Raw genomic sequence first — 111,536 nt, 5'->3', positions numbered from 1 at the left:
ATGTCGATGATTTCGTCGAGGGTCAGGATCTTCAGGCCGACGTAGCTCGCACGGGCGCGGTCGGGGTAGGCCTGGTTGAACCAGCTGCCGGCGTCGAGGGTTTTCAGTTCGGCCATGGTGAAGGCATTGGCCGGGCTGTCCTTGCGCTCAGGAAACTTGCTGGCGACGTCGGTGGTACGTTGCAGGTTGTTGTCATGCAGGGCGAACAGCACGCCGTCCTTGCTGCGTTGCAGGTCCATTTCCAGGTAGTCGGCACCCAGGTCGCGGGCCAGCTTGTAGGCGGCGGCGGTGGATTCCGGTGCATCGAAGGACGCGCCGCGGTGAGCGATCACCGCAGGGTGTGGAATGCCTTGGCTGACAGCCAGTGCGGTAGGGCTTGGGCTGGCGGCCTGTGCCTGGCCCAGGCCAAGCATCAGGCTCAGCATCAGGGCGCTTTTGGTGAAGGTGGCAGGCATGGTCGAGGTCCTTTCGTGGAGGGCGGTTTTCAAAGGACTACCTTTTAACAATTGAATGGCCGTTGTGCTATCGCGAAACCGACATAAATCTGCAGGTGCGGCAAATTTTCCGACGCTTTTGTGTAGTGCTTTGCAGTACGCTTGCGCCCTGAAGTTTCCCCGTCAGAGGGAAGCCCTGGAACATGTCCACTCTTGCCCTGCGTGTAAACCATCGATCACCTGTCCTTCGGGATATTCAGTGAGGTTTACCATGCGCATCACATCCGAACTCATCTGCCAGGCCGCCGACCAGCTCAAGGGATTTGTCGGTTTCAACCGCAAGAGCGGCCAGCACATCGTGCGCTTCAGCGAAGACTCCTTCGGCATGGACGTCGCCGACGACGCCATCAGCCCCGCCAGTGAATTTGTCTGGGCCACCGCCGAGGGCCAGGTCATGGTGCTCAAGCGCGAGCTGATCCAGTTGCTGCTGGAGCAGAACATCGACGAGCGCATCAACATCAGCGAACCCTTGCGCGTGTACATGCGCCGCACCGACCTGCCGGAGATTTCGGCGGTGCGCAATCGGGTGTCGGCGGCGCAATAGTCCAGGCGTCGCGCTTGGCGGGGGCGAGGTTGTCGCGAGCTTGCGGGTGGTGAGGTCTCAGCGTTCGAACAGGTAGGCGCGTTCGACCTTGCACACCCGGGTATGACAGGCCGCGTACCAGTCGCTACGCCCGCGTTCGCGGGCGATGCGATGCTCGGCGTGCTGCTTCCAGGCGAGGATCGAGGCCTGGTCCCGCCAATAGGAGACCGTGATGCCGAAGCCATCCTCGTCACGCGCGAACTCCATGCCGAGAAATCCCGGCTGCTGCCGCGCCAGTTCGACCATGCGTTCGGCGGCCTGCTCGTAGGCTGGGTCTGGCTCGCGGCGCTGGGCGCTGAAAATCACCGCGTAGTAGGGCGCCTCGGGTGTGCGGGCGATCATGGGTACCGCTCCAGGCAAGCGGCGAGCAGGGCGCTGGCCAGGGGCGGCACGACGCCTTTGAGCGCCGCCCGTTCTGGCTGGAACAGGGTGGCGATAAAAAAACGATGGTCGCGCAGTTCCACCGCCCGCAGGTCGCCGGCCGAGTCGTAGCCGCTGGGGCGCAGGTTGTGCGTGAGCAATTGCGCGGCGAACTGCGGGTTGACCCCGTAGCGACAGCGATAACCTTCGCTGATCTGCCGCTCGCCATAGGCTTCGGCGATGCGGCTGCCTGCACTCAGGTGGATGCTGTCGGTGGCTTCCACCAAGGCGCAGGTCAAGGGCGTGAGCACGGCGCGCTCGGCCTCGGGATGGGTTTCGCCGTGCTCGGCATCGGCCCAGCCCAGCACGTTGCGTGCGTACTCCAGCAGCGCATGCTGAAAACCGCCGCAGGTGCCGAGGAAGGGCCGCTGCTGTTCGCGGGCAAAACGGATCGCCCGCAAGGCACCGTCCATCGAGCGGTATGGGCTGCCAGGCACGCACCAGATGCCGTCGACCGCTTGCAGTGGTTCGTCGCGGGTCACGCTGTCGGTGGCCAGCCAGCGGTAGTGCACCTTGAGGCCGGTTTCCTCGGCGGCCATTTCCAGTGCCCGGGGAATGGCCTGGTGCGCGGTGACCTGAGGGTCGTAGTCGCCCACCAGGGCGATGTGCAGGGTGGGCGGATGAGCGATGTGCGGCATGGACGTCTCCCGGTATGGCCAGCGCTTGTCGATTGCAGGGGGTCACTATAGATTGGCGCTCACGCACTCAATATTGGCGTTTATCCAAGTGATCAATGCAGCCACGCACTATCGGCTCGACTACTCCGACCTGTCGCTGATCCTCGCCCTGGTGCGCGGTGGCTCCCTGGCCCGCGCGGCGGCGTTGTTGAAAGTCGATGTGTCCACGGTGTTCCGTGCGGTGCGTCGCCTCGAAGCCGCGCTGGGCCAGCAGCTGTTCGACAAGAGCCGCGCCGGCTACCTGCCCACCGGCTTGGCCCGCACCCTGGCCGAGCAGGCCGAGCGTGCCGAACAGGCACTGGACGCGGCACAGGTCGGGGTGGAGCAGGGTGGCACGGTGGTCAGCGGTACGGTGCGCCTGACCTGTACCGATTCGGTATTGCAGGGCCTGCTGTTGCCGGCGCTGGCGCAATTCATGCCGCGTTACCCGGCGCTGGCCCTGGAGCTCAGTACCTCGAATGATTTCGCCAACCTCAGCCGGCGCGACGCCGACCTGGCCCTGCGCCTGACGCGCACACCGCCCGAGCACTTGGTAGGCCGGCAGTTGCGTAGGGTGTCTTACCGGGTCTGTGCCAGCCCAAGCTATCGGCAATCGGCAGGGGCGACGGATCTGGCCGGACTGACCTGGATCGCCCCGGACGATTTTCTCCCGGACCACGCCACGGTGGCCTGGCGTCGGCAGGCATTGCCTGGCGTGGTACCGGGCTATCGCTGCAACAGCATGCTGGCGGTCAGTGAACTGGTGAAGGCCGGACTGGGCGTGGCGGTGCTGCCGGACTTCCTGCTCGATGACACCTGCGCCCTGCAACCCTTGAGCGACCCGCTGCCAGGCTGCGACACCGCGCTCTGGCTGCTGACCCGGGCCGACTGCCGGGCGTTGCGCGCGGTGGTGACGCTGTTCGACGAATTGAGCCAGCGCCTGCGCGCACCGCAGTGAGTCATGCCTGGGGCGAGGCCTTGTGCAAGACGTGCTGGTGCATTTCCGAGGTCAGGCTTTCGATGCGTTCGCTCAATTGTTTGGTCATCTCGGTCAGGCGAGTGTTCTGCTCCAGCAGTTCGAGCAGTTGCGCGGTGTGTTGCGCGGCTTGTGCCTGGCGTTCGCTGTTGGCGATAGCGATGGCCTCGCGGTGCCGGGCATCGGCGTCGGTCTGGGCTTTGTCGCGTGCGGCCTGGCGGGTCTGGGCGAGCAGGATCAGTGGCGCGGCATAGGCCGATTGCAGGCTGAAGGCCAGGTTGAGGAGGATGAAGGGGTAGACGTCGAAGTGCGTCACACCGCTCAGGTTGAGCCCGACCCAGATCAGCACGATCAGGGTTTGCGCGCCAAGAAAGGTCGGGGTGCCGAAAAAGCGGGCGAAGGCTTCGGCCTTCAGGGCAAAGCTGTCGGTGCCGAAGGTCGGGGCCAGATGGGCGTGGGGACGATGAAAGCGCAGGTGGTCGACAGGGACGGCAGAGGCTGTTTCGGATAGGGTCGGGTTCATGGCGGGCTCGGGGCGATGGGACTGCCGGTCACTATAGCCCGTTGCCCGACACCTTCCCTGGCATCGACGCCGTTGATTCGAAAGCGCCGGTTCAGGGCGCTGCGCGCTCGTTGGCGAACATGTTTACGGCCCGTACCGCCTCGCTGGCCCTGTCATGAATCTGCAGGACCACCGTGCCGGCCTGATCCGCCAGGCCCACGCCCTTGGTCGCCCGGTCCCGGGTGCCGTCCATTTTGTACAAGCTTTCAGGAGTCGGTCGACACGGCGAGGAGGGTGCCGTTTACCGGGCTGGCGGCTGCGACTTTGTTGCGCCCGGTGTTTTTCGCGGCATACAGGGCCTGGTCGGCCTCCATGAGCCACATTGCGGCATCGCGTAGCCCCGGGTGCCAGGCGGCGAGGCCGATACTCAGGCTGACCCGGAGTTGTGGCACGCCCGGATGGCGATAGTTGCCGAAGACTTCCCGCAACTGTTCCAACACTTCGTGGGCCTGCTGGATCGAGGTCTCCGGCAGGATCACGCAGAACTCATCGCCGCCATAGCGCCCGGCCAGGTCGCCCTGGCGCAGGTTGAGCTTGAGGTCCCGGCTCAACTGATGCAGCACGGCATCGCCGAGGATATGGCCGTAGCTGTCGTTGATGTGTTTGAAGTGATCGATGTCGATCAAGGCAAGGGTGCCGTGGCAGCGTTGTTGCTGGCACTTGGTGAACTTGAGGTGCAGCAGGTCTTTCCAGGCGCCATGGTTGAGCAGGCCGGTCAGGCTGTCGGTGCGGCTCAGCGCGCTAAGGGTACGCTTGTGCTCGGAGAGCTTGATCGCCAGTCGGTAGCAGACCATGCCCACTGCCATCGGATAGAGGGTCAGCATCGGCAGGCAGGCGTATATCTGCATCTGGGAGGCATGCCCGGTGAAGGCCGGACCGAGCAGTAACCACGAAAGCAGTACACCGCTCAGTTGTGCCACGGAGCCATGGATGAACAGGCGCAGGCCACCGGCTGCGACGTTGTTCATTGCCATCATGGCCAGAATGGTCACCGTGGGCAGCGGATTGAACTGCATCGCCGCCGCCCAGAACCCCCCGAAGAGCGAGTCGCACAGCAGGTTGCGGCGTTCGGCCTGGTAGGGGAAGGCCGCGCGGGTCGAGATCCGGTATGCCAGGTGTGGCCAGATAAAGCCGTTGAACAGCAGGAATAGCCAAACCCAGGCCGGTTGCGGCAGCGGGTACAGGCCGGCGAATACGCTGAGGCTGCCGATCCCCAGGCCGACCAGCCTTGGCAGGTAGATACGTTTGGCAAATGACAGCCCTTTGCCTTGTTGGTTATCCATAAATTTCCACGCCAGCCCGGATTTGAAACACTTTGTGGTGTTTTTAGTGGCCGTCACCCTTCATTGGGCAAGGCGGTGAATATTGTCATTTATTCCAAGAAGAATAATCAGTGTCCTTGCAGGCCATTTAGTGGAACGATCGTACGCCAATGCCCATTGCAGAGCGTTCGGTACAAGTAAAGGCAGCTGCTTGGCTGGAGCGACCAGGGGAAGGGCGTCAGGCCTGATAGCAGGTCAGGAACATGTCCAGCGTGGACTCGACGACGCGCTGTTGTTCGTCTTCCTTGAGGGGCGGCTGGTTCATGGTGATCTGTGGCCAGAAGGCAAACGCCTTGAGCATGCCGTGGAGTTGCTGGGCGGCGAAGTCCGGGTCCAGGGGCTTGAGTCGGCCATCCGCCCGAGCCGAGCGAATCCACACCATCAGGCTTTCTTCACGCTCGCCCATGCGCGCCACCATGTACTGGGCGCGTTCGGGGGAATGCAGGGTAGCGGCAATGGCGACCCGTGCCAGGTTGAGGAAGTTGTCATCGGCCAGCAGTTGCAGCTTGGCCATCAGCAATTCCCGCAACTGTTCACGCAGGGGTAATCCGGGTTGGTAAAGAATGTCCGCTCGCGCCCTGATGCTCGCCCATAACTTATGCATGATCTCGGTGAACAACTCCTCCTTGCTGGGGAAGTGGTTGTACACCGTGCGCTTGGACACTCCGGCGGTTGCCGCGATCTTGTCCATGCTGGTGATATCGAACCCGCTGGCATGGAATTCGGTGATCGCCGCCTGGATGATGGCTTCGCGTTTGAGGTCGGTCAGGCGCTTCGGAGCTGTCATAAGTTGGGTTTGATGGCGGTCGTTGGCAGGTATCCGGGGCAGTTTACTTAGTCCCGGGTTTGTTGCAATCTAGAAAAACTACACTGTGCAGTGTAGTTCATGACAGAAAACATGATGGTCGGCTGACGCTTGCGTGCATTGGCCTTTCTCGTTCCGCAGAGAATCACCGGAGCCTTTTCGGGTTCCTTGGAGTCACTGATTCATGGCCACTCTCTCTTCCCGTGCAGACAGCGCCTCACGCCCTGAAACGTCCCTGCAGGAACAAGGTGCGTTCCGTAATCACGCGCCGGTCCGGCGTGCCGGACTGGGCAAGACGCTGAGTATTTTCTGGCGCATGTTGTTTCACAAACCGCGTAATACCCGTCCGGTCGGAGACATCCCGGTGCAGCCATTGACCCTCGAACAGCTGCTGGCGGCGCCTAACCGGAGTGTCTACCGCCTGGGGCATTCGACGGTGTTATTGAAGCTGCACGACAAGTTCTGGATCACCGATCCGGTGTTCGCCGAGCGCGCATCGCCAGTGCAATGGGCCGGCCCCAAGCGTTTCCATCAGCCGCCTATCAGCCTGGACGAATTGCCACCGATCGAAGCGGTGATCCTGTCCCACGACCACTACGATCACCTGGACCACCAGACCGTGCTCAAGCTGGCGGACAAGACCTGCAATTTCCTCACGCCCCTGGGTGTGGGCGATACCCTGGTGAAGTGGGGCGTGCCGGCCGACAAGGTGCGCCAGTTGGACTGGTGGGAAGGCACGGAAGTCGATGGCATTCGTTTTATCGCCACGCCTTCACAGCATTTCTCTGGCCGTGGCCTGTTCGACGGCAACAACACGCTGTGGGCGTCCTGGGTGATGATCGATGGCGACAGCCGGATCTTCTTCAGCGGGGACAGTGGCTACTTCGACGGCTTCAAGCGAATCGGCGAACGTTACGGCCCTTTCGACCTGACCCTGATGGAAACCGGTGCCTACAACGTCGAGTGGCCGGGCGTGCACATGCAGCCTGAGCAGACCTTGCAGGCGCACATCGACCTCAAGGGGCACTGGTTGTTACCCATCCACAACGGCACGTTCGACCTGTCGATGCATGCCTGGTACGAACCGTTCGACCGCATCCTCTCGCTGGCCTGGGAACGCAGCATCGCCATTGCCACGCCGCAAATGGGCGAGGCCTTCAACCTGTCGCACCCGCAGCGAGGGCACGCCTGGTGGATGGAGGTCGACCCTATGGTCGAGCAGGCAATGGCATGCGATCTGTAGGCCCTTCATCGGTGACTTCCCGAGCCTGGCCATCGCGAGGTTGCCGTGTCTGGGCCTGGAGAGTATCTAGAAAACTCCCCCAATGCCTCGACGGACCTTGTGATGGCTTATCGGCTTCATCTGTTTGGCGCGTCCGGTTCCGGTACCACGACCTTGGGTCATGCGCTGGCCCAGCGCTTGGGGATCGCGCACTTCGACTCCGATAATTTCTTCTGGCGCCCCAGTGAACAGCCTTTCAGCCTGCGCCGTCCCCGGGATGAGCGCATCCAGCTGTTACAGCAGCAGGTGGCCGGGTTGGACAGCTGGGTGTTGTCCGGCTCCTTGTGCGGTTGGGGCGACCCGATGATTCCGACCTTCACCCATGCCATTTTCCTTCGCCTGGACCCAGAGATCCGTCTGCAGCGTTTGCGGGTGCGCGAGTTTCAGCGTTACGGCGAGCAGATCCATGAGGGCGGTGAACGCCATCTCGCTACTCAGACCTTTCTTGCCTGGGCGGCCGGCTATGACACGGGTGGCCAAGGCACGCGCAGCCTGCGCCGGCATGAGAGGTGGATCACCGGGCTGAGCTGCCCGGTAATCCGCCTTGATGCCACTCACCGTTCTGTGCAGGTATTACAGGAAGAGGTACTGAGCGCCCTGGGTCACTCGATCATGGCGTAGTCGGGACGTTCCATCGGGTTGGGCGTCGCGCCCTTGATGTTCATGCCGCGCCCCGGGGCGAAGCCGGGGAAAAACACCAGGCCTTCTGCTTCCAGGCGAAAGGCCAGCGCCAGTCGGGTCACGTCGAGCAACTCGCCACCCGCCTCGAAGCGGCGAATGGCGGCTACCGAGACGCCGGACTCCCGTGACAGATGTTCCTGGCTCCAACCCAGCATGGCGCGGGCCTGGAGGCAGTGTTCTGGGGTGAACTGGAAAAGGGCGATACGTTCCAGGGTGACTTTCATCGCGAGTGAGGCCATGGGTTTTCTCCGGAAGCGGGTGAAGATAAATTGATAATGTACTGTTTATTTGTACAGTTGTTTTGCGCCCGGATCAAACTCATTTTGCCGATCGCCTCAATGCCTTCGTGACAAGGCTTGTCCCGGCGCTATATCCCGGTTTCCAGGTAGGCGCTGGGTGGTTGCCCCGTTACCCGGCGGAACATAGTGGAGAAGGCGGCGGGGCTGTCATAGCCGAAATCGAGGGCTATTCGCGTCACCGCCTCACCTGCGGCCAGTCGGCTCAAGGCCCTGACCACACAGGCGCGCTGGCGCCACTGGACAAAACTCATGGCGGTTTGCTCGCGGAACAGGCGGTTGAAGGTGCGCAGGCTGATATGCAGCTGTTGCGCCCATTGCTCGGGAGACTGGTGGGTATTGGGGTGTTGCAGGAAGGCCTGGCACAGCGTGAGCAGGCGCGGCGTTTCGGGCAGGGGAATGTGCAGGGGCAGGCGAGTGGTGCGGCTCAGTTCATGCAGCAACAGGCTGATCAGCGCACCGTCGCGTCCGTCCTCGTCGTACACCAGCGGCAGATCCACCGCCTCCATCAGCAACTGGCGCATCAGCGGCGAAACGCTGATCACCTGGCACTCATCCCCCAAGGCCGGCATTGCCTCCGGTTCGATGTACAGGCTACGGGTGCTGACCCCTAGCATCAGCACCTCATGGGCGACCCGGGGCGGAATCCATACCGCGCGCTGTGGTGGCACCACCCAGCAGCCGTTCGTGGTGCTGACCTGCATCACCCCGGTGGCGCCATACAACAGCTGCGCGCGACGATGGCTATGGCTCGGCAACCGGTGGCCCTGGGGATAATCGGTGCCGATCGCCACCACGGCGCGTGGGGTGTGATCCAGCCGGTCGATTGAAGTGTTACGCATGGCGTCAGGCATCCGCGGGTTGGCGTAAATGCGAACAGTATTGGCTGACTTGCTAAAGTCGGCCAAGCCCTGGCGCTCTATCGTCGAGGTCTTCTGCTAACGGAGGATCTTCGATGTTTTATCTATGGCTGGCGCTGTTCGGCGGCATGAGCGGGATCAGCGCGGTACTGTTCGGTTTCGGCGGCGGTTTTGTGGTGGTGCCGCTGCTGTATCGCCTGCTGCTGAGCAGCCATGGCGCTGACGATGCCATCGCCCAGTCGGCCATGCATGTAGCGGTCGCCACCTCGACCTGCATGATGATCGTCAATGCGTTGATGGCCACCGGCAAACACCGCCGCGCCGGCAACCTGATTCGGCATTACCTGTGGCCGCTGGGCGGCTATATCGGGTTGGGCGCGATAGGGGGAGCGGTCCTGGCAATGGCGGTCAGTGGTGAAGTGATGCGTTACGCCTTTATCGCCTACCTGGCGCTGAGCATTGCCGATTGCCTGCTGCGTCGTGGCTTTCTTGAGCGGGCCGACACCCGTGCGCCGCGCCGCCTGGGGCGACTGGAATACACCGGCGGCCTGGGCATCGGTGCCATTGCTACCTTCCTGGGTGTCGGTGGCAGCGTGATGACCGTGCCCCTGCTGCGCCGTTGCGGCCTGAGCATGACCCAGGCCACGTCCATGGCCAATCCGCTGAGCGTGCCGGTGGCCCTGGCCGGGACTGTCACCTATATGGCCCTGGCCGGCTTCAGCCGCTTCGATCTGGGCCCCTGGTTTATCGGCTACATCGACCTGCTGGCCTTTACCGTGCTGACCCTCGGTTCATTGCTGGGCATTCGCCTGGCTTCGCCATGGATCGGGCGCATTCCCGATCGGTTGCATGCGCGGGTGTATATCGGCCTGCTGGTGTTGGTGATGTTCGGCATGCTGGCCAGCTAAGGGCTAGCCCGTCGCCAGCCCCGGCGCTTCACGAATGATGAAGTGATCGAGGTTCTCGATGTTGGCGCTGAATACCCCGAATGTCTGTTCGGGGTGTTTCTTGCTCGGCACCTGTTTCAGCTCCGGGGTCACCCCGTAAAAGAAGCAATACAGCGCTTGTTCGCTGTCGATGGCGTGCTTGATCTCTTCAAGGAAGGCTTTGCGCTTGCGGTAGTTCTCGATCAGCTTTTTGCTCAGGTAGACATTGACCGAGTAGGGCTTCTTTTTCCCCTCGTCCGCCTGCTTGAACCAGACCTTCTGTTCGAAGTCGATGCGAAAGCTCTGGGTATAGTCCTTGATCTCCTTGATCTTGCCCCAGTAGATCAACCCCTTGTTGTCCAGCAGGTATTCGATCTTCTTGAAAAACGAGGCATAGGATGCCGTGTGCTCGCCAATCTTCAACGGCATGCGCTTGAGCAACTCCTTGTCGTCGATATTCGACACAAAACACTCCACCGGATGGGCGAAGACGCTGGTCTTGTCCGGTGTGCTGGCCTGGGCTGGATGAGACGTGCGCGGGATGGAGGAGAGGGTGGGCGCTGTAGTGCTTGGCGTGTCGACATTCGCTGACGGGGTGGCGGGTCTGCGTAGATATTCGCGGCGGGTCAGGAGCAATTCCGACGGGAAATGTTCCTCCCGATCATCCTCGTCCTGCGCGCCCTCCAACCCGGCTGCCAGCGTCCTGCTGGTGCCATACGGACAGCCCTCGACATGGCGGGTGCCGGGCAGGTTCTTGAAGTGCGGGGTGCGGATGTAATTGACGTTCTTGGCATTGAACGTGCCCAACTGATTGTCCGCGGCAAAGGCAACGCGACAGGCATCGTTGGGGCACTGGAACTGTTCCTTGGCCGAGTCGAAGGCCATGGTCTCGTCGAAATTCAGATCGCGCACGTCATAGATCGACAGTTTGTCGTCGAGGCTGATGCAGTAGGCGGTGTCGAATTTCATGACGGCTCGGGTCCTTGAGTGAAGAAAGCTATTAATAGCGGGTGGCGGAGGGGAGTGCACTGATCTTTTCAAGCATGGGCGCCTATCTCGGCATAATCTTGTAGGTAGCGCGATCCACACCCATAACCGGAAAGGGCTCAGGTTCATGTCTGACGGTAACCGCATCAATATCGGCTCCATTGGTGATGCCAACCACATCAACATCGCCCAGAATCAGGCGCCCGGGCGCACCAGCATTCAGTTCGTCATCGACCCCAGGAGTGTCGAGCGGGTGAGCCGGGGCAGCGTGATCAAAGGCGCGGTGGCGTTTTTCCTGTCGCTGCCGGCGCTGGCGCTTTCGATCATGTCGATCCTGGCCGACGCGTTGGGCATCCTTTCCTACTTTAATGTGGAGTCGCGGATCCTGGCCTACCTCATCATGGCCATTGCCCTGGGCGGGGTGATGCTGTGCAACGGCAAACGCAAGATGGCCACCGCCAGCATTCCACCCGACCAGGCACGATTCATCGATGGGCGTTGGGTCGAGCGTGATGAAAGTGGCGATTACCTGCTGTATCGCAATACTGCGCCCTGCAACTACGAAAACTGCCATGGCACCGTGCGCATCCAGACGCCACCGCCTCGCGAACAGCATAACCACGACCTGATCGGTGTCTGTGATATCGGCGGCAAGCAGCACACCTATCGCGTCGACTTCAATGGTGTCGGCGAACGGCAGCATTTCGATTGGCGTCCGCTTGAGCAGAACAAGCCATGATCCTGCTCCAACCGCTCCCTTTGTAGGGCGGGCGTGCTCGCGAAGAATCCCCCGTCAGGGCCAATCAAACAGACAGCCTCCTTGTCTCTTTCCGTGTCATCGCGGCAGCATTCCGATGTGTTTGGCGGGGTGGGTCTACAAAACTCTCTACAGCGCCAATTAACAAAACTCTCACCATCTAGGGAGGAGTCCTACATGCTAAAGCTTGTAAAAATAAAAGCTTAGATGTTCGAGCCAGACCTGGCAGCGACTGTCATCCCCCTGGCAGGGAGGGACAAGTAAGCCCCAAGGAAATGGCCGATAAGAGGTCGCCGGCCTCATGAGTGAAGGTTCGGTGGGAACAAGCCAAACGGCTTTTCTCCTCACTATGACGAGGACCTTGATATGCCTGTTCTGACGCGTTCATTGTTGTTTTTTCTGGCCCTGTCCGGTGCGGGTGGTGTTCTGGCGGAGCAGGCGGCCTTGCCTTATCTGCCGGCGAATCAGTTCCGGTTGGCTGACTACTTGCCGCCGCCCCCTGCCATCGACTCGTCACTGCAGCAAAGCGACCTGAAAGCCGTGCTGGCGGCCCAGGCGGTACGCAGCAGTGCGCAGGTGAGCCAGGTCCAGCAGGATGATGAATGGGAGGACAGCGTGTTCCATTTCGCCAGGGAGTCCCTCGGTGCCGGTTTCAAGGTCGAGCGCCTGCCCCTGACCCGCGCCTTCTTCCGGCGAGCCCAGGAAGACCTGGTGCAGTTCCTGATGCCGGCCAAGCACAGCTATGGCCGGCCGCGTCCTTACGAAGCCTCGGCACTGGTGAAGCCGGTACTACCGCCACCCGAGGGCGATTCCTACCCCAGCGGACACTCGATGAATGGTTATCTCAATGCCACCTTGTTGAGCATGGCGCTGCCGGAAAAACGCAGCGAGCTGTTCAGCCACGCGCAGATCAATGCCGACAGCCGGGTTATCGCCGGTGTGCATTTCCCCAGCGACCTGGAGGGTGGAAAGATAAGCGCCGCGGTATTGGCGGCCCGGCTGCTGGGCGATCCCAGAGCGGCGGCGGATTTCGAGGCGGTGAAACAGGAGATTCGTGGAGTCCTGGCCTCCGCCGATTGAGCAGATATCGACCCTGATCGGATGATTGGCCTGGAAGCGGGGGAATCGGACCCTCAATAAAAAAGCCCTGAGCAAGTCAGGGCTTTTTATCTTTCGTTGTGCCGATTCAGATCGAGATCGGCACAGGGCGGATGCCAGGAATCAATCCCAGCTCAGTGCGCCACCTGTCTGGTACTCGATCACCCGGGTCTCGAAGAAGTTCTTCTCTTTCTTCAAGTCCATGATTTCGCTCATCCATGGGAACGGGTTGGTGGTGCCTGGGTATTCTTCTTTCAGGCCGATCTGCGACAGGCGACGGTTGGCGATGAACTTGAGGTAGTCCTCCATCATCGCCGCGTTCATGCCCAGTACGCCGCGCGGCATGGTGTCGCGAGCGTATTCGATTTCCAGTTGGGTGCCCTGGAGGATCATCTGGGTGGCTTCTTCCTTCATCTCGGCATCCCACAGGTGCGGGTTTTCGATCTTGATCTGGTTGATCACGTCGATACCGAAGTTCAGGTGCATGGATTCGTCGCGCAGGATGTACTGGAACTGCTCGGCGACGCCGGTCATTTTGTTGCGACGGCCCATGGACAGGATCTGGGTGAAGCCGCAGTAGAAGAAGATGCCTTCCAGAACGCAGTAGTAGGCGATCAGGTTGCGCAACAGCTCTTTGTCGGTGTCGACGGTGCCGGTCTCGAACTTCGGATCGGAGATCGAACGGGTGTACTTCAGGCCCCAGGCTGCTTTCTTGGCGACCGATGGAATCTCGTGGTACATGTTGAAGATCTCGCCTTCATCCATGGCCAGCGATTCGATGCAGTACTGGTAGGCGTGGGTGTGGATCGCCTCTTCGAACGCCTGGCGCAGGATGTACTGGCGGCATTCCGGGTTGGTGATCAGGCGGTATACGGCCAGCACCAGGTTGTTGGCCACCAGGGAGTCGGCGGTGGAGAAGAAACCCAGGTTGCGCATCACGATGCGGCGCTCGTCGTCGGTCAGGCCTTCCGGGTTTTTCCACAGGGCGATGTCGGCGGTCATGTTGACTTCTTGCGGCATCCAGTGGTTTGCGCAACCGTCCAGGTACTTCTGCCAGGCCCAGTCGTATTTGAATGGCACGAGCTGGTTGAGGTCGGCGCGGCAGTTGATCATGCGCTTTTCATCGACGGCGACACGAGCGGAAGCACCTTCCAACTCGGCCAGGCCTTCGGCGATGTCGAGCTGGTCCAGAGATGCCTTGGCACGGGCAACGGCGGCAGAGTCGTTGGCGGTTACGGCGCGGGCTTCGAGAGCGGCGGCACCACCGGCGCTGTCGAGTTTGTCCATGGCCGCTTCGGCAGCGTGACCGGCGTTGGCGCCTTTGACGGCGACTTCGCCTTCTTCTTTGTCGAATTCGTCCCAGCTCAGCATGACGTGTCGTCTCCTGCGTGAGGGCCAGATGCCCGTGTGAAAACTGATGGTTGGCTTTTCACACGGCCGAACTGGCCGCGTTGGATCTTAAGGAATCGTTTGTTGCAGCAGCTAACGCAGGCAATAAACAAAAATATGTACGGGAGTTCCGAGGCGGTTATGGGCACAGAGGACCGGGTCGACTCCTGTGCTCGCTTCGGATTGGCTGTTTATCCCTGTAAGGGAATATTGCAGGCCCGTTTTAAGGCCGCATTATAGGGACTTTTTTGGCGCTGTGGTGCGACGAAGTGGCTCACGATTCGGCCGGCGAGGGGCGTTATCGCGGCGGAGCGAGGGTTTACAAGGCTTTGGCCGGCGAAGATTTTTTTTCACCCCGTTGGGTGTGTTTTTGCCGCCTCGAGTTGATCGCAGGCGTTGAAGATTTTGTGCGATGCTCTGCAAGCCCCGTAGCGTGTGGCTTGCAGGGATGGGTGGGCGCTTCGGTAGACAGGATTGTGTTCAATTTCCGCTGAAAATTGTCGAGTGGGGTTTCTGCTCAAAAAATAAGCAAAAAAACTCTTTTGCCACTACATCTTGTGTTGGATGGTCAATTTTTGACCTTTGAAACACTACTGTCCTGGCTTGCCATCCGAGGTCGCTTCTAGCGCTCGAGAAAGCATTTGCGGACCGCCATCAAGCCCCTCGGAGCGATACCCAAACGCTCCCGCAAGCTGGCTCGACAGGTGAGAAAAGGGAGGGCGAAGGCCGGGGGCGCACTGCGTTGGGCGATGGCTTGCAGCAAGTCTGGTTTCAGTTGTGCGTCTGGCCATCTTTGCCGCAAGAAAGATTTCTTGCGGCCGGCACTTATTGGAACTTGAAGAGCAACTTTAATATCAGCCGTTAGAGCAGCCGTTACCCATGACGCGGTATTGCAGGATATGCCGCAGGCCTTTCGAGTCTTCATATTCCATTCGCGCGGGTACAACTTCGCATACATCTGGAACTTCGCTCATGGATATAACTTTGGCGATGTCCAGGTCGGACGAATAAGAGTATTCCTCTACGGGCGGTTGCTGGCTGGCGACATCAGTTGGGATCTCGTCGGCCATTGCTGTAGCGCAAAGACTGCTGAGGGCCAGAACTAATAAAGCTTTCATTTTGATTTCACCTTTCTAAGGTCGTGTGGGGGCACGCAGCCTTTGTGGGGCTGCGTGTGGAGCTTGAGTAGAAGTCTGGATTAACTGCCTTCGTGGGGGCTGTAACTTGGTTAATCGCATTGCCTTGTTGGCGAGGTCGATTTTAGGCGCCTGAGTAGGCGCTATACAGGCGTGCTTTTGATAAACACTATTGACGGTTTTTGTAACAATCCCGGCAAAAACGACCCCCAGTGGCCTGACAGCGGTCTGCTACTTGCCGCAGAAACTGCTGCAAGTAGCGTAATAGAAGGGCCAAAGCACTTTTCAGGGGGAGTGGCCGGGGGTTGTTACTACCATCGTCGAATGGTTCTATAGGCCCGCCCCGGCTACAACGGGGCCATACAACAACAACTATGTCACCGAGGTAAGAAAGATGAGTGCGGCTTCTCTGTATCCCGTTCGTCCCGAGGTTGCGGCCAACACGCTGACTGACGAGGCGACCTACAAGGCCATGTACCAGCAGTCGGTCGTCAACCCGGACGGCTTCTGGCGCGAACAAGCCAAGCGCCTCGACTGGATCAAGCCTTTCACCACGGTGAAGCAGACCTCCTTTGACGATCACCATGTCGATATCAAGTGGTTTGCCGACGGCACCCTCAACGTTTCCTACAACTGCCTGGATCGCCACCTGGCCGAGCGCGGCGATCAGATCGCGATCATCTGGGAAGGCGACGATCCTTCCGAAAGCCGCAACATCACCTATCGCGAACTGCACGAGCAGGTCTGCAAGTTCGCCAACGCCCTGCGTGGCCAGGATGTGCACCGCGGCGACGTGGTGACTATCTATATGCCGATGATTCCCGAAGCCGTGGTCGCCATGCTGGCCTGTACCCGGATCGGCGCGATTCACTCGGTGGTGTTCGGCGGTTTCTCGCCGGAAGCACTGGCGGGCCGGATCATCGACTGCAAATCCAAGGTGGTGATCACCGCCGACGAAGGCATTCGCGCGGGCAAGAAAATTCCGCTCAAGGCCAATGTCGACGACGCGCTGACCAACCCGGAAACCAGCAGCATCCAGAAGGTCATCGTGTGCAAGCGCACCAACGGCCAGATCAAGTGGAACCAGCATCGCGACATCTGGTACGAAGACTTGATGAAGGTCGCCGGTACCGTCTGCGCACCAAAAGAAATGGGCGCCGAGGAAGCGCTGTTCATTCTTTACACTTCCGGCTCCACCGGCAAACCCAAAGGCGTGCAGCACACCACTGGCGGCTACCTGCTGTACGCGGCCCTGACCCACGAGCGGGTGTTCGATTACCGTCCGGGGGAAATCTACTGGTGCACCGCCGACGTTGGCTGGGTCACTGGCCACACTTATATCGTCTATGGCCCGCTGGCCAATGGCGCGACCACCGTGCTGTTCGAGGGCGTGCCGAACTACCCGGACGTGACCCGCGTGGCGAAGATCGTCGACAAGCACAAGGTCAATATCCTCTACACCGCGCCGACCGCGATCCGCGCCATGATGGCCTCGGGTAGCGCCGCCTGCGAAGGCGCCGATGGCAGCAGCCTGCGCTTGCTGGGTTCGGTGGGGGAGCCGATCAACCCGGAAGCCTGGGACTGGTACTACAAGAACGTCGGTCAATCCCGTTGCCCGATCGTCGATACCTGGTGGCAGACCGAGACCGGCGCGACCCTGATGAGCCCGCTGCCGGGCGCCCATGCTCTCAAGCCGGGTTCGGCGGCTCGTCCGTTCTTTGGTGTGGTCCCGGCGCTGGTGGATAACCTGGGCAACATTATCGAGGGTGCCGCCGAAGGCAATCTGGTGATCCTCGATTCGTGGCCGGGCCAGGCGCGTACCCTGTATGGCGATCATGATCGTTTTGTCGATACCTACTTCAAGACCTTCCGTGGCATGTACTTCACCGGTGACGGCGCCCGTCGCGATGAAGATGGCTACTGGTGGATCACCGGGCGGGTGGACGACGTGCTCAACGTCTCCGGCCACCGCATGGGGACCGCCGAGATCGAAAGCGCCATGGTCGCGCACCCGAAAGTCGCCGAAGCGGCGGTGGTCGGCGTGCCCCACGACATCAAGGGGCAGGGCATCTATGTCTACGTCACCCTCAATGGTGGCGAAGAGCCGAGCGAAGCACTGCGCCTGGAACTGAAGAACTGGGTGCGCAAGGAGATCGGTCCGATCGCCTCGCCGGATGTCATCCAGTGGGCACCGGGGCTGCCGAAGACCCGTTCCGGGAAGATCATGCGCCGTATCCTGCGCAAGATCGCCACGGCGGAATACGACAGTCTGGGAGATATCTCCACCCTGGCCGACCCGGGCGTGGTGCAGCATCTGGTCGATACCCACAAGACCATGAACGTCGCCTGAGGCTGACCTGCGTTAGCGAAAGCCCCGCCCGGCCTTGTGCCGGGCGGGGCTTTTTTGTGAGCGCTACTGCCGCCTCCTGTAGCTGCTGCCGAAGGCTGCGATCGGCTCCGCAGGAGACGCGCTCTTGAAGGCCCTTCGGGCCTTATCGCAGCCTGCGGCAGCGGCTACAGGTAGCGGCTTTTCGATCGAATAAATATCGGTATGTCCATCAGGCGTATTTGAATGTTACCGGCAGCGGGGAATGTGTAACCCGCTGCCCGGATTCGGGGCAATGAGAAACGCCGGGCCCCGTTTCAGGGCCTTTTCGAGGCCTGTAAAAAATAAGTCATAACGCTGCGCTTGCCGGAATAGAAGGCTTTGCGAATAATAGGCCCGCAATTTGCAACGTAGATTGGTTTATCGTCTTTTGCTCTTGCATAAACTTGAAGAGCTGTCAATGTGCTCGACCTGGTTTCTCAGTGCTTCTGTAATTTGTTGTCGCATTGAGGAAATATCGGCTTCGGGCCTGTCGTTAGAATGCCGATCACTCGCTCGTCGTTGCCTGCCGAGGAACCTGCATGGGGTTCATGGCCAGGTTCCCAAGGACGCAGCACCGCTATCAGGTTCCACCCATTCGCATATTGGGCTGTCGCTCACTCTGCCGTTTTCGCCCTTTACCGATGGAGTCCTAAGATGAAGAAACTCGTGCTTCTTGGCGCCCTGGCACTGTCCTCCGTACTTTCCCTGCCGGCATTCGCCGATGAAAAGCCTCTGAAAATTGGTATCGAAGCGGCTTACCCTCCATTCGCCTCCAAGGCCCCGGACGGCAGCATCGTCGGTTTCGACTACGACATCGGCAACGCCCTGTGCGAAGAAATGAAGATCAAGTGCGTGTGGGTCGAGCAGGAGTTCGACGGCCTGATCCCTGCGCTCAAGGTGCGCAAGATCGATGCGATCCTGTCGTCCATGTCGATCACCGACGACCGCAAGAAGTCCGTGGACTTCACCGGCAAGTACTACAACACCCCTGCGCGCCTGGTCATGAAGGCCGGTACCCAGGTCAGCGACGGCCTGGCCGAGCTCAAGGGCAAGAACATCGGTGTGCAGCGCGGTTCGATCCACGAGCGTTTCGCCCGTGAAGTACTGGCTCCGCTGGGTGCCGAGATCAAGCCATACGGCTCGCAGAACGAGATCTACCTGGACGTGGCGGCGGGTCGCCTCGACGGCACCGTGGCAGACGCTACCCTGTTGAACGACGGCTTCCTGAAAACCGACGCCGGCAAAGGCTTCGCGTTCGTCGGCCCGGCGTTCACCGACACCAAATACTTCGGCGACGGCGTGGGTATCGCCGTACGCAAGGGCGATGCGCTGAAAGACAAGATCACCGGTGCGATCGCTGCCATTCGTGAGAACGGCAAGTACAAGCAAATCCAGGACAAGTACTTCGACTTCGACATTTACGGCCAGTAAATCGTCGAGTCAGCAAGTCCGAGATGGCGCAAGCAGCAGAATCTCTGAAGTTTGCGCCATTTTTTCATCCCAATTTTCGAGGACCTGAATCATGTTGAAAGGCTACGGGGCTGTCATCCTCGATGGCGCTTGGCTGACGCTTCAGCTTGCCTTGTCGTCCATGGCCCTGGCCATCGTTCTGGGTCTGATCGGGGTCGCGCTGCGCCTCTCGCCGGTGCGCTGGCTGGCGTGGCTGGGCGATTTGTATTCCACGGTGATCCGCGGGATTCCCGACCTGGTGCTGATCCTGCTGATCTTCTACGGCGGCCAGGACCTGCTCAACCGTGTCGCGCCCATGCTGGGTTACGACGACTACATCGACCTGAACCCGCTGGCCGCCGGTATCGGCACCCTGGGCTTCATCTTCGGTGCCTACCTGTCGGAAACCTTCCGCGGGGCCTTCATGGCGATCCCCAAGGGGCAGGCGGAAGCAGGCATGGCCTACGGCATGAACAGCTTCCAGGTGTTCTTCCGGGTGCTGGTGCCGCAGATGATCCGCCTGGCGATTCCGGGCTTTACCAACAACTGGCTGGTACTGACCAAGGCCACCGCGCTGATTTCGGTGGTGGGCCTGCAAGACATGATGTTCAAGGCCAAGCAGGCGGCTGACGCCACTCGCGAGCCTTTCACCTTCTTCCTTGCGGTGGCGGCGATGTACCTGGTGATCACCAGTGTCTCGTTGCTGGCATTGCGTCACCTTGAGAAGCGCTACTCAGTAGGCGTAAGGGCGGCTGATCTATGATCTTCGACTACAACGTCATCTATGAGGCCTTGCCGCTGTATTTCAGCGGCTTGCTGACCACCCTGAAACTCTTGGCCCTGTCGCTGTTCTTCGGTCTGCTGGTGGCACTGCCCCTGGGGCTGATGCGCGTGTCCAAGCAGCCGATCGTCAACCTCAGTGCCTGGCTCTATACCTACGTGATCCGCGGCACGCCGATGCTGGTGCAGCTGTTCCTGATCTATTACGGCCTGGCGCAGTTCGATGTGGTGCGCCAGAGCTTCCTCTGGCCGTGGTTGTCCAGCGCGACCTTCTGTGCGTGCCTGGCGTTTGCCATCAACACCAGCGCCTACACCGCGGAAATCATTGCCGGCAGCCTCAAGGCCACGCCGAACGGCGAGATCGAGGCGGCCAAGGCCATGGGCATGTCGCGCTACAAGATGTATGCCCGCATCCTGCTGCCGTCGGCCTTGCGCCGGGCGCTGCCGCAGTACAGCAACGAAGTGATCATGATGCTGCAGACCACCAGCCTGGCTTCCATCGTGACCCTGATCGATATCACCGGTGCGGCTCGTACGGTCAACGCGCAGTACTACCTGCCGTTCGAGGCCTACATCACCGCCGGCCTGTTCTACCTGTGCCTGACCTTTATCCTGGTGCGCCTGTTCAAGCTGGCCGAAGGCCGCTGGCTGCGCTACCTGGCACCGCGGAAGCACTGATATGGAACGCATTGACCACGCGTTGCCGTGGAGCCACCTGGGCAGCGAACGACAGATCTCGGTGTTCCGTTTCGGTCGCGGCGAGCGCAAGGCCTATATCCAGGCCAGCCTGCATGCGGACGAACTGCCTGGGATGCGCACCGCCTGGGAGCTGAAAAAGCGCCTGGCCGAGCTGGAGGCCCGGGGCGCGCTGAACGGTGTGATCGAGTTGGTGCCGGTGGCCAACCCGATGGGCCTGGGGCAACTGTTGCAAGGCAATCACCAAGGGCGGTTCGAGGCCGGCAGCGGCAAGAACTTCAACCGCGATTTCGTCGAGCTGAGCGCGCCGGTCGCGGCCCGTCTGGATGGGTGCCTGGGGGATGATCCGCACGCCAATATCCAGATGATTCGCCAGGCCATGAGCGATGTGCTGGCTGAACTGCCAGCGCCAGCGAGCCAGCTGCAAGGCATGCAGCGTATCCTCCTGGGCCACGCCTGCACCGCGGACGTGGTGCTGGACCTGCACTGCGATACGGAAGCGGCGCTGCATATGTACGCCTTGCCGCAGCATTGGCCACAGTGGCGCTCCCTGGCGGCCCATCTGAATGTGCGTGTCGGCCTGCTGGCGGAAGACTCCGGCGGCAGCTCGTTCGACGAAGCCTGTTCGCTGCCCTGGTTGCGCCTGTCGCGCCAGTTCCCGCAGGCGCAGATTCCGCTGGCCTGCCTGGCGACCACCCTCGAGCTGGGCGGCCAGGCCGACACCGGTCGTTCGCAAGCCGAGGCGCACGCTGAAGGTATCCTGGCGTTCCTCGCCGAGCAGGGACTGATTGCGGGTGAGTGGCCGGCGCCGCAGCATGAAGCGTGCGAGGCCATGCCTTTGGAAGGCACCGAATTGTTGTTTGCGCCGCATCCCGGCGTGGTGAGTTTTCTGCGTCCGGCCGGTAGCTGGGTGGAGAAGGGCGAGCCGATTTTTGAAGTGATTGATCCCTTATCCGATCGGGTCAGCACCCTGTGTGCTGGCACCAGCGGCGTGTTGTTCGCCGTTGAGCGGCTGCGTTACGCCCAACCCGGTTTCTGGCTGGCCAAGGTGGCGGGGCGCGAAGCGCTGCGGCACGGGCGCTTGCTCAACGACTGACTGCTTTTGTGAGAACCGACAGCATGTACAAACTTGAAGTCCAAGACCTGCATAAACGCTATGGCAGTCACGAAGTGCTCAAAGGTGTGTCCCTGAAAGCGGCGGCTGGCGATGTGATCAGCATCATCGGCTCCAGTGGCTCCGGCAAATCCACCTTCCTGCGCTGCATCAACCTGCTGGAGCAGCCGCACGCCGGCAAGATCCTGCTGAATAACGAAGAATTGAAGCTGGTGGCGAACAAGGATGGCGCGCTGAAGGCGGCCGATCCAAAACAGCTGCAGCGCATGCGTTCGCGCCTGTCGATGGTGTTCCAGCACTTCAACCTGTGGTCGCACATGACCGCCATCGAAAACATCATGGAAGCGCCGGTGCATGTGCTCGGCGTACCCAAGGCCGAAGCCCGTGAAAAGGCCGAGCACTACCTGGCCAAGGTCGGCGTGGCGCATCGCAAGGATGCCTACCCGGGCCATATGTCCGGCGGTGAGCAGCAGCGCGTGGCGATCGCCCGTGCGCTGGCGATGGAGCCTGAGGTCATGCTGTTCGACGAGCCGACTTCGGCACTCGACCCCGAGCTGGTGGGCGACGTGCTGAAAGTGATGCAGGCCCTGGCCCAGGAAGGCCGGACCATGGTGGTGGTGACCCACGAAATGGGCTTTGCCCGTGAAGTCTCGAACCAGTTGATATTCCTGCACAAGGGCCTGGTGGAAGAAAGCGGCAACCCGCGCGAAGTGCTGGTCAACCCGCAATCGGAGCGTTTGCAACAATTCCTCTCGGGCAGCCTGAAGTAAATCACTCCCGTAACGCACCAAATTAGGTCATGCTGCGCACCGCGCGCCAGATGGTCTAATTTGGTTGCAGCCGCCTTTGGCCTCTAACACTGTTTTCGTTTCGGATTGCCCGCCATGACTGCCCATCGAATTGGTTTCCTGATTTGGCCCAGCACTAAAGCCTTGACGCTGGCGCTGGCCGAGGAGGCCTTGCGTGTCGCTCAGCGCGTGCATCCGGATGTGGTCTACGAACTGGCGTTCCTGCAGGCCGAGGCTCCGACCGACAGCGCCTGGCAACTGCCGGGCGAACCTTGGTCGGGCAAGCTCGAAGGCTGCCAGAAACTGTTCCTGCTGGCCGATGAGCCGCCTGCCACCCTGGCGCCGGCCCTGAGCAGCGCGCTCAAGCAGCTGGTGCGCACCGGCTGTGTGATCGGTGGTTTGTCCGCCGGTGTGTATCCCTTGGCGCAGCTGGGGTTTCTCGACGGTTATCGGGCGGCGGTGCACTGGCGCTGGCAGGACGATTTCGCCGAGCGTTTCCCCAAGGTCATCGCCACCAGCCATCTGTTCGATTGGGATCGCGATCGCCTGACGGCTTGTGGCGGGATGTCGGTGCTGGATCTGTTGCTGGCGGTGCTGGCTCGTGACCACGGCGCGGAATTGGCCGGCGCGGTCTCGGAAGAACTGGTGGTCGAGCGTATCCGCGAAGGCGGCGAGCGCCAGCGCATTCCGTTGCAGAACCGCCTGGGGTCCAGCCATCCGAAACTGACCCAGGCGGTGCTGCTGATGGAAGCCAATATCGAGGAGCCGCTGACCACCGACGAAATCGCCCAGCATGTGTGCGTCTCGCGTCGGCAGCTGGAGCGGATCTTCAAGCAATACCTCAATCGCGTGCCGAGCCAGTATTACCTGGAGCTGCGCCTGAACAAGGCGCGGCAGATGCTGATGCAGACCAGCAAGTCGATCATCCAGATCGGCTTGTCCTGCGGTTTCTCCTCGGGGCCGCATTTCTCCAGCGCCTACCGCAACTTCTTCGGCGCCACGCCGCGGGAAGATCGCAACCAGCGTCGTAGCAGCAGCCCGTTCGAACTGTCTTCGGTGCCTTCCGAGCGCGGTTGATCCGTCTCTTTCGTTTGCCTGTCAGATTGCTATCGCGAGCACGCTTGGCTCCTGCGCAAGAATGCATCTCTTTGTAGGGCGGAGCTGGCTCGCGCTGACGCCTTAATGTGTTGCGCAAATCGTTGGACAATCCTGCCGTTAAAGCCTCCAGCAGTTTAAACTGCGCCTTTGCGACGCTATTTGTCGCATTGCCGTAAACCCGCGTAAAACCGGGGTTGGCGCTATAAGAAGTTGTCGCTTGGCGACAAGGCCGGGCAGAAAACTGTCCTTACAATCCCCCCATCGCTCGCCAGTTTCAGGCAGGCGTTCCTCTTCAGGAGACTCCGATGTCCGTTGAGCAAGCTCCGGTGCAACGCGCCGATTTCGATCAGGTCATGGTTCCCAACTATGCACCTGCGGCTTTCATTCCTGTGCGTGGCGCGGGTTCCCGAGTCTGGGATCAGTCGGGCCGAGAGCTGATCGACTTTGCCGGCGGGATCGCGGTCAACGTACTGGGCCACGCCCATCCGGCGCTGGTCGCTGCGCTGACCGAGCAGGCCAACAAGTTGTGGCACGTATCCAACGTCTTCACCAACGAGCCGGCCCTGCGCCTGGCCCACAAGCTGGTCGACGCCACCTTTGCCGAGCGCGCGTTCTTCTGCAACTCCGGTGCCGAAGCCAACGAGGCCGCCTTCAAGTTGGCCCGTCGTGTCGCTTTCGACCGTTTCGGCGCGGAAAAATACGAAATCATCGCTGCCCTCAACAGCTTCCACGGCCGCACCCTGTTCACCGTGAACGTGGGCGGCCAGTCGAAGTACTCCGACGGCTTCGGTCCTAAAATCACCGGCATCACCCACGTTCCCTACAACGATCTGGCGGCATTGAAAGCGGCGATTTCGGACAAGACCTGCGCGGTGGTACTCGAGCCGATCCAGGGCGAAGGCGGTGTATTGCCAGCCGAGAAGGCTTACCTGCAAGGCGCCCGCGAGCTGTGCGACGCGCACAACGCGCTGCTGGTATTCGACGAAGTGCAGACCGGCATGGGCCGCAGCGGCGAGCTGTTCGCTTATATGCACTACGGCGTGACCCCGGACATTCTGACCAGTGCCAAGAGCCTGGGCGGCGGTTTCCCGATCGCCGCGATGCTGACCACAGAAGCGCTGGCCAAGCACCTGGTGGTCGGTACCCACGGCACCACCTACGGCGGCAACCCGCTGGCATGCGCGGTGGCGGGCGCGGTGATCGACGTGATCAATACGCCCGAAGTGCTGAACGGCGTGAAGGCCAAGCACGATCGCTTCAAGACCCGTCTGCAGCAGATCGGCGAGAAGTACGGCCTGTTCACCGAAGTGCGTGGCCTGGGCCTGTTGCTCGGTTGCGTGCTCAGCGATGCCTGGAAAGGCAAGGCCAAGGACGTGTTCAACGCCGCCGAAAAAGAAAACCTGATGATCCTTCAGGCCGGTCCGGACGTGGTGCGTTTCGCACCGAGCCTGGTGGTCGAGGAAGCGGACATCGAAGAAGGCCTGCAGCGCTTCGAGCGCGCGGTAGCCAAGCTGACCCAGGCCTGATTCGGGCCGCGGTACTCCTCGGCGCTTGTCTTCAGGGCAAGCGTCGAGCCCCATTTTCGGTGCCGGGCTGTCCCGGCATTTTTTTCCCTGAGTCGGCCTCCTGGCCGGCCTGTTTCGAGTAAGGAGTGACACCATGCTGGTGATGCGCCCCGCGCAAATGGCTGATCTGGGCGAGGTACAGCGTCTGGCTGCGGACAGTCCGATTGGTGTCACTTCCTTGCCGGATGACGTGGAACGCCTGAGCGACAAGATCGCGGCAAGCGAGGCTTCGTTCGCCGCCGAGGTCAGCTTCAATGGCGAGGAGAGCTACTTCTTCGTCCTCGAGGACACCGAGACCGGCAAGCTGGTCGGTTGCTCGGCCATCGTTGCCTCGGCCGGTTACTCCGAGCCGTTCTACAGCTTCCGTAACGAGACCTTCGTGCACGCCTCACGCGAGCTGAAGATCCACAACAAGATCCACGTGCTTTCCCAGTGCCACGACCTGACCGGCAACAGCCTGCTGACCAGCTTCTATGTGGTCCCTGAGCTGGTGGGTTCGCCGTGGTCGGAACTCAATTCCCGCGGTCGCCTGCTGTTCGTCGCCAGCCACCCGGAGCGCTTCGCCGATTCGGTGGTGACCGAGATCGTCGGCTATAGCGACGAGAACGGCGACTCGCCGTTCTGGGACGCCATCGGCCGTAACTTCTTCGACCTCAACTATGCCGCCGCCGAGCGCCTGTGCGGGCTGAAAAGCCGCACCTTCCTTGCCGAGCTGATGCCGCATTACCCGATCTATGTGCCACTGCTGCCGGATGCCGCGCAGGAAGCCATGGGCCAGGTGCACCCGCGGGCGCAGATCACCTTCGACATCCTGATGCGCGAAGGCTTCGAGACCGATCATTACATCGACATCTTCGACGGTGGCCCGACCCTGCACGCCCGGGTCTCGGGGATCCGTTCGATCGCCCAGAGCCGTGTGGTGCCGGTGAAGATCGGTGAGGTCGCCAAGGGCGGCGGACGCCAATACCTGGTCGCCAATGCGCAGTTGCAGGATTACCGCGCGGTGATGCTGGAGCTGGATTACGCGCCGGGCAAACCGGTGACCCTGGATCTGCAAGCGGCCGAAGCCCTGGGCGTCGGCGAAGGTGCCAGCGTGCGCCTGGTGGCGGTTTAACGCCTTAAGCGAGTTTCGCGGGAACCGTCAGCGGTACCCGTCTGAGGAGATAGCATGATCGTTCGTCCCGTACGCAGCAGCGACTTACCCGCTCTGATCGACCTGGCCCGCAGTACCGGCACCGGCCTGACCACTTTGCCGGCCAACGAAGAGCGCCTGAAACACCGCGTGGGCTGGGCGGAAAAGACCTTCCGTGGCGAAGCCGAGCGGGGCGATGCGGATTACCTGTTCGTGCTCGAGGACGACAACGGTCGCGTGGTGGGGATCTCCGCGATTGCCGGTGCGGTCGGCCTGCGCGAGCCCTGGTACAACTTCCGGGTCGGCCTGACCGTCAGCGCCTCCCAGGAGCTGAACATCTACCGCGAGATTCCGACGCTGTTCCTGGCCAACGACCTGACTGGCAATTCCGAGCTGTGCTCGCTGTTCCTGCACGCCGATTACCGCACGGGCCTCAACGGCCGCATGCTGGCCAAGGCACGCATGCTGTTCATCGCCGAGTTCCCGCAGTTGTTCGGCAACAAGATCATCGCGGAGATGCGCGGTATGTCCGATGAAGCCGGGCGCTCGCCATTCTGGGAAAGCCTGGGCCGGCACTTCTTCAAGATGGAGTTCAGCCAGGCTGATTACCTGACCGGCGTGGGCAACAAGGCGTTCATCGCCGAACTGATGCCGAAGTTCCCGCTGTACACCTGCTTCCTCTCCGAGGACGCGCGCAACGTGATCGGCAAGGTGCACACCGATACCGAGCCGGCGCTGGCCATGCTCAAGAGCGAGGGTTTCAGCTACCAGGGTTACGTCGACATCTTCGACGCTGGCCCGGCGGTGGAATGCGAAACCACCAAGATCCGTGCGGTGCGCGACAGCCAGGCGCTGGTGCTGGCCATCGGCACGCCGGGCGATGACGCCACGCCTTTCCTGATTCACAACCGCAAGCGCGAGGACTGTCGGATCACCGCCGCACCCGCGCGTTTTGCGTCGGGCACCCTGGTGGTTGATGCGCTGACCGCCAAACGCCTGCAACTCAATGCGGGCGATCAGGTCCGTGCCGTTGCGCTGTCTGCTTCCCGGGAGTCGAAATAATGAACACGCTGTACATTGCGGGCCAGTGGCTGCCAGGCCAGGGCGAAGCCTTTGAGTCCTTGAATCCGGTGACCCAGCAGGTGTTGTGGTCGGGCAACGGCGCCACCGTCGCCCAGGTTGAAAGTGCGGTGCAGGCCGCGCGCCAGGCATTCCCGGCCTGGGCCCGGCGTTCGCTGGACGAGCGGATCGCCGTGCTGGAAGCCTTTGCCGCCAGCCTGAAAAGCCATGCCGACGAACTCGCCCGTTGCATCGGTGAGGAAACCGGCAAGCCGCTATGGGAAGCGGCCACCGAAGTGACCAGCATGGTCAACAAGATCGCGATCTCGGTGCAGAGCTACCGTGAACGTACCGGCGAGAAGAGTGGCCCGCTGGGCGACGCCACTGCGGTACTGCGTCACAAGCCCCACGGTGTGGTGGCGGTGTTCGGCCCTTACAACTTCCCTGGCCATCTGCCTAACGGTCACATCGTTCCTGCCCTGCTGGCGGGTAACAGCGTGCTGTTCAAGCCCAGTGAGCTGACCCCGAAAGTCGCCGAGCTGACGGTCAAATGCTGGATCGAAGCCGGCCTGCCGGCGGGCGTGTTGAACCTGTTGCAGGGCGCGCGGGAAACCGGCATCGCCCTGGCCGCCAACCCGGGTATCGACGGTCTGTTCTTCACTGGCTCCAGCCGCACCGGCAATCACCTGCACCAGCAGTTCGCCGGCCGTCCGGACAAGATCCTCGCGCTGGAGATGGGCGGTAACAACCCGCTGGTGGTGGATCAGGTCGCGGACCTGGACGCGGCGGTCTACACCATCATCCAGTCGGCCTTCATTTCCGCCGGCCAGCGTTGCACTTGCGCGCGCCGCCTGCTGGTGCCGCAAGGCGCCTGGGGCGACCAGTTGCTGGAGCGCCTGGTGGCGGTCAGCTCGACCATCGAGGTCGGTGCGTTCGACCAGCAGCCGGCGCCGTTCATGGGCTCGGTAATCTCCCTTGGCGCTGCCCGCGCGCTGATGCAGGCCCAGGAAAACCTGTTGGCCAATGGCGCCGTGGCGCTGCTGGAGATGACCCAGCCGCAGGATCAGGCGGCACTGCTGACCCCGGGCATTCTCGACGTGAGCGCCGTGGCCGAGCGTCCGGATGAAGAACTGTTCGGCCCCTTGCTGCAAGTGATTCGCTACGCCGATTTCGAAGCGGCGATCGCCGAGGCCAACGACACCCAGTACGGCCTGGCGGCGGGCCTGCTGTCGGATTCCGAGGCGCGGTACCAGCAGTTCTGGCTGGAAAGCCGGGCCGGTATCGTCAACTGGAACAAGCAGCTGACCGGTGCCGCGAGCAGTGCGCCGTTCGGCGGTGTGGGGGCCTCCGGCAACCATCGCGCCAGTGCCTATTACGCGGCGGATTACTGCGCGTATCCGGTGGCGTCGCTGGAAACCCCGAGCCTGACCTTGCCGAGCGCGCTGACGCCGGGTGTGAAGCTTTCGTAAGACGCTGTTGGTGTCTTATCGCGAGCAAGCTCGCTCCTACAAGGTGTTGTTGAGTCTGTAGGAGCGAGCTTGCTCGCGATGACCGCAACGCGGTCGAACCGAATTTATAACAACAGATTTTCGTGGAGCCTCGCTGATGAAATCCTATGAAGTCAATTTCGACGGTCTAGTGGGGCCGACCCATAACTACGGCGGCCTGTCCTACGGCAACGTCGCGTCCCAGAGCAACAGCCAGCAGTCTTCCAACCCCAAGGAAGCCGCGCTGCAGGGCCTGGCGAAAATGAAAGCGCTGATGGACATGGGTTTCCAGCAAGGCGTGCTGGCACCACAGGAACGCCCGGACGTGGCGGCCCTGCGTCGGTTGGGTTTTTCCGGTAGCGATGCGCAGGTCATCGAGCGCGCCGCCAAGGAGGCGATGCCACTGCTGGTCGCCAGTTGCTCGGCGTCGAGCATGTGGGTGGCCAACGCCGCCACGGTCAGCCCGAGCGCCGACACCCGCGATGGTCGCGTGCATTTCACCGCCGCCAACCTGAACTGCAAATATCACCGCAGCATCGAACACCCGACCACCAGTCGTGTACTGGGGGCGATGTTCGCCGACCAGCAGCACTTCGCCCATCACGCGGCGTTGCCGGCGGTGGCGCAGTTCGGCGATGAAGGCGCGGCCAACCACACCCGTTTCTGTCGTGACTACGGCCAGGCCGGCGTCGAGTTCTTCGTTTTCGGGCGCAGCGCCTTCGATACCCGCTACCCGGCACCGCAGAAGTACCCGGCGCGCCAGACCCTGGAAGCCTCGCAGGCCGTCGCCCGTCTGCATGGCCTGAGCGACGACGGCGTGGTGTATGCCCAGCAGAACCCGTCGGTGATCGACCAGGGCGTGTTCCATAATGATGTGATCGCGGTGGGTAACGGCGAAGTACTGTTCTACCACGAGGACGCGTTCCTCGAGACCGACAAGATGCTCGCCGAGCTGCAGGCCAAGCTGGGTAAGCGCGGTGGTAACTTCCAGTCGATCTGCGTGCCGCGCTCGCAGGTCACGGTGGAAGACGCGGTGCGCTCCTACCTGTTCAACAGCCAGTTGCTGTCCCGCGCCGATGGCTCGATGCTGCTGATCGTGCCGGAAGAGTGCCGCGGCAACGAGCGCGTCTGGCAGTACCTGCAAGGCCTGACCCGCTCCGGCGGCCTGATTCGCGAGGTGAAAGTCTTCGACCTCAAGCAGAGCATGCAGAACGGCGGTGGCCCGGCGTGCCTGCGGCTACGGGTCGCGCTCAACCAAACCGAACTGGCGGCGGTCAACCCAGGGGTTATCATGACCGCGCCGTTGTACGACACGCTGACCCAATGGGTCGACAAGCACTACCGCGACCGCCTGAGCGAAAACGATCTGGCGGACCCGCAATTGCTGCTTGAGTGCCGGACGGCACTGGATGAACTGACGCAAATCCTTAAACTGGGCGCGGTTTATCCATTCCAGATCAATTAAGAGCCCGCGCCTGAGTCCGCTGATCCAGGCGCGCCGCCTTACCTCCAGATGAGAGCGTAATAAATGAGCGATACCCTGCAGCTGATCCTTGAAGACACCGACGGCACTCAACTGGAAACTTCCTGCACCCGCGTTGCCGTGATGTGGCAAGGCAAGGAACTGTGGATCCAACAGGACGGCCGCGGCCAGCTGCTGATCGGCGTGGACGTCGAGGAAGGCGACGAAGAGTACGCCAACCTGCTGCTGCGTCCATTGGCGACTAATCTGGTAAGTCTGCAACTGGAAATGGAACCGGCCGACGCCGGTGACGACGATCACGTGCACGGCCCTGACTGCCAGCACGACCATTAAGGAATAACGTTCTATGCTCGCCCTCGGCAAACTGCTTGAACTGACCCTCGCCGGTCGTGAACCGGCGGAGAAGACTCAACTGACTGTCGACGGCGTGCGGATGCGCTGGCTGAGCGAAGGTGCGCTGGAAGTCCGGCCACCCCAGGCGCGGGACAATGGCATGGACCTGCTGCTGTCGGCCGGCATCCACGGCAACGAGACGGCGCCGATCGAGTTGCTCGACCGTCTGTTGCACGACATCGCTCGCGGCGACCTCAAGCCCTGCGCACGCATTCTGTTCCTGTTCGGCAACCCCGAGGCCATGCGCCACGGCGAGCGCTTCATCGAGCAGGACATCAACCGGTTGTTCAATGGCCGTCATGAACAAAGCAGCGGCAACGAAGCCTTGCGCGCCTGCGAGCTGGAGCGCCTGGCAGCGAGTTTCTTCAGCCTGCCGGACCGAACCCGCCTGCACTACGACCTGCACACGGCGATCCGCGGTTCGAAGATCGAACAGTTTGCCCTGTATCCGTGGAAGGAAGGTCGCCAGCACTCGCGCCGGGAACTGGCGCGCCTGCGGGCCGCGGGCATGGAGGCGGTGCTGCTGCAGAACAAGCCGTCCATCGTGTTCAGCTCCTATACCTACGACAAGCTGGACGCCGAGTCTTTCACCCTGGAGCTGGGCAAGGCCCGGCCGTTCGGGCAGAACCAGGGGGTGAATGTCGAGCGTCTGGAGACTCGCCTGAAGCAGATCATCGAAGGCCGCGAACCGCCCATGGCGGAGGAGAAGCTGGATGGTTTGCAGCTGTTCAGCGTCGCTCGGGAAATCATCAAGCACAGCGATACCTTCCACCTGCACCTGCCGGCGGATATCGAGAATTTTTCCGAACTGGAAGTGGGTTACCTGCTGGCCGACGATATCGCCCAGACCCGCTGGATAGTCGAGGAGGAGGGCGCGCGGATCATTTTCCCCAACCCCAAGGTGAAGAACGGCCTGCGTGCCGGGATCCTGATCGTGCCGACCAAGGCTGATGGCCTGGCCTGATCTGTAGCCGCTGCCGCAGGCTGCGATCGACCGCGTAGCGGGCGTCGCTTTTGAGGTTGATTGGAAGGCTCTGCGAGCCTTGTCGCAGCCTGTGGCAGCGGCCACAAAGAACATCGCGAGCCAGCTCGATCCCTATAGGAATGAGCTGGCTCGCGATTGTTTTCAGCGTCTGGTACTTACACCGCTACCCGCTGCTCATGCCGACGCAGGGCGCGTGTCTTGTGCAGGGTGTCGGCGCAGGTCTTCGCGGCTTCCTGGCCCTTGTGCACAAAATGCTCGAAGAAGAACTTCTGATGTTCGTCGCCGGCGTGGAAGTGGTGCGGGGTCAAGACCACCGAGAACACCGGCACTTCGGTTTCCAGCTGGACCTGCATCAGGCCGCTGATCACCGACTGGGCGACGAACTCATGGCGGTAGATACCGCCGTCCACCACCAGGCCCGCGGCGACGATGCCGGCATAACGGCCGGACTTGGCCAGCAGCTTGGCGTGCAGTGGAATTTCAAAGGCGCCGCCAACTTCGAAGAAGTCGATATCGCTTTCCTGATAACCCTGGGCGAGCATTTCGCTGACGAAACCTTTGCGGCTCTGGTCGACGATTTCCTTGTGCCAGCAGGCCTGGATAAACGCCACGCGTTCGCCGTGATGCTGTTTGCTTTTGCTATCGATTGCGGTGGGTTGCATCTGTTCTGACTCCTGTTTGTGTGAAAAACAGGGCGTTATGAATCGAAAGGGATTTAAGGGGCGGTACAGGCCAGGCGCACAAGCAGTCGTGTGCAGGTCTGTGGACAGCCCTTTGGTGCCAATCCCGTTCTCTCTTCATCCGGACTATGACCGTCGGCCCCGGGATCACACCGGGTCTGCTGACCTTGCCGTCATTCGCCGCCGAAGCAGTGCCTGTCGCCAAGCGCTCGCGGGCTATGCGCATTGCGCGCAATCACCGCCGGTGGGGAATTACACCCCGCCCTGAGAACGTTGCCACCGGGCTTTGCGGCGGCGGTGAGTTTGTAGCACATATTTTTCGGTAGTGCATTGCGGCTTTTGGATGATAAACATCGGTTTTTCATCTCCATCGATGGGCTTTTCCCGGGCGGGCCTTGATAAATCGCGGTCGTGCCCGTAGTAATTCAGTTCGAAAGAATTTCCTTATCCGCAGCGACGTTCGCGTCCCCTTGTCGAGGCCTGATTCATGAGCATTATCGATCTTCGTAGTGACACCGTTACCCAGCCCACGGCGGGCATGCTGGAGGCAATGGCCACAGCGGCCACGGGCGATGATGTCTACGGCGAAGATCCGACGGTCAATCGCCTGGAAGCCGAGTTGGCCCAGCGCCTGGGGTTCGCCGAGGCGCTGTTCGTGCCGACTGGCACCATGAGCAATCTGCTGGGCTTGATGGCTCACTGTGGGCGTGGCGACGAATACATCGTCGGCCAGCAGGCGCATACCTATAAGTACGAGGGGGGCGGTGCGGCGGTGCTGGGCTCGATCCAGCCCCAGCCGCTGGAAGTCCAGCCCGACGGCTCGCTGGACCTGGCCCAGGTGGCTGCGGCGATCAAGCCGGACGATTTCCACTTTGCCCGTACCCGCTTGCTGGCGCTGGAAAACACCATGCAGGGCAAGGTGCTGCCGTTGAGCTATCTGGCACAGGCCCGGGCCTTCAGCCGTGAGCATGGCCTGGCCCTGCACCTGGACGGCGCGCGGTTGTATAACGCGGCAGTCAAGCTGGGCGTCGATGCGCGGGAGATTACCCAGCACTTCGACTCGGTCTCGGTTTGCCTGTCCAAGGGCCTGGGTGCGCCGGTGGGCTCGGTGCTGTGCGGTTCGGCGGAACTGATCGGCAAGGCCCGACGCCTGCGCAAGATGGTCGGGGGCGGCATGCGCCAGGCCGGGATCCTGGCTGCGGCGGGCCTCTACGCACTCGATCATCAGGTAGCGCGCCTGGCCGATGACCACGCCAATGCCCGGTTGTTGGCCGAGGGCCTGCGTGAAGCGGGCTACGATGTCGAGCCGGTGCAGACCAACATGGTCTATGTTGCGATGGGCGACAGGGCAGAGGCCCTCAAAGCCTTTGCCGGCGAGCGCGGGATCAGGCTGAGCGCCGCGTCGCGGCTGCGGATGGTCACCCATATGGACGTCAGTCGTGCGCAAATCGAGCAGGTCGTCGGGACTTTTATCGATTTTTCCCGCAACTGACAGTGTTAGCCGTCCAATTGACCGTCTCTATCGTATAAACACGCTGTACCCCAAGCTCAGGGCCGATATAATGCGGCCCTTTGCCGTCGTTTCGTCTGATGACGTTTCGCACAGGCCTTTGGCCGCAGTCTCCGTGGAAGAACCTAATGAAAAGCGCAGAAATCCGTGAAGCCTTCCTTCGCTTCTTCGAAGAGCAAGGCCACACCCGTGTAGCCTCCAGCTCTTTGATTCCGGGCAACGACCCAACCCTGCTGTTCACCAACGCGGGGATGAACCAGTTCAAGGACTGCTTCCTGGGCCAGGAAAAGCGCGCCTATACCCGCGCCGTAAGCAGCCAGAAATGCGTACGCGCCGGCGGCAAGCACAACGACCTGGAAAACGTCGGTTACACCGCTCGCCACCACACTTTCTTTGAAATGCTGGGCAACTTCAGCTTCGGCGATTACTTCAAGCGTGACGCCATCACCTTCGCCTGGACTTTCCTGACGTCCGACAAGTGGCTGAACCTGCCGAAAGAAAAGCTCTGGGTCACCGTCTACGCCAGCGATGACGAGGCCTATGACATCTGGACCAAGGAAGTCGGGGTTCCGGCCGAGCGCATGGTCCGTATCGGCGACAACAAGGGCGCGCCATACGCCTCCGACAACTTCTGGACCATGGGCGATACCGGCCCGTGCGGTCCTTGCACCGAGATTTTCTACGATCACGGCGCCGACATCTGGGGTGGCCCACCGGGTTCGCCGGAAGAGGACGGCGACCGTTACATCGAGATCTGGAACAACGTATTCATGCAGTTCAACCGCACCGCCGATGGCGTGTTGCATCCGTTGCCAGCGCCATCGGTGGACACCGGCATGGGCCTGGAGCGGATCAGTGCGGTACTGCAACACGTTCACTCGAACTATGAAATCGACCTGTTCCAGAGCCTGCTGAACGCGGCGGCCAAGGCCATCGGTTGCACCAACGACGCCCAGGCGTCGCTGAAAGTCGTGGCCGACCACATCCGTTCCTGCGGTTTCCTGATCGCCGACGGCGTGTTGCCTTCCAACGAAGGCCGCGGTTATGTCCTGCGTCGCATCATTCGCCGCGCTTGCCGTCACGGCAACAAGCTGGGCGCCAAGGGCAGCTTCTTCTATCAGATCGTGGCCGCGCTGGTCGCTGAAATGGGCGACGCCTTCCCGGAACTGAAATCCCAGCAGGCGCACATCGAGCGCGTGCTGAAAGCCGAGGAAGAGCAGTTCGCCAAGACCCTGGAGCAGGGCCTGAAGATCCTCGAGCAGGACCTGGCCGAACTCAAGGGCACTGTGGTGCCGGGCGACGTGGTGTTCAAACTGTACGACACCTACGGTTTCCCGATGGACCTGACCGGCGACATCGCCCGTGAGCGCAGCCTGACCCTCGACGAGGAAGGTTTCGAGCGCGAGATGGAAGCCCAGCGCGTGCGTGCCCGCTCCGCGAGCTCCTTCGGCATGGACTACAACAGCCTGGTCAAGGTCGATGTGGCCACCGAGTTCACCGGTTATCACGCCACCAACGGTGCGGCCAAGGTGGTTGCCCTTTATAAGGAAGGGCAATCGGTCGACGTGCTGAGCGAAGGCGAAGAGGGTGTCGTTGTTCTCGACCAGACGCCTTTCTATGCTGAGTCGGGCGGCCAGATCGGCGACTGCGGTTACCTGCAAGCGGGCAGCGCGCGTTTCGATGTACGCGATACCACCAAGACCGGCGGTGCTTTCCTGCATCACGGCGTATTGGCCAGCGGCAGCCTGACCGTTGGCGCTCCGGTGCAAACCCAGGTTGATGCCGAAGTGCGTCACGCCACGTCGCTGAACCACTCGGCCACCCACTTGCTGCACGCCGCTCTGCGCCAGGTGCTGGGCGAGCATGTGCAGCAGAAGGGCTCGCTGGTCGACAGTCAGCGCCTGCGTTTCGACTTCAGCCACTTCGAAGCGATCAAGCCTGAGCAGATCAAGGCCCTGGAAGACATCGTCAACGCCGAGATTCGCAAGAACACCGCGGTGGAAACCGAAGAAACCGATATCGACACCGCCAAGCAGAAGGGCGCCATGGCGCTGTTCGGCGAGAAGTACGGCGACAGTGTGCGTGTACTGAGCATGGGCGGCGATTTCTCCGTCGAGCTGTGTGGTGGTATCCATGCCAACCGCACCGGCGATATCGGTCTTTTGAAAATCATCAGCGAAGGCGGCGTGGCCTCGGGCGTACGTCGTATCGAAGCCGTTACCGGTGCCGCGGCACTGGCGTACCTGAGCGCTGCGGAAGAGCAACTCAAGGAAGCGGCGACCCTGGTCAAGGGTAGTCGTGACAACCTGATCGACAAGCTGTTGGCCGTGCTGGAGCGCAACCGTCTGCTGGAGAAACAACTCGAGCAGTTGCAGGCCAAGGCTGCCAGTGCCGCTGGCGACGACCTGTCGGCACAGGCGCTGGATGTCAAAGGCGCGAAAGTGCTGGCGGCGCGCCTGGATGGTCAGGACGGCAAGGCGCTGTTGGCGCTGGTCGATCAGTTGAAAAACAAACTCGGTCGCGCAGTGATCCTGCTCGGCAGTGTCCATGAGGAAAAGGTCGTACTGGTTGCGGGCGTAACCAAGGACCTGACTGGCCAACTCAAAGCCGGTGATTTGATGAAGCAAGCCGCTGCGGCAGTGGGCGGGAAGGGCGGTGGTCGTCCGGACATGGCGCAGGGCGGTGGCGTCGATGCCGCTGCGCTGGATGCCGCGCTGGCCCTGACCGTTCCGTTTGTCGAGCAGGGGATTTAAGGTTCCAAGCCGAGCCCGTCGTCTAGTGACGGGCTTTGGAGCTGCGCAGTTTGATTGATTAATGGGCGCCCCTTTACGGGCTGAGGCGGCTTAGAAATGGCTTTGATCGTACAGAAATTTGGAGGCACCTCGGTCGGTTCCGTCGAAAGAATCGAGCAGGTCGCCGACAAGGTGAAAAAATTCCGCGAAGCCGGTGACGACCTGGTGGTTGTGCTGTCGGCCATGAGCGGCGAAACCAACCGTCTGATCGACCTTGCCAAGCAAATCAGCGGCGACGGTCAGCCGGTTCCTCGCGAGCTGGACGTGATCGTTTCCACCGGTGAGCAGGTGACGATCGCGCTGCTGGCCATGGCGCTGATCAAGCGCGGCGTGCCGGCAGTCTCCTATACCGGCAACCAGGTGCGGATTCTGACCGATAGCGCGCACAATAAAGCGCGCATATTGCAGATCGACGATCAGAAAATTCGCGGTGACCTGAAGGCCGGTCGTGTGGTTGTGGTCGCAGGTTTCCAGGGCGTCGACGAGCACGGCAACATCACCACCCTCGGTCGTGGTGGTTCCGACACCACCGGCGTGGCACTGGCGGCAGCCCTGAAGGCTGACGAATGCCAGATCTACACCGATGTCGACGGCGTCTACACCACCGATCCGCGTGTGGTGTCCGTGGCCCAGCGCCTGGACAAGATCACCTTCGAAGAAATGCTGGAAATGGCCAGCCTGGGTTCCAAGGTGCTGCAGATCCGTGCGGTCGAGTTCGCCGGCAAGTACAACGTTCCGCTGCGCGTACTGCACAGCTTCAAGGAGGGTCCGGGTACCCTCATTACTATTGATGAAGAGGAATCCATGGAACAGCCGATCATTTCCGGCATCGCTTTTAATCGCGATGAAGCCAAGCTGACCATCCGTGGCGTGCCAGACACTCCCGGCGTGGCCTTCAAGATTCTCGGCCCGATCAGTGCCGCGAACATTGAAGTCGACATGATCGTGCAGAACGTTTCGCACGATAACACCACCGACTTCACCTTCACCGTGCACCGCAACGATTACCTGGCGGCCCAGCAAGTGCTGGAAAACACTGCCCGCGAGATCGGCGCCCGGGAGGTGGTGGGCGACACCAAGATCGCCAAGGTCTCGATCGTTGGCGTCGGCATGCGCTCTCACGCGGGCGTTGCCAGCCGCATGTTCGAAGCGCTGGCCAAGGAAAGCATCAACATCCAGATGATCTCAACCTCGGAAATCAAGGTTTCCGTGGTGATCGAAGAGAAGTACCTGGAACTGGCCGTGCGCGCTCTGCACACGGCTTTCGAACTGGACGCTCCGGCCCGACAGGGCGAGTGATGCGTTGCCCGAAGGGCGCGGTTTACCGCGCCCTTCGTTTTTTTGATCGGCGTGACAGAAAACTGTTCTTTTGCTCGCGCTAGTCAATACTTAGGCGTGTAGGGCTACGGCCGTCCTGGTTGTAGGTCGATACCCTTTTTTTTGCAGACTGTTGTCCCTGAAATGAAATGCGTGAGGAGAAAGGTATGCTGATTCTGACTCGTCGGTGCGCAGAAAGCCTGATTATTGGTGATGGCGAAATCACCGTGACCGTGCTTGGCGTCAAAGGAAATCAAGTGCGTATCGGTGTCAACGCCCCCAAAGAGGTGGCGGTGCATCGGGAAGAAATTTACCTGCGGATAAAGAAAGAGAAGGACGAAGAACCAAGCCATTAATTTTTATCGTTTTTTTTGTTTGCAAACGGGGAGAAAGCTGGTTAATATACGCCCCGTGTTGCGGAGAGCTGGCCGAGTGGCCGAAGGCGCTCCCCTGCTAAGGGAGTACACCTCACAAGGGTGTCGGGGGTTCGAATCCCCCGTTCTCCGCCATTATTCACTTAGTTCGTTGTAATCTGGCTTCTTCTGTAAGTTGTTGAAATTACTAGAAAAAGTGCTTTACAAAAAGATTTAACGGACTATAATGCGCGGCAACAAATGCACTCGTAGCTCAGCTGGATAGAGTACTCGGCTACGAACCGAGCGGTCACAGGTTCGAATCCTGTCGAGTGCACCATTTAAGAGTTGTTTGCAGTAATGTGAATGACTTTGCTTCAACCAGTTGTGGTCTGGTCTAAAAACACAAATTGCACTCGTAGCTCAGCTGGATAGAGTACTCGGCTACGAACCGAGCGGTCACAGGTTCGAATCCTGTCGAGTGCACCATATACCAAGAAGCCCGCATTCATTGCGGGCTTTTTGCTTTCTGTCGTTCAGGTTTTCTCCCCCCCTTGTTGATTCTTCTCTTTGAACGTCGCGATCATTCTGGCGTCGTAATCAGTGTGTGCCTGTCTTTTTTATATTGCCTTTCGAAAGCACCCGACAAGTTGTGGGGTGGGAGCTGGGTCGGGTTTCGAGAGCACTTTTTTCGCCAGTGGTGTGTTTTCTTTTTCGAATGGTGCGTCGCAGCTTAATAGATTCAGCGCTTCTTCAGCTTTGCGCCGCAAGCGCTTGTTCTTGCCATGATTTTTTAACGTTTAAAGCCGTCAAGCGGTGTATGATTGCGCCCGTCAGCCCCGCCGGGGCTTGTGGAATACCTCCATGGACTTACCCAGTAGTTACTCAGTATCCCGTTTTTACAATCATGAATTGACTGATTGATCCTTCCGGCGTGCTCCTCTGCTGGGAGTGGAGTTCGCCTATGACCGAAGTAGAAGTAAAGAAAACACAAGACAGCCTGCAGGATCGCCTCGCTCAAGTCGTTGAGCTGCTGCATCGCCAGCGGGTGGTCGAAGACCTGACTCATCGTCAGGAAGGCCATCATCAAGACCGGGTCGAGAACCTGGTCCACCGGCAAAACCTCGTCGAGTTGCAGCGCAAACTCGACGACCTGCACTCTGCCGACGTTGCCTACATCCTTGAAGCCTTGCCGCTCGATGAGCGTCTGACTGTCTGGCAGCTGGTCAAGGCCGAGCGCGACGGCGACATCCTGCTCGAAGTATCCGATTCCGTACGTGAAACCCTGATCGCCGACATGGACGATCATGAGCTCCTGGCTGCTGCCAAGGAGATGGACGCCGACGAACTTGCTGACCTGGCTCCCGAGCTGCCGCGAGACGTTGTCCATGAGCTGATGGAGGCGTTGGACGGCCAGCAGCGCGAGCGCGTTCGCTCCGCCTTGTCGTATGACGAGGAGCAGGTCGGTGCGTTGATGGACTTCGAGATGGTGACCATCCGTGAGGATGTCAGCCTTGAAGTGGTCCTGCGTTATCTGCGTCGCCTTAAAGAGTTGCCTGGCCATACCGACAAGTTGTTCGTCGTCGACTATGACGGCGTGCTCAAGGGGGTGCTGCCCATCAAGCGGTTGTTGGTGAATGATCCGGAGAAACAGGTTTCGGAAGTCATGGCCAGCGATCCGGTAAGTTTCCATCCGGACGAAGATGCCTACGACGCTGCGCAAGCGTTCGAGCGTTACGACTTGATCTCGGCGCCGGTGGTCGACAAGAACGGCAAATTGATCGGCCGTCTGACCATCGACGAAATGGTCGACCTGATTCGTGAGGAGAGCGAGACCGAAGTCCTCAACATGGCCGGTCTGCGTGAAGAGGAAGATATTTTTGCCTCGGTCTGGCGTTCCCTGCGCAACCGTTGGGCCTGGCTGGCAATCAACCTGATCACCGCATTTGTCGCTTCGCGAGTGATCGGCCTGTTTGAAGGTTCCATCGAAAAGCTGGTGGCCCTGGCAGCCCTGATGCCGATCGTGGCGGGTATTGGCGGCAACTCCGGTAACCAGACCATCACTATGATCGTTCGCGCCATGGCGCTGGACCAGGTCAGCACCGGCAATACCTCGCGTCTGATGCGCAAGGAGCTGGCTGTGGCCTTGATCAACGGTCTGGTCTGGGGTGGGGTGATCGGTGCGGTGGCCTACCTGCTTTATGGCAGTTGGTCGTTGGGGGTGGTGATGACGGCGGCCATGACGCTCAACCTGTTGCTGGCGGCGCTGATGGGGGTTCTGATTCCGATGACGCTGGCGCGCCTGGGGCGCGATCCGGCCATGGGAGCCAGCGTCATGATCACGGCCATGACCGACAGTGGCGGTTTCTTTATCTTCCTTGGGCTAGCCACCATCTTCCTGCTTTGATCCTGCATGCAGCCCCTCTAAACGGGGCTGTATCGTTTCTCCGTCCCTTTGCGATCCAGGCTCTTGTGCTTTTGTAGCGTTCGAGCAGCAAATTTCGGGCAAAAAAAAGCCAGCACAAGGCTGGCTCTAGCTTTCGAGGTCGAATCAGGAAGCGTCTGCGGCCATTTCGGCGTCATGGGCGATCAGCGAAACGAGGGCGTTCTGCTGGCGGTGGGAAAGTTGACGGAAACGTTGAAGCAGTTCGCGTTCATGCAAGGAGAGCTCTGGGCTGTCCAAGCGCATGCTCAACTCTTCACCCAAGGCACCTTCCTGAATAAGACTCTGCTCCAGGCGCGCGATGATTTCGGAGTTCATGCTGCGGTGATGATTGCGAGCCACCTCGGCAATGCGTTCACGCATCCCGTCGGGTAGACGTACGACGAACTTGTCAGCCGTACGGCTGGAATAAATTGCCTGTTTCAATGGGCGCATATATTTAACCGGTTAGTTCAGGGGAGCGGTTCTCGGAATTGGCCGCAGGATGTCACTTAGGACAAGCGTTGCTGCCAAATGTTCAACCTGAATTGTTAAGAGGCCCGCATCATGCCTCAAAATAGCCAGATCCTTGGCGTCAATTCTGTGACAAATAGTGGACTGGGTAAAGGCGTTATGCCAGCACCAATTATCAGAAATGCGGACTGGTTTGAAAAGATTGCCTGGTCCGCTTATCTGCCCGCGTCCTGGTGTTCGATGACGGTCGCGCATGTGCGTTGCCAGACGGGCATGCATGCGGATCCGATCATTGTTTCCTACCTTGTACAGGATAGTGGCAAATTGCCGATTTACTAGGCTGTGAATGCCATGGAGTCTTTGAATGCCAGGCAGACTGATTTATTTGATGGGGCCTTCCGGGTCAGGAAAGGACAGCCTGATCGAGGCTGCGCGCGGGCCTTTGGCGCGGCTCGGCTGCGATGTGGTGCGGCGGGTGATCACCCGTTCCGCGGAGTCCGTGGGGGAAGAAGCTCATGGGGTAAGCGCTGACGAGTTCGAGCGCCTGGAACGGCAAGGCGCCTTTGCCTTGTGCTGGCGGGCCAATGGTCTGGCGTACGGAATTCCCGTGCAGATCGACGAATGGCTGGCCAGTGGGCGCAATGTCCTGATCAATGGTTCCAGGGCTTACCTGTATCTGGCTCGCCAGCGTTATCCGGAGCTTTTGGCGATTCTGTTGACGGTGGACATCGACGTGCTGCGGCAAAGACTGATGAGCCGCGGTCGCGAAAGTGCGGCGCAGATCGAGGCGAGGCTCAAGAGGAGCGCTCTTTTTTCTGCTGACGACGGACCAGGGCTGGGAGAGTCCGTGTTTTTTCTGGACAACTCGAGCGAGCTGTCCGTGACGCTTGAGCGTTTTCTGAAGCTATTGAGAGATCAGGGGATCAGCGCAGTACAGGGTCGAACTTGATTTTGCGTCCCAATGCCAGCGCTAGCAGGAACAAGCCGGAAAAAACGCCACAAGCAATCAAGGGCGCATCACCCAGGGTATTTCCAGGGGGGAAGCAACCCAGTGTGGCACTGAGTACCGCCAGGATGAGAAGGCCCTTGGCAAGTCGGGACATTAACAGGCTCCTGATAGAGTCATATTCAAAATACCCAGCTGTCGGGTCTTGGATTGGCAGGCAGAACAACGGCTTCTGGGGCATTGGCGACTTGTGCCATGTCAGGATTCTCCGATGCGCTGCTCATCACAGCCAATTGTGGAGCCTGTTGCACGTAGTGGGTCCTGTACTGGGTGCTCTGATCAGCGCTGCCATCAGGCTGAAAGTGGAAGGCCACCAGTACGGCGATGGCAATGGCATTCGATAGAAGAAGGGCGCTGTTCATGGGCTTGATCTCCACTGTTCTTTCATAGAGATGAAGCAGCGCTCATGCCAAGAGTCTGTCTTCTAATAAACCCTTTAAAAACAATGAATTAATAGGGTTTTTAGACGGCAGTGAATTGCATTCTGCAATGATGGCTTTTTGCAGTGATGCAATTTGCACGGCGGCTCTGGCGAATTGCCTGATGGCTAGAGGTGGGCACCGGTTAAAAAGCCCTACTCACAACATGACAAAAGCAGGGCTGGCCGTTAACATGCACGCCGTCCTTTGCGCCGCAGCAGTACACGCGGTGGTCAATTTGTCCCAGTAGCTCAATTGGATAGAGCATCCCCCTCCTAAGGGGAAGGTTGGCAGTTCGAACCTGCCCTGGGACACCATCTACTTTCGGGTTTTCAGACCAATTTTGGTCCTCGTTCTTATTTCGTAGTAACGGCTACGGGGTACACGCAGTTCTCGCTGCTGTGAGTTCATTCCCTTGATTGTCATTGTTGGAAAAAGCACATCGCTATTTAGCCTGAAACAGGTTTTGCGAGAGTTTTTTGCCAGATGAATTGGTTTGCAATCTTCGCGATACGGGTGGCGATGGTTGCTAGTGCCCAGGGCTGGGGCGGGTGTGTTCTGCATTTCATCGATCCGGATATCTATCCTGGGATATCGCCGCGCATGTCCATGGGGCGTTGAAGATCGATCCGTCGTCAGTGGTCTGGCGCGTTACGCAACAGGATCAGTGCATTTGTCATTTCATGAATATCAGTGCTGGCGTCGGGATAGAAACTGATGGCCTTGGCGAAGACTCTGCCTGGGCGTTCACGATTCAAGGCCGAGACCCTGATCGATACAACCGACGATTGTGTCGAGTTCTGCACCATCGGTAGGGAAGCGAAGATGGAGGTTGTCGAGTATTCCGGCCGGAAACTCGCCAGCTGGGTGGCAGGCGAGCAATTTGCTCTGTTGCTAGACGCTTCGCTCCAGTGAGGTGCCATGGATTGGTTGATGGCAGCGCTGCCAATATGCCCGATGGAGTTTCCCGCAACCGGGGCTGGCGGCGGCGCGCGCAAGGATATCGAAGGCTTTTGGCAGCTATCTATAAGGGAAAGCCAGGATCGGCCGATAACCCCATGAATGTTGTTGCAGGTCAAATGGCAGGGCCATGGACCGGGCGCCCGGCAAGAGCAGGCGAGCGCTATTGCGGGGTGATGTAGAATGCATTGATGGCCTTTGGCTATCATCGTTGTCCGGGGGCAGCAAAGGTGACGGCCTTGAGCGTGTCTTGCTGTTGCCGCGGGCTTCATCTTTTTTATGGGTCTGGAATCTTCGATGCTGGCGTACCACCAAAAAAGCTTTTTGATCGTCGATGATTTCTCGGATTTCCGCAGTTCTGTCCGGTCCATGCTGCGTGAGCTGGGCGTCAAGGACGTGGATACTGCCGATACAGGCGAGCAGGCGCTGCGCATGTGCGCGCAAAAGCGCTATGACTTCATCCTTCAGGATTACCACCTGGGCGACGGCAAGAAGAATGGGCAGCAGGTGCTCGAAGACCTGATGACCGACAAGCTGATCAGCCATGAAAGCGTGTTTCTCATGGTCACCGCCGAGACCAGCCAGTCGATGGTGCTCAGCGCCCTCGAGCACGAGCCGGACGCCTATCTGACCAAGCCTTTCAACCGCTCCAGCCTGGCTCAGCGGCTGGAGCGGTTGCAGCAGCGCAAATCGTTGCTCAAGCCGATCCTGCAGGCGCTCGATCGTGGCAAGCCGCTTGAGGTACTGAATGCCTGCATCGCCCTGTGCAAACAGGATCCGCGCTATTCGCCGTTGTGCCTGCGCTACCGGGCCGATGCCCTGCGTGACTTGAACCAGAACGAAGCGCTGGAGCGGTTGTACGAGAGCATCCTGGCGGATCGCCCATTGCCGTGGGCCTATGTCGGCCTGGGGCGGTTGCTGTTCAAGCGGGGCCAGGTGACCCAGGCCAAGGCCATCTACGAAAAGGCCTTGAAAGCCTTTCCGATGATGCCGGCGCTCTACGATGGCATGGCCGAGGTGCTGCTCGCCGAAGGTGACTCCAAGCGCGCCCAGAGTGTGCTGGAGGAGGCGGTGCGCCTGTCGCCGCTGGCTGTGCGTCGGCAAGCGCTGTTGGGCAAGCTGGCGATGACCAACGAAGACTTCGAGACCGCCTCCAGGGCCTATCGCCAGGCGGTATCGCAAGGTGCGCAATCGCGTTTCAAGGATCCGGAAAGCAACCTTGGCCTGGCGCATGCGTTGATCAGCAAGGGCAGTGAAAGGGGCTTGGATACCCGCACGCGCCTGGAAATCAACAGCACCCTGAGTGCGGTAGCCAAGGAAAACCCCAGCGATCCTGGATTGCAGATTCGTGCGCGCCTGATGAAGGCCACCAGCCTGTTGCTCAACGATGCTGAAACGGCGGAAAAACTCACCGAGCAGGCGATGTTGCGCCTGGACGGGATGGAGCAGTTCATGAGCCCGGAAGCGGCGTTGCTGGTGGCCAAGCAACTACAGATGCTGGGACAGGCCGATGCCGGCGCATCGATGCTGAAAAACTGTGCGGAAATCTACGGTGACGATCCGAAGGTGATGGAAGGCATTGCCAAGCTCACCGATGACCCGGCGATCCTCAACTCCGCCAATGCCGCGGCGGACATGAATCGCCAGGGTGTGCGCAGTTACAAGGCCGGTGCGCTGGGCGAGGCCCGGGACTTGTTCCGCCGGGCCCTGGCCATGCAGCCGAAGAACATCAGTATTGCCCTGAACATGGCGCAGTCGTTATTGCACGGTACCGACATCACCCAGGATACGGCGCTGCTGGAGGAGTGCCGGACCTGCCTGAAGATGGTCGGCCTGATGCCCGATACCGACGCGCGTTATCCGCGTTATCAGAAGCTGCGAAGCAAGGCGTTTGGCGGATGAATACCTACGAACAGGCTCTCGACTTTTCCACGGTGATCGCCTCTACCGTGCACGACATGAAGAACTCCCTGACCCTGCTCATGCAGGCCCATGCCCAGTGGCTGGCAAGACTGCCGCAGGCGCAGCAGAGCACGCCGGAGCAGGGCGTGATGGAGTTCGAGTTTGCCCACCTCAACGGCATGCTGGTGCAACTGTTGGGGCTCTATAAGCTGGGAGTCAACCAGTTGCCGGTGCAGCCGGGTTACCACGAGCTGGACGACTTCATAGAAGCGCAATTGGTCAGCCATCAGGATGTGTTCGCCAGTCGCGGCATCGCCGCGACCTATGAAGTCGATCCTTTGACCCCCCTGGGTTTTTTCGACCGGGAACTGATCGCCTCGGTGCTGGCCAACTGCATCAACAACGCCATGCGTTATGCGCGCCATGCGCTGCTGGTCAGCGTGCACGATGAAGGCGGGCAGACGGTGCTGACCATCAATGACGATGGCGAGGGTTATCCGCAGCCGATGATCGATAACCAGGCCGACTACGTGCAAGGCATCAATCACAGCAGCGGCAGCACCGGCCTGGGGCTGTACTTCGCCGGGCGCATTGCCGCGCTGCATCAGCGTAACGGTGTCTGCGGGCGCACCGAGATTCGTAATGGCGGGCCTCTGGGTGGTGGTGTGTTCAGTATCTACCTGCCTTGAGATCTGCCTTGACGTGGTTGTCCGGCCTTGTAGAGGCTTTGCCGCATTTCGGCGGTGTGCCCGATCCCGAGGGCTTTTTGTTCGAGGCTGCTTGATATTCCGAACAGCCGGAGCCTATTTTGTACGGGTCGCCGTTCTCGGCTCGTACAACAACAAGGATTGAGTCATGACAACCGATGGCCGCAGTTCACTCGCACAGCGATTGACGGGCATTGACGAGATTGAATGTGTCACTCCGGATCTGAACGGCGTGCCACGGGGCAAGGTGATGACCGCCGAGGGCTTCCTCGAAGGGCGGCGTCTGCAGATGGCCCGCGGGGTGCTGCTGCAATGCATCATGGGGGGGTATCCACCCGCGCGTTTCTACGGCAGTGACGACGGCGACCTGGCGCTCAATGCCGACCCGCAACAGATTCATCGCCTGCCCTGGAGCTCGCAGCCACGTGCGCTGGCGATTTGCGATGCGGACGAACTGAGTGGCGAAAGCTCGCGCCTTTCCACCCGTGGCCAGCTCAAGGAGGTCATCGCACGGTACGCCGCTCGCGGCCTGGCGCCGGTGGTGGCGACCGAGCTGGAATTCTTCGTGTTTGCTCCCAATACCGATCCGAGCCAGCCTTTCCTGCCACCCCTTGGCCTGGACGGTCGTCGCGAAGACGGACATTCGGCGTTCAGCATCAGCTCCAATAACGGTTTGCGGCCATTCTTCAGTGAGGTCTACGCCTGCATGGCGGCATTGGGCCTGCCGCGCGATACCTTCATGCATGAAATGGGCGTCAGCCAGTTCGAGATCAATCTGTTGCACGGCGATCCGCTGTTGCTGGCCGACCAGACCTTCCTGTTCAAGCACCTGCTCAAGGAAGTAGCGCTCAAGCATGGCCTGACCGTGGTGTGCATGGCCAAGCCGCTGGCGCATACGCCGGGCAGTTCGATGCATATTCACCAGAGCCTGGTCGAGTCGGCCAGCGGGCGTAACGTGTTCAGTGATGAGGCTGGAGAGCCGACGGCGATGTTCCGCCACTTCATTGGCGGGCTGCAGGCGGGCATGGCGGATTTCACTGCGCTGTTCGCACCGAACGTCAACTCCTACCAGCGCCTGTGTCATCCTTACGCTTCGCCGAACAATGCCTGCTGGTCCCATGACAATCGGGCAGCGGGTCTGCGTATTCCGGCCAGCTCGCCGGTGGCGCGGCGGGTCGAGAACCGTTTGCCGGGCGCCGATGCCAACCCTTATCTGGCGATTGCCGCGAGCCTGGCGGCTGGTTTGCACGGCATCGAAAACGAGCTGGAACCAACGCCGGCGATTCAGGGTGAGTTTGCCGTGCCGGACAGTTTATCTTTGCCTTGTACCTTGCATGCCGCTCTCGAGCGTCTGAAACGTAGCCAGTTGGCCAAGGAGTTGTTCGGCAACGAGTTCGTCGAAGGTTACATCGCTTCGAAGACCATGGAGTTGACCAGCTTTCTTGATGAAATAACTCCCTGGGAGCGGCGCGTCTTGGCGGCCCAGGCTTAACCGAACCGTCGCAGTCGGGCTATCGTTCGGATGGCCCGACACTCAATTCAAGGAGCCGCTCGGAACGCCGATGCGCCAAATCTGGAAATCCTTTCGAGCGCTATATTTCGCCTCGCTGATGATGTTGATCGGCTCAGGCTTACTCAGTACCTACCTGGCGTTGCGCCTGGCCGCCGATCATGTCGACGGGTTATGGGTGGGGGCCTTGATGGCGGCCAACTATTTCGGCCTGGTGCTGGGCGGGAAAATCGGCCACCGCCTGATTGCCCGGGTTGGTCATATCCGTGCCTACGCCACCTGTGCCGGGATCGTCGGCGCAGCGGTGCTGGGGCATGGGCTGGTGGACTGGTTGCCGGCCTGGCTGGTGCTGCGGATGATCGTCGGCCTGGGCATGATGTGCCAGTACATGGTCATCGAAAGCTGGCTCAACGAGCAGGCCGACGCCAAGCAGCGAGGGTTGGTGTTCAGCGGCTACATGATCGCCTCGTATCTGGGGTTGGTCCTGGGGCAGTTGATTCTGGTCATGCATCCGGCCCTCGGGCTTGAGTTGCTGATGCTGGTGGCCCTGTGTTTTGCCCTGTGCCTGGTACCGGTGGCCATGACCCGGCGTATTCACCCGGCGCCTTTGCATCCGGCGCCCATGGAGCCACGCTTCTTTATCAAGCGCGTTCCGCAGTCGCTGAGCACGGTGCTCGGGTCGGGGCTGATAGTCGGTTCGTTCTATGGTCTGGCGCCGTTGTATGCATCCCAGCAGGGCTTGAGTACCGAGCAGGTCGGCCTGTTCATGGGCAGCTGCATTTTTGCCGGGCTGGTGGTGCAGTGGCCGCTGGGGTGGCTGTCCGACCGTTATGACCGGGCCCTGTTGATTCGCTGCTTTGCCTGCTTCCTGGCGGTCGTGGCCTTGCCGTTGGCGATTCTGCCCCAGGTGCCACTGGAGGTGCTGTTCGTCCTGGGATTCCTCTGTTCTCTGGTGCAGTTCTGCCTGTATCCGTTGGCGGTGGCGTTTTCCAACGACCATGTCGAAGGCGATCGGCGGGTCTCATTGACCGCGATGCTGCTGGTGACCTATGGCGTCGGGGCCAGTGTCGGGCCGTTGGTGGCGGGGGTGCTGATGAAGTTGTTCGGCAGCCAGATGCTCTATGCGTTCTTCAGTTTTTTTGCCCTGGTACTGGTCTGGCGCATCCGGCCGAAAGCCGTGACCAACCTGCATCAGGTCGATGATGCGCCGCTGCATCACGTGGCGATGCCGGACAGCATGTCCAGCTCACCATTGGTGGCCGCGCTTGATCCGCGGGTCGACGAGCAGGTGGTGCAGGATCAGATGCAACAGACCAGCATGCCGGAAGCCGAGCCCCCGGTCGCGAGTGAAGAAGCCGCGGATGAGGTTGAGGAGGCAGTCGTGAGGCCGGATGAGCCAAGGCCGGATCAGTTCAGTGGGGCCAGGCCCTAGAAACAAAAAAACGGGCAGTCGCCGCAAGGGACTGCCCGTTTTTATCGACCCGCGAATCTCAGAGGTCGTCTTTGTCGAAGCGCCGGGCTTCGCGTTGCAACTGATAGACAAAGCGTTCGACCTGGCGTTGAACCAGGCCGCTCATGTTATGGAAGCGCACGCCGGCGAAAGTCGTGTCGATCTTCTCTTCGTAGTGCAGGTAACGCAGTTCCACTGGCGCGGTCATGCTGCCGAAGGGCAGGGCGGCGATAAAGCGCTCGTAGACCTGGCCCAGTTGCAGGCGGCTGGAGATGTCGCCCTCGAAGCGCAGCTTGCAGCCGGTGGCGGAGATATCCAGCAGTTTGCCGGCGATCGGCGCCTTGAGTTTTTCGCCACCGAGCTCGATGCTGACCAGTTGTGCCAGCTTCAGGGCAGCACGAAAGGCATTGCGGCGCTGGTGATAGACCACTTCGTCCGGCAGGGTGCCGCGGTAGCAGCGCCCACCATTGGATTCGTCGATGGTCGGGATGCCGTTGCTTTCCCAGGCGACGCGCACGCCCTCGTGAAAACCTTCGACGCGAAACGGCTCGCCGGCGAGCATGAAGCGTTCGCCATCGCGGGGGATCATTTCGTCCAGGGCGATCATGTTGCTGTCACGATCGACTTCGACCAGATAGCTTTGAAAGCGCTGGCTGCGTTCGTGGAAAGTGATGATCAGCGGGTCATGGCTGTCTTGCAGCAAGCGCAGCGTGGAGCTGATTTCCAAGGGGGTGGCGAGCACCTTGGGGGGCTGCGGCGCATCTTCTGCGTTTACGGCATTGAACACGGTTCATCAATCTCCAGACAAAATACGACTACACGCAAGAGCCAGCATTTTGCCAGCATGTTCCGCGACTTGATAGGGCGCGCTCATCTCTGGGGTCAAGCCTGGCTAAGCGGGCGAGGCTTGGCCAGCTTGGCGGTTGAACCGCGGGCATCATAGAGGGCTGGAGGCTCGCCACCGGTGAGGATTTTCAACTGATTGGCGGTGGTGGCCTGTTGAACCTGGATCGAGCGACCGTTGAGTTCGTTCGCCACTTGGCAATCGGCAAGCATCTGGGTCAGTACGTCGCTCTGGGTCAGCAACTGCTCGCCAACCGAAGAGTGGCTGGCCAGTTGCTCCAGGCCGGCGCGGCTGGCAGGAAGATTCAGGCTGGCAAGGATTTCGCTGCGTTTGCGGCCATGCTGCTCGAGCAAAATGATCAGGGCTTGCTTCTGCGCAAGAATTTCTTCCAGCAGCGGCATGTCGCGACCGTGCAGGGCAAGGGATTCGGTGCGCAGCAATTCCAGCAACTGTTGAGCTGGAGCAAAGTCGTCAGTGATCAGTTGCAGCAGATTAGTGTCGTGCATGTATGGCCTTGGGTTTTAAGCGTCCAAAAAACTGGCGCAGGCCTTATTGGCTAGCGCTGGGCTTCGAAATTGAGCAGTTTGCTGGCTACACGGTTGCTATCGACTTTATAGCTGCCATCGGCAATCGCTTGCTTCAACTCGGCCACGCGGGCGTTGTCGACGGCAGGCTGGTCGCGCAGCTTGTCAGTGATCTTCTGCAACTGTTGAGCCTCATTGCTGAGGTGTACCGACTCCCCGCTGGTGCTGGCCTGTTCGGCCGGAACGTTCAGCGGCGCGGACTTGTCGGCGTCGCCGGTTTCCTTGCTGGCGCTGGTGCGCGTGCTACCGGTGAGTGAGGGAGAACTGTTTAAACGGCTGAAATCGATGACCATGGTAAAAAAGCCTCTGGGTATTTGGACGCTTGACTTGTTTTCGGCAATACCCCGGAAAACTTTAGGCTCAAATGTCGATAAGCCCGCACGCGCCGCTATTGCCCTGCATGGGCCACAGTTTAGGGGGCAACAGTGCACAGCGCCAGTCGTCTACATGGCGACTTCCACCTGTCCCGGCGCGGTGATCCGCGCTTTGATGACCCGTTGTGAATTGAGGTTCTTGACCCGTATCTGCTCGCTCATGCCGCCATTGGACAAGGCTTCGCCAGGCATTTTCACGTTCAACGTACCGCTGCGGGCGGAGATCACCACCTGATCGCCCTTGCGCACCACTTCCGCCTGTTCCAGGTGAACCAGGGTGACGAGTTGGTCGGCGACCATGGGGCGGACAAGCTTCTGCCCGATGGCCTGGTCCACCGAAGTCAGATAACCCTGGTTGATCTGGCCGATATCACGCTCGCGCAGCATCACGTCTTCGGGGCTGATAATGCCGGCGCGCTTGAGCGGCCGGGTGGTGGTCACCACTTCGCGGAACAGCTTGACCTGGGCGGGCACGAACACGGTCCAGGGCGAGGCGCCGTCACAGCGGACACGAACGGTCACGCGTCCCAGCGGTTGCGCCGGGCTTTCCAGGGTCGCTGTCAATTCCTTGTCGCAGTGCGGCATGCGCAGCCGTGGGTCGAGCTGATTGACCTGGATTTCGTAGCGCCCAGGCGTTTGACTGGTTGCCAGATAGTCTTCTACGGTGAATTCAAGAAACCCCTGAGTGACGCCGATAAGTAGATCAGGCAGGGTTACCGAGTCAGCAACGGCAGGATGGCCAGGGTTTAAAAAAAACAACGCCGACAGCCCGTACAGCAATCTGCGGTAGTTTGATGTCAGGTGTCGGGAAAATGTCGTTTTGGCGTTCATAACAGTTAAAAAGCAAGCGCCGTGCCGTTTAGCGATGAACGCGCGTCGGATCTTGAGCTTTGGGGAGTCTGGGCATGGCTGGTGTAATGGATTCGGTGAACCAGCGCACGCAACTGGTAGGGCAGAATCGCCTTGAGCTGTTGTTGTTCCGTCTTGACGGGCAGCAGCTCTATGGGATCAACGTGTTCAAGGTTCGGGAGGTGCTGCAATGCCCCAAGCTGACGTTGATGCCCAAATCCAGTCCTGTGGTGTGCGGAGTCGCGAATATTCGAGGGGCGACCATTCCGATCCTGGACCTGGCGATGGCCACCGGTTCAGGCGGATTGCAGGATCTGAGCAACCCGTTTGTCATCATCACTGAGTACAACACCAAGACCCAGGGGTTTCTGGTGCGGTCGGTCGAGCGCATCGTCAACATGAACTGGGAGGAGATCCATCCGCCACCCAAGGGGACGGGGCGCGATCACTACCTGACGGCGGTGACGCGGGTCGACAATCAGTTGGTGGAAATCATCGACGTCGAGAAGGTGCTGGCCGAGGTCGCGCCGACACCCGAGACGATTTCGGTGGGCGTGGTGGATGTCGAGACTCAGCACAAGGCGGTTTCGCTGCGGGTGCTGACGGTCGATGACTCGTCGGTGGCGCGCAAGCAGGTCACGCGTTGCCTGCAGACCGTGGGGGTCGAAGTGGTGGCCCTGAACGACGGCCGACAGGCGCTGGATTACCTGCGCAAGCTGGTCGACGAGGGCAAGAAACCTGAAGAAGAGTTTCTGATGATGATCTCCGACATCGAGATGCCGGAGATGGACGGCTACACCCTCACGGCCGAAATACGCAACGATCCACGCATGCAAAAGCTGCACATCATCCTGCATACTTCGTTGTCAGGTGTATTCAATCAGGCGATGGTGAAGAAGGTCGGTGCCGATGACTTCCTTGCCAAGTTTCGTCCTGATGACCTGGCATCCCGGGTTGTCGACCGGATCAAAGCAGCAGATAACAGCTAGGGATATCGATCCCTGGCGGTCACACGATTTAAGAGGCGGCATCATTGTCTACGGGTAATTTGGATTTCGAACAGTTCCGGGTGTTCCTGGAAAAAGCCTGTGGGATCTTGCTGGGCGAGAACAAGCAATATCTGGTGTCGAGCCGTCTCAACAAACTGATGGAACAGCAAGGCATCAAATCCCTTGGGGAGCTGGTTCAGCGTATCCAGAGCCAGCCGCGCAGCGGTTTGCGAGAGATGGTGGTCGACGCCATGACCACCAACGAAACCCTGTGGTTTCGTGATACCTATCCATTCGAGGTGTTGAAGAACAAGGTCCTGCCGGAGGCGATCAAGGCCAGCCCCAACCAGCGCTTGCGCATCTGGTCGGCGGCCTGTTCCTCGGGTCAGGAACCCTATTCGTTGTCCATGTCGATCGACGAGTTCGAGAAGGCCAACATGGGGCAATTGAAGATGGGGGTGCAGATCGTTGCCACCGACCTGTCCGGGACCATGTTGAACAACTGCAAGACCGGCGAGTACGACAGCCTGGCGATCGGTCGCGGTTTGTCTGCCGATCGCCTGCAGCGCTATTTCGATCCCAAGGGGCCGGGGCGCTGGGTGGTCAAGGCACCGATCAAGAGCCGTGTCGAGTTCCGCTCGTTCAACCTGCTGGACAGCTATGCCAGCCTGGGCAAGTTCGACGTGGTGTTCTGCCGCAATGTGCTTATCTACTTCTCCGCCGAGGTGAAGAAGGACATCCTGATGCGCATTCACAGCACCCTGAAGCCGGGCGGTTATCTGTTTCTTGGGGCGTCCGAGGCGCTCAATGGATTGCCCGACCATTATCAGATGGTCCAGTGCAGCCCTGGGATCATTTACCAGGCGAAGTAAGATTGTCGCTGATGAAAAGAGAGGCCTTCGGGCCTTAATGAGATGGTCACCCCCACACCCTGCGAGGGCTACGCTTTCGCAGGGTGTTTTGTTTTCGGAGGCCATCCTCATGAGCGAGTCAGCGCTGATCGGAATCGATCTCGGCAAGCACAGTTTCCACCTGCACGGCCAGGACACTGCGGGCCGAGAGGTGTTTCACAAGAAGCTCTCGCGTCCACAGATGATGCAGTTCTTCGGCAATCTGCCGGCTTGCACCGTGGTGATGGAGGCATGTGCCGGCGCGCATTTTGTCGCTCGTCAGCTGATCGCCATGGGGCATCAGGCCAAACTGATTTCTCCGCAGTTCGTCCGGCCCTTCGTCAAGGGCAACAAAAACGACTTCGTCGACGCCGAGGCCATTTGCGAAGCGGCCTCGCGCCCATCGATGCGCTTTGTTACGCCTAAAACCGAGGCGCAGCAGACCCTTTCCGTTCTGCACCGCCTGCGCGAATCGCTGGTGCACGACCGCACCAAAGCCGCCAATCAGATGCACGGTTTCCTGCTGGAGTTTGGTATCAGCCTGCCCAAAGGTCTGGCGATCATGAAACGTTTGGCGAGTATCTTGGCCGAGCATGAGTTGCCGGTTCGGCTCACCGGGCAGTTGCAACGCCTGCACGATCACTTCGCTTACCTGGATGAGCAGGTCAAGGAACTGGATAAAGAGCTGGCAGGCCAGCTGGCCGCCGATGATCTGGGCAGTCGCCTGCTGAGCCTGCCGTGTGTCGGGCCGATCACCGCCAGCCTGCTGGCGGTGGAAATGGGCGACGGCCAGCAGTACAAGTGCAGTCGCGACTTCGCAGCATCTGTGGGTCTGGTGCCCAGACAGTACAGCACCGGTGGCAAGGCGAATTTGCTCGGCATCAGCAAGCGCGGTGACAAGCACCTGCGGCAATTACTGGTGCAGTGTGCGCGGGTCTACCTGCAAAGGCTGGACTACCAGCGCGGCCGTTTGGCCGACTGGGTACGCTCAATGCTGACGCGACGCCACTCGAACGTGGTGGCCTGTGCTTTGGCTAACAAGCTGGCGCGGATCGCGTGGGCGCTAGCGGCCCACCATACGCAGTATGAAGCAGGGCCAGGCGCGCTGAGCGCCTGACCCTGCGGTTGTTGCAGCACCACGAAGCACCCTTCAGGTTTTGCGATAGCTGAACAACGGATGACGTGAACGGCCCACCGGCCTGACGAAGAACCTGGCACAAAAATCGGCTTCAGAAGCCGCGGCATTTTTCAGGATCGTCAGGCGCGACTCTCATCGTGGCGCGGGGCATGCCCCCAAACAGACGCCGGATAGATTTAAGCAAGCCAACCACTTCACCCATTAATCAGTATTGCAAAAACGGGGGTGACCATAGATTTTTTTGTGCCCGCGATTCCTTCTGCGCGCAGGGCGGCAATAGCGGCATTGCCGCTTTGCTGACGTTTCGCGGAAATGCCTTGCCGCTTTTCTGGCATTGCCGCTTTGCCGCTGCCCGCAAAGCCTTGGTTTACGGGCTTCGAGCACTTGGCACGCGGCTTGCTATGTCCTGCTTACGAAAAATCTGGTCGAAGGTTTCCCGACATGAGCATCAGCTTCGATAAAGCGCTCGGCATTCATGAACAAGCCCTTGGTTTTCGCGCCAAGCGTGCCGAGGTGCTGGCCAACAACATCGCCAACGCCGACACCCCGAACTACAAGGCTCGGGATCTGGACTTCTCCGCCGTGCTCGCCGAGCAGAACGAGAAAGCCAAGAACGGTACCTTTGCCCTGAACATGACCAACAGCCGGCACATCGAAGCTGAAGGCCTGAGCAGCGGCGACGAATCGCTGCTGTACCGCACGCCGATGCAGCCATCGATCGACCAGAACACCGTGGATGCCCAACTGGAACAGTCGAACTACGCCGAGAACTCGGTGAACTTCCAGGCCAGCTTCACGCTGCTCAACAGCAAATTCAAAGGGCTGGTGTCAGCCCTGCGCGGAGAGTAATCCATGTCCCTCGCCAGTGTTTTCAATATTGCCGGTAGTGGCATGAGTGCCCAGACCACTCGCTTGAACACCGTCGCCAGTAACATCGCCAACGCCGAGACAGTCTCCTCGAGCATCGACCAGACCTATCGTGCGCGCCACCCGGTGTTCGCCACCATGTTCCAGGGCGCGCAAAGCGGTGGCAGCCAGTCGCTGTTCCAGAACCAGGATGCGGCCGGTCAGGGCGTTCAGGTGCTGGGTGTGGTCGAGGACCAGAGCAACCTCGAGGCGCGTTACGAGCCTAACCATCCGGCTGCCGACGCCAAGGGGTATGTCTATTACCCGAACGTCAATGTGGTGGAAGAAATGGCCGACATGATTTCCGCCAGTCGCTCGTTCCAGACCAACGCGGAAATGATGAACACCGCCAAAACCATGATGCAGAAGGTCCTGACCCTCGGTCAGTGATAAGAGGCGACTCAGATGAGTGTTTCCGATAGCACCAGTGGCCTGACGCTCAAGGAGATCCTTGCGAACTCCTCGAAGAAGACCCCGACTACCAGCAATGACGGCCTGGCGGCGGCCACCAACAGCGTCAAGGGAAAAAATGAGCTGGGCAAGGACGCGTTCCTGAAGCTGCTGGTGACCCAGCTGAAAAACCAGAACCCGCTGGATCCACAGGACAACAGCGAGTTCGTTGCCCAGTTGGCGCAGTTCTCCACCCTGGAAGGGATCACCACCCTCAATACCTCGGTGAATTCCATCACCGGCAACTACAAGTCGTCCCAGGCCCTGCAGGCTTCGTCCCTGGTGGGGCGTTCGGTGATCGTCCAGACCGGTACCACCCAGGTCGACACCACCAAGAGCATGACCGGTTCGGTGACTGTGCCTACCGGCGTCAGCGGCGTCACCGTGACCATCACCGACAAGGATGGCAAGGCGGTCAAGACCCTCGACCTGGGCAGTCAGAAGGCCGGCAGCACCAGTTTTGTCTGGGACGGTACCAAGACCGACGGCACCAAGGCCGATCCGGGTAATTACACCTTCAAGGCCAGCACAACGATCGATGGCAAGGGGACCGACCTGGTCACCTACCTGCCTGCGACGGTCAACAGCGTCACCATCAGCCAGACCGGCGGTGAGCTGATGTTGAACCTCGCAGGGTTGAGCAGCCCCGTGGCGCTCTCCAAAGTTCAAACCATTGGTATCTAGAGCCGATTAACGCGGCACAAGGAGTGGAATATGTCTTTTAATATCGGCCTTAGCGGTCTCTATGCTGCCAACAAGCAACTGGATGTGACCGGCAACAACATCGCCAACGTGGCGACCGCCGGCTTCAAATCGTCCCGTGCCGAATTCGCAGATGTTTACTCGGCCACCAAGCTGGGCACCGGCAGCAAGACTGTGGGTAACGGCGTGCGCCTGGCCAACGTTTCCCAGCAGTTCGGCCAGGGCGACGTGAACAACACCGGCAACGTACTGGACATGGGTATCCAGGGTTCGGGCTTCTTCGTGCTGAGCGACAACGGCTCGCTGACCTACACCCGCGCCGGTACCTTCAAGACCGACAAGGACGGCTACATCACCAACACCGATGGCACCGCCCGCCTGCAAGGCTATGCGGTCGATGCCAACGGCAAGATCGTCAACGGCGTGCTGACCGACCTGCGCATCGACACTTCGAACCTGTCGCCGAAGGCCACCAGCTCGGTGTCCTCGACCATCAACCTGGACTCCACCGCGCCGGTCATCGACCAGAGCGTGACAGGTTTTGCCTTCGATCCGACCAAGGTGGAAACCTACACCAAGCAGTTCAGCACACCGATCTATGACAGCCAGGGCAACGAGCACAAGCTGGACCAGTACATGGTGAAAACCGGGGCCAACACCTGGAAGACCTACACCCTGGTCGATGGTCGTAACCTCGATGGCTCCGCTCCGACCACCACCGGCGCTACGGCTCCAGTCGCATCGACCATGACTTTCGACTCCGCCGGCAAACTGGTTTCGGTCATCACACCGCCTGCCGTTACACCTAATCCGGGCAACAACCTGACCCTGGCGGGTTGGGTGCCAGGCACCGTGACCAATGGTGTGTGGGCGGCCAACGGTGCCAGCGCCAATGCCGGCGGCGTGACCATCTCCATGACCAGCACCACTCAGTTCAACGCCGATACCGCGCGTTCGCTGCCGGTGCAGGACGGCTATGCCACTGGCCAGATCACCAACCTGACCATCGACGGCACCGGTACCCTGTTCGCCAACTTCAGCAACAGCCAGAACAAGGCGATCGGGCAGATCTCCCTGGCCAGCTTCACCAACGAACAAGGCCTGCAGCCGGTAGGCGGCACCAGCTGGAGAGAAACCTACGCTTCGGGCGTACCGGGCTACGATGCTCCACAAACCGGCACCCTGGGTTCGATCGTGTCCAACTCCCTGGAAGAGTCGAACGTCAACCTGACCAACGAACTCGTGGACCTGATCAAGGCCCAGAGCAACTACCAGGCGAACGCCAAGACCATCTCCACCCAGAGCACCATCATGCAGACCATTATTCAGATGACCTGATAATGGCTGGCTGACAGCGCTTGAAAAAAGCCCCTCTCCGCAGGGGCTTTTTTGTGCCAGCAAGTTTCATCGACCGCGGCTCGCTTCAGATAAGGAGCGAAGCTTGCTCGCGTGAGTCATGACGCACAGGTAGGGGGTAGCCGCTGCCGAGGCGGCGGGTTGTGTTCGGGAGCAACTTCGCGGGCCCGTCGCGGCTGCGGAGGATGGATCGGGCGGTTTTTTCCCAGGCAAAAGAAAACCCCCGGCAGGCAGGGCCTGTCGGGGGTTCGGATAAGCGCCGGGGAGGCGCCTATCGGCTCAGCTTATTGGCAAGCTTCGCAATCCGGCTCGTCGATGGCGCAAGCCTTCGGCACTGGAGCAGGGCCGGCCGGAGCTGCCAGGACCGAGTCGTCACCGTGGTTGCCGCCGGCGGAAACCGCGTTCAGCTTGCCGGTGTTGATGGTCGACTTCTCGGTGCTGGTCGCGGCCAGGGCACGGAGGTAGTAAGTGGTTTTCAGGCCACGGTACCAGGCCATGCGGTAGGTCACGTCGAGCTTCTTGCCCGAGGCGCCGGCGATGTAGAGGTTCAGCGATTGAGCCTGGTCGATCCACTTCTGGCGACGGCTGGCGGCGTCGACGATCCACTTGGTTTCCACTTCGAAGGCAGTCGCGTAGAGCTCCTTGAGTTCTTGCGGGATGCGCTCGATCTGCTGCACGGAACCGTCGTAGTACTTCAGGTCGTTGATCATGACCGAGTCCCACAGGCCACGAGCCTTGAGGTCGCGAACCAGGTACGGGTTGATCACGGTGAATTCGCCCGACAGGTTCGATTTCACATACAGGTTCTGGTAGGTCGGTTCGATCGACTGCGACACGCCGGTGATGTTGGCGATGGTCGCGGTCGGCGCGATGGCCATGATGTTGGAGTTACGAATACCTTTCTGCACACGGGCGCGCACTGGTGCCCAGTCCAGGCTTTCGTTCAGGTCGACATCGATGTACTTCTGGCCACGGGCTTCGATCAGGATCTGTTGCGAATCCAGCGGCAGGATGCCTTTGGACCACAGCGAACCCTGGAACGTCTCGTAGGCGCCACGCTCGTCGGCCAAGTCGCAGGAAGCCTGGATCGCGTAGAAGCTCACCGCTTCCATGGACTTGTCGGCGAATTCGACGGCAGCCTCGGAACCATAAGGGATGTGCTGCAGGTACAGCGCGTCCTGGAAGCCCATGATCCCCAGGCCGACCGGACGGTGCTTGAAGTTGGAGTTCTTCGCCTGCGGTACCGAGTAGTAGTTGATGTCGATCACGTTATCGAGCATGCGCACGGCGGTGTTCACGGTGCGTTGCAGCTTGGCGGTGTCCAGCTTGCCGTCGACGATGTGGTTCGGCAGGTTGATCGAGCCCAGGTTGCAAACGGCGATCTCGTCCTTGTTGGTGTTCAAGGTGATCTCGGTGCACAGGTTCGAGCTGTGTACCACGCCCACGTGCTGTTGCGGGCTGCGCAGGTTGCACGGGTCCTTGAAGGTCAGCCAAGGGTGGCCGGTTTCGAACAGCATGGACAGCATCTTGCGCCACAGGTCTTTGGCCTGGATGGTCTTGAACAGCTTGATCTTGCCGTATTCGCACAGGGCTTCGTAGTACTCGTAGCGCTCTTCGAAGGCCTTGCCGGTCAGGTCGTGCAGGTCCGGCACTTCCGATGGCGAGAACAGGGTCCACTTGCCGTCATCGAAGACGCGCTTCATGAACAGGTCAGGGATCCAGTTGGCGGTGTTCATGTCGTGGGTACGACGACGATCGTCACCGGTGTTCTTGCGCAGCTCGATGAACTCTTCGATGTCCATGTGCCAGGTTTCCAGGTAGGCACACACAGCGCCTTTGCGCTTGCCACCCTGGTTCACGGCTACGGCAGTGTCGTTCACCACTTTCAGGAACGGCACGACGCCCTGGGACTTGCCGTTGGTGCCCTTGATGTAGGAGCCCAGCGCACGCACCGGAGTCCAGTCGTTGCCCAGGCCGCCGGCGAATTTCGACAGCATGGCGTTGTCGTGGATGGCGCCGTAGATGCCCGACAGGTCGTCCGGGACGGTGGTCAGGTAGCAGCTCGACAGCTGCGGACGCAGGGTACCGGCGTTGAACAGGGTCGGAGTCGAAGCCATGTAGTCGAAGGACGACAGCAGGTTGTAGAACTCGATGGCACGGTCTTCTTTCTGCTTTTCTTCGATCGCCAGGCCCATGGCCACGCGCATGAAGAAAATCTGCGGCAGTTCGAAACGCACGCCGTCCTTGTGGATGAAGTAGCGATCGTACAGGGTCTGCAGGCCCAGGTAGGTGAACTGCTGGTCGCGCTCGTGGTTGATCGCCTTGCCGAGTTTTTCCAGGTCGAAGTCGGCCAGCACAGGGTTCAGCAGTTCGAACTCGATACCTTTGGCGACGTAGGCTGGCAATGCCTTGGCGTACAGGTCGGCCATCTCGTGGTGAGTGGCGCTCTCGGCCACTTCCAGGAAGCTCAGGCCTTCGGCGCGCAGGGTGTCCATCAGCAGGCGGGCGGTCACGAACGAGTAGTTCGGCTCGCGCTCTACCAGGGTACGGGCGGTCATCACCAGGGCGGTGTTGACATCCTTGAGCGCTACGCCGTCGTAGAGGTTCTTCAGGGTTTCGCGCTGGATCAGGTCGCCGTCGACTTCTTCCAGGCCTTCGCAGGCTTCGGTGACGATGGTGTTCAGGCGACCCATGTCCAGAGGCGCGAAGCTGCCGTCGGTGCGGGTGACACGGATCGACGGGTGAGCCTGCACCGGCTCTTCGCTCGGGCTGCGGGTGGCGCGCTCCTTGGCGCGCGAGTCACGGTAGATCACGTAGTCGCGGGCAACTTTCTGCTCGCCGGCACGCATCAGGGCCAGCTCGACCTGGTCCTGGATTTCTTCGATGTGGATGGTGCCGCCCGAAGGCATGCGACGCTTGAAGGTGGCGGTGACCTGCTCGGTCAGGCGAGCGACGGTGTCGTGGATTCGCGACGAAGCGGCAGCGGTGCCGCCTTCAACTGCGAGAAACGCTTTGGTGATGGCGACGGTGATTTTGTCATCGGTGTAAGGAACGACAGTGCCGTTACGCTTGATCACTCGCAGTTGGCCAGGCGCGGTGGCAGACAGATCCAGATTGGAATCGGCAGCCTGCGGCGCTTTGGCCTGCGGGTTCTCGCGAGTTGTGTCGGTTTGCATGGGTGTCTCCACGTTCTCTATGTTTGTTTGGGCACCCTTTGGGTGCCCACCGTTCCGTCCTGAAGCACTACAACCGGCGCACGCCGGGCATAACGACTTCGGGACAGTTCAGGAAGGGGGGCTGTTGGCGCCGCTTCCATGCCGAAGTCATAGGTCGCGAGCCAGTGGCTCGTGACCGTATTCCTGGTGGGTGACAGTCATGTACTGCAACACCCGTACCGTTTTCCTCGCCGTGGGCTGGAAAACCGCAGCCATCCGCACGCGCGGTTTGGCTTCTGAAAATCCGATTGGTTCCACCAAACGAGTGCAAGAAAAGCGCTTGAGTTTCTTGTCTGATTTGTGTTTGGTTTTTGGCCTGAAACCCTAGATATAGGGTTTTTTCGCGGCCGAGCTACAAGATAATGCGTTTTTGGGGGGGATTGCAATGTACAGCCTGTGGATAAGGTTGTGCGTAAATTGTGTATGAAGCGAGTAAACCTCACGCAGGCCGCAGCAGGGCTGGATCCTACCGTTTGTCACTGTTTTTTACCCTGCAAAACTGCCCGGGGCGGATTTTTGCGGGCGCGAACCCTATCACAAAAAAACGCCTTTACCGAGCGCATTCAGCGCCTTGTGTTCACGGCCTTTGCCGTTGCTACAATCGGGCCTTCGATGCATCGTTTTATCCATCTCACATTACAAAAAGACGGGCGGATTCTTCCGGAGCCCGTATCTGGCAAGCAGAGGTCACCGTGGAGCAAGAAGCGTGGCAGATATTGATCGTCGAGGACGATCAGCGACTGGCCGAGTTGACCTGTGAATATCTGCAGAGCAACGGACTGCGCGTCGCCATCGAGGGCAATGGCGCCCTGGCCGCGGCGCGGATCATTGCCGAACAACCCGACCTGGTGATCCTCGACCTGATGCTGCCCGGGGAGGATGGCCTGAGCATTTGCCGCAAGGTCCGCGATCGTTACGACGGGCCGATCCTGATGCTGACCGCGCGTACCGACGACATGGACCAGGTACTGGGGCTGGACACCGGCGCCGACGATTACGTGTGCAAGCCGGTCCGTCCGCGCCTGTTGCTGGCCAGGATCCAGGCCCTGCTGCGGCGCAGCGAACCCGTGGACGGCGCCGCGCCGGAGAAGTCCCGACGCCTGCAATTCGGTCCGCTGGTGGTGGACAGCGCCTTGCGCGAAGCCTGGTTGCACGATGCCGGTATCGAGTTGACCAGCGCCGAGTTCGACCTGCTCTGGCTGCTGGTGGCCAACGCCGGGCGCATTCTGTCCCGCGAGGAAATCTTCACCGCCCTGCGCGGTATCGGCTATGACGGCCAGGACCGCTCCATCGATGTGCGCATTTCACGGATCCGTCCGAAAATCGGCGACGACCCGGAACACCCGCGGCTGATCAAGACCATCCGCAGCAAGGGTTATCTGTTCGTTCCCGAAGCCGCTGCCGAACTGTCGCCGTGAACTCCATATTCCTGCGCATCTACGGCGGCATGTGCGCCGCGCTGGTTCTGGTGGCGCTGTTGGGCGTGCTGGCGCTGCACCTGCTCAACCAGGTGCGCAGCGAGCAATACCGCGAGCGCCTGGCCCACGGCACGTTCTCGCTGATGGCCGAGAACCTGCAACCCATGAGTGAAATCGAGCGCCGCCGTGCCCTGGCAGTATGGGAGCGCTTGTTGGGCATTCCGCTGACCCTGAAAACCTTCACCCAGACCGGTCTCGACCTCGGGCAGCGCAACCGCGTGCTGCGCGGCCAGGCCCTGGTGGAGCAGACCGGGCCTTACGCGGCGCGGGTCTATCGCCTGGTCAGCGAGCCGGAACAACTGCTGTTGACCGGCGAGGTGCAGCAGATCAGCGAACAGTTGGCGCGGGCGACTATCTATCTGTTGGCCGACGAGCTGGTGCGCTTTCCGGTGGCCGAGCAGCCGGAGCGGCTGGCGGCGTTGAAAAAGGACAAGGGCTTTGGCTTCGACATGCACCTGGTCACCCAGGACGACGCGGACATGGACGAGGACCAGCGTCGCCGGGTTGCCGAGGGCGACACGGTGATGGCCCTGGGCAAGGGCGGCGATTCGATCCGCGTGTTCGCGGGGATGGTGGGCACGCCCTGGGTGCTGGAAATCGGCCCGCTGTACCAGATGAATCCCTACCCGCCGCAGTGGCTGGTGTTGATCGCGGTGTTGGGCCTGAGCCTGATCGGCCTGATCGTCTATTTATTGGTGCGCCAGTTGGAGCGACGCTTGCGTGGCCTGGAATCGGCGGCCACGCGCATTGCCAAGGGCAGCCTGGAAGCCCGGGTGCCGGCCGGTGGCGCCGACTCGGTGGGGCGGCTGGCGGCGGCCTTCAACGGCATGGCCGAGCACTTGCAGCGCTTGCTGGCGATCCAGCGCGAACTGGTGCGCGCGGTCTCCCACGAGTTGCGCACGCCGGTGGCGCGCCTGCGCTTCGGCCTGGAGATGATCGGCTCGGCGACGACCCCCCAGGCCCGGGACAAGTACATGGAGGGCATGGACAACGATATCCAGGACCTCGACCGGCTGGTGGACGAAATGCTCACCTATGCGCGGCTGGAGCAGGGTTCGCCGGCGCTGAATTTCCAGCGCATCGACCTGGACGCGTTGATCAACCAGGTGATCAGCGAGTTGGCGCCGTTGCGGGCGCAGGTCAAGGTGCAGCGTGGCTCGTGCCTGTCCGCCGCGGATTGCGATGGCGCCTGGGTCGAGGCCGAGCCGCGCTACCTGCATCGGGCGTTGCAGAACCTGGTGAGCAACGCCATGCGCCACGCCGAGTCCCAGGTGCTGGTCAGTTACCAGGTGGGGCAGCTGCGCTGTCGGGTCGACGTCGAGGACGATGGCCCGGGGGTTCCGGAAAGCGCCTGGGAGCGGATCTTCACCCCGTTCCTGCGCCTGGATGACAGCCGCACCCGCGCTTCGGGCGGTCACGGCCTGGGTTTGTCGATCGTGCGGCGGATCATTCACTGGCACGACGGCCGGGCGTTGATCAGCAGGAGCAAGACCCTCGGTGGCGCCTGCTTCAGCCTGAGCTGGCCACGGCACCAGGATAAAGGTTGAGGGCCTGGCCTCAGGTTCGTCCGGGCATCAAGCCCGGATGCTGACCAGGCTCAGCAGTTGCCCATCCTGCAGGGCGTACTGCGCGTCCAGTTCACTGCCACTGCGCCATTCGCTGGACAGGTCGGTCAGCAGGCGCAGGCGGACCTGGCCGCTGGCTGTCCACTCCAGTACTTCGGCGTGTTCGAAATAGAAGCGCTGCTGGACGATCGGGTACAACGCCTTGAACAGGCTTTCCTTCACCGAAAAGGTCAGGGTGACCCAGAGCGCCAGTTGCTCGCGGGGGGCGGCCGCCATGCGCTGCATTTCGGCCGGGATGAGGATTTCTCCCGCCAGGCGCTCCGCCCGTTCGCTGTTGAGCAGGTTCTCCAGGTCCATGCCCAGCCCGCGCCAATGCTCCTTGCGCGCGACGATCGCCGCGGCACGCCCGGTGCTATGGGTGATCGAGCCGCAGATGTGTGCCGGCCAGACCGGCGCCCGGTCCTCGCCGATGGGCGGAATGCAGTCCAGGCCGTCCAGGCGTTGCAGGGCGGCGCGAGCGCAGAAGCGACCGGCGAGAAACTCGGCCTGTCTTTTCGCCACCGAACGTTGAATGCTCGCGGGCGGCTCGATGGCGCTGAGCTGGAAGTCGTTGCTGGCCAGGCGCGAAGCATCGAAGTGGGTGCTGAGCAGGACGCTGTCCGGCAGGGCATCGGGCAGCGGCCACTGGTCGTCGAGTGGGGTACAGCAGGCGGGAAGGGTAGGGATGAGATTCATGCCAGGCATTTTGCCGGGTTGTAAGGCCGGAGGGTAGCCTGGCAACCGTCGGCCTTGAGGCCGCCGCCCCGGGAGCTGGAGTTCCGGGGCGGTCGATACGGGTCAGCCGAACAGCTTCTTGAAGAGCGCTTGCATATCCGCCCATGAGCGTTCATCGGCGGCCTTGTTGTAGCCGATGTCCAGCCCGCCATGTTCGCCGTGGCTCATGCGGTCGGCATCCGGATTGCTGAAGCTGTGCTTGGCACCCTCGAGGTTGACGAACTGGTAGTCGGCGCCGGCCTTGTCCATTTCTGCCTTGAAGGCGTTGACGTTATCGGCGGTGACCATGCTGTCGAGGGCGCCGTGCTCCACCAGGATTTTCGCCTTGACGCTGCCCGGGGTGGCTGGGGTGTTGGTGACCAGGGCGCCATGGAAGCTCACCACACCGAGCAGGGGCAGGCCCTGGCGCGCCGCGTCCAGCACCACTTTGCCGCCGAAGCAGTAGCCGATCGCGGCCAGCTTGTCCGGGTCGGTTTGTGGCTGTTGCTTTAGCAGGTCGAGCCCGGCCTTGAAGCGCGCGCTGGCGGTGGCACTGTCTTTGGAGGCGGCCTGCATGAAGGCCATGGCGTCTTTCGGGTGTTCGGTGTTCTTGCCGTCGCCGTACATATCGATGGACAGGGCGCTGTAGCCCAAGGCCGCCAGATCCCGGGCCCGGCGTTTGGCGTAGTCGTTCAGGCCCCACCATTCATGCACCACCACAACGCCGGGACGTGGCCCTTGCAGGCTGTCGTCATAGGCGTAGTAGCCAATGAGCCGGGTACCGTCGGGACTCTGGTAGGGAATTTCCTGGGTCTTGATGGCCGCCTGGCTCATTGCGCAGAAGGTCAACAACAAGCAAGCAAAAAGCGCGCGCATAGTCCGTTCTCCTTTAAAAGACTGCCAGACAGCCTAGTCGATTTGATTCAGCCGAGGTTCAGAGTGTGTTCAGGGGGAGTTCAGGGCGGGGTCGGTAGTCTGGCCCCGTACCCAAAAACACATAGCGAATGAGGAAACACCCCCATGACTACTTTCAAGAAGATGATCCTGGCCTTCACTGTTCTCGGCGCCAGCGCTGTCGTCCAGGCCGCCGACAGCAACTTCGCCAGCCTTACCTACGGCCAGACCAGCGACAAGGTCAAGAAATCCAGCCTGCTCAACAGCAACCTGAACAACCCGAACGCCGACGGCGTGATCGGCAAGGACAACACCTGGGGCGTACGCCTGGGGCAGCAGAATGACCAGCACCGCTACTACGCCACCTACGACAATGTCTCCGGTTCCCACAATGGCATTAAACTGCGCCAGGAAAACCTGCTCGGCAGCTACGATGTGTTCCTGCCAGTGACCAGCAGCACCAAGCTGTTCGGCGGCGGTACCGCGGGCCTGACCAAGCTGACCCAGGATTCCCCAGGCTTCAGCCGCGACAGCGATATCGGTTATGCCGTCGGCGTGCAGGCCGGTGTCCTGCAGCAGGTTTCACAGAACACGTCGGTCGAACTGGGTTACCGTTACCTGCGCAGCAATGCCAGCACCGAGATGAGCGAGCGCAGTGGCGGCAAGCAGGGGTCGCTGAGCCTGACCAGCAGCGCCCAGACGTACCTGTCGGCCAACTACGCTTTCTAAAATTCCGTCCTGGTTCTGACCGCGCCGGATCTGCCAAGGCAAGATCCGGCGTTGCCATATATACGATCAGGGCGCCTGAGCGCCCTTGGAGATGTCGAATTTTGCCTGGGAGAGCTGTATGAAACTGCTCGTCGTTGAAGATGAGGCGCTGCTGCGCCATCACTTGCAAACCCGCCTCACGGACAGCGGCCATGTGGTCGAGTCCGTGGCCAATGCCGAGGAGGCGTTGTATCAGACCGAGCAGTTCAACCATGATCTGGCGGTGATCGACCTGGGCCTGCCGGGCATGGGCGGGCTGGACCTGATCCGCCAGCTGCGTTCGCGGGGCAAGACGTTTCCGATCCTGATCCTGACGGCTCGCGGCAACTGGCAGGACAAGGTCGAGGGGCTGGCCGCCGGCGCCGACGACTATGTGGTCAAGCCTTTCCAGTTCGAGGAACTGGATGCGCGCCTGAATGCGCTGCTGCGCCGCTCCAGCGGGTTCACCCAGTCGACCATCATCGCCGGCCCGCTGTTGCTCGACCTGAATCGCAAGCAGGCCTCGCTCGACGAACAGCCGCTGGCGCTGACCGCCTACGAGTACCGGATTCTCGAGTACCTCATGCGCCACCATCAGCAGGTGGTGGCCAAGGACCGCTTGATGGAACAGCTGTATCCGGACGATGACGAGCGCGATCCGAACGTGATCGAGGTGCTGGTCGGCCGCCTGCGGCGCAAGCTGGAGGCCCCGTCGGGCTTCAAACCCATCGATACCGTGCGTGGCCTGGGTTATCTGTTCAACGAGCGCTGCCGATGATTCGATCGTTACGCCTGCGCCTGATGCTGGCGGCCACGACACTGGCGGTGCTGTTCATGCTGGCGTTGTTGCCGGCCATGCAAGGCGCGTTCAGCCTGGCGCTGCAGGACTCCATCGAGCAGCGCCTGGCTTCCGACGTGACCACGCTGATCTCGGCGGCCCGGGTCGAGAACAATCGCCTGCAAATGCCGGCGCAACTGCCGGACGAGCGCTTCAACCTGACCGACAGCCGCCTCCTGGGCTACATCTATGACCGGGAGGGGCGGCTGGTCTGGCGTTCCAAGGCGACCCAGGAAGAGAACATCAACTACAAGCCGCGTTATGACGGCCGCGGCAATGAGTTCGCGCGTATCCGCGAAGCCAACGGCCAGGAGTTTTTCGTCTACGACGTCGAGGTCAAGCTGCTTGGCGGTAAAAGCGCGGCATTCAGTATCGTCGCCTTGCAGCCGGTGCGTGAATACCAACTGACTCTGGAAGGGGTGCGGGAAAACCTCTATCTCGGTTTCGGCGCCGCGTTGCTGGTGCTCCTGGCGCTGCTCTGGCTCGGCCTGACCTGGGGCCTGCAGGCCTTGCGCCGGCTGAGCCAGGAGCTGGACGAAATCGAAAGCGGTGCGCGGGAAAGCCTCAGCGAAGAACATCCGCGCGAGCTGTTGCGCCTGACCGGTTCGTTGAACCGCCTGTTGCACAGCGAGCGCGAGCAACGCAGCCGTTATCGCGACTCCCTGGACGACCTGGCCCACAGCCTGAAGACCCCGTTGACGGTGTTGCAAGGGGTCAGCGAGGACATGGCCTTGCGCCCGCAGGACCGTGAGCAGGCCTGGGTGCTGCAGACCCAGATCGAACGCATGAGCCAGCAGATCAGCTACCAGCTGCAACGCGCCAGCCTGCGCAAGAGCGGCCTGGTGCGTCACCAGGTGCGTCTGCGTCCGGTGCTGAAAAGCCTGTGCGACACCCTGGACAAGGTCTATCGCGACAAACAGGTGCGGGTCTCGTTCGACCTGCCGGAGCGCTGCTATGTGCCGATCGAGCATGGGGCCTTGCTCGAGCTGCTGGGCAACCTGCTGGAGAACGCCTACCGCCTGTGCCTGAGCGAAGTGCGCATCAGTGTCCGCCAAGACCTCCACGGCGCGCAGTTGTGTGTCGAGGACGACGGGCCGGGTGTGCCGCCTGACCAGCGGGCGCGGATTCTCCAGCGTGGCGAACGGCTGGATCGCCAGCATCCGGGGCAGGGGATCGGCCTGGCGGTGGTCAAGGACATCATCGACAGCTACGGCGCCCAGCTGACCCTGGGGGATTCCACCCTGGGCGGGGCGGCGTTCCGCATTCACTTCCTGGCGATTTGACCGGCGCGCTCAGGTTTCCTGGGCGCGGTAGGCGCCCGGCGTCAGCCCGGTCCACTTCTTGAACGCGCGGTGAAAGGCCGATGGCTCGGAAAAGCCGGTCTGCTCGGCGATCTGTTGCAATGACAGGTCGGCCCGACGCAGATGGTAGATGGCGATATCGCGCCGCAACTGATCCTTCAATTCCTGAAAGCTCGTGCCTTCTTCGCGCAAGTGCCGGCGCAGGGTCTGCGGGCTGATGTGCAGGTGCTGAGCGATGCTTTCCAGGTCCGGCCAATGGCTGCTGTCGCGGCTGAGCAGGCGGCGCAGCTGGCTGCTCAGGCTGTCGCCGTCGTCCGGACGGGCCAGCAGGTCGGCGGGGGAACGCTCGAGAAAGTGCTTGAGGGTTCGTTCGTCCTGCAGCAGCGGCATGCTCAGGTAGCGGCTGTGGAACAGCAGGCTGCTGCAGTCGCGGGAAAACACCAGGGGGCAGGGGAACAGCAGGTCGTATTCGTTGCCGTGCTCGGGTTTCGGGTAGCTGAAACAGGCTTGTTCGAGGCGGATACGCTGGCCGATCAGCCAACTGCCCAGGCGATGCCAGATCACCAGCAGGCTCTCGCTGAGGAAGTGGTCCGGGTCCCATAGCGCGGCGTCGTCCAGGCTCAGGCGGGTCATGTCCCCTTCGCGCGTCAGGCTCAGCCGCGGCGCCTGGGGGAACAGGCTATAAAACAGCAGTCCGCGCTGCAAGGCCTTCTCCAGGTTGCTGCAGTGGATCAGGGCGTGGCACATCATGGCGAAGGTGCCGCGCTTGCTCGGGCCGTCGCCGAACCCCAGGTACTCGTCATCCAGGACTTGCCAGAGCTGTTGCAGCAGGCTGGCGAACTGCTCGGGGGCGATACGGGCCTTGGGTTCGTTCAGCAATTCGAGGCTGATGCCCAGGGTCTGCAGCAACTCCGAATAGTCGTAGCCGCGCCGACGGGCCCCGCCCAGGGCGGCACGGGCGAAATGACTGGCGATGGTGCGTTCGCGCATGAAGGTTGATCCATCCGTTAAGTGGCGGATGTTAACAGCCGCCAGCGGCTGGGCAAGGCGGATATCCGCCAAATTGTAGGACGAGCGGCGGGCGATGGGCGGAAATCCGCCACTTCGCCCGGGGGCTGGATAACCAAGGGCGAGCGCGAGCCCTGATGTCCAAAGGCCTTCAGGGTTTTTCGGCAAGCTGGCACGGGCTTTGCGATAGCGATCGGGGAGAAGGGAGCAGCGAAAGGTGTTCCCCCGCAGCTCTACACAACAAATCCCTCCAGTGCAGGAGGGTTCGCACTTTAGGCGTCGTGTGCATCGATGGATGGTGTGCAACGGTGCTCTTGAGGAACTTTGCAATGACGACTCGTCAGCCACTGTACAAATCCCTGTATTTCCAGGTGATCGTTGCCATCGCTATCGGCATCCTGCTCGGTCACTTCTACCCGCAGACCGGTGTGGCCCTGAAGCCGCTGGGTGACGGGTTCATCAAACTGATCAAGATGGTCATCGCGCCCATCATCTTCTGTACCGTCGTCAGTGGTATCGCTGGCATGCAGAACATGAAATCGGTGGGCAAGACCGGTGGCTATGCGCTGCTGTACTTTGAAATCGTTTCGACCATCGCCCTGCTGATCGGCCTGGTCGTGGTCAACGTCGTGCAGCCAGGCAACGGCATGCACATCGATGTGTCCACCCTGGATGCCTCGAAAGTGGCGGCCTACGTCACCGCCGGCAAAGACCAGAGCATCGTCGGCTTCATCCTCAACGTCATTCCGAACACCATCGTCGGCGCCTTCGCCAACGGCGATATCCTGCAAGTGCTGATGTTCTCGGTGATCTTCGGTTTCGCCCTGCACCGCCTGGGTGCCTACGGCAAGCCGGTGCTGGACTTCATCGATCGCTTCGCCCACGTGATGTTCAACATCATCAACATGATCATGAAGCTCGCGCCGATCGGCGCGCTGGGAGCCATGGCCTTCACCATCGGCGCCTACGGCGTGGGTTCGCTGGTGCAACTGGGCCAGCTGATGATCTGCTTCTACATCACTTGCGTGCTGTTCGTGCTGGTGGTGCTGGGCGCCATCTGCCGCGCTCACGGTTTCAGCGTACTGAAGCTGATCCGCTACATCCGTGAAGAGCTGCTGATCGTACTGGGCACTTCCTCGTCGGAATCGGCCCTGCCACGCATGCTGATCAAGATGGAACGCCTGGGCGCGAAGAAATCGGTAGTGGGTCTGGTGATCCCGACCGGTTACTCCTTCAACCTCGACGGTACCTCGATCTACCTGACCATGGCGGCCGTGTTCATCGCCCAGGCGACCGACACCCACATGGACATCACTCACCAGATCACCCTGCTGCTGGTGCTGCTGCTGTCTTCCAAAGGGGCTGCGGGCGTGACCGGTAGCGGCTTCATCGTGCTGGCGGCAACCCTGTCGGCCGTGGGCCACCTGCCAGTGGCCGGCCTGGCGCTGATCCTGGGTATCGACCGCTTCATGTCCGAAGCCCGTGCGCTGACTAACCTGGTAGGTAACGCAGTAGCCACCGTAGTGGTAGCCAAGTGGGTCAAGGAGCTGGACGAAGACCAGTTGCAGGCCGAACTGGCTTCCGGTGGTCGTGCTATCAGCGACACCCGTGAAGAAGACGACCTGGGCGTTGCCGAAGGCCCGACCCCGACGACCGTGAAGTAACTTCACCGCATCGATGAAAAACCCGCTCCGGCGGGTTTTTTCATGCCCGGGGTTTGAGCGCAACGGTCAGCCCGGGTGGCGCTTGCGGTGATTGCCGGGCCTTGAGGCGCTGCCTACTCTGTGGGCAGTCAATCGGCAAGGGAGAGTGCTCATGCAAGGGCCACTGGCGTCACTCAAGGTATTGGATTTCTCCACGCTGCTGCCGGGGCCGTTCGCCTCCTTGCTGCTGGCGGACATGGGCGCCGAGGTACTGCGCATCGAGTCGCCGACCCGCATGGACCTGCTGCGGGTGCTGCCGCCCCACGATCAGGGCGTTTCCGCCAGCCATGCCTACCTCAATCGCAATAAACGCAGCCTGGCGCTGGACCTCAAGCAGCCCGAGGCGCTGGAGGTGATCCGCCAACTGGTGCTGGAGTACGACATCGTGCTGGAGCAGTTCCGCCCCGGGGTGATGGAGCGCCTGGGGCTGGGCTACGAGGCGTTGAAGGCGCTCAATCCGAAGCTGATCTATGTCTCGATCACCGGTTACGGCCAGACCGGCCCATACCGGGAGCGCGCCGGCCACGACATCAATTACCTGGCCCTGGCGGGCCTGGCCAGCTACACCGGGCGCAAGGGCAGCGGGCCGCTGCCCCTGGGCATCCAGGCAGCGGATATCGCCGGAGGTTCGCTGCATGGGGTCATCGGCCTGCTGGCGGCGGTGATTGCCCGTCAGCACAGCGGCCTGGGGCAGCAGCTGGACGTGAGCATGACCGACTGCGTGTTCAGCCTGAACGCCATGGCCGGGGCCGGCTACCTGGCGTGCGGGATCGAACCCGCGGCGGAGCAGCAGGTGCTCAATGGCGGCAGCTTCTATGACTATTACCGCAGTCGGGATGGCCGCTGGCTGTCGGTGGGCAGCCTGGAGCCACCGTTCATGCAGGCGCTGTGCAAGGCCCTGGGGCGTCCGGAGCTGGCGGCCCAGGGGCTGTCACCGCAGCCGCAGCAACAGCAGGCGCTCAAGCAGGCCTTGCAGGTCGAGTTCGAGAAACACGATTTCGCCGAGCTCTGCGAGTTGTTTGCCGGGGTCGACGCCTGTGTGGAACCGGTGCTGGGCCTGGCGGAGGCGGTGGCGCATCCGCAGTTGCAGGCACGGCAGATGGTCAGCCAGGTGCCGCGTGGCGATGGCAGCTACCAGGCACAGATGGCCTGTCCGTTGAAGTTCTCCCAGGGGCTGCCGGAGCCGCGGCATATCGGGGCGCAGCTGGGCGCGGATAGTGACCAGGTGCTGGCCGAGCTGGGTTACAGCGCGCAGCGCATCGCTGAACTACGCCAGGGCCGGGTCATCCTCTAGGGCCGGGCTCACTCGACCCGCATCTCGCCGCTGAACACCAGGGTGTGCCGGCAACGCCGGCACAGATAACGCCGGCCCTGGGCGACCAGGCGATGGCGCTGGGCGGAAAACGGGAAATCGTTGTCGCAGGGGCAGCGATAGATGTAGCGGGTCACGCTACGGCGCTGGATCTCGTAGGTGTGGCAGCGATTGGGCGGCAGTTCGTACACCCCGCGCATGATCAGCTGCCATTCTTCGCCGTGGGGCTGGATGCGCTCGCCGAACAGTTGGTGGGCGATCAGGTGCGCGACTTCATGGGCCACGGTCTGCTTGAGGAAGTCTTCGGTGTTTTCCCGGTACAGCTGTGGGTTGAAGCGCAGCAGGTTCTCGTGCAGGTGGGCGACACCGGCTTTCTGGCCACGCAACTTGAGGCTGACCACCGGGCGTTTGAAAGGTCGTTTGAAAAAGGATTCAGCGAGTTGGAAACAGTCTTCGACGCGGGTATTGAGTTGCTCGGGCATGCTTAACGGCTCTCCAGAGCGAGTGAGTATGCCGCAAAGCTGATGCATTCCGAATCGTCCAGGCGCTGAATGGTCGTTGTGCAGATTAGAAGGCCGCCTTGCGGCGGCCTGTGTTGGCAGATTGTATTTGTTTTTTGAGCGGCGTCAGTTGGTGTAAACGGGGCCGACGCCAAGACCCCAGACGATCACGGTGAACGCCATGATCGCGACCAGCACCACCAGCCCAACGGCCAGTACGGAGCTTGAGAACAGGAAACCTTCGTCAGAGGGAATATTCATGAAGGTCGGCAACCCGACATACAGCAGGTAGACGGTGTAGCTGATGGCGGCCGTGCCGACGATCATGCCGAGCCACATGTGCGGATACAGCGCTGCCAGGCCGCCGATGAACAGGGGCGTCGCGGTATAGGTGGCGAACGCGATGCAGCGCGCCAGGCTCGGGCTGGCGTCATAGGTGCGGGCCATCCAGTGGACGAAGGCGCCCATGACCGCGACCCCGCCGAGCATCGCCAGGTAGGACATGATGGTCATCCACAGCGCGCTTTCCATGGTCAGCATGACCGGCGCTCGATTGCCGATGACCCAACCGACCTGGGTGGTGCCGATAAAGGCCGAAATCGCCGGAATCGCCGCGAGAATCAGCGTGTGGGTGAGGTACATGTGGCTGATGCTTTCCTCTTCGTCGCCACGTATTTCTCGCCATTCCTGATCGGGGTGGGTGAAGAGTCCCACGACATGATGAATCATAGTCAGTCACTCCTTTGTTGTTGCCATCGCCCCCCAACGGAGCGCCTACGGGCCAGCGGCCAAGTAAGTAAAGGTCTGAATATGTGTGCGACCTTATGTCGCAGTATAGAAAGGACTGACTTGCAAAAGGCGCAGGCGTTAGAGCAAATCGCGCTGTTGGCGCGGCTGGTAATCGCATTCGGCGATTTGATCGGTCGACTGGCGCCCTACGCTTCGCCCGCGCGCGGTTTTTGCGTAAAATGACCGGCTTTTCGTCACACACCGCGGATTTCAAGCGCCATGGGCACTCTTACGGTCAACCAGAACAAACTGCAGAAACGCCTGCGTCGCCAGGCCGGGGAAGCGGTCGCCGACTTCAACATGATCGAAGACGGCGACAAGGTCATGGTCTGCCTGTCCGGCGGCAAGGACAGCTACACCATGCTCGACGTGCTGATGCACCTGCAGAAGGTTGCACCGATCAAGTTCGACATCGTCGCCGTGAACATGGACCAGAAGCAGCCCGGGTTTCCCGAGCACGTGCTGCCGGCCTACCTCGAGGCGCTGGGGGTGGAGTACCACATCGTCGAGAAGGACACCTACTCGGTGGTCAAGGAACTGATCCCGGAAGGCAAGACCACCTGCTCGCTGTGCTCGCGCCTGCGTCGCGGCACCCTGTACACCTTCGCCGACGAAATCGGCGCGACCAAGATGGCCCTGGGTCACCATCGCGACGATATCGTCGAGACCTTCTTTCTCAACATGTTCTACAACGGTTCGCTCAAGGCCATGCCGCCCAAGCTGCGGGCCGACGACGGGCGCAACGTGGTGATCCGCCCGTTGGCCTATTGCAGCGAGAAGGATATCCAGGCCTATTCCGACCTCAAGCAGTTCCCGATCATCCCGTGCAACCTCTGCGGCTCCCAGGAAAACCTGCAGCGCCAGGTGGTCAAGGAAATGCTCCAGGAATGGGAACGCAAGACCCCGGGCCGTACCGAAAGCATTTTCCGCGGCCTGCAGAACGTGGTGCCGTCGCAACTGGCGGACCGCAACCTGTTCGACTTCACCAGCCTGAAGATCGACGAAACCGCGGCCTCGCGTTTCGTCAACGTGGTGAACCTCTGAGTCGTTTCGCGGCTCGGTATCGTGGAATCACGGCGCTCTTCTGAGCGCCGTTTCTTTATCGTCATTAGGAGAGGGCATGCGCGATTACAAGTGGCTGCACGAATACTGTCTGAACCGCTTCGGTTCGGCGGCCGAGCTGGAAGCCCATCTGCCGGTGCCGAAAACCCCGGCGCAATTGCGCAAGATCAGCGATGACCGTTATCTCTCGACCCTGGCCCTGCGGGTGTTTCGCGCCGGCTTGAAGCACAGCCTGGTGGACGCCAAGTGGCCGGCCTTCGAAGAGGTGTTCTTCGGTTTCGACCCGCAGAAAGTGGTACTGATGGGCGCCGAGCACCTCGAGCGGCTGATGCAGGACACGCGGATCATTCGCCACCTGGGCAAGCTCAAGAGCGTGCCGCGCAATGCGCAGATGGTGCTCGACGTGGAAAAAGAGAAGGGCAGCTTCGGCGCCTTGATCGCCGACTGGCCGGTGACCGACATCGTCGGCCTGTGGAAGTACCTGGCCAAGCACGGTCACCAGTTGGGCGGCCTGTCGGCCCCGCGCTTTCTGCGGATGGTCGGCAAGGACACCTTCGTGCCGACCTATGACGTGGTGGCGGCGCTGAATGCGCAGCAGATCATCGACAAGGTGCCCAGCAGCCTCAAGGACCTGGCCACCGTGCAGGGCGCCTTCAACCAGTGGCACGCCGAAAGTGGCCGGCCGCTGTGCCAGATCTCGATGATGCTGGCGTATACGGTCAACCACTAGGACCCTATCGCGAGCAAGCTCGCTCCTACAGGAACTACGCAAGTCTTGTAGGAGCGAACTTGCTCACGATATCACCGCCGTCAGGCGGTACCGACCTCGCCTTCGCCCGCCAGCTTGCGGTTGAGCTGGAAGCGCCAGCGCACGTAGAGCAGGGCCGAGCAGAACACCGCCAGGCTGGCGAGCATCTCCAGGATGCCGAACAGTTGCCGGTTCGGATCGTAGGCGGCCAGCGCGCCCTTGATGAAATACAGGTTCACCACAAAGCACATCCAGGAATGCCCGCGCGCGCTGCCCACCAGCATGCCCGGCGCCATCAGCAGCAGCGGTACCAGTTCGATCAGCAGGATCACCCAGGGCCGGGCGCCGTGCAGGTCGGCGACGAACAGGTAGTAGCCGCAGAGCAGGCCGACCAGGCCGAAAAAGCAGATCAGGCTCAGCACCCGGGTGATGCGTACGCGCGGCTCCAGCCATTCGATGGCCGGCAGGATCTTTGGCTTTTTAGCCACGGCCGCTCTCCAGTTGCAGGGCAGTCTTGGCCAGGCGCAGGCCCAGGGCGCGGCAGAGGGCGACCTCGTGCTCGTTCAGCGGGCTCTTGCCATCGGCGCCGGCGTGATGGCTGGCACCGTAAGGCGTGCCGCCGCCACGGGTTTCCAGCAGGGCCGACTCGCTGTAGGGCAGGCCGGTGATCAGCATGCCGTGGTGCAGCAGCGGCAGCATCATCGACAGCAGGGTGGTTTCCTGGCCGCCGTGCAGGCTGGCGGTGGAGGTGAATACCCCGGCCGGCTTGCCCACCAGGGCGCCGGTCAGCCACAGGTTGCTGGTGCCGTCGAGGAAGTACTTCAGCGGCGCGGCCATGTTGCCGAAACGGGTCGGGCTGCCCAAAGCCAGGCCGGAGCAGTGCTTAAGGTCATCGAGGCTGGCGTACAGCGCGCCGTCTTTCGGGATGCTCGGGGCCACGGCCTCGCAGTCGGCGGAAATCGCCGGCACGGTGCGCAGACGCGCCTCCATGCCACCTTGTTCGATGCCCCGGGCGATCTGCCGGGCCATCTCGGTGGTCGAGCCGTTGCGGCTGTAGTAGAGAACCAGGATGTACGGCGTACTCAAGGCAGGATCTCCAGCACATTCTCCGGCGGCCGGCCGATGATGGCCTTGTCGCCGACTTCGAGAATCGGCCGCTCCATGAGTTTCGGGTGTGCGGCGATGGCGGCGATCAGCTGTGCTTCGCTCAGGCTGGTGTCGGCCAGGTTGAGGGTCTTGTACTCGTCTTCGCCGGTGCGCAGCAGCTGGCGGGCGCCGATCCCGAGCTTGCCCAGCAGGCTTTGCAACTGGGCGGCATCGAGCGGGGTTTCCAGGTAGCGGACCACGGTCGGGGTCAGGCCACGGGCTTCCAGCAGTTCCAGCGCACCGCGGGATTTCGAGCAGCGCGGGTTGTGATAAAGCATCAGATCGGTCATGGGCGGGTCGCATCTTGCGTAAGGTGGCGGCTATTCTACCTGTGCGGCGGGCAGTCCTGAACCTTGCTAGGCGATGGGTCGCACGAGAAAGCGGGTTTGACGGTTTTTTTCAATACAAGGATCAAGGCATGGCAAGGCAACTGGCAGCGGCATTGGCGATCATCGGCACCTTGTTGCTGAGCGGCTGCGGTAACGATTACGGGGTCGATCAATATGGCCGGAAAGTCGCCGCCGAGCGCGTGGACAAGCAGTGGCTGGTACTCAATTACTGGGCCGAATGGTGTGGGCCGTGCCGCACCGAGATTCCCGAGCTCAATGCGTTGGCCGAAGGGCTCAAGGGCCAGCCGGTGAGTGTGCTGGGGGTCAATTTCGATAACGTCCAGGGCGAAGAACTGAAAAGCGCCAGCGAAAAACTGGGCATCAAGTTCACCGTGCTGGCGCAGAACCCGGCGGAGATTTTCGACCTGCCACGCAGCGAAGGGTTGCCGGTGACCTACATCATCGATGACCAGGGCAAGGTGCGTGAGCAACTGATGGGCGAACAGACCGCGGCGGGCGTGATGGCAAAGCTGGAAGCCTTGCGCGGGCATTGATCCGTAGCCGCTGCCGCAGGCTGCGATAAGGTCCGCAGGACCTTCAGCGATCCCGAGATCGCAACGGCCTTGCAGGCCGATTGCAGCCTGCGGCAGCGGCTACAGAGGGGGTCAGCCTTCCTCGAGCCACCAGCGCAACGGCTTGCCTTCGGCCGGCCAGAAGCGCACTTGCTCGATCGGGGAAATGTCCCAGCGCTGGACGGTTTCCAGCGCCTGCAGGAAGCGTCGCTCCTGCTCCATCAGGGCGGGCGCGCACATCTTGCGGGTGCTGCCGACCTTGCCGAAGCTGAGCTTGTCGCCGTCCAGGGTGTAGGGCGCGAACCAGTGGTTGCAGCCACCGTTGCCGTAGGCGCGACCGTCTTCACCGAGGGTGATGGTCAGGTGGCTGTAATCGATCAACGGACGCTCGCCGATCCACTCCAGGATATAGCTGCGATCCTGCTGCAGTTTCACCGGCTCCGCGGCGCAACCCAGCAGGCCGGCGCCGAACGCGGCAGTCAACGCCAGGCGTTTCATTGGGCGGCTCGCTGGCATTTCGGGCAGAGGTGTCTTTCCCCTTCGCTGATCCAGCCCAGCTCGGCGATCCGCGCGCTGGCCGCGGGCTTTTGCGCCTTGCTGCCCAGCTTGGCATCCACTGCGAACTCGAAGCTCAGCTCGGCCGCACAGCCGTCGCAGTTGACCTGCCACTGATGGATCGCCAGCTCGCCGAACACCGGACCACGGGCCACGGCGACCCACTGGCCGACCGGGTTGATCAGGTGTCGCACGGTTTCCACCGTCAGGCGCATCGACAGGTCCTTGCTGCCCTTGAGGGTGACAATCAGCACGTCGTCGTTGCGGATGGATCCACCGTTGCCGGTGACCTGATAGCGGCCGGGCACCAGGGCGCGGCATTCGATCAGGGTGTGTTGCGGGTTCATCAGGCTGTAGCGGAAATCGTGTTCGACCATGGGTCCTCCAAATCTGGCGCGTATGCTAGCACGCACCCTGATATCTCAGGTTGCAGGCAGATGACCTTCGCTTACCGCCGGTCCGTCGACTCAGCCTTCCACCCGGTTGCAGGGCGCACCGGCGGCCCAGGCGGCGATGTTATGCAAGGTGGTATCGGCGATCGCCGCCAGGGCTTCGCGGGTGAGGAAGGCCTGGTGGGCGGTGACTATCACGTTGGGGAAGGTCAGCAGCCGCGCCAGCACGTCGTCCTGCAATGGCAGGTCGGAGCGGTCTTCGAAGAACAGTTGCGCTTCCTCTTCGTAGACATCCAGCCCCAGGTAGCCCAGCTGGCCGTTCTTCAGGGCTTCGATCAGCGCCGGGGTATCCACCAGGCCGCCGCGGCCGGTGTTGATCAGCATCGCCCCCGGCTGCATCCGGGCCAGGCTCTGGTGGTTGATCAGGTGTTTGCTGTCGGCGGTGAGTGGGCAGTGCAGGCTGATGATCTGCGCCTGGGCCAGCAGTTCCGGCAGGCTCAGGTAACGCGCGCCCAGGGCTTCGACGTGCGGGTTGGGGAAGGGATCGTGGGCCAGTAACTGGCAGCCGAAGCCGGCCATGATCCGGGCGAAGGTGGCGCCGATCTGCCCGGTGCCGACGATGCCGACGGTTTTCCCCACCAGGTCGAAACCGGTCAGGCCGTGCAGGCTGAAGTCGCCTTCGCGGGTGCGGTTATAGGCGCGGTGCAGGCGACGGTTCAGCGCCAGGATCAGGGCCACGGCATGCTCGGCCACGGCATGGGGCGAGTAGGCCGGGACCCGGACCACGCTCAGGCCCAGGCGCTTGGCCGCGGCCAGGTCGACATGGTTGTAGCCGGCTGAGCGCAGCGCGATCAGGCGCGTGCCGCCGGCGGCCAGCTGTTCCAGCACCGGGGCGCTCAGGTCGTCGTTGATAAAGGCGCAGACCACCTCGTGGTGCTCCGCCAGGGCCGCGGTGTCCAGGCTCAGGCGCGCAGCCTGGAACTGTAGCTCGAGGCCCGGCGGCCGCTCGGCGCCGAGGAAGCTGTCGCGGTCATGGTTCTGGCTGCTGAAGAGAATCGTGCGCATGGCGTCGTCCTTGTGGGAGGTTGCTCCCAGCATGCACCTTTGGGACAAGCGTGTCGTTGCCCTGAGTCAGGCGTTGATGCGGGCCTCCGTGGCCAGGCGGTTGATCGCCCGCTCGAGTTCGTCGAGGGCGGCGAAGGCCTTGATGTCTTCCTGCTTGAGCAGGGTTTCGCTGCGCTGGCAGGCGGCGCGTAACTGCGGCACTCCACAGTAGCGGGTCGCCCCGTGCAGACGGTGGACCCGTTCGATCAGGGCATTGTGGTCGTTGGCGGCACGGGCGGCGCGAATCGCTTCACGATCGGCCTCCAGCGAGGCCAGGAGCATCGCCAGCATGTCGGCGGCCAGGTCCGCCTTGCCGGCGGCCAGGCGCAAACCTTCCTCATGATCCAGCACTTGCAGCTCGAGGCCATTGCCGGACGGTTCGCCCATGCGTTCCGGACCCTGGTTGCGCAGGGCCAGACCGGTCCACTTCAGCACCACCTGAGCCAGCTGCCGCTCACTGATGGGCTTGGTCAGGTAGTCGTCCATGCCGCTTTGCAGCAGCGCGCGTTTTTCGTTGGCCATGGCGTGGGCGGTGAGGGCGATCACCGGCAGCGGCGTGCAGTTGCGTTCGCTTTCCCACTGGCGAATCGCCTCGGTGCTCTGGCGACCGTCCATGCCGGGCATCTGCACGTCCATCATCACCAGGTCGAAGGATTCGTTCTGCACCGCCTTGACCGCCGCGTAGCCGCTGTCGACCGCGAGCACCTTGGCGCCCATGTCCTCGAGTAGGGTCTGCACCAGCAGCAGGTTGGCCGGGTTGTCATCGACACACAGCACCCGTGGCGGGCGACTGGCGATCGGTTCGCTCGGCTCGCTGCGCACCGCCTTGGGGTTGACCAGATCGGCCAGGGCGCGCCGCAGTTTGCGGGTGCAGGCCGGTTTGGCCTGCAACTGGCTGTGAGGGTTGGGCACCGACAGGTGGAACAGCGTCTGTTCGGTGGTCGGGCACAGCACCAGCACTTTGCAACCCAGGTGTTCGAGGTCCCAGATGTGCTGGTTGAGGCGTTCCGGCGGCATGTCGTTGGCGGTGATACCGAGGACCGCCAGGTCGATCGCCTGCTCAGTTTGGTGCACCCCGGTCACCCCGTTGGTCAGGGCTTCCAGGGTATTGAACGGCGTCACTTCCAGGCCGCAGTCCTCGAGTTGATGCTGCAGGGCCTGGCGCGCCAGTTCATGGTTCTCCAGTACCGCGACCCGCCTGCCGAGCAGCGGCGGTGCGGGCAGGTCTTCGGCGTCGTCGCGGGTTTTCGGCAGGCGCAGGCTGATCCAGAACTCCGAACCTTCGCCGGGCGTACTGTCGACACCGATCTCGCCGCCCATCTGTTCGATCAGGCGCTTGGAGATCACCAGCCCCAGGCCAGTACCACCAGGTTGCCGCGACAGCGAGTTGTCGGCCTGGCTGAAGGCCTGGAACAGGGCGCGCACGTCCTGGTTCGACAGGCCGATACCGGTGTCCTGAATACTGATGCGCAGTTGCACGCTGTCTTCGTGTTCTTCTTCGAGCATGGCGCGGGCAACGATGGTGCCTTCGCGAGTGAACTTGATGGCGTTGCTCACCAGGTTGGTGAGGATCTGCTTGAGGCGCAGCGGGTCGCCCACCAGCGACAGCGGCGTATCGCGATACACCAGGCTGACCAGTTCCAGCTGCTTGGCGTGGGCGGCCGGGGCAAGGATGGTCAGGGTGTCCTGCAACAGGTCGCGCAGGTTGAACGGAATGCTGTCGAGCACCAGCTTGCCGGCTTCGATTTTCGAGAAGTCGAGAATTTCGTTGATGATCCCCAGCAGGCTGTCGGCGGACTTTTCGATGGTGCCCAGGTAATCCAGCTGGCGCGGGGTCAGCTCGCTTTTCTGCAACAGGTGGGTGAAGCCGAGGATGCCGTTGAGCGGTGTACGGATCTCGTGACTCATGTTGGCCAGGAATTCCGACTTGATCCGGCTGGCCTCCAGGGCCTCCTTGCGCGCCAGGTCCAGTTCGATGTTCTGGATCTCGATGGTCTCCAGGTTTTGCCGGACGTCCTCGGTGGCCTGGTCGATGCTGTGTTGCAGTTCTTCCTGGGCGTTCTGCAGGGTGCCGGCCATGCGGTTGATGCCCGAGGCCAGTTCGTCCAGCTCCTGGCTGCCGAGCAAGGGCAGGCGGGTTTCCAGGTTGCCGTCCTTGAGTTGGGTGACGGCCTGTTTGATCTGGCTCAGCGGGTTGTTGATGGTGCGCCCCATGCGCAGCGCCAGCAGGCCGGTGCCGATCAACCCGGCGGTAATCAGCAGCAGGCTGGCGAACAGGCTGCGGTAGCCGCGCAGCAACATGCTGTTATGGGACAGTTCCAGCTCGACCCAGCCAAGCAGGCGGTCGGACTCGTCGGGAATCAGGTCGCCGGCCAGGTTGCGGTGGCGGCCGAACACCGGCAGCAGGTAGCGGGTGGCGTCGCTGCCGGTACGTTGCAGCATCTGGCTGCCGTTACCGGTCGGCGCCTGGTTGAGCATGCTCGGGCCGGCATGGGCCAGGGGCGTGCGGTCGGGTGCGAGGAAGGTCACCGCGCGCACGTCCTGCTGTTCCAGGGACTGGGTGGCGATGCGTTCGAGCAGGGCGGTGTTCTTGTGGGCCAGGGCGGGTGCCACCAGGGGCGCCAGTTGCTCGGCGATCATTTCGCCGCGTTGCAGAAGCTGGGTATGCAGGTCCGACTGCTGCATCCAGGTGAAATAACCGCCCAGCACCAACGCCATCAGGCTGGTTGGCAGCAAGGTCAGCAACAGCACGCGGCCTTTGATCCCCAGTTTCTTAAGCACGCAACTCTCCTGCTAACACGCCATCTTGAATGAACCCTGCGCACATCCGGTGCGCACCACCTGCGCAGTGTAGCCATTTGCTTTGCCGCAATCTTCGCAAAATTAACCGTCGAACCGCTCAGATGTCCCGGGCCAGGCGCGTTGTCGACCTGTGTCGGTTGCCCGGCCGCGGGCAATCTTGAATAATCGCCAACTGAGAATTACTTGCAGAAGCTAATGAATCCCGTATCTGTCGGCCATCCCCGGATCCTGAGCATCGAAGACGACCTGGTGCTCGGCGCCTATGTGCATGAGCAATTGGGCCATTGTGGGTTTGATGTCACCTGGTGCCAGAACGGCCAGGAAGGGCTGGCGATGGCCTGCCAGCAGCCATTCGATGTGGTGCTGATGGACATCCTGCTGCCCGGGATGGACGGTTTGACGGTGCTCACGCATTTTCGCCAGAGCCATTCCACGCCGGTGCTGCTGATGTCGGCGCTGGGGGCCGAGGCCGATCGCATCAGCGGTTTTCGCCTGGGGGCCGACGACTACCTGCCCAAGCCCTTCAGCATGGCCGAGCTGCGGGTGCGTATCGAAGCCATCCTGCGGCGCGTGGCCCTGGATCGCCGGCCGGCCCCGGCGCCGCTCAGGCAGGAAGCCCAGGGGCTGCGTTTCGACGACGAGTTGTGCGACGTGATTTACGGGCAACAGTGGGCCGGGCTGACCCGCAGCGAGTACCGCCTGCTGGAGACGCTCAACCGCAACGGCGACGAGGTCCTGAGCAAACCCTTCCTTTATCAACATGTGCTGCAGCGCGGGTACGCGCCCCATGATCGCAGCCTGGACATGCACATCAGCCAGATCCGCCGCAAACTCAAGGCCGTCGGTTATGTCGCGCGGCAAGTGCGCACGGTCTGGGGCAAGGGCTATGTGCTGAGCGCCATCGATGAAATGGCCTGAGCTGCCTGGCAGGCATTCGCTGTTCTGGAAGCTGGCCTTTCTGTTGGTCGCGTTCTGCTTGTTGATGATCTGGTTGAGCTGGTCCTGGGGCCGCTACATGGAGCAGAAGAATCTGTTCCTCTCCGACGAGGCTCGCGGCACGCTGACTGGCTACGCCGCTGAAGCCGAACAGGCCTGGAACCAGGGGCAGAGCGCCGGGGTCGATGCCTGGTTGCAGGGCATGGCCGGGCGCGAACGGCATTGGGTCGGGGTCATCGGTCGCGACCTGCAATCGCTGAGCAGTGATCCGCTGAACGAAACCGAGAGCCAGCACCTGACGTTCCTGCGCGGCCTGGATTGGCCAGTCAGCCGCCATACCCGTGGTTTGCCCTGGCTGAAGCTTCCATTTCCCAACGACCCGTCTGCCGGCAGCCTGGTGATCGAACTGCCCCAGCGCTTCATGCCCGGGCGCTACCGGGTGTTCTGGCGGGTGCTGACCAATGGGGTGATTCCCGGCTTGTTCACCCTGTTGCTGTGTGTCGGGCTGTATCGACTGCTGGTGGTGCCGCTGAACCAGCTGCGCGAACAGGCCAACGCCTGGCGCGCCGATCAACTGAATGCGCGGCTGTCGAGCCAGACCACTAGTCGCCAGGATGAGCTGGGCGAGCTGGGCCGGGCGTTCGACCAGATGTCCGAGCGCCTGCAGGGCACCGTGGCCTTGCAGCAGCAATTGCTGCGCGATCTTTCCCATGAATTGCGTACGCCCCTGAGCCGACTGCGAGTGGCTTGCGACGGCGAGCAGAGCCTGTCGGCACTGCGCGAGCGCTTGACGCGGGAAGTCGATGGCATGCAGCGGCTGGTGGACGATACCCTGCAACTGGCCTGGCTCGACACCGAGCGGGCGCCGCTGGCCGAGGAAGACATCCAGATCCAGGCCCTGTGGGAAATGCTCACGGAAAACGCCTGCTTCGAAAGCGCCTGGTCCAGCGCGCGACTGCACTGCGCGCTGGATGCCTCGTGCTGGGTCCGGGGCAACCTCAATACCCTGGCCCAGGCCCTGGAAAACATCCTGCGCAATGCCATTCGCCATTCGCCCGTGGGCGGTCGCGTGCTGCTGGACGGCCAGCGCCAGGGCGAGCATTGGCTGCTATGGCTGGAGGATGAAGGGCCTGGCGTGGCCGACGCCGATCTGCAGCGGATCTTCGATCCCTTTACCCGCCTCGACGGCTCGCGTCCGGGCAATGGCGGTTTTGGCCTGGGGTTGAGCATCGCGCGCAACGCCGTGCAGCGCCAGGGCGGCCAGCTATGGGCGGAAAATGCCGGGCGTGGCCTGCGCTTGAACATGCGTCTGCGGGCCGCCGCTATGGTGGAAGCGCCTTCGAGCGAAGCTGATTCGATGCCTTATATCGTTAAGCCATAAGACCCTCACTTTGCGTGATATGGCCTGCGAACGTTTGCCGGTATGATAGTCGCCCCCGCAGTCCGGATTGCGAATACGCCATGACCTTGCAGTACCCCACCATCGCCGATTGCGTCGGCAACACCCCGCTGGTCCGTTTGCAGCGCCTGCCCGGCGTCACCAGCAACACCCTGCTGCTCAAGCTCGAGGGTAATAACCCGGCGGGTTCGGTCAAGGACCGCCCGGCGCTGTCGATGATCACTCGCGCCGAGCTGCGTGGGCAGATTCACCCCGGCGATACGCTGATCGAAGCGACCTCGGGCAACACCGGGATTGCGCTGGCGATGGCCGCGGCGATCAAGGGCTACAAGATGATCCTGATCATGCCCGACAACTCCAGTGCCGAGCGCAAGGCGGCGATGACCGCCTATGGCGCCGAGCTGATCCTGGTCAGCCAGGAAGAGGGCATGGAGGGCGCGCGCGACCTGGCCGAGAAGATGCAGGCCGAAGGTCGCGGCAAGGTGCTCGACCAGTTCGCCAACCTGGATAACCCGGAAGCGCACTACACCGGCACCGGCCCGGAAATCTGGCGGCAGACCGAGGGCACCATCACCCATTTCGTCAGCTCCATGGGCACCACCGGCACCATCATGGGCACCTCGCGTTATCTGAAGGAACAGAACCCGAACGTGCAGATCATCGGCCTGCAACCGATGGAAGGCTCGGCCATTCCCGGCATTCGCCGCTGGCCGCAGGAATACCTGCCGAAGATCTACCAGGCTACTCGCGTCGATCGCATCGTCGACATGGCGCAGAGCGAAGCCGAAGAGGTGACCCGGCGCCTGGCCCGCGAAGAAGGCATCTTCTGCGGCGTGTCGTCGGGTGGTGCGGTGGCGGCGATGTTGCGCTTGTCCCGCGAAGTCGAAAACGCGGTGATTGTCGCGATCATCTGTGACCGTGGCGACCGTTACCTGTCGACCGGCATCTTCGATGCGCCCAACTGATGGCTAAGCCAGTCAGAGGCCTGCGCTTCCAGCCTTCGGGTGGGAGCCGGGCGGCGCAGATACCCGTTGGAAAAAAACAGCGCCTGACCATCGAGCGCCTGGCCAACGACGGCCGCGGCATCGCCTTCCTGGAGGGGCGTACCTGGTTCGTTGTCGGTGCACTGGCGGGCGAAGAGGTCGAGGCGCGAGTATTGGGCGCCCATGGCAAAGTGGTGGAAGCCCGTACCGAGCGGGTGTTCGGCGCCAGCGATCTGCGCCGGCCGGCGCCTTGCGCCCATGCCGGCCGTTGTGGTGGCTGCAGCGTGCAACATCTGCCCCATGACGAACAGCTTGCCCTGAAACAGCGCATGCTCGCCGAGCAGCTGTCGCGGGTCGCCGGTGTCGAGCCAGAGGAGTGGGCGGCGCCCTTGAGCGGTCCGGAGTTCGGCTACCGGCGCCGGGCGCGGGTCGCAGTGCGCTGGGACGCCAAGGCGAAAAATCTCGAAGTGGGTTTTCGCGCCGCCGGCAGCCAGGACATAGTCGCCATCGATGAATGCCCGGTGCTGGTACAGCCCTTGCAGCCGATCATGAGCCGCTTGCCGGCGATGCTGCAGCGCTTGAGCAAACCGCAGGCGCTGGGGCATGTGGAGCTGTTCAGCGGTTCGGCGATTGCCGTGCTGCTGCGCCATATGGCGCCGTTGTCCGCAGCCGACCTGGAGATTCTCCGGGCGTTCTGCGCGTTCCATGAGGCCCAGCTGTGGCTGCACGGTGAAGGCGAGCCGCAACCGGTGGACCCGGGCCAGGCCCTGGGCTATCGCCTGGAACCGTGGAATCTGCAGCTGGTTTATCGGCCGGGGGATTTTGTCCAGGTCAATGCCGGAGTCAACGAGGCGATGGTGGCCCAGGCCCTGGAATGGCTGGCGCCGCAGGCCGATGAGCATGTGCTGGACCTGTTTTGCGGCCTGGGCAACTTTGCCCTGCCGCTGGCGCAGAACGTTCGGGAAGTGGTGGCGGTCGAAGGGGTGGCGACCATGGTCGCGCGTGCCGCGGAGAATGCCGCTAGCAACAATTTGCATAACACCCGGTTTTTTCAGGCCGATTTATCGCAGCCCCTGAGCGATGCCGAGTGGGCCCGCGAAGGCTTTTCTGCGGTACTCTTGGACCCACCTCGGGACGGGGCTTTCGAGGTGGTACGCAAGCTTGCGAGCCTGGGCGCCAAGCGCCTGGTTTATGTGTCATGCAACCCAGCCACTCTGGCGCGTGACACAGTCGAACTGGTCAGGCAGGGCTACCGGTTAAAACGTGCCGGGATCCTCGATATGTTTCCTCAGACGGCACATGTCGAGGCCATGGCGTTATTTGAAGCGAGCTAGGATGGCTCGTCTAATCCGTTGGCCCGCCAGGCAGCACTCGCCGGCCCAGCGAGGAAATACTGGCAGTGAAGGTCAGCGATTTGACGCATTGAATGTGCGTCGTAGGGAAGGTAAAGCAAGATGGTACAGGTGAGAGCGCACCAGCCGATCAACACCGACGGCAGTATCAATCTCGAGGCGTGGCTCGATCATGCGGTCAGCGTCGACATGGCACTGGACCGTGAAGCCTTGAAAGAAGCCTGCGAGTTCGCTCGTGAGGCCGAGTTACAACACATCGCCGCGAAGAATCCCAGCGGCGAAGACATGTCGAGTTTCAGCACTGGCCTCGAGATCGCGGAGATCCTCGCCGACCTCAAGCTGGATCAGGACTCGCTGGTGGCCGCGGTACTCTACCGTGGCGTCCGTGAAGGCCAGATCCCGCTGCCGGCCGTCAGCCAGCGCTTCGGCCCGGTGGTGGCCAAGCTGATCGACGGCGTGCTGCGCATGGCGGCGATCAGCGCCAGCCTCAGCCCCCGCCAATCCCTCGTGCTCGGCACCCAGGCCCAGGTGGAAAACCTGCGCAAGATGCTGGTGGCGATGGTCGATGACGTGCGTGTGGCACTGATCAAGCTGGCCGAGCGGACCTGCGCGATTCGCGCGGTGAAAAACGCCGACGACGAGAAGCGCAACCGGGTCGCCCGGGAAGTCTTCGACATCTACGCACCGCTGGCGCATCGCCTCGGTATCGGCCATATCAAATGGGAGCTGGAGGACCTGTCCTTCCGCTACCTGGAGCCTGAGCAGTACAAGCAGATCGCCAAGTTGCTGCACGAGCGGCGCCTCGATCGTGAGCGCTTCATCTCCGATGTGATGAACCAGCTGCAGAACGAACTGCGGGCCACCGGCGTCGACGCCGACATCAGCGGCCGGGCCAAACACATCTATTCGATCTGGCGCAAAATGCAGCGCAAGGGCCTGGAGTTCAGCCAGATCTACGACGTGCGCGCGGTGCGCGTGCTGGTCCCGGAAATGCGCGACTGCTACACCGCGCTGGGGATCGTCCACACCCTGTGGCGACACATTCCGAAAGAGTTCGACGACTACATCGCCAACCCCAAGGAGAACGGTTACCGCTCGCTGCACACGGCGGTCATCGGCCCTGAGGGCAAGGTCCTGGAAGTGCAGATCCGTACCCACGCGATGCACGAAGAGGCCGAGCTGGGGGTCTGCGCCCACTGGCGCTACAAGGGCACCGACGTCAAGTCCGGCTCCAACCACTACGAAGAGAAAATCTCCTGGCTGCGCCAGGTGCTCGAGTGGCATGAGGAACTGGGGGATATCGGCGGCCTGGCCGAGCAACTGCGGGTGGATATCGAGCCGGACCGGGTCTACATCTTCACCCCCGACGGTCACGCCATCGACTTGCCGAAAGGCGCGACGCCGCTGGACTTCGCCTACCGCGTGCACACCGAGATCGGTCACAACTGCCGGGGCGCGAAGATCAACGGGCGCATCGTGCCGCTCAACTACAGCCTGCAGACCGGCGAGCAGGTCGAGATCATCACCAGCAAGCACGGCACGCCAAGCCGCGACTGGCTGAACCCGAACCTGGGGTATGTCACCACCTCGCGGGCGCGGGCGAAGATCGTCCACTGGTTCAAGCTGCAGGCACGCGATCAGAACGTGGCGGCGGGCAAGACCCTGCTCGAGCGCGAACTCGGTCGCCTCGACCTGCCGCAGGTGGATTTCGACAAGCTGGCCGACAAGGCCAACATGAAAACCGCCGAGGACATGTTCGCCGCCCTGGGCGCGGGCGACCTGCGCCTGGCGCAACTGGTCAACCTGGCGCAGCAGTTGGTGGAGCCGGAGCGTGGCAACGAACAGCTGGAGTTGATCCCGCGCAAGGCCACCGGCTACAAGCCGGGCAAGCGCGGCGACATCCAGATCCAGGGTGTCGGCAACCTGCTGACCCAGATGGCCGGCTGCTGCCAGCCGCTGCCGGGGGATGCGATCGTCGGTTACATCACCCAGGGCCGCGGGGTGAGCATTCACCGTCAGGACTGTGCCTCGGTGCTGCAACTGGCCGGCCGCGAGCCGGAGCGGATCATCCAGGTCAGCTGGGGCCCGGTGCCGGTGCAGACCTACCCGGTGGACATCATCATTCGCGCCTACGACCGCTCCGGCCTGCTGCGTGACGTGTCCCAGGTGCTGCTCAACGAACGGATCAACGTGCTGGCGGTCAACACCCGCTCGAACAAGGAGGACAACACTGCGTTGATGTCCCTGACCATCGAGATTCCGGGGCTGGACGCGTTGGGGCGGTTGCTGGGGCGTATTTCCCAGTTGCCGAACATCATCGAGACCCGCCGTAACCGTACCCCTTGAGGAAGGCCCGACACTGCGGGAGCAAGCTGGCTTGCTCCCGCAGGGGGCGCTAACGAGAGTTGCCGATGTACAGCCTTGAAGACCTGTTGCACCTGATGGCGCGGCTGCGGGACCCGCAGTACGGCTGCCCTTGGGATATCAAGCAGACCTACGCCACCATCGTTCCCCACACCCTGGAAGAAGCCTACGAAGTGGCCGATGCCATCGAGCGGGGCGATTTCGAGCATTTGCAGGGCGAGTTGGGCGATCTGCTGTTCCAGGTGGTGTATTACAGCCAACTGGCACGGGAGGAGGGGCGTTTCGAGTTCGATGGCGTGGTCGACAGCATCACCCGCAAGCTGATCCGTCGCCACCCCCATGTATTCCCTACCGGGGATCTGTACGCGCCGCTGGATACCCCGCGGCTGGACGAAGAGCAGGTCAAGCAGCGCTGGGAAGAGATCAAGGCCGAGGAGCGTGCCGAGAAGTCGGCGCAGCCTTTGCAGTTGTCCTTGCTCGACGATGTACCGGCGGCGCTGCCGGCCCTGTCCCGCTCGGCCAAGTTGCAAAAGCGCGCGGCCCAGGTCGGTTTTGACTGGCCGGACGCCTTGCCGGTGGTGGACAAGATCCGCGAAGAACTCGATGAAGTGCTCGAAGCCATGTCCGAGAATGACCCGCAGGCGATCGCCGACGAGGTGGGCGACCTGCTGTTCGCCGTGGTCAACCTGGCCCGGCATCTGCAGGTCGATCCGGAAACCACCTTGCGTGGCGCCAATGCCAAGTTCGAGCGGCGCTTTCGATTTATCGAGCAGGCATTGCGCGATACCCGTCGACCCATGGAAGATTGCACCCTCGAAGAGTTGGACGCCTTGTGGGGCGAAGCCAAACGTCAGGAAAAGAATTTGCCCAGCTGTGGCTGAGGCTGTTGCCTAAGTGAGTGAGCACCAATGAGCCTTTCCCTTCGCGACCAGTTGCTCAAAGCAGGGCTGGTCAACCAAAAGCAGGCCAAGCAGGTCAGCAAAGAGAAACAGAAGCAGCAACGCCTGGCCCACAAAGGCCAGATCGAACTGGATGATTCCCAGCAGCGTGCGGCCCAGGAAGCCATGGCCGAAAAGGTCAAGCGCGACCAGGAACTCAACCGTCAGCAGCAGGAGAAGGCCGAGCAGAAGGCCCGTGCCGCGCAGATCAAGCAACTGATCGAAGTGTCGCGCCTGCCGAAACTGACCACCGAGGACTACTACAACTTCGTCGACGACAAGAAGGTCAAGCGCCTGTCGGTGAACCCCCTGATGCGCAACAAGCTGAGCAGCGGCTCGCTGGCTATCGTGCATCATGCCGGCGGTTATGAAGTCATCCCGCGTGAAGCCGCGCTGAAGATCCAGGAGCGCGACCCACGGCGCATCGTTCAGCTCAACACGCCGACCGAGGCGCCGGACGAGGACGATCCGTACGCGGCCTACCAGATCCCTGACGATCTGATGTGGTAAGCCCGCAGAAACAACAAACCCCGCCATGAGCGGGGTTTGTTGTTTCTGAAGCGGCTACCGATGCGTGGCGGCAGCCGCGGCAGTCATTGTGAGGTCAGGAGCTTTGCGGTGCGCGATTCTGCTCCAGCTTCTCCAGTTCGGCCTTGTAATTATGGGCATCGCTCTCGGAATGAAACATTCCCACCAGCATGTCTTGTTGATGCACGTCCCAGATCCGTACACCTGCGGCTACGCCTTCATGGGACATGTGTGAATCGTCGCGTTCAGTTACTTTTACAGTCATCTGCTAGCTCCAATCTCTATTGATCTGCAGCAAGGCGTGTGCAGGACTCCGTTATATATTTTGTTAGCTGGCTAAGTAAATTGCTTTCAAATGCAACAATCTTTTGCAGATTTCGAAACAGTCCCACAGGCCACGGAAACTGTGGCATTCGGTCGCAGGGGGCGGAGTTTCATGACAAAAGTTTCATGTTGGGCGGTTGTTGTGCTGAGCGCTTTTGCCCGGCAAGCGAGCCTGCCAGGTTGCCAGGAGGGCTGGGCTTTAGCGGTTAAATAGAAACATCGGGCGAAAAAAAGCCCCGCATCGGCGGGGCTTTTCATTGTCGTTTGGCTTAGCTGCCTTTGACGGTCTTGCCGTTGACGGTGCCGTTCAGGAGCATGATGTTGTACTCCTTGCCGTCGGTTTCGACCTGTTGCAGGCGAACCAGCAGGTAATCCCAATCCTTGGCGAACCACATGACGGTGATGCGTTTGCTTTGTGTCGGGTCGCGCACGCGCTCGACCTTGATCGCGTCGATCTGGCCGGCCTTGGTGTCGACTTTTTCCGAACCCAGGACGCGGAAGTCATAAGTATCGACTTCGCCATCATCGACGACCTGATAGCTCATGCTTTTCTTGCCGGCGGCCACATCGTGCTGCAGGGCGAGCTGGTAGGTGGATTTGTCGACCATGCCGCGATTGAGCGGGATCTTGACCGCATCGCCACGATCGGTGCCGGTGACCATCTTGGTGTTCCAGTCGAAGTCCAGGTCGGCTTTCTTGGCTTTGCCCAGGCCGCCGCGCTCGAAGTGATAGGACTGCGGCAGCAGGGTGTCCTTGTCGAGCGTCAGGGTGCTTTCTTCAGTCAGGCTGGCGATCATCATCGAGGCCTTGAAGCTCAGCTTCCAGGTGCCGTTGCCTCTCTTTTCCAGGCTGCGTTCGGCGGTGCCGCTCATCGGCAGCTGTTTCCAGTCGGCGGTATAGCTGGCGGAGAAGGGTTGAAGGTCCGCAGCCTGCGCGAAGGGCAGGGCGAGCAGAGCACAAGCGAAGAGCAGGGCGCGACGCATAAAATCTCCTAATTACGAATCAAGTGGCCACTGGCGGCCAGTAACTGACCATCCAGTAAAGCACCCTGTTCGCCGAGTGTGAGTCGACCTTCGGCAAACCAGCGTACGGCCATCGGGTAAATCCGGTGTTCCTGGACGTGGACCCGCTGCGCCAGGCTTTGCGGCGAGTCGTGCAACTCTACCGGGATCACTGCCTGTACGACCAGTGGCCCGCCATCGAGTTCCTCTGTCACAAAGTGCACACTGCAGCCGTGCTCGGTGTCTCCGGCCTCCAGTGCTCGCTGATGAGTGTGTAACCCTTTGTATTTGGGTAGCAGCGAAGGATGGATATTGAGCAGGCGACCCTGATAGTGCCGAACGAAGTCTGCGCTGAGAATGCGCATGAATCCGGCAAGCACCACGAGCTTGGGCTGGAAGGCGTCGATCAGTTCGATCAGTGCGGCATCGAAGGCCTCGCGGCCTTCGAATGCCTTGTGATCGAGGGAGCGGGTATCGATACCCGCGTCCTGGGCGCGTTGCAGGCCATAGGCATCGGCGCGGTTGGAAATCACCGCGCGGATGCGCACCGGGCTGTCGTCGCCCCGGGCACTGTCGATCAGGGCCTGCAAGTTGCTGCCGGTGCCGGACAACAGCACCACTACATCACAGGTGGCTGGCATCGGCTCTTGCATCAATGTGCCTTGAGGTTTTTCAGCTCGACCTGGGCAGCGCCTTCGGCGGCGCTAGCGATCTGACCAATGACCCAGGGCTGCTCGCCGGCTTCGCGCAGGACATTCAGGGCGCTTTCAACATGCTCCTGAGCCACGCAGATCACCATGCCCACGCCGCAGTTCAGCACGCGGTGCATTTCGTGTTCTTCGACGTTGCCTTTCTCTTGCAGCCAGTCGAATACCGCCGGGCGCTGCCAGCTGGCCACGTCGACCACGGCCTGGGCGCCTTTTGGCAGAACGCGCGGGATGTTGTCCAGCAGGCCACCACCGGTGATGTGGGCCATGGCCTTGACCGCGCCAGTGTCCTTGATCAGCTTGAGCAGTGGCTTGACGTAGATACGGGTCGGGGCCATCAGCAGTTCGGTCAGCGGCTTGCCGTCGAGCTGGACGGTTTCGATGTCGGCACCGGAGACTTCGATGATCTTGCGGATCAGCGAGTAGCCGTTGGAGTGCGGGCCGGAAGACGGCAGGGCGAGCAGGGCGTCGCCGGTGGCCACTTTCGAGCCGTCGATGATTTCGGCTTTTTCCACGACACCGACGCAGAAGCCGGCCAGGTCGTAGTCTTCGCCTTCGTACATGCCTGGCATTTCAGCGGTTTCACCGCCAACCAGGGAGCAGCCAGCCAGTTCGCAGCCGGCACCGATGCCGGTGACCACGGTGGCGGCCACGTCGACGTTGAGCTTGCCGGTGGCGTAGTAGTCGAGGAAGAACAGCGGCTCGGCGCCGCACACCACCAGGTCGTTGACGCACATGGCGACCAGGTCCTGGCCGATGCTGTCGTGCTTGTTCAGGTTCAGTGCCAGGCGCAGCTTGGTACCCACGCCGTCGGTACCGGAGACCAGTACTGGCTGCTTGTAGCCGGCCGGGATTTCGCAGAGGGCGCCGAAACCGCCCAGGCCGCCCATGACTTCCGGGCGCGCAGTGCGCTTGGCGACGCTCTTGATGCGTTCGACCAATGCTTCACCGGCGTCGATGTCTACACCGGCGTCTTTGTAGCTCAGGGAGGGTTGCTTGCTCATGATCCAGGCCTTTAGGGGGGATTCAGGGGGTATCGACCGAGCCCAGGGAGGCCATTGAAACAGTCGCGGCGGCAATGCCGCGCAATCATTTCAGCGACCCCGGCTGTTGCCGGTCTGCGAAGGCGCGCGATTTTATCAGGCTTGAGGTGTAGCGGCCATCCTCGGGCCGACGGGCAGGGCATATCCGCTTAAAAAAAACCGCAATTGTGCGTGTCGATCGCGTCGCTCAGGGCTGTATAAGGTATAGCCTTGTACCCGCTGCCGTTATGACAGCACGAAAACTTCCATCGATCGGGTGAATGTTTGCCTGGGCTTTGTGGTCACAGCCTGGGTCAATCCTGTTCATGCGGTCCGTTCCAGCCGCCTTTTGTCGTCGGGAATCCTCCATGCGTTTGTGCAAATTTCTTTTTGTGGGCTGTTTGTCATTGATCAGCCTGGCGAGCCATGCCGAAACCCTCAATAACCTGTATCAGGTCCGCGAACCGGTCAGCAGCCAGACCCCTGGCGAGCGCGATCAGGCCACCCAGCGGGCCCTGGAAACCCTGGTGCTGCGCCTGACTGGCGATAGCAAGGCCCTGCAGAACCCGGGGCTGGCGGCCATCCGCAAGGACCCGCAGCAGATCATCAGCCAGTACGGCTACGACGCTGGCCCTCCCGAAAGCCTGCAGGTCGATTTCGATCCGGCCAGCACCGATCGGGCGCTGCGCCAGGCCGGCCTGTCACTGTGGGGCAGCAATCGCCCATCGATTCTCGGCTGGTGGCTCACCGACTCCAGCGAAGGTTCTAGCCTGGTCGGCGACGGCCAGGCCAGTGCCGCGCCGTTGCGCCGTGCGGCCCTGCATCGCGGCTTGCCGCTGCGTTTGCCGCTGGCTGACCTGAATGAGCAGATTGTCGCCACGGCTCCGAATCTCGAAGGTTCTGATCCGGCGCCATTACGTGCCGCGTCGGAGCGTTACGGCGCGGACGCCCTGCTGGCGGTGCATGCCAGTGAAGAGGGTGGTCAGTGGCAGGCCAAATGGCGCCTGTGGCTGGGTGACCAGAAGGAGCAGGGCAGCGTCCAGGGAGCCGATGTACCGGCTTTGGCCGATGCTGTGTTGTTGGCGGTCAGCCAGCGCCTGGCGCCGCGCTTCGTGGTCAAGCCGGGCGCATCCGGCGAGCAGTTGCTGGAAGTGCAGGGCATGAACCTGGAGCGCTACGCAGCGTTGGGCCGTTTGCTCGAACCCTTCGGCGGGCGTTTGCAGCGTGTCGATGGCGATCGTTCTGTGTACCGGGTCAGCGGCAGCGCCGAGCAATTGCGTGCGCAACTGAGCCTGGCTCGGTTGCAAGAAGTCCCGGCGGATGCTGCGCCTGTCCAGCCGACGGTCGAAGGTGCGACGCCTGCGCCTGCGCCGGCCGTGCAGCTGCGTTTTCGCTGGTAGGTTTTCTTTCTTTATATAGAAGCAATGGAGTGGTTCATGGCTGATACGCGTCGATGGGTCTGGTTGGGTGGGTTGGTCCTGCTCGGTGGTTTTGTGTACCTGTTGCATCCGATCCTGACGCCGTTCCTGGTGGCCTTGTTGCTGGCCTATCTGTTCGATCCTCTGGTGGACCGCCTGGAAAAGCTCGGCTTGTCGCGCACCTGGGGCGTGGTGGCGGTATTTGCCCTGTTCACCCTGATCGTCATGGCGTTGCTGCTGGTGCTGGTGCCTATGCTCGCCAAGCAACTGCTGCGCCTGTACGAACTGGCGCCGCAGATGCTCGATTGGTTGCAGCACACGGCGATGCCTTGGGCGCAGTCCAAGCTGGGCTTGTCCGATGGTTTCTGGAAGTTCGACAAGGTCAAGGCGGCGATCAGCGAGCACATGGGGCAGACCACCGATATTGTCGGTGTGGTCCTGAGCCAGGCAACGGCCTCCAGCCTGGCGCTGATCGGCTGGCTGGCCAACCTGGTGCTGATTCCGGTGGTCAGTTTTTACCTGCTGCGCGACTGGGACCTGATGATGGCGAAGATCCGCAGCCTGTTGCCTCGTGATCGCGAAGAGCGAGTGGTGGCGCTGGCGGGGGAGTGCCATGAAGTGCTGGGGGCGTTCGTCCGTGGTCAGCTGCTGGTGATGGTCGCCCTGGGAATGATCTATGCCGCCGGCCTGATGCTGGTCGGGTTGGAGCTGGGGCTGCTGATCGGCCTGATTGCCGGCCTGGCGGCCATTGTGCCGTACATGGGGTTTGTCATTGGTATCGGCGCGGCGCTGATTGCCGGGCTGTTCCAGTTCGGCGGCGACCTGTACCCGATGATCGGCATCGTGGTGGTGTTCATGGTTGGCCAGGCCCTGGAAGGCATGGTGCTGACCCCCTTGCTGGTGGGGGACCGGATCGGCCTGCACCCGGTGGCGGTGATCTTCGCGATTCTCGCCGGGGGCGAGTTGTTCGGTTTCACCGGTATCCTGCTGGCCTTGCCGGTGGCCGCGGTGATCATGGTGCTGGTGCGCCACGTGCACGACTTGTACAAGGATTCGGATATCTATAGCGGTGTAGAGGAGTCCGAGCAGTAACGCCCATTGTTAATGCTTTCGGGGTGCCCGCGTTTCGGGCGGGTGCCTGCGAGAGTCTTTACAGCTGTCACATCCACCGTCAAAGAACCCCCCGTGATTTCATCAGGCTAACGCAAACCTTTGATTTTGCTTGTGGTCTGTTGCATTGTGCGCCCGGCGTCACGGGTATAAACTTTGCAAACTTTACACAGAGGCCACTAACGGTTCGTTTGGAACTGTTCAGTCAGCATGAAACCGATTCAGCTGCCCCTAGGTGTGCGTCTGCGTGATGACGCCACCTTCATCAACTACTACCCAGGCGCCAATGCCGCTGCACTCGGCTATGTCGAGCGGCTTTGCGAAGCCGACGCCGGCTGGACCGAAAGCCTGATCTACCTCTGGGGCAAGGATGGGGTAGGGCGTACGCACTTGCTGCAGGCGGCCTGCTTGCGGTTCGAGCAGTTGGGGGAGCCAGCGGTCTATCTGCCCCTGGCGGAATTACTGGATCGCGGCATCGAAATCCTCGACAACCTGGAGCAGTACGAACTGGTCTGCCTGGACGACTTGCAAGCGGTGGCGGGCAAGGCGGACTGGGAAGAGGCGCTGTTTCACCTGTTCAACCGCCTGCGTGACAGTGGCCGGCGGCTGTTGATCGCGGCTTCGACCTCTCCCCGGGAGCTGCCGGTGAAGCTGGCGGACCTCAAGTCCCGCCTGACCCTGGCGCTGATCTTCCAGATGCGCCCGCTCTCCGATGAAGACAAATTGCGTGCATTGCAATTGCGCGCCTCGCGTCGCGGGCTGCACCTGACCGACGAAGTCGGGCACTTTATCCTGACCCGCGGTACCCGCAGCATGAGCGCCTTGTTCGAACTGTTGGAGCGCCTCGACCAGGCGTCTTTGCAGGCGCAGCGCAAGCTCACCATTCCCTTTCTCAAAGAAACCTTGGGCTGGTAAAACCGAGGGCGGTAGTGGCTTTTTGGCATATTCCAGGCGCCAGAAAACCCGCATCCGGAAGCGGTTCCAGAGGCGTGTGCGTTTAAAATGGGCTTAAGGCCTTAGATGTTGAGTGGAAACCGATAAGTCACATTTCAATCGATTGAATTTGCAAATTAGAGCGATAGAAGGCATAGTCGCGGCTTCTTTATAACTTTAAGCCACGGTCGTGCCCATGCTAAAGCGCTTCGCACCCCTCGTGCCTCTTGCACTTGTCACCCTGTTGTTTGGTTGCGCCACCCACTCTCCGGTGAGCCAGCAAGAGCAACAGGTTCAAAACTCTTCAAAAGCCCAGTCTTCCGCTCTTTTCCAGGAAGAGCTGGCAACCGAAAAAGAACTCGCCGAGTTTGCTGACAGCAAGCCTTATCAGCTGCCAGTACTGGCTGACAGCATTCTCGAACGCGGCATGTCCCTGATCGGTACCCGTTACCGTTTCGGCGGTACCTCTGAAGCCGGTTTCGATTGCAGCGGTTTCATCGGCTACCTGTTCCGGGAAGAAGCCGGCATGAATCTGCCGCGCTCCACCCGTGAAATGATCAACGTCGACGCTCCGCTGGTTGCACGTAACAAGCTGCAGCCGGGCGATCTGTTGTTCTTCGCCACCAATGGCCGCCGCGGTCGCGTAAGCCACGCCGGCATCTACCTGGGCGATGACCAGTTCATCCATTCCAGCAGCCGCCGCAGCGGTGGTGTGCGAGTAGACAGCCTGGGCGACAGCTACTGGAGCAAGACCTTCATCGAAGCCAAACGCGCCCTCGCGATGGCCCCGACGGTGGTCACTGCGCGCAAGTAAGCGGACTTTTTGTAAGGTGAAGTTAAAGTCTTACTTGAAGTTTGGCGCGTAGACGCTAGAATCCTGATCTATTGTTGAAAACTAACCGCGTAAGCCCTGCTTACGCGGTTTTGTTTTCGGCCTCACGGCAGAGAAAGCCGCATCCAGATCAGGATTGTTCTGCATATGTCGACGTCGGCCCGCCTCGCATTGATCGTTCTCGCCGCGCTGCTCAGCGCGTGCGCCAGCCGTACCCCGCCCCCTGCGCCTGTGGTACGTGCTCCCGTGTTCAATACTCCCCAGACCTTCTCGCCAGCTGCCGAAGACGTGCTGTTCCGTGCGTTGGGCCTGGTGGGCACGCCTTATCGCTGGGGCGGCAACACACCGGATTCCGGTTTCGATTGCAGTGGCCTGATCGGCTACGTCTATCGTGATGCGGCCGGTATCTCGCTGCCGCGCTCGACCCGCGAAATGATCGGCATGCGTGCACCGAATGTCGGCAAGAACGCCTTGCAGACCGGTGACCTGATATTTTTTGCCACCAATGGCGGTTCTCAGGTCAGCCACGCGGGCATCTATGTCGGCGAAGGCCGTTTCGTGCATGCGCCGGCCACTGGCGGTACGGTGAAGCTGGACAGCCTGTCCAAGGCCTATTGGCAAAAAGCCTACCTGAGCGCCAAGCGCGTGCTGCAGCCAGAGCATCTGGCACACAACCCTTAGGTTCTTCCTATCTCTGCGTCGAGGTTGCCATGACTGCTCGTACCCTCAACCTCGACGACGCCCTCTATCACTACCTGCTCGACGTTTCCCTGCGCGAAACGCCGCTGCTGCGCCGTCTGCGCGACGAAACCCAGGCGCTGCCCATGGCGCGTTGGCAGGTGGCGCCCGAGCAGGGGCAGTTCCTCGCCTTGCTGGTAAGGCTTATCGGCGCCAGACGTGTGCTGGAGGTGGGGACTTTCACCGGCTACAGCGCCTTGTCCATGGCCGCGGCCTTACCGGACGACGGCCGGTTGATCTGCTGTGACATTCCGGGCGACTACAACGCCACTGCGCTGCGCTACTGGCAGGAAGCGGGTGTCGCCGGGCGGATCGAGCTGCGTCTGGCGCCGGCCTTGGAGACCTTGGCCAGCATTGAGCGGGAGGAGGGCAAGGGTGGTTTCGACCTGGTTTTCATCGACGCCGACAAGGCCAATTACCCGGCCTATCTGGAAAGTGCCCTGCGCCTGTTGCGCGTGGGTGGGCTGGCGGTGTTCGATAACACGCTGTGGAGCGGTCGAGTGCTGGAGGAGAACCCCCAGAGCGAAGACACTCGGGCCATCCAGGCACTCAATCGTGCCTTGAAGGATGACCCGCGTGTCGACCTGTCGCTGCTGCCCCTGGGCGATGGCTTGACCCTGTGCCGCAAGCGCTGAACCTATTGCGCCTTGGCTGCTGACACACGCCAGATTTTATTGCCGACATCGTCGGCCACCAGCAGATCCCCTTGCTTGTCGATCACTACGCCGACCGGTCGGCCCATGGCTTTCTCGTCGGCGCTGAGGAAACCGGTCAGGACGTCCACCGGTTGACCCACCGGCTTGCCATTGGCGAAGGGCACGAAGATCACTTTGTAGCCGCTGTGGGGCCTGCGATTCCACGAACCATGCTGGCCGATGAACACGCCTTGGGTGAACGGCGCCGGCAGCTTGCTGCCTTCGGCGAATGCCAGGCCCAGGGAGGCGGTATGCGGGCCGACGGCATAATCCGGAGCGATGGCCTTGGCCACCAGGTCCGGGTTCTGCGGAGTGACTCGTACGTCCACATGCTGGCCGTAGTAGCTGAATGGCCAGCCGTAGAAGGCGCCGTCCTTGACCGAGGTGATGTAGTCCGGCACCAGGTCGCTGCCGATCTCGTCGCGCTCGTTGACCGCGGTCCACAGCTGGCCACTTTGCGGTTCCCAGGCCATGCCGTTGGGGTTGCGCAGGCCTGAGGCGAAAATCCGTTGCTTGCCGGTGGCGCGCTCGACTTCCCAGATGGCGGCGCGACCTTCTTCCTGGTCCATGCCGTTTTCGCCGACGTTGCTGTTGGAGCCGACCGTGACGTACAGCTTGCTGCCGTCCTTGCTGGCAATCACGTTTTTGGTCCAGTGGTGGTTCAGCTTGCCGCCAGGCAGGTCGACCACCTTGGCCGGCTGGGCGCTGATCTTGGTGTCGCCGTCCTTGTAGGGGAAGCGCAACAGGCGATCGGTGTCGGCGACGTACAGGTCATTGCCCACCAGGGTCATGCCGAACGGCGAGTTGAGGTTTTCCAGGAACACCGTGCGGGTTTCCGCCACGCCGTCGTGATCCTTGTCTCGCAGCAGGGTGATGCGGTTCGGGCTGGGCACGCCGGCACCGGCACGGCTCATGATCTTGCTGGCTATCCAGCCACGAATACCTTTGCTGTCATCGGGGGAGGGTGGGGCGTTGGTCTCCGCCACCAGTACGTCGCCGTTGGGCAGTACGTACAACCAGCGCGGATGTTCCAGGCCTTCGGCGAATGCGGCGACCTGAGTGCCGGCGGCGGCCACCGGTTTGGCGCCTTGCGGCCAGCCGATCGCGGGCGCGATGTTCACGGTCGGGAACAGGGTCTTGTTCGGTTCGGGCAGTTTCGGCGAGGGGCCGGTGCCCTCGGAGACCTGGAGGGTGGAGCTTTCGCCACAGGCGGCAAGGCCTGCGGCGACGGCGACAAGGATGGCGTATCGAGGCTTGAGCATGCTGATTTCCCTATGAATGCACGAAGTCGGTGTAGTCATAGAGAAGCACAGATGGACGATGGTTCCACCTGCTCAGCGTGCTTCCTTGAACAGCACGGCAACGCCGGGGTGATAGTTGCCGGCTTCGTTGCGCAATTTGCGGTACGCGTAGGGGAAGTACCAGGCCACGGCGCAGCAGTGTTCCTTTTGCAGGTCGTCGACCATGTCCTGCAGTTCTTCCGGGGTGGCGCTGTGCTGGGTTTTCTGCGGCGTGACGAACAGGCAGCCGAGTTTCAGGTCGCTGGGGTAGCTGGCTTTTTTCGCGTCGCTGGCGGCATCCAGCAACGGTTGGGTCAGGTGCAGGCTGTTGACCCGGGGCCAGCGCTGGGCGGTCTGGATGTAGACACGTTCCTCCTGCGTGGCGATGTACAGGTCGGTGCGGCCGCTGCGGTCGCCTTCTTCCACCTGTTTTTTGCTCGGTGTGTGTTCCAGGGTGACCATCTCCGCCATCCAGGCCGCTGCCGAGAGCAATCCCAGGTTGGCTTTTTCGTCGAACCAGTAAGGGCTTTCGTTATCGCCGCGCACGGCGTTGTAGCGGTCGATGCAATCGAACCAGCGTTCCAGGGCAGGGCGCAGGAATTCCAGTTTCGGATTGCTGATGATCATGCCTTGCATCGGACTTTTCCTATTATTGTTGAGATGTTGGAGTTTTTTAACGCGATTATGGCTATTTGATATCACTGCGTTGAGTGTGGCACAAGATTGGCGTCATTTTTCCGATATGGCAGCCATTCGTCGATCTGCCGGGCCCCGGCTTTAATTGACGCTCCACCCCCAACCCTCTAACCTTCGCGACTTGTTTCAGGTGCTCTGTGGCCGCAGGTCGACAGAGTGAAACAGGGAAGCCGGTGAGTATGCGTGCCGAAGGCGCACGCACGACGATTCCGGCGCTGCCCCCGCAACGGTAAGTGAGTCAAGACTGCGCCTGATGCCACTGTGTCGACTGTCGACATGGGAAGGCGCGCAGTTGGGCATCCCAGCCACTCACAAGCCCGGAGACCGGCCTGATCCATCCAACGGCATCACGGTGGGCGATGCCAGGCTTGCGCCGTCTATTCCTATTCCTGCCCCCCGTTATCCAGCCCCAACGGAGAGCTGCCCCATGACTGAATCCCCTGATCGCGACGAACGCCATCTGGCGCGCATGTTGCGCAAAAAAGCCGTGATCGATGAACGCATCGCCAACTCGCCGAACGAATGCGGCTTGCTGCTGGTGCTGACCGGCAATGGCAAAGGCAAAAGCAGCTCGGCCTTCGGCATGCTCGCGCGGGCCATGGGCCACGGCATGCAGTGCGGCGTGGTGCAGTTCATCAAGGGCCGCAACAGCACCGGCGAGGAGTTGTTCTTCCGGCGCTTTCCGGAGCAGGTGCGTTTCCATGTCATGGGCGAAGGTTTCACCTGGGAAACCCAGGACCGCCAGCGCGACATCGCCGCCGCCGAAGCGGCCTGGGCGGTTTCCCGCGAACTGCTGAGCGACCCGAAGATCGGCCTGGTGGTGCTCGACGAATTGAACATCGCCCTCAAGCACGGCTATCTGGACCTGGACCAGGTGCTCAGCGACCTGCAGGCCCGACCGCCGATGCAGCATGTGGTGGTCACCGGGCGTGGCGCCAAGCCGGAGATGATCGAGCTGGCCGACACCGTCACCGAAATGGGCATGGTCAAGCATGCCTTCCAGGCCGGGATCAAGGCGCAGAAAGGCGTCGAACTGTGAGTGATGCCCGTCATTGCCCGGCGGTATTGATTGCCGCGCCGGCTTCCGGTCAGGGCAAGACCACCGTGACCGCCGCGCTCGCCCGCCTGCATCGCAATCAGGGACGCAAGGTGCGCGTATTCAAGTGCGGCCCGGATTTTCTCGACCCGATGATCCTCGAACGCGCCAGTGGCGCGCCGGTGTATCAGCTGGACCTGTGGATGGTCGGCGAGCAGGAAAGCCGGCGCCTGCTGTGGGAGGCCGCCGGCGAGGCGGACCTGATCCTGATCGAAGGCGTGATGGGGCTGTTCGACGGCACGCCGTCCAGCGCCGACCTGGCGCGGCATTTCGGGGTTCCGGTGCTCGCGGTGATCGATGGCACCGCCATGGCCCAGACCTTCGGCGCCCTGGCGCTGGGGCTGGCGCGTTATCAGCCGGACCTGCCGTTCGCCGGCGTACTGGCCAACCGGGTCGGCACCCTGCGTCATGCGCAGTTGCTCGAAGGCAGCCTGACCGAGGGCCTGCGCTGGTACGGCGCGCTATCCCGGGAAACCGGCATCGAACTGCCCAGCCGCCATCTGGGGCTGGTGCAGGCCAGCGAACTCAACGATCTGGATCTGCGTCTCGACGCCGCCGCGGCAGCCCTGGCTGACAGCTGCGAAGTGGCCTTGCCACCGGCCGTGGCGTTTGCCGCTCCCCAGGCGGTTGCCGTCGAGCCGCTGTTGGCCGGCGTGCGTATTGCCGTGGCCCGCGACGAAGCCTTTGCCTTTACCTATGGCGCGAGCCTGGATCTGCTGCGGGCCATGGGCGCCGAGCTGGACTTTTTCTCGCCAATCCATGACGCGGTACTGCCCAAGGCGGACAGCCTGTACCTGCCGGGCGGTTACCCGGAGTTGCATCACCGGGCGCTGGCGGCGAACGGCTCGATGCTCAGCGCGATCCGCGCGCATCACGCTGCCGGCAAACCCTTGCTCGCCGAGTGCGGCGGCATGTTGTATCTGCTGGACTCCCTGACCGACGTCGACGGCGAGCGCGCCGAACTGCTGGGCCTGTTGCCCGGCGATGCGGTGATGCAAAAGCGCCTGGCGGCCCTGGCCTTGCAGGCGGTGGAGTTGCCGGAAGGTTCGTTGCGCGGCCATACCTACCATCATTCGTTGACCAGCACCGAGCTTGCGCCGATCGCCCGCGGCCTGAGCCCGAATGGTGGGCGCGGCGCGGAAGCGGTTTACCGCGAAGGGCGGATGACCGCCTCTTATGTGCATTTCTATTTTCCGTCCAACCCCGAAGCGGTGGCGGCCCTGCTGGCGCCGGCAGGAGCGAGCGTGCTCGCGCGGTGCCCATGACCGACAACGCCTTTTCCGTGGCCGAGCGCGACGCGGTCTATCGCGCGATCGCCGAGCGTCGTGACATGCGCCACTTCGTCGGCGGCAAGGTCGAGCCGCAGGTCCTGCGTCGCCTGCTGGAGGCGGCGCACCAGGCGCCCAGCGTCGGCCTGATGCAGCCCTGGCGTTTCATCCGTATCAGCGACCGGCCGTTGCGCGGGCAGATCCAGCAACTGGTGGAAGAGGAGCGGGTGCGCACTGCCGAGGCCTTGGGTGAACGCTCCGATGAGTTCATGAAGCTCAAGGTCGAAGGTATCAATGACTGCGCCGAGGTCCTGGTGGCGGCGCTGATGGACGACCGTGAGCGGCATATTTTTGGCCGGCGCACCTTGCCGGAAATGGACCTGGCCTCGCTCTCCTGCGCCATTCAGAACCTGTGGCTGGCGGCCCGGGCCGAAGGGCTGGGCATGGGCTGGGTGTCGCTGTTCGAGCCTGTTGCCCTGGCCGAGCTGCTGGGCCTGCCGGCCGGAGCCAAGCCGCTGGCGGTGTTGTGCCTGGGCCCGGTCGGCGAGTTTTACCCGGCCCCGATGCTGGTGCTCGAAGGCTGGGCGCAAGAGCGCCCACTGAATGAATTGCTGTATGAAAACTACTGGGGAGTGAGTCAATGAGTGTGGCGTTGCTGAGTGTCGCCGGGGTGGCGCTGGACGCGTTGCTGGGCGAACCCAAACGCTGGCATCCGCTGGTGGCGTTCGGCCGTTTTGCCGACCGCATCGAGCAACGTTTCAACTCCGGCGGTCGCGGCTGGCGCAGTCATGGGGTCACCGCCTGGGTCATCGCGGTGCTGCCGTTGACCCTGCTGGCAACGCTGTTTTCCTGGCTGCCCTATATCGGCTGGCTGTTCGAGATCCTGGCGCTGTACTGCGCCCTCGGCCTGCGTAGCCTTGGCGAGCATGTCGAACCGGTGGCCCAGGCCTTGCGCGGCGACGACCTGGATCTGGCGCGGCAGCGGGTCGGTTATCTGGTCAGTCGCCAGACCAGCGAACTGGATGCCACCGAAGTTGCCCGCGCCGCCACTGAGTCGGTGCTGGAGAACGGCAGCGACGCGGTGTTTGCCGCCCTGTTCTGGTTTGCCGTGGCCGGCGCGCCGGGCGTGGTGCTCTATCGCCTGAGCAATACCCTGGATGCGATGTGGGGCTATCGTAATGAGCGTTTCGAGCGTTTCGGCTGGGCGGCGGCGAAGATCGACGACCTGCTCAACTATATTCCGGCCCGCCTGGTGGCCCTGACTTACGCGCTGCTGGGCAAGACCCGCCTGGCGCTGAAATGCTGGCGCCGCCAGGGGCCGACCTGGGACAGCCCGAACGCCGGGCCGGTGATGGCGGCCGGGGCCGGGGCCCTGGGTGTCGAGCTGGGCGGCGCGGCGATCTATCACGGCGAACTGCACCAGCGGCCGCAGTTGGGCGAGGGCGTGGCGGCCGATGCTTCGTCCATCGATCGCGGCTGGCAACTGGTACAGCGCGGGGTCTGGTTATGGCTGCTGATTCTCTGCGTGGGGGCTGAGTTCTATGCTTGAGCACGGTGGTCGCCTGCGCAAGGCGGCCGAGCAATACGGCATCGCCGAGGCCGACTGGCTGGACCTGTCCAGCGGCCTGGCGCCCTGGCCGTGGCCGATTCCCGAGATCGGCATGCGGGCCTGGGCGCGCCTGCCGGAAACCGACGATGGCCTGGAGCAGGCCGCCCGCGACTACTACGGCGCCGCCCATGTGTTGCCGGTGCCTGGCTCCCAGGCGGCGATCCAGCTGCTTCCGCGTTTGCGCCGCGCCGGCAAGGTCGGCGTGCTGTCGCCCTGTTATGCCGAACACGCCGAAGCCTGGCGCCGCAGCGGCTACATCGTGCGTGAAGTGCTGGAGCAGGAAGTGGACTTTTTCCTCGACAGCCTGGACGTGCTGGTGGTGGTCAACCCGAATAACCCCACGGGCCTGAGCCTGACCCCGGAGCGCCTGCTGGACTGGCATGCTCGCCTGGCGCAGCGCGGTGGCTGGCTGGTGGTCGACGAAGCCTTCATGGACAACACTCCCCAGTTGAGCCTGGCGGCCCAGGCCGATCAGGTAGGGTTGATCGTCCTGCGCTCCTTCGGCAAGTTTTTCGGCCTGGCCGGTGTGCGCCTGGGCTTCGTCCTGGCCGAACGCAAGTTGCTCAAGCTGCTGGCCGAACAGGTCGGCCCCTGGGCCGTCAGCGGACCGACCCGGGTGCTGGGCCAGGTGTGCCTGCGTGACAGCCAAGGCCATGCACGGCAACGGCTGCGCAGCGAAGTGGCGAGCCTGCGTTTGGCGCACCTGCTCGAGCGCCACGGCCTGAAACCCCAGGGTGGTTGTGCGCTGTTCCAATGGCTGATCACCGATCGCGCCGAGCGGTTGCATGAGTTCATGGCGCGCCGGGGCATCCTGCTGCGGTTGTTCACCCATAACAGCAGCCTGCGCTTTGGCCTGCCGGCCGACGAAGCCGACTGGTCGCGTCTCGAACAGGCCTTCGTCGCCTACGCCAAGGAACATCCATGACCACCCTGATGGTGCAGGGCACCACTTCCGATGCCGGTAAAAGCACCCTGGTGACGGCCCTCTGCCGCTGGCTGACGCGCCAGGGCGTCAGCGTCGTGCCCTTCAAGCCGCAGAACATGGCGCTCAACAGCGCGGTGACCGCCGACGGCGGCGAGATCGGCCGCGCCCAGGCGGTGCAGGCCCAGGCCGCGTACCTGGCGCCGCACACCGACATGAACCCGGTGCTGCTCAAGCCCAATAGCGACACCGGGGCCCAGGTGATCATTCACGGTCGCGCGGTGACCACCATGAACGCGGTGGCCTATCACGACTACAAGGCCATCGCCATGCAAGCGGTGCTGGCCTCTCACCGGCGCCTGAGCGCGGCCTATCCGGTGGTGATGGTGGAGGGCGCAGGCTCGCCGGCGGAGATCAATCTGCGGGCCGGCGACATCGCCAACATGGGCTTTGCCGAAGCGGTGGACTGCCCGGTGCTGTTGGTCGCCGACATCAACCGTGGCGGGGTTTTCGCCCATCTGGTGGGCACCCTGGAGCTGTTGTCGCCCAGCGAGCAGGCGCGGGTCAAAGGTTTCATCATCAACCGTTTTCGCGGCGATATCGCCTTGTTGCAACCGGGCCTGGACTGGCTTGAAGCGCGTACCGGCAAACCGGTGATCGGCGTGCTGCCCTACGTGCTGGACCTGCATCTGGAAGCCGAGGACGGCATCGATCAACGTCAGGCCGACAAGGCCGAGCAAGTGCTGAAAGTGCTGGTGCCGGTGTTGCCGCGCATCAGCAATCACACCGACTTCGATCCGCTGCGCCTGCATCCTCAGGTGGACCTGCAATTCATCGGTCCGGGCCAGGCGATTGGGCCGGCCGACCTGATCATCCTGCCCGGCTCGAAAAGCGTACGCAGCGACCTGGCGTACCTGCGCGCCCAGGGCTGGGACAGGGCCATCGCCCGGCACCTGCGCTATGGCGGCAAGTTGCTGGGCATCTGTGGCGGTTTGCAGATGCTCGGCGAGCAGTTGCACGATCCCCTGGGGCTGGAAGGCGCGCCAGGCTCCAGTGCCGGGCTGGGGTTGCTGGCGTTCGAGACGGTGCTGGAACAAGAGAAACAACTGCGCAACGTGCGTGGGCGCCTGGCGCTGGAGGAGGCCGAGGTCAGTGGTTATGAGATCCATGCCGGGGTCACGACGGGACCTGCGCTGGAGCTGGCCGCTGTGACCCTGGACGATGGTCGTTGCGACGGCGCGCGCAGCGACGATGGGCAGATTCTCGGTACCTACCTGCACGGCCTGTTCGAGGCGCCGGCGGGCTGTAGTGCGTTGCTGCGCTGGGCGGGTTTGCGCGAGGTGCAGGCGGTCGACTACCACGCCCTGCGCGAGCGCGACATCGAGCGCCTGGCCGATCTGGTGGAACAGCATCTGGACACCGAGCACCTGCGCCAGCTTTGCGGGCTTTAGAGCGTCGGCGCCGGTATGGCGGCGCCGCTGTGGCTGTACCTCAATTCAAGGGTTTCCAAGCATGTTGCAACTGATCCTCGGCGGCGCCCGCTCCGGCAAGAGCCGCCTGGCTGAAAAGCTCGCCGGCGAGAGCGGCCTGGCCGTGACCTATATCGCTACCAGCCAGGCGCTGGACGGCGAAATGAACCAGCGCATCGAGCATCACCGCGAACGGCGTCCGACCGAATGGGCATTGATCGAGGAACCCCTGGAGCTGGCACGGGTGCTGCGTGAAGCGGCGAGCGCCGAACGTTGCCTGCTGGTGGACTGCCTGACCCTGTGGCTGACCAACCTGTTGCTGCTGGAGGATGCCCGGCGGCTCGCCAGTGAGCGCGAAGCGCTGTTGCAGTGCCTGGCGTCGCTGCCGGGCGAAATCATTTTTGTCAGCAACGAGACCGGAATGGGTGTCGTGCCGCTGGGCGAATTGACTCGCCGTTATGTCGATGAAGCCGGTTGGTTGCATCAAGCCCTGGCCGAGCGTTGTCAGCGGGTAGTGCTGACGGTGGCCGGCCTGCCCCTGACCCTGAAAGGAACTGCGTTATGAATGACTTCTGGTGGCTGCGGCCGTGCAAGGCGCTCGACACTCAAGCCCTGGAGGCGGCGCGGTCGCGCCAGCAGCAATTGACCAAGCCCGCGGGTTCGCTGGGGCAACTGGAGCGGGTAGCGGTACAGCTGGCCGGCTTGCAGGGGCGGGTCAAGCCTGGCCTGGAGCAGCTGTGGATCGCGATTTTCGCCGGCGACCACGGGGTGGTGGCCGAGGGCGTTTCGGCTTACCCGCAGGAAGTCACCGGGCAGATGCTGCACAACTTCGTCACCGGCGGCGCGGCCATCAGCGTGCTGGCGCGGCAGCTGCGGGCACGCCTGGAGGTGGTTGACCTCGGCACGGTGACGCCCGGCTTGAACCTGCCTGGCGTGCGCCATTTGCACCTGGGGGCGGGCACCCGCAACTTCGCCCTGGGGCCGGCCATGACCCGGGCCCAGGGCGAACAGGCCCTGCAGGCTGGACGTGACAGTGTGCTGCGGGCTGTCGAGCAGGGTAGCGAGTTGTTTATCGGTGGCGAGATGGGCATCGGCAACACCACCGCGGCCAGCGCCGTGGCCTGTGCCTTGCTGGACATTCCGGTAGCGCACCTCGCGGGTCCGGGCACCGGCCTGGATGCAGCGGGTGTCAGCCACAAGGCGCGGGTGATCGAGCGCGCCTTGAGCCTGCATGCGCCCCAGCGTGGCGATGCCTTGCAGACCTTGTTCAACCTTGGCGGTTTCGAAATGGCTGCCTTGGCGGGAGCGTACCTGGCCTGTGCCCAGGAAGGCGTTGCGGTGCTGGTCGACGGCTTCATTTGCAGCGTGGCGGCGCTGGTGGCGGTGCGGTTGAATCCCGAGTGCCGGCGGTGGTTGCTGTTCAGTCACCGTGGGGCCGAGCCGGGGCATCGGCATATCCTGCAAACCCTCGAGGCCGAACCTTTGCTGGACCTCGGCCTGCGCCTGGGCGAGGGCAGCGGCGCGGCACTGGCGGTGCCATTGCTGCGCCTGGCCTGCGACCTGCACGGGCAGATGGCGACTTTCGCCGAGGCGGCCGTGGCGGATCGCCCGGCATGACCTTGCGCCTGGACCTGCTGCGCCATGGCGAAACCGAACTCGGTGGTGGCCTGCGCGGCAGCCTCGACGATGCCCTGACCGACGCCGGCTGGCAGCAGATGCGTGCTGCTGTCATAGGCCAGGGGCCCTGGGATCGGCTGGTGAGTTCGCCCTTACAACGCTGCGCGCGTTTCGCCGAGGAACTGGGGGCGCGCCTGGCGCTGCCGGTGACCCTGGACCCGGATCTGCAGGAGCTGCATTTCGGCGCCTGGGAAGGGCAGAGTGCCGCTGCGCTGATGGCGACCGACGCCGAGGCGCTGGGGCGGTTCTGGGCCGATCCTTATGCCTTTACTCCGCCGCAGGGCGAGCCGGTGCTGGCGTTTTCAGCGCGGGTGCTGGGAGCGGTCGAGCGTCTGCACCAGCGTCATGCCGGTGAGCGGGTGCTGCTGGTCAGCCATGGCGGAGTGATGCGGCTGTTGCTGGCCCGGGCCCGTGGTTTGCCGCGAGCGCAGTTGCTGAATGTCGAGGTTGCTCACGGTGCCTTGTTCGCCCTGACTGTCAAGGCTGGCCTGGTGTTGAGCGAAGGAGTCTGAGCGTGCTGCCATTCTGGATCGCCCTGCAATTTCTCAGCAGTTTTCCGGTGCGTTTGCCGGGCATGCCGTCGCCCGAGGAAATGGGTCGCTCGTTGCTGTTCTATCCGCTGATCGGCCTGCTGTTCGGGCTGCTGCTGTGGGGGCTGAACCAGTGGCTGATGGGGGCGCCGCTGTTGCTGCATGGGGCGTTGTTGCTGACGGTCTGGGTGCTGCTCAGTGGTGCCTTGCATCTGGACGGGCTGGCCGACAGTGCGGACGCCTGGCTGGGTGGCTTCGGCGACCGTGAGCGTACGCTGACGATCATGAAGGACCCGCGCAGCGGGCCGATCGCCGTAGTCACCCTGGGGCTGGTGTTGCTGCTTAAGTTCGCCGCGCTGGTGGCGCTGATCGAGCAGCAGGCCGGTGTCGCCTTGCTGCTCGCGCCGCTGATCGGTCGCGGCGCCTTGCTCGGGCTGTTCCTCTGTACGCCTTATGTGCGCCCTGGCGGCCTTGGGCAGGCGCTGGCGAATCACCTGCCGCGCCTGGCCGGAAAGTGGGTGTTGGGGCTTGCTGCGCTGGCGTGTGTAGTGCTCGGCGGTTATAGCGCGGTGCTGGCGTTGCTGCTGGCGGGCGTGGTGTTTGCCGGCTTGCGGCAGCTGATGCTGCGTCGTCTGGGCGGTACCACCGGAGATACGGCGGGCGCTCTGCTGGAGCTGCTGGAGAT

110 protein-coding genes, 4 tRNA genes, 1 pseudogene and 2 riboswitches (2 of these 117 cut by a window edge) are annotated in these 111,536 nt (G+C 61.9%); of the genes and pseudogenes, 76 read left to right on the top strand and 39 right to left on the bottom strand.

What is annotated here, in order from left to right:
• On the bottom strand, positions 1-455 hold the 5' portion of the coding sequence (locus tag IF690_RS22190; RefSeq protein ID WP_202697389.1) for a glycerophosphodiester phosphodiesterase. Its footprint begins 670 nt before the window's first position; the window shows 455 of its 1,125 coding nt (coding positions 1-455); the start codon lies at positions 453-455; its stop codon lies off the left edge, out of view.
• A gap of 250 nt (positions 456-705) precedes the next feature.
• Here IF690_RS22190 and IF690_RS22185 point away from each other — a divergent pair, with 250 nt between their 5' ends.
• Positions 706-1,038, top strand: coding sequence for a DUF2025 family protein (locus tag IF690_RS22185; protein WP_202697388.1), 333 nt, complete (start codon positions 706-708; stop codon positions 1,036-1,038).
• 57 nt (positions 1,039-1,095) lie between these two features.
• Here the strand turns inward: IF690_RS22185 and IF690_RS22180 are convergent, their stop codons facing one another.
• Both IF690_RS22180 and IF690_RS22175 read right to left on the bottom strand, forming a co-directional pair.
• Entirely contained in the window at positions 1,096-1,419 is a 324-nt protein-coding gene (locus IF690_RS22180; RefSeq protein ID WP_202697387.1) for an antibiotic biosynthesis monooxygenase family protein, read from the bottom strand.
• Positions 1,416-2,135, bottom strand: a complete 720-nt coding sequence (locus IF690_RS22175; protein WP_202697386.1) for a CTP synthase C-terminal region-related (seleno)protein — start codon at positions 2,133-2,135, stop codon at positions 1,416-1,418. The genes IF690_RS22180 and IF690_RS22175 overlap by 4 nt, the downstream gene beginning before the upstream one ends.
• A gap of 25 nt (positions 2,136-2,160) precedes the next feature.
• On the opposite strand from IF690_RS22175, the gene IF690_RS22170 reads away from it, so the two are divergent.
• The gene (locus tag IF690_RS22170; protein ID WP_202701676.1) at positions 2,161-3,111 is read left to right on the top strand and encodes a LysR family transcriptional regulator; all 951 of its coding nucleotides are present in this window, start codon (positions 2,161-2,163) and stop codon (positions 3,109-3,111) included.
• Position 3,112: 1 nt separating this feature from the next.
• Here IF690_RS22170 and IF690_RS22165 read toward each other — a convergent pair whose 3' ends face one another.
• The 4 genes and pseudogenes from IF690_RS22165 to IF690_RS22150 all read right to left on the bottom strand — a co-directional run bounded on the left by IF690_RS22165 (position 3,113) and on the right by IF690_RS22150 (position 5,800).
• On the bottom strand, positions 3,113-3,652 hold the full coding sequence (locus IF690_RS22165; RefSeq protein ID WP_202697385.1) for a DUF1003 domain-containing protein: 540 nt from the start codon (positions 3,650-3,652) through the stop codon (positions 3,113-3,115).
• Positions 3,653-3,743: 91 nt separating this feature from the next.
• Positions 3,744-3,887, bottom strand: a pseudogene (locus IF690_RS22160) (chemotaxis protein); the annotation flags it as partial.
• A 10-nt stretch (positions 3,888-3,897) separates the two neighbouring features.
• On the bottom strand, positions 3,898-4,974 hold the full coding sequence (locus tag IF690_RS22155) for a diguanylate cyclase (RefSeq protein ID WP_202697384.1): 1,077 nt from the start codon (positions 4,972-4,974) through the stop codon (positions 3,898-3,900).
• 217 nt (positions 4,975-5,191) lie between these two features.
• Complete coding sequence (locus tag IF690_RS22150; protein WP_202697383.1) at positions 5,192-5,800, bottom strand: TetR/AcrR family transcriptional regulator; 609 nt, start codon at positions 5,798-5,800, stop codon at positions 5,192-5,194.
• A 202-nt stretch (positions 5,801-6,002) separates the two neighbouring features.
• On the opposite strand from IF690_RS22150, the gene IF690_RS22145 reads away from it, so the two are divergent.
• Both IF690_RS22145 and IF690_RS22140 read left to right on the top strand, forming a co-directional pair.
• A complete protein-coding gene (locus IF690_RS22145; RefSeq protein ID WP_202697382.1) occupies positions 6,003-7,061 on the top strand; it encodes an MBL fold metallo-hydrolase in 1,059 nt (352 codons plus the stop codon).
• A 102-nt stretch (positions 7,062-7,163) separates the two neighbouring features.
• Positions 7,164-7,721: an AAA family ATPase gene (locus tag IF690_RS22140; RefSeq protein ID WP_202697381.1), complete on the top strand. Its 558-nt coding sequence runs from the start codon at positions 7,164-7,166 to the stop codon at positions 7,719-7,721.
• On the opposite strand, the gene IF690_RS22135 is transcribed toward IF690_RS22140, so the two are convergent.
• Together IF690_RS22135 and IF690_RS22130 are read right to left on the bottom strand one after the other, a co-directional pair.
• Positions 7,703-8,020: a helix-turn-helix domain-containing protein gene (locus tag IF690_RS22135; RefSeq protein WP_202697380.1), complete on the bottom strand. Its 318-nt coding sequence runs from the start codon at positions 8,018-8,020 to the stop codon at positions 7,703-7,705. The two genes, IF690_RS22140 and IF690_RS22135, sit on opposite strands and share 19 nt — an antisense overlap.
• Before the next feature lie 128 nt (positions 8,021-8,148).
• On the bottom strand, positions 8,149-8,919 hold the full coding sequence (locus tag IF690_RS22130; RefSeq protein ID WP_202697379.1) for an AraC family transcriptional regulator: 771 nt from the start codon (positions 8,917-8,919) through the stop codon (positions 8,149-8,151).
• Positions 8,920-9,032: 113 nt separating this feature from the next.
• Between IF690_RS22130 and IF690_RS22125 the strand changes: the two genes are divergently transcribed.
• Positions 9,033-9,845, top strand: coding sequence for a sulfite exporter TauE/SafE family protein (locus tag IF690_RS22125; protein WP_202697378.1), 813 nt, complete (start codon positions 9,033-9,035; stop codon positions 9,843-9,845).
• Positions 9,846-9,848: 3 nt separating this feature from the next.
• On the opposite strand, the gene IF690_RS22120 is transcribed toward IF690_RS22125, so the two are convergent.
• Positions 9,849-10,832: a hypothetical protein gene (locus IF690_RS22120; protein WP_202697377.1), complete on the bottom strand. Its 984-nt coding sequence runs from the start codon at positions 10,830-10,832 to the stop codon at positions 9,849-9,851.
• Between the two features lie 145 nt (positions 10,833-10,977).
• Here IF690_RS22120 and IF690_RS22115 point away from each other — a divergent pair, with 145 nt between their 5' ends.
• The gene (locus IF690_RS22115) at positions 10,978-11,589 is read left to right on the top strand and encodes a phage holin family protein (protein WP_202697376.1); all 612 of its coding nucleotides are present in this window, start codon (positions 10,978-10,980) and stop codon (positions 11,587-11,589) included.
• A 384-nt stretch (positions 11,590-11,973) separates the two neighbouring features.
• Positions 11,974-12,687 carry an acid phosphatase gene (locus IF690_RS22110; RefSeq protein ID WP_202697375.1) on the top strand — a complete coding sequence of 238 codons (714 nt, stop codon included), beginning with the start codon at positions 11,974-11,976 and terminating at the stop codon, positions 12,685-12,687.
• Positions 12,688-12,828: 141 nt separating this feature from the next.
• Here IF690_RS22110 and IF690_RS22105 read toward each other — a convergent pair whose 3' ends face one another.
• The gene (locus IF690_RS22105; protein WP_009050332.1) at positions 12,829-14,076 is read right to left on the bottom strand and encodes a ribonucleotide-diphosphate reductase subunit beta; all 1,248 of its coding nucleotides are present in this window, start codon (positions 14,074-14,076) and stop codon (positions 12,829-12,831) included.
• Between the two features lie 872 nt (positions 14,077-14,948).
• Positions 14,949-15,212: a DUF2790 domain-containing protein gene (locus IF690_RS22100; RefSeq protein WP_038634332.1), complete on the bottom strand. Its 264-nt coding sequence runs from the start codon at positions 15,210-15,212 to the stop codon at positions 14,949-14,951.
• Between the two features lie 412 nt (positions 15,213-15,624).
• On the opposite strand from IF690_RS22100, the gene acs reads away from it, so the two are divergent.
• The 14 genes from acs (at position 15,625) to astE (ending at position 31,606) form a co-directional block, all read left to right on the top strand.
• Positions 15,625-17,580 carry an acetate--CoA ligase gene (acs, locus tag IF690_RS22095; RefSeq protein ID WP_009050330.1) on the top strand — a complete coding sequence of 652 codons (1,956 nt, stop codon included), beginning with the start codon at positions 15,625-15,627 and terminating at the stop codon, positions 17,578-17,580.
• 672 nt (positions 17,581-18,252) lie between these two features.
• A complete protein-coding gene (gene aotJ, locus IF690_RS22090; RefSeq protein ID WP_202697374.1) occupies positions 18,253-19,029 on the top strand; it encodes an L-arginine-binding protein AotJ in 777 nt (258 codons plus the stop codon).
• A 91-nt stretch (positions 19,030-19,120) separates the two neighbouring features.
• The gene (locus IF690_RS22085) at positions 19,121-19,810 is read left to right on the top strand and encodes an ABC transporter permease (RefSeq protein WP_007921541.1); all 690 of its coding nucleotides are present in this window, start codon (positions 19,121-19,123) and stop codon (positions 19,808-19,810) included.
• On the top strand, positions 19,807-20,505 hold the full coding sequence (locus IF690_RS22080; RefSeq protein WP_202697373.1) for an ABC transporter permease: 699 nt from the start codon (positions 19,807-19,809) through the stop codon (positions 20,503-20,505). The genes IF690_RS22085 and IF690_RS22080 overlap by 4 nt, the downstream gene beginning before the upstream one ends.
• A gap of 1 nt (position 20,506) precedes the next feature.
• Positions 20,507-21,619 (top strand): succinylglutamate desuccinylase/aspartoacylase family protein, encoded by a 1,113-nt coding sequence (locus IF690_RS22075; RefSeq protein ID WP_202697372.1) that lies wholly within the window; start codon positions 20,507-20,509, stop codon positions 21,617-21,619.
• A 23-nt stretch (positions 21,620-21,642) separates the two neighbouring features.
• A complete protein-coding gene (locus tag IF690_RS22070; RefSeq protein ID WP_007921545.1) occupies positions 21,643-22,407 on the top strand; it encodes an ABC transporter ATP-binding protein in 765 nt (254 codons plus the stop codon).
• Between the two features lie 114 nt (positions 22,408-22,521).
• On the top strand, positions 22,522-23,502 hold the full coding sequence (argR, locus tag IF690_RS22065) for a transcriptional regulator ArgR (RefSeq protein ID WP_202697371.1): 981 nt from the start codon (positions 22,522-22,524) through the stop codon (positions 23,500-23,502).
• A gap of 326 nt (positions 23,503-23,828) precedes the next feature.
• On the top strand, positions 23,829-25,049 hold the full coding sequence (locus IF690_RS22060) for an aspartate aminotransferase family protein (protein WP_009050325.1): 1,221 nt from the start codon (positions 23,829-23,831) through the stop codon (positions 25,047-25,049).
• A gap of 133 nt (positions 25,050-25,182) precedes the next feature.
• Positions 25,183-26,202, top strand: coding sequence for an arginine/ornithine succinyltransferase subunit alpha (gene aruF, locus IF690_RS22055; protein ID WP_007921551.1), 1,020 nt, complete (start codon positions 25,183-25,185; stop codon positions 26,200-26,202).
• Between the two features lie 54 nt (positions 26,203-26,256).
• Entirely contained in the window at positions 26,257-27,282 is a 1,026-nt protein-coding gene (gene astA, locus IF690_RS22050) for an arginine N-succinyltransferase (RefSeq protein ID WP_202697370.1), read from the top strand.
• A complete protein-coding gene (gene astD / locus IF690_RS22045; protein WP_202701674.1) occupies positions 27,279-28,748 on the top strand; it encodes a succinylglutamate-semialdehyde dehydrogenase in 1,470 nt (489 codons plus the stop codon). The genes astA and astD overlap by 4 nt, the downstream gene beginning before the upstream one ends.
• 136 nt (positions 28,749-28,884) lie before the next feature.
• The gene (astB, locus tag IF690_RS22040; RefSeq protein ID WP_202697369.1) at positions 28,885-30,231 is read left to right on the top strand and encodes an N-succinylarginine dihydrolase; all 1,347 of its coding nucleotides are present in this window, start codon (positions 28,885-28,887) and stop codon (positions 30,229-30,231) included.
• A gap of 63 nt (positions 30,232-30,294) precedes the next feature.
• Positions 30,295-30,582 carry a hypothetical protein gene (locus IF690_RS22035; RefSeq protein ID WP_007921560.1) on the top strand — a complete coding sequence of 96 codons (288 nt, stop codon included), beginning with the start codon at positions 30,295-30,297 and terminating at the stop codon, positions 30,580-30,582.
• Positions 30,583-30,595: 13 nt separating this feature from the next.
• On the top strand, positions 30,596-31,606 hold the full coding sequence (gene astE, locus IF690_RS22030) for a succinylglutamate desuccinylase (RefSeq protein ID WP_202697368.1): 1,011 nt from the start codon (positions 30,596-30,598) through the stop codon (positions 31,604-31,606).
• 176 nt (positions 31,607-31,782) lie between these two features.
• On the opposite strand, the gene IF690_RS22025 is transcribed toward astE, so the two are convergent.
• Positions 31,783-32,289 (bottom strand): 6,7-dimethyl-8-ribityllumazine synthase, encoded by a 507-nt coding sequence (locus IF690_RS22025; protein ID WP_202697367.1) that lies wholly within the window; start codon positions 32,287-32,289, stop codon positions 31,783-31,785.
• Positions 32,290-32,411: 122 nt separating this feature from the next.
• Positions 32,412-32,583, bottom strand: a riboswitch (FMN riboswitch).
• A gap of 211 nt (positions 32,584-32,794) precedes the next feature.
• Here IF690_RS22025 and ltaE point away from each other — a divergent pair.
• The 8 genes from ltaE (at position 32,795) to mgtE (ending at position 40,686) form a co-directional block, all read left to right on the top strand.
• Positions 32,795-33,799, top strand: coding sequence for a low-specificity L-threonine aldolase (gene ltaE / locus IF690_RS22020; RefSeq protein WP_202697366.1), 1,005 nt, complete (start codon positions 32,795-32,797; stop codon positions 33,797-33,799).
• A 146-nt stretch (positions 33,800-33,945) separates the two neighbouring features.
• A complete protein-coding gene (gene alaS, locus IF690_RS22015; protein ID WP_202697365.1) occupies positions 33,946-36,570 on the top strand; it encodes an alanine--tRNA ligase in 2,625 nt (874 codons plus the stop codon).
• 96 nt (positions 36,571-36,666) lie between these two features.
• Positions 36,667-37,908: an aspartate kinase gene (locus IF690_RS22010; protein WP_007921569.1), complete on the top strand. Its 1,242-nt coding sequence runs from the start codon at positions 36,667-36,669 to the stop codon at positions 37,906-37,908.
• Between the two features lie 185 nt (positions 37,909-38,093).
• On the top strand, positions 38,094-38,282 hold the full coding sequence (csrA, locus tag IF690_RS22005) for a carbon storage regulator CsrA (RefSeq protein ID WP_002554426.1): 189 nt from the start codon (positions 38,094-38,096) through the stop codon (positions 38,280-38,282).
• A gap of 62 nt (positions 38,283-38,344) precedes the next feature.
• A tRNA-Ser gene (locus IF690_RS22000) sits at positions 38,345-38,435 on the top strand.
• 107 nt (positions 38,436-38,542) lie between these two features.
• Positions 38,543-38,619 (top strand) — tRNA-Arg (locus tag IF690_RS21995).
• 72 nt (positions 38,620-38,691) lie between these two features.
• Positions 38,692-38,768: transfer RNA gene (locus IF690_RS21990), tRNA-Arg, on the top strand.
• A 475-nt stretch (positions 38,769-39,243) separates the two neighbouring features.
• Positions 39,244-40,686: a magnesium transporter gene (mgtE, locus tag IF690_RS21985; protein ID WP_202697364.1), complete on the top strand. Its 1,443-nt coding sequence runs from the start codon at positions 39,244-39,246 to the stop codon at positions 40,684-40,686.
• Positions 40,687-40,830: 144 nt separating this feature from the next.
• On the opposite strand, the gene IF690_RS21980 is transcribed toward mgtE, so the two are convergent.
• Entirely contained in the window at positions 40,831-41,157 is a 327-nt protein-coding gene (locus tag IF690_RS21980; RefSeq protein WP_003178899.1) for an Arc family DNA-binding protein, read from the bottom strand.
• A gap of 382 nt (positions 41,158-41,539) precedes the next feature.
• Between IF690_RS21980 and phnN the strand changes: the two genes are divergently transcribed.
• The gene (gene phnN / locus IF690_RS21975) at positions 41,540-42,124 is read left to right on the top strand and encodes a phosphonate metabolism protein/1,5-bisphosphokinase (PRPP-forming) PhnN (protein WP_202697363.1); all 585 of its coding nucleotides are present in this window, start codon (positions 41,540-41,542) and stop codon (positions 42,122-42,124) included.
• Here phnN and IF690_RS29075 read toward each other — a convergent pair.
• A complete protein-coding gene (locus tag IF690_RS29075) occupies positions 42,099-42,278 on the bottom strand; it encodes a PA3371 family protein (RefSeq protein WP_252189505.1) in 180 nt (59 codons plus the stop codon). The genes phnN and IF690_RS29075 overlap by 26 nt on opposite strands.
• A 25-nt stretch (positions 42,279-42,303) precedes the next feature.
• Positions 42,304-42,543, bottom strand: a complete 240-nt coding sequence (locus IF690_RS21970) for a hypothetical protein (RefSeq protein ID WP_202697362.1) — start codon at positions 42,541-42,543, stop codon at positions 42,304-42,306.
• A gap of 297 nt (positions 42,544-42,840) precedes the next feature.
• On the opposite strand from IF690_RS21970, the gene IF690_RS21965 reads away from it, so the two are divergent.
• The 5 genes from IF690_RS21965 (at position 42,841) to IF690_RS21945 (ending at position 49,111) form a co-directional block, all read left to right on the top strand.
• A tRNA-Arg gene (locus IF690_RS21965) sits at positions 42,841-42,917 on the top strand.
• Between the two features lie 940 nt (positions 42,918-43,857).
• Positions 43,858-45,462 (top strand): tetratricopeptide repeat-containing response regulator, encoded by a 1,605-nt coding sequence (locus IF690_RS21960; protein ID WP_202697361.1) that lies wholly within the window; start codon positions 43,858-43,860, stop codon positions 45,460-45,462.
• Complete coding sequence (locus tag IF690_RS21955) at positions 45,459-46,151, top strand: sensor histidine kinase (RefSeq protein WP_202697360.1); 693 nt, start codon at positions 45,459-45,461, stop codon at positions 46,149-46,151. Before IF690_RS21960 ends, IF690_RS21955 begins: the two co-directional genes overlap by 4 nt.
• Before the next feature lie 268 nt (positions 46,152-46,419).
• On the top strand, positions 46,420-47,661 hold the full coding sequence (locus tag IF690_RS21950) for a glutamine synthetase family protein (protein ID WP_202701672.1): 1,242 nt from the start codon (positions 46,420-46,422) through the stop codon (positions 47,659-47,661).
• 70 nt (positions 47,662-47,731) lie between these two features.
• On the top strand, positions 47,732-49,111 hold the full coding sequence (locus tag IF690_RS21945) for an MFS transporter (protein ID WP_202697359.1): 1,380 nt from the start codon (positions 47,732-47,734) through the stop codon (positions 49,109-49,111).
• Between the two features lie 58 nt (positions 49,112-49,169).
• Here the strand turns inward: IF690_RS21945 and IF690_RS21940 are convergent, their stop codons facing one another.
• From IF690_RS21940 to flgA, 4 genes are all read right to left on the bottom strand, one after another.
• Positions 49,170-49,916, bottom strand: a complete 747-nt coding sequence (locus tag IF690_RS21940) for a flagellar brake protein (RefSeq protein ID WP_202697358.1) — start codon at positions 49,914-49,916, stop codon at positions 49,170-49,172.
• A gap of 95 nt (positions 49,917-50,011) precedes the next feature.
• Entirely contained in the window at positions 50,012-50,479 is a 468-nt protein-coding gene (locus IF690_RS21935) for a flagella synthesis protein FlgN (RefSeq protein ID WP_202697357.1), read from the bottom strand.
• A gap of 50 nt (positions 50,480-50,529) precedes the next feature.
• The gene (flgM, locus tag IF690_RS21930) at positions 50,530-50,850 is read right to left on the bottom strand and encodes a flagellar biosynthesis anti-sigma factor FlgM (RefSeq protein WP_202697356.1); all 321 of its coding nucleotides are present in this window, start codon (positions 50,848-50,850) and stop codon (positions 50,530-50,532) included.
• 150 nt (positions 50,851-51,000) lie between these two features.
• Complete coding sequence (flgA, locus tag IF690_RS21925) at positions 51,001-51,762, bottom strand: flagellar basal body P-ring formation chaperone FlgA (RefSeq protein ID WP_202697355.1); 762 nt, start codon at positions 51,760-51,762, stop codon at positions 51,001-51,003.
• Between the two features lie 74 nt (positions 51,763-51,836).
• Here flgA and IF690_RS21920 point away from each other — a divergent pair, with 74 nt between their 5' ends.
• From IF690_RS21920 to flgE, 7 genes are all read left to right on the top strand, one after another.
• Entirely contained in the window at positions 51,837-52,769 is a 933-nt protein-coding gene (locus IF690_RS21920; RefSeq protein WP_007921626.1) for a chemotaxis protein CheV, read from the top strand.
• A gap of 44 nt (positions 52,770-52,813) precedes the next feature.
• On the top strand, positions 52,814-53,641 hold the full coding sequence (gene cheR / locus IF690_RS21915) for a protein-glutamate O-methyltransferase CheR (RefSeq protein WP_009050303.1): 828 nt from the start codon (positions 52,814-52,816) through the stop codon (positions 53,639-53,641).
• A gap of 109 nt (positions 53,642-53,750) precedes the next feature.
• Complete coding sequence (locus IF690_RS21910) at positions 53,751-54,776, top strand: IS110 family RNA-guided transposase (protein WP_202696683.1); 1,026 nt, start codon at positions 53,751-53,753, stop codon at positions 54,774-54,776.
• Between the two features lie 462 nt (positions 54,777-55,238).
• Positions 55,239-55,646, top strand: coding sequence for a flagellar basal body rod protein FlgB (gene flgB / locus IF690_RS21905; RefSeq protein WP_044464497.1), 408 nt, complete (start codon positions 55,239-55,241; stop codon positions 55,644-55,646).
• 3 nt (positions 55,647-55,649) lie between these two features.
• Positions 55,650-56,093 (top strand): flagellar basal body rod protein FlgC, encoded by a 444-nt coding sequence (gene flgC, locus IF690_RS21900; protein WP_009050301.1) that lies wholly within the window; start codon positions 55,650-55,652, stop codon positions 56,091-56,093.
• Between the two features lie 15 nt (positions 56,094-56,108).
• Complete coding sequence (gene flgD, locus IF690_RS21895) at positions 56,109-56,837, top strand: flagellar hook assembly protein FlgD (RefSeq protein WP_202697354.1); 729 nt, start codon at positions 56,109-56,111, stop codon at positions 56,835-56,837.
• Positions 56,838-56,867: 30 nt separating this feature from the next.
• Positions 56,868-58,193 carry a flagellar hook protein FlgE gene (gene flgE / locus IF690_RS21890; RefSeq protein ID WP_202697353.1) on the top strand — a complete coding sequence of 442 codons (1,326 nt, stop codon included), beginning with the start codon at positions 56,868-56,870 and terminating at the stop codon, positions 58,191-58,193.
• A 302-nt stretch (positions 58,194-58,495) separates the two neighbouring features.
• On the opposite strand, the gene IF690_RS21885 is transcribed toward flgE, so the two are convergent.
• Positions 58,496-61,387 carry a ribonucleoside-diphosphate reductase subunit alpha gene (locus IF690_RS21885; RefSeq protein ID WP_202697352.1) on the bottom strand — a complete coding sequence of 964 codons (2,892 nt, stop codon included), beginning with the start codon at positions 61,385-61,387 and terminating at the stop codon, positions 58,496-58,498.
• A gap of 199 nt (positions 61,388-61,586) precedes the next feature.
• Between IF690_RS21885 and IF690_RS21880 the strand changes: the two genes are divergently transcribed.
• From IF690_RS21880 to IF690_RS21870, 3 genes are all read left to right on the top strand, one after another.
• Positions 61,587-61,754, top strand: coding sequence for a hypothetical protein (locus IF690_RS21880; protein WP_155274260.1), 168 nt, complete (start codon positions 61,587-61,589; stop codon positions 61,752-61,754).
• A gap of 364 nt (positions 61,755-62,118) precedes the next feature.
• Entirely contained in the window at positions 62,119-62,844 is a 726-nt protein-coding gene (locus IF690_RS21875) for a winged helix-turn-helix domain-containing protein (protein ID WP_202697351.1), read from the top strand.
• The gene (locus tag IF690_RS21870; RefSeq protein WP_202697350.1) at positions 62,841-64,451 is read left to right on the top strand and encodes an ATP-binding protein; all 1,611 of its coding nucleotides are present in this window, start codon (positions 62,841-62,843) and stop codon (positions 64,449-64,451) included. Before IF690_RS21875 ends, IF690_RS21870 begins: the two co-directional genes overlap by 4 nt.
• A gap of 27 nt (positions 64,452-64,478) precedes the next feature.
• On the opposite strand, the gene IF690_RS21865 is transcribed toward IF690_RS21870, so the two are convergent.
• Both IF690_RS21865 and IF690_RS21860 read right to left on the bottom strand, forming a co-directional pair.
• Complete coding sequence (locus IF690_RS21865; RefSeq protein ID WP_202697349.1) at positions 64,479-65,204, bottom strand: 4'-phosphopantetheinyl transferase family protein; 726 nt, start codon at positions 65,202-65,204, stop codon at positions 64,479-64,481.
• Between the two features lie 102 nt (positions 65,205-65,306).
• Positions 65,307-66,098, bottom strand: coding sequence for a dienelactone hydrolase family protein (locus IF690_RS21860; protein ID WP_202697348.1), 792 nt, complete (start codon positions 66,096-66,098; stop codon positions 65,307-65,309).
• 144 nt (positions 66,099-66,242) lie between these two features.
• Between IF690_RS21860 and IF690_RS21855 the strand changes: the two genes are divergently transcribed.
• The 3 genes from IF690_RS21855 to IF690_RS21845 all read left to right on the top strand — a co-directional run bounded on the left by IF690_RS21855 (position 66,243) and on the right by IF690_RS21845 (position 68,984).
• Entirely contained in the window at positions 66,243-66,845 is a 603-nt protein-coding gene (locus IF690_RS21855) for a hypothetical protein (RefSeq protein ID WP_202697347.1), read from the top strand.
• 118 nt (positions 66,846-66,963) lie between these two features.
• Positions 66,964-67,641: a response regulator gene (locus IF690_RS21850; RefSeq protein WP_202697346.1), complete on the top strand. Its 678-nt coding sequence runs from the start codon at positions 66,964-66,966 to the stop codon at positions 67,639-67,641.
• A complete protein-coding gene (locus IF690_RS21845) occupies positions 67,638-68,984 on the top strand; it encodes an ATP-binding protein (protein WP_202697345.1) in 1,347 nt (448 codons plus the stop codon). Before IF690_RS21850 ends, IF690_RS21845 begins: the two co-directional genes overlap by 4 nt.
• 9 nt (positions 68,985-68,993) lie before the next feature.
• Here IF690_RS21845 and IF690_RS21840 read toward each other — a convergent pair whose 3' ends face one another.
• Entirely contained in the window at positions 68,994-69,992 is a 999-nt protein-coding gene (locus tag IF690_RS21840; protein ID WP_202697344.1) for an AraC family transcriptional regulator, read from the bottom strand.
• 347 nt (positions 69,993-70,339) lie between these two features.
• Here IF690_RS21840 and IF690_RS21835 point away from each other — a divergent pair, with 347 nt between their 5' ends.
• Entirely contained in the window at positions 70,340-71,674 is a 1,335-nt protein-coding gene (locus IF690_RS21835) for a dicarboxylate/amino acid:cation symporter (RefSeq protein WP_009050291.1), read from the top strand.
• 151 nt (positions 71,675-71,825) lie between these two features.
• Entirely contained in the window at positions 71,826-73,007 is a 1,182-nt protein-coding gene (locus IF690_RS21830; RefSeq protein WP_202697343.1) for a CaiB/BaiF CoA transferase family protein, read from the top strand.
• 8 nt (positions 73,008-73,015) lie between these two features.
• Here the strand turns inward: IF690_RS21830 and IF690_RS21825 are convergent, their stop codons facing one another.
• Together IF690_RS21825 and IF690_RS21820 are read right to left on the bottom strand one after the other, a co-directional pair.
• Entirely contained in the window at positions 73,016-73,507 is a 492-nt protein-coding gene (locus tag IF690_RS21825; RefSeq protein ID WP_007931787.1) for a SprT family zinc-dependent metalloprotease, read from the bottom strand.
• Positions 73,508-73,651: 144 nt separating this feature from the next.
• Positions 73,652-74,254 (bottom strand): Yip1 family protein, encoded by a 603-nt coding sequence (locus tag IF690_RS21820; protein WP_009050289.1) that lies wholly within the window; start codon positions 74,252-74,254, stop codon positions 73,652-73,654.
• A gap of 279 nt (positions 74,255-74,533) precedes the next feature.
• On the opposite strand from IF690_RS21820, the gene ttcA reads away from it, so the two are divergent.
• Positions 74,534-75,358, top strand: a complete 825-nt coding sequence (gene ttcA, locus IF690_RS21815; protein WP_202697342.1) for a tRNA 2-thiocytidine(32) synthetase TtcA — start codon at positions 74,534-74,536, stop codon at positions 75,356-75,358.
• A gap of 76 nt (positions 75,359-75,434) precedes the next feature.
• Positions 75,435-76,106, top strand: coding sequence for a DNA-3-methyladenine glycosylase I (locus IF690_RS21810; RefSeq protein WP_009045127.1), 672 nt, complete (start codon positions 75,435-75,437; stop codon positions 76,104-76,106).
• Positions 76,107-76,186: 80 nt separating this feature from the next.
• On the opposite strand, the gene IF690_RS21805 is transcribed toward IF690_RS21810, so the two are convergent.
• The 3 genes from IF690_RS21805 to arsC are packed head-to-tail and all read right to left on the bottom strand — an operon-like array spanning position 76,187 to position 77,560.
• The gene (locus tag IF690_RS21805) at positions 76,187-76,612 is read right to left on the bottom strand and encodes a DUF2069 domain-containing protein (RefSeq protein WP_023966603.1); all 426 of its coding nucleotides are present in this window, start codon (positions 76,610-76,612) and stop codon (positions 76,187-76,189) included.
• Positions 76,605-77,210, bottom strand: coding sequence for an NAD(P)H:quinone oxidoreductase (wrbA, locus tag IF690_RS21800; protein WP_202697341.1), 606 nt, complete (start codon positions 77,208-77,210; stop codon positions 76,605-76,607). The genes IF690_RS21805 and wrbA overlap by 8 nt, the downstream gene beginning before the upstream one ends.
• Positions 77,207-77,560 carry an arsenate reductase (glutaredoxin) gene (gene arsC, locus IF690_RS21795; RefSeq protein WP_202697340.1) on the bottom strand — a complete coding sequence of 118 codons (354 nt, stop codon included), beginning with the start codon at positions 77,558-77,560 and terminating at the stop codon, positions 77,207-77,209. The genes wrbA and arsC overlap by 4 nt, the downstream gene beginning before the upstream one ends.
• A gap of 128 nt (positions 77,561-77,688) precedes the next feature.
• Here arsC and IF690_RS21790 point away from each other — a divergent pair, with 128 nt between their 5' ends.
• Positions 77,689-78,153: a TlpA disulfide reductase family protein gene (locus tag IF690_RS21790; protein WP_007931800.1), complete on the top strand. Its 465-nt coding sequence runs from the start codon at positions 77,689-77,691 to the stop codon at positions 78,151-78,153.
• A gap of 111 nt (positions 78,154-78,264) precedes the next feature.
• Here IF690_RS21790 and IF690_RS21785 read toward each other — a convergent pair whose 3' ends face one another.
• The 4 genes from IF690_RS21785 to IF690_RS21770 form a co-directional block, all read right to left on the bottom strand.
• Entirely contained in the window at positions 78,265-78,669 is a 405-nt protein-coding gene (locus IF690_RS21785; protein WP_023966598.1) for an META domain-containing protein, read from the bottom strand.
• On the bottom strand, positions 78,666-79,103 hold the full coding sequence (locus IF690_RS21780; protein ID WP_202697339.1) for a hypothetical protein: 438 nt from the start codon (positions 79,101-79,103) through the stop codon (positions 78,666-78,668). The genes IF690_RS21785 and IF690_RS21780 overlap by 4 nt, the downstream gene beginning before the upstream one ends.
• A 90-nt stretch (positions 79,104-79,193) precedes the next feature.
• Positions 79,194-80,183 (bottom strand): 2-hydroxyacid dehydrogenase, encoded by a 990-nt coding sequence (locus tag IF690_RS21775; RefSeq protein WP_202697338.1) that lies wholly within the window; start codon positions 80,181-80,183, stop codon positions 79,194-79,196.
• Between the two features lie 66 nt (positions 80,184-80,249).
• The gene (locus IF690_RS21770) at positions 80,250-83,003 is read right to left on the bottom strand and encodes a response regulator (protein WP_202697337.1); all 2,754 of its coding nucleotides are present in this window, start codon (positions 83,001-83,003) and stop codon (positions 80,250-80,252) included.
• Positions 83,004-83,219: 216 nt separating this feature from the next.
• Here IF690_RS21770 and IF690_RS21765 point away from each other — a divergent pair, with 216 nt between their 5' ends.
• The 7 genes from IF690_RS21765 to IF690_RS21735 all read left to right on the top strand — a co-directional run bounded on the left by IF690_RS21765 (position 83,220) and on the right by IF690_RS21735 (position 91,506).
• Positions 83,220-83,942 carry a response regulator transcription factor gene (locus tag IF690_RS21765; RefSeq protein WP_202697336.1) on the top strand — a complete coding sequence of 241 codons (723 nt, stop codon included), beginning with the start codon at positions 83,220-83,222 and terminating at the stop codon, positions 83,940-83,942.
• Complete coding sequence (locus IF690_RS21760) at positions 83,929-85,341, top strand: sensor histidine kinase (protein WP_202697335.1); 1,413 nt, start codon at positions 83,929-83,931, stop codon at positions 85,339-85,341. The genes IF690_RS21765 and IF690_RS21760 overlap by 14 nt, the downstream gene beginning before the upstream one ends.
• An 80-nt stretch (positions 85,342-85,421) precedes the next feature.
• The gene (gene cysM / locus IF690_RS21755) at positions 85,422-86,324 is read left to right on the top strand and encodes a cysteine synthase CysM (protein ID WP_202697334.1); all 903 of its coding nucleotides are present in this window, start codon (positions 85,422-85,424) and stop codon (positions 86,322-86,324) included.
• A complete protein-coding gene (rlmD, locus tag IF690_RS21750; protein WP_202697333.1) occupies positions 86,324-87,676 on the top strand; it encodes a 23S rRNA (uracil(1939)-C(5))-methyltransferase RlmD in 1,353 nt (450 codons plus the stop codon). Before cysM ends, rlmD begins: the two co-directional genes overlap by 1 nt.
• Positions 87,677-87,796: 120 nt before the next feature.
• Positions 87,797-90,040, top strand: coding sequence for a GTP diphosphokinase (gene relA, locus IF690_RS21745; RefSeq protein WP_202697332.1), 2,244 nt, complete (start codon positions 87,797-87,799; stop codon positions 90,038-90,040).
• A 65-nt stretch (positions 90,041-90,105) separates the two neighbouring features.
• Complete coding sequence (gene mazG / locus IF690_RS21740; RefSeq protein ID WP_202697331.1) at positions 90,106-90,939, top strand: nucleoside triphosphate pyrophosphohydrolase; 834 nt, start codon at positions 90,106-90,108, stop codon at positions 90,937-90,939.
• 27 nt (positions 90,940-90,966) lie between these two features.
• Positions 90,967-91,506, top strand: coding sequence for a DUF2058 domain-containing protein (locus tag IF690_RS21735; RefSeq protein ID WP_202697330.1), 540 nt, complete (start codon positions 90,967-90,969; stop codon positions 91,504-91,506).
• A 94-nt stretch (positions 91,507-91,600) separates the two neighbouring features.
• On the opposite strand, the gene IF690_RS21730 is transcribed toward IF690_RS21735, so the two are convergent.
• The 4 genes from IF690_RS21730 to purM all read right to left on the bottom strand — a co-directional run bounded on the left by IF690_RS21730 (position 91,601) and on the right by purM (position 94,560).
• The gene (locus IF690_RS21730; protein ID WP_025805664.1) at positions 91,601-91,789 is read right to left on the bottom strand and encodes a hypothetical protein; all 189 of its coding nucleotides are present in this window, start codon (positions 91,787-91,789) and stop codon (positions 91,601-91,603) included.
• A gap of 328 nt (positions 91,790-92,117) precedes the next feature.
• Positions 92,118-92,831: a DUF3108 domain-containing protein gene (locus IF690_RS21725; RefSeq protein ID WP_202697329.1), complete on the bottom strand. Its 714-nt coding sequence runs from the start codon at positions 92,829-92,831 to the stop codon at positions 92,118-92,120.
• Positions 92,832-92,839: 8 nt separating this feature from the next.
• Entirely contained in the window at positions 92,840-93,490 is a 651-nt protein-coding gene (gene purN / locus IF690_RS21720) for a phosphoribosylglycinamide formyltransferase (RefSeq protein WP_202697328.1), read from the bottom strand.
• Between the two features lie 11 nt (positions 93,491-93,501).
• Entirely contained in the window at positions 93,502-94,560 is a 1,059-nt protein-coding gene (gene purM, locus IF690_RS21715; RefSeq protein ID WP_009050270.1) for a phosphoribosylformylglycinamidine cyclo-ligase, read from the bottom strand.
• Positions 94,561-94,946: 386 nt separating this feature from the next.
• On the opposite strand from purM, the gene IF690_RS21710 reads away from it, so the two are divergent.
• The 6 genes from IF690_RS21710 (at position 94,947) to IF690_RS21685 (ending at position 100,244) form a co-directional block, all read left to right on the top strand.
• Entirely contained in the window at positions 94,947-95,978 is a 1,032-nt protein-coding gene (locus IF690_RS21710) for a DUF2066 domain-containing protein (protein WP_202697327.1), read from the top strand.
• Positions 95,979-96,014: 36 nt separating this feature from the next.
• Positions 96,015-97,088: an AI-2E family transporter gene (locus IF690_RS21705; protein WP_202697326.1), complete on the top strand. Its 1,074-nt coding sequence runs from the start codon at positions 96,015-96,017 to the stop codon at positions 97,086-97,088.
• Positions 97,089-97,316: 228 nt separating this feature from the next.
• Complete coding sequence (hda, locus tag IF690_RS21700; protein ID WP_007898944.1) at positions 97,317-98,021, top strand: DnaA regulatory inactivator Hda; 705 nt, start codon at positions 97,317-97,319, stop codon at positions 98,019-98,021.
• Between the two features lie 214 nt (positions 98,022-98,235).
• Positions 98,236-98,853 carry a C40 family peptidase gene (locus tag IF690_RS21695; RefSeq protein ID WP_202697325.1) on the top strand — a complete coding sequence of 206 codons (618 nt, stop codon included), beginning with the start codon at positions 98,236-98,238 and terminating at the stop codon, positions 98,851-98,853.
• A gap of 165 nt (positions 98,854-99,018) precedes the next feature.
• Positions 99,019-99,552, top strand: a complete 534-nt coding sequence (locus IF690_RS21690; protein ID WP_007927778.1) for a C40 family peptidase — start codon at positions 99,019-99,021, stop codon at positions 99,550-99,552.
• 29 nt (positions 99,553-99,581) lie between these two features.
• Positions 99,582-100,244, top strand: coding sequence for a class I SAM-dependent methyltransferase (locus IF690_RS21685; protein WP_202697324.1), 663 nt, complete (start codon positions 99,582-99,584; stop codon positions 100,242-100,244).
• 2 nt (positions 100,245-100,246) lie between these two features.
• Here the strand turns inward: IF690_RS21685 and IF690_RS21680 are convergent, their stop codons facing one another.
• Together IF690_RS21680 and IF690_RS21675 are read right to left on the bottom strand one after the other, a co-directional pair.
• Positions 100,247-101,566, bottom strand: a complete 1,320-nt coding sequence (locus tag IF690_RS21680; protein ID WP_202697323.1) for a PQQ-dependent sugar dehydrogenase — start codon at positions 101,564-101,566, stop codon at positions 100,247-100,249.
• Between the two features lie 72 nt (positions 101,567-101,638).
• A complete protein-coding gene (locus tag IF690_RS21675; protein WP_202697322.1) occupies positions 101,639-102,220 on the bottom strand; it encodes a hypothetical protein in 582 nt (193 codons plus the stop codon).
• A gap of 171 nt (positions 102,221-102,391) precedes the next feature.
• A riboswitch (cobalamin riboswitch) is annotated at positions 102,392-102,627 on the top strand.
• Between the two features lie 80 nt (positions 102,628-102,707).
• Between IF690_RS21675 and cobO the strand changes: the two genes are divergently transcribed.
• The 10 genes from cobO to IF690_RS21625 all read left to right on the top strand — a co-directional run.
• The gene (cobO, locus tag IF690_RS21670) at positions 102,708-103,319 is read left to right on the top strand and encodes a cob(I)yrinic acid a,c-diamide adenosyltransferase (protein WP_016702503.1); all 612 of its coding nucleotides are present in this window, start codon (positions 102,708-102,710) and stop codon (positions 103,317-103,319) included.
• Positions 103,316-104,641: a cobyrinic acid a,c-diamide synthase CobB gene (locus IF690_RS21665; RefSeq protein WP_202697321.1), complete on the top strand. Its 1,326-nt coding sequence runs from the start codon at positions 103,316-103,318 to the stop codon at positions 104,639-104,641. The genes cobO and IF690_RS21665 overlap by 4 nt, the downstream gene beginning before the upstream one ends.
• The gene (gene bluB / locus IF690_RS21660) at positions 104,638-105,288 is read left to right on the top strand and encodes a 5,6-dimethylbenzimidazole synthase (RefSeq protein WP_202697320.1); all 651 of its coding nucleotides are present in this window, start codon (positions 104,638-104,640) and stop codon (positions 105,286-105,288) included. Before IF690_RS21665 ends, bluB begins: the two co-directional genes overlap by 4 nt.
• A complete protein-coding gene (gene cbiB, locus IF690_RS21655) occupies positions 105,285-106,193 on the top strand; it encodes an adenosylcobinamide-phosphate synthase CbiB (protein ID WP_202697319.1) in 909 nt (302 codons plus the stop codon). Before bluB ends, cbiB begins: the two co-directional genes overlap by 4 nt.
• Positions 106,186-107,178, top strand: a complete 993-nt coding sequence (gene cobD / locus IF690_RS21650; RefSeq protein WP_202697318.1) for a threonine-phosphate decarboxylase CobD — start codon at positions 106,186-106,188, stop codon at positions 107,176-107,178. The genes cbiB and cobD overlap by 8 nt, the downstream gene beginning before the upstream one ends.
• Entirely contained in the window at positions 107,175-108,626 is a 1,452-nt protein-coding gene (locus IF690_RS21645; protein ID WP_202697317.1) for a cobyric acid synthase, read from the top strand. Before cobD ends, IF690_RS21645 begins: the two co-directional genes overlap by 4 nt.
• Positions 108,627-108,687: 61 nt before the next feature.
• Positions 108,688-109,209 (top strand): bifunctional adenosylcobinamide kinase/adenosylcobinamide-phosphate guanylyltransferase, encoded by a 522-nt coding sequence (gene cobU, locus IF690_RS21640; protein WP_202697316.1) that lies wholly within the window; start codon positions 108,688-108,690, stop codon positions 109,207-109,209.
• Positions 109,206-110,261 carry a nicotinate-nucleotide--dimethylbenzimidazole phosphoribosyltransferase gene (gene cobT / locus IF690_RS21635; protein WP_202697315.1) on the top strand — a complete coding sequence of 352 codons (1,056 nt, stop codon included), beginning with the start codon at positions 109,206-109,208 and terminating at the stop codon, positions 110,259-110,261. Before cobU ends, cobT begins: the two co-directional genes overlap by 4 nt.
• Entirely contained in the window at positions 110,258-110,833 is a 576-nt protein-coding gene (cobC, locus tag IF690_RS21630; RefSeq protein WP_202697314.1) for an alpha-ribazole phosphatase family protein, read from the top strand. The genes cobT and cobC overlap by 4 nt, the downstream gene beginning before the upstream one ends.
• Before the next feature lie 2 nt (positions 110,834-110,835).
• A protein-coding gene (locus IF690_RS21625; protein ID WP_202697313.1) for an adenosylcobinamide-GDP ribazoletransferase crosses the window boundary here: on the top strand, positions 110,836-111,536 show its 5' portion. 31 nt of this gene lie beyond the right edge of the window; the window shows 701 of its 732 coding nt (coding positions 1-701); the start codon lies at positions 110,836-110,838; the stop codon falls past the right edge of the window.

This window comes from Pseudomonas sp. SK3(2021), from assembly GCF_016772375.1.
GTDB classification, from domain to species: Bacteria; Pseudomonadota; Gammaproteobacteria; order Pseudomonadales; family Pseudomonadaceae; genus Aquipseudomonas; species Aquipseudomonas chlororaphis_I.
This window is presented reverse-complemented; position numbering and strand designations above follow the sequence as displayed.

Coding starts and splice junctions, on each gene's coding strand:
- IF690_RS21860 (WP_202697348.1), bottom strand. CDS start 66,098: ATGCGCGCGCTTTTTGCTTGCTTGTTGTTGACCTTCTGCGCAATGAGC.
- IF690_RS21955 (WP_202697360.1), top strand. CDS start 45,459: ATGAATACCTACGAACAGGCTCTCGACTTTTCCACGGTGATCGCCTCT.
- IF690_RS22100 (WP_038634332.1), bottom strand. CDS start 15,212: ATGAAAGCTTTATTAGTTCTGGCCCTCAGCAGTCTTTGCGCTACAGCA.
- IF690_RS22165 (WP_202697385.1), bottom strand. CDS start 3,652: ATGAACCCGACCCTATCCGAAACAGCCTCTGCCGTCCCTGTCGACCAC.
- IF690_RS21830 (WP_202697343.1), top strand. CDS start 71,826: ATGCAAGGGCCACTGGCGTCACTCAAGGTATTGGATTTCTCCACGCTG.
- IF690_RS21880 (WP_155274260.1), top strand. CDS start 61,587: ATGTACTGCAACACCCGTACCGTTTTCCTCGCCGTGGGCTGGAAAACC.
- IF690_RS22110 (WP_202697375.1), top strand. CDS start 11,974: ATGCCTGTTCTGACGCGTTCATTGTTGTTTTTTCTGGCCCTGTCCGGT.
- IF690_RS21950 (WP_202701672.1), top strand. CDS start 46,420: ATGACCGCCGAGGGCTTCCTCGAAGGGCGGCGTCTGCAGATGGCCCGC.
- bluB (WP_202697320.1), top strand. CDS start 104,638: ATGACCGACAACGCCTTTTCCGTGGCCGAGCGCGACGCGGTCTATCGC.
- IF690_RS22120 (WP_202697377.1), bottom strand. CDS start 10,832: ATGAAATTCGACACCGCCTACTGCATCAGCCTCGACGACAAACTGTCG.
- IF690_RS21920 (WP_007921626.1), top strand. CDS start 51,837: ATGGCTGGTGTAATGGATTCGGTGAACCAGCGCACGCAACTGGTAGGG.
- cobC (WP_202697314.1), top strand. CDS start 110,258: ATGACCTTGCGCCTGGACCTGCTGCGCCATGGCGAAACCGAACTCGGT.
- IF690_RS22155 (WP_202697384.1), bottom strand. CDS start 4,974: ATGGATAACCAACAAGGCAAAGGGCTGTCATTTGCCAAACGTATCTAC.
- IF690_RS21835 (WP_009050291.1), top strand. CDS start 70,340: ATGACGACTCGTCAGCCACTGTACAAATCCCTGTATTTCCAGGTGATC.
- cobU (WP_202697316.1), top strand. CDS start 108,688: ATGTTGCAACTGATCCTCGGCGGCGCCCGCTCCGGCAAGAGCCGCCTG.
- ltaE (WP_202697366.1), top strand. CDS start 32,795: ATGAGCATTATCGATCTTCGTAGTGACACCGTTACCCAGCCCACGGCG.
- IF690_RS22185 (WP_202697388.1), top strand. CDS start 706: ATGCGCATCACATCCGAACTCATCTGCCAGGCCGCCGACCAGCTCAAG.
- IF690_RS21960 (WP_202697361.1), top strand. CDS start 43,858: ATGCTGGCGTACCACCAAAAAAGCTTTTTGATCGTCGATGATTTCTCG.
- mgtE (WP_202697364.1), top strand. CDS start 39,244: ATGACCGAAGTAGAAGTAAAGAAAACACAAGACAGCCTGCAGGATCGC.
- astA (WP_202697370.1), top strand. CDS start 26,257: ATGATCGTTCGTCCCGTACGCAGCAGCGACTTACCCGCTCTGATCGAC.
- IF690_RS21850 (WP_202697346.1), top strand. CDS start 66,964: ATGAAACTGCTCGTCGTTGAAGATGAGGCGCTGCTGCGCCATCACTTG.
- cobD (WP_202697318.1), top strand. CDS start 106,186: ATGCTTGAGCACGGTGGTCGCCTGCGCAAGGCGGCCGAGCAATACGGC.
- IF690_RS21825 (WP_007931787.1), bottom strand. CDS start 73,507: ATGCCCGAGCAACTCAATACCCGCGTCGAAGACTGTTTCCAACTCGCT.
- IF690_RS22140 (WP_202697381.1), top strand. CDS start 7,164: ATGGCTTATCGGCTTCATCTGTTTGGCGCGTCCGGTTCCGGTACCACG.
- cbiB (WP_202697319.1), top strand. CDS start 105,285: ATGAGTGTGGCGTTGCTGAGTGTCGCCGGGGTGGCGCTGGACGCGTTG.
- csrA (WP_002554426.1), top strand. CDS start 38,094: ATGCTGATTCTGACTCGTCGGTGCGCAGAAAGCCTGATTATTGGTGAT.
- aruF (WP_007921551.1), top strand. CDS start 25,183: ATGCTGGTGATGCGCCCCGCGCAAATGGCTGATCTGGGCGAGGTACAG.
- IF690_RS22025 (WP_202697367.1), bottom strand. CDS start 32,289: ATGCAACCCACCGCAATCGATAGCAAAAGCAAACAGCATCACGGCGAA.
- IF690_RS21885 (WP_202697352.1), bottom strand. CDS start 61,387: ATGCAAACCGACACAACTCGCGAGAACCCGCAGGCCAAAGCGCCGCAG.
- IF690_RS21780 (WP_202697339.1), bottom strand. CDS start 79,103: ATGGTCGAACACGATTTCCGCTACAGCCTGATGAACCCGCAACACACC.
- IF690_RS21730 (WP_025805664.1), bottom strand. CDS start 91,789: ATGACTGTAAAAGTAACTGAACGCGACGATTCACACATGTCCCATGAA.
- IF690_RS21685 (WP_202697324.1), top strand. CDS start 99,582: ATGACTGCTCGTACCCTCAACCTCGACGACGCCCTCTATCACTACCTG.
- acs (WP_009050330.1), top strand. CDS start 15,625: ATGAGTGCGGCTTCTCTGTATCCCGTTCGTCCCGAGGTTGCGGCCAAC.
- IF690_RS21735 (WP_202697330.1), top strand. CDS start 90,967: ATGAGCCTTTCCCTTCGCGACCAGTTGCTCAAAGCAGGGCTGGTCAAC.
- IF690_RS21785 (WP_023966598.1), bottom strand. CDS start 78,669: ATGAAACGCCTGGCGTTGACTGCCGCGTTCGGCGCCGGCCTGCTGGGT.
- IF690_RS21690 (WP_007927778.1), top strand. CDS start 99,019: ATGTCGACGTCGGCCCGCCTCGCATTGATCGTTCTCGCCGCGCTGCTC.
- IF690_RS22060 (WP_009050325.1), top strand. CDS start 23,829: ATGTCCGTTGAGCAAGCTCCGGTGCAACGCGCCGATTTCGATCAGGTC.
- astB (WP_202697369.1), top strand. CDS start 28,885: ATGAAATCCTATGAAGTCAATTTCGACGGTCTAGTGGGGCCGACCCAT.
- flgC (WP_009050301.1), top strand. CDS start 55,650: ATGTCCCTCGCCAGTGTTTTCAATATTGCCGGTAGTGGCATGAGTGCC.
- flgE (WP_202697353.1), top strand. CDS start 56,868: ATGTCTTTTAATATCGGCCTTAGCGGTCTCTATGCTGCCAACAAGCAA.
- phnN (WP_202697363.1), top strand. CDS start 41,540: ATGCCAGGCAGACTGATTTATTTGATGGGGCCTTCCGGGTCAGGAAAG.
- IF690_RS29075 (WP_252189505.1), bottom strand. CDS start 42,278: ATGTCCCGACTTGCCAAGGGCCTTCTCATCCTGGCGGTACTCAGTGCC.
- IF690_RS21845 (WP_202697345.1), top strand. CDS start 67,638: ATGATTCGATCGTTACGCCTGCGCCTGATGCTGGCGGCCACGACACTG.
- aotJ (WP_202697374.1), top strand. CDS start 18,253: ATGAAGAAACTCGTGCTTCTTGGCGCCCTGGCACTGTCCTCCGTACTT.
- IF690_RS21760 (WP_202697335.1), top strand. CDS start 83,929: ATGAAATGGCCTGAGCTGCCTGGCAGGCATTCGCTGTTCTGGAAGCTG.
- IF690_RS21820 (WP_009050289.1), bottom strand. CDS start 74,254: ATGATTCATCATGTCGTGGGACTCTTCACCCACCCCGATCAGGAATGG.
- IF690_RS22070 (WP_007921545.1), top strand. CDS start 21,643: ATGTACAAACTTGAAGTCCAAGACCTGCATAAACGCTATGGCAGTCAC.
- purN (WP_202697328.1), bottom strand. CDS start 93,490: ATGCCAGCCACCTGTGATGTAGTGGTGCTGTTGTCCGGCACCGGCAGC.
- IF690_RS21695 (WP_202697325.1), top strand. CDS start 98,236: ATGCTAAAGCGCTTCGCACCCCTCGTGCCTCTTGCACTTGTCACCCTG.
- flgA (WP_202697355.1), bottom strand. CDS start 51,762: ATGAACGCCAAAACGACATTTTCCCGACACCTGACATCAAACTACCGC.
- IF690_RS21710 (WP_202697327.1), top strand. CDS start 94,947: ATGCGTTTGTGCAAATTTCTTTTTGTGGGCTGTTTGTCATTGATCAGC.
- IF690_RS22145 (WP_202697382.1), top strand. CDS start 6,003: ATGGCCACTCTCTCTTCCCGTGCAGACAGCGCCTCACGCCCTGAAACG.
- IF690_RS22085 (WP_007921541.1), top strand. CDS start 19,121: ATGTTGAAAGGCTACGGGGCTGTCATCCTCGATGGCGCTTGGCTGACG.
- relA (WP_202697332.1), top strand. CDS start 87,797: ATGGTACAGGTGAGAGCGCACCAGCCGATCAACACCGACGGCAGTATC.
- IF690_RS21970 (WP_202697362.1), bottom strand. CDS start 42,543: ATGAACAGCGCCCTTCTTCTATCGAATGCCATTGCCATCGCCGTACTG.
- IF690_RS21790 (WP_007931800.1), top strand. CDS start 77,689: ATGGCAAGGCAACTGGCAGCGGCATTGGCGATCATCGGCACCTTGTTG.
- IF690_RS21680 (WP_202697323.1), bottom strand. CDS start 101,566: ATGCTCAAGCCTCGATACGCCATCCTTGTCGCCGTCGCCGCAGGCCTT.
- IF690_RS21865 (WP_202697349.1), bottom strand. CDS start 65,204: ATGAATCTCATCCCTACCCTTCCCGCCTGCTGTACCCCACTCGACGAC.
- ttcA (WP_202697342.1), top strand. CDS start 74,534: ATGGGCACTCTTACGGTCAACCAGAACAAACTGCAGAAACGCCTGCGT.
- purM (WP_009050270.1), bottom strand. CDS start 94,560: ATGAGCAAGCAACCCTCCCTGAGCTACAAAGACGCCGGTGTAGACATC.
- IF690_RS22125 (WP_202697378.1), top strand. CDS start 9,033: ATGTTTTATCTATGGCTGGCGCTGTTCGGCGGCATGAGCGGGATCAGC.
- IF690_RS22115 (WP_202697376.1), top strand. CDS start 10,978: ATGTCTGACGGTAACCGCATCAATATCGGCTCCATTGGTGATGCCAAC.
- IF690_RS21765 (WP_202697336.1), top strand. CDS start 83,220: ATGAATCCCGTATCTGTCGGCCATCCCCGGATCCTGAGCATCGAAGAC.
- arsC (WP_202697340.1), bottom strand. CDS start 77,560: ATGACCGATCTGATGCTTTATCACAACCCGCGCTGCTCGAAATCCCGC.
- IF690_RS21855 (WP_202697347.1), top strand. CDS start 66,243: ATGACTACTTTCAAGAAGATGATCCTGGCCTTCACTGTTCTCGGCGCC.
- IF690_RS21775 (WP_202697338.1), bottom strand. CDS start 80,183: ATGCGCACGATTCTCTTCAGCAGCCAGAACCATGACCGCGACAGCTTC.
- IF690_RS22105 (WP_009050332.1), bottom strand. CDS start 14,076: ATGCTGAGCTGGGACGAATTCGACAAAGAAGAAGGCGAAGTCGCCGTC.
- cobT (WP_202697315.1), top strand. CDS start 109,206: ATGAATGACTTCTGGTGGCTGCGGCCGTGCAAGGCGCTCGACACTCAA.
- IF690_RS22130 (WP_202697379.1), bottom strand. CDS start 8,919: ATGCGTAACACTTCAATCGACCGGCTGGATCACACCCCACGCGCCGTG.
- flgB (WP_044464497.1), top strand. CDS start 55,239: ATGAGCATCAGCTTCGATAAAGCGCTCGGCATTCATGAACAAGCCCTT.
- IF690_RS21910 (WP_202696683.1), top strand. CDS start 53,751: ATGAGCGAGTCAGCGCTGATCGGAATCGATCTCGGCAAGCACAGTTTC.
- IF690_RS22175 (WP_202697386.1), bottom strand. CDS start 2,135: ATGCCGCACATCGCTCATCCGCCCACCCTGCACATCGCCCTGGTGGGC.
- IF690_RS22180 (WP_202697387.1), bottom strand. CDS start 1,419: ATGATCGCCCGCACACCCGAGGCGCCCTACTACGCGGTGATTTTCAGC.
- IF690_RS21935 (WP_202697357.1), bottom strand. CDS start 50,479: ATGCACGACACTAATCTGCTGCAACTGATCACTGACGACTTTGCTCCA.
- IF690_RS22135 (WP_202697380.1), bottom strand. CDS start 8,020: ATGGCCTCACTCGCGATGAAAGTCACCCTGGAACGTATCGCCCTTTTC.
- IF690_RS21945 (WP_202697359.1), top strand. CDS start 47,732: ATGCGCCAAATCTGGAAATCCTTTCGAGCGCTATATTTCGCCTCGCTG.
- IF690_RS21725 (WP_202697329.1), bottom strand. CDS start 92,831: ATGCGTCGCGCCCTGCTCTTCGCTTGTGCTCTGCTCGCCCTGCCCTTC.
- IF690_RS21705 (WP_202697326.1), top strand. CDS start 96,015: ATGGCTGATACGCGTCGATGGGTCTGGTTGGGTGGGTTGGTCCTGCTC.
- argR (WP_202697371.1), top strand. CDS start 22,522: ATGACTGCCCATCGAATTGGTTTCCTGATTTGGCCCAGCACTAAAGCC.
- IF690_RS21645 (WP_202697317.1), top strand. CDS start 107,175: ATGACCACCCTGATGGTGCAGGGCACCACTTCCGATGCCGGTAAAAGC.
- mazG (WP_202697331.1), top strand. CDS start 90,106: ATGTACAGCCTTGAAGACCTGTTGCACCTGATGGCGCGGCTGCGGGAC.
- IF690_RS22080 (WP_202697373.1), top strand. CDS start 19,807: ATGATCTTCGACTACAACGTCATCTATGAGGCCTTGCCGCTGTATTTC.
- IF690_RS22010 (WP_007921569.1), top strand. CDS start 36,667: ATGGCTTTGATCGTACAGAAATTTGGAGGCACCTCGGTCGGTTCCGTC.
- cysM (WP_202697334.1), top strand. CDS start 85,422: ATGACCTTGCAGTACCCCACCATCGCCGATTGCGTCGGCAACACCCCG.
- alaS (WP_202697365.1), top strand. CDS start 33,946: ATGAAAAGCGCAGAAATCCGTGAAGCCTTCCTTCGCTTCTTCGAAGAG.
- flgD (WP_202697354.1), top strand. CDS start 56,109: ATGAGTGTTTCCGATAGCACCAGTGGCCTGACGCTCAAGGAGATCCTT.
- hda (WP_007898944.1), top strand. CDS start 97,317: ATGAAACCGATTCAGCTGCCCCTAGGTGTGCGTCTGCGTGATGACGCC.
- cobO (WP_016702503.1), top strand. CDS start 102,708: ATGACTGAATCCCCTGATCGCGACGAACGCCATCTGGCGCGCATGTTG.
- IF690_RS21980 (WP_003178899.1), bottom strand. CDS start 41,157: ATGCGCCCATTGAAACAGGCAATTTATTCCAGCCGTACGGCTGACAAG.
- IF690_RS21810 (WP_009045127.1), top strand. CDS start 75,435: ATGCGCGATTACAAGTGGCTGCACGAATACTGTCTGAACCGCTTCGGT.
- IF690_RS21840 (WP_202697344.1), bottom strand. CDS start 69,992: ATGCGCGAACGCACCATCGCCAGTCATTTCGCCCGTGCCGCCCTGGGC.
- IF690_RS22150 (WP_202697383.1), bottom strand. CDS start 5,800: ATGACAGCTCCGAAGCGCCTGACCGACCTCAAACGCGAAGCCATCATC.
- IF690_RS22035 (WP_007921560.1), top strand. CDS start 30,295: ATGAGCGATACCCTGCAGCTGATCCTTGAAGACACCGACGGCACTCAA.
- IF690_RS21675 (WP_202697322.1), bottom strand. CDS start 102,220: ATGCAAGGCATGATCATCAGCAATCCGAAACTGGAATTCCTGCGCCCT.
- flgM (WP_202697356.1), bottom strand. CDS start 50,850: ATGGTCATCGATTTCAGCCGTTTAAACAGTTCTCCCTCACTCACCGGT.
- rlmD (WP_202697333.1), top strand. CDS start 86,324: ATGGCTAAGCCAGTCAGAGGCCTGCGCTTCCAGCCTTCGGGTGGGAGC.
- IF690_RS22075 (WP_202697372.1), top strand. CDS start 20,507: ATGGAACGCATTGACCACGCGTTGCCGTGGAGCCACCTGGGCAGCGAA.
- astE (WP_202697368.1), top strand. CDS start 30,596: ATGCTCGCCCTCGGCAAACTGCTTGAACTGACCCTCGCCGGTCGTGAA.